This window comes from Pseudomonas sp. F(2018) (assembly GCF_005508865.1).
Lineage (GTDB): Bacteria > Pseudomonadota > Gammaproteobacteria > Pseudomonadales > Pseudomonadaceae > Aquipseudomonas.
Window position 1 is genome coordinate 384,298 of the sequence record NZ_SCOM01000002.1, and the last position, 110,270, is coordinate 494,567.

Sequence of the window (110,270 nt, forward strand, 5' to 3'; positions counted from 1 at the left end):
GAGCAGTGGCTGCGGCAATGGCAGGGCTCCCAACTGGCAAAGGTATTCTGAGCATGCGCACACGCCTGATCCTTCTCCTCTGCGGCCTGCTGCCGGCCCTGGCCGGCGCCGAGCAGGGGCGCCTGCTGGCCACCGGCGGTGCCACCAGCATCGACGGCGCGGCCGGCGGCGGCATCGTGCCCTGGGCGGTGCTGGCCGGCTATGGCGAGGAGGGCGAGTGGGGCGCGACCAGTTTCCTGACCCGGGTGGAGACCGGCGACTACCGCCTGGACGTCGGCGGCCTGGCCGTGTCCTACGGCAACCGCGTCGAGCTGTCCTACGCCCGCCAGCGTTTCGACCTGGGCACCCTGGCCCGCGATCTGAGCCTGCCGGACAACAGCCTCAGCCAGGACATCCTCGGCCTCAAGGTGCGCCTGTTCGGCGACCTGATCTACGACCGTCTACCGCAGGTGTCCCTGGGCATCGAGCACAAACGCCAGAAGGACTTCCTGGTGCCCAGCCTGGTCGGCGCCGAGCGTGACGAGGACGCCGAGGCCTATCTCGCCACCAGCCGCCTACTGCTCGGTGCGGCGTTCGGCTACAACCTGCTGCTCAACGGCAACCTGCGCTACAGCCGGGCCAACGAGCAGGGCCTGCTGGGCTTCGGCGGCGACCGCCGCGACGAGCATTCGCTGCTCAAGGAAGGCTCCATCGCCGTGTTGCTCAATCCGCGCTGGGCGGTTGGGGTGGAGTACCGCGAGAAGCCGGACAACCTGAGCTTCGCTGGCGAGAACGACTGGTCCGACCTGTTCGTCGGCTACTTCCCCAACAAGCACCTGGCCGTGGTGCTGGCCTACGCCCGGCTCGGCGAGATCGCCGGCCTCGATCATCAGGACGGGGTCTACCTGTCCCTGCAGGGGAGCTTCTGATCATGCGCGGATTGTCGATCATCCTGGCTCTGCTGCTCGGTGCCTGCGCCGCCAGCCCACCGCCGCCCAAGGACGAAAGCCTGTACCGCGGCCTCGGCGAGCACCAGGGCATCACCCGCATCGTCGAGGGCATGCTGCTCAACGCGGCGCGCAACCCGCGCATCGCCCACCACTTCGCCGATATCGATATCGAGCGCCTGCGCGACAAGCTGATCGAGCAGATCTGCGTCGAGGCCGGCGGGCCCTGCGTGTACACCGGCGACAGCATGGAGGAGAGCCACAAGGGCCTGAACATCGACCGCAGCGACTTCAATGCGCTGGTCGAGGACCTGATCGACGCGATGGACGCCGAGGGCGTCGCGGTGCCGGTGCAGAACCGCCTGCTGGCGCGCCTGGCGCCGATGCGCGGGCAGATCATCGAGCGCTGATCCTTCCTCCAGTCTCCATGTGTTGCGCGAGATAGAGGGATCGCCTGGGCCAAGTCGGCGAATCTGAGCTATCACTGAAGGCGGAGCACCATCACGGAGCCGGCGGCTAGCCGGGGAGGCAGGGACATGAGGTTCTCGATCGGGGCGAAGCTGTGGGTCAGCTTCTGCGCGATTCTGCTGGTCATCGTCGTCATCGGCGGCATTTCCTACCGCAACACCCTCAACATGCTGGAGACCTCGCGCTGGGTCGCCCACACCCATCAGGTGGTGGCCCAGTTGAGCGCCGTGCTGGCCACGGTGCAGAGCGCCGAGACCGGCCAGCGTGGCTTCATCATCACCGGCGCCGAGCGCTATCTGGACCCTTACAACGCGGCGTTGCTGAAGCTCGACGGCGATTTGCGCAGCCTGCGCGAACTGACCGCCGACAACCCCGAGCAACAACGTCGCCTGGGGCGGCTCGAGCCGCTGATCGCCACGAAGCTGGCCGAGCTCAAGGAAACCATCGAGCTGCGCCGTGCCCAGGGTTTCGAGCCGGCCCTGCAGCTGGTGCTGACCGACAAGGGCAAGCAGGCGATGGTCGAGATCCGCAGCCTGGTCGGCGAGATGGTCGCCGAGGAGGAGCAACTGCAGGCCGCACGCGATGCGGCGGCCAGTGCCAGCGCGGACACCAGCCAATGGGTCATAGTGCTCGGCATGACGCTGTCCGCGTTGCTGGTGGTTGCCGCCGCGCTGTTCCTCACCCAGAACATCGTCCGGCCGCTGCGCGCGGTCAGCGCCGTGGCCGATCGGGTCAGCGTCGGCAACCTGGGGGTGGAGCTCGCGGCCAGTACCCGCTCCGACGAGATCGGCGCGTTGCAGGCCGCCATCCTGCGCATGCTGCAATCCCTGCGGCAGACCGCCGAATCGGCGCGGCAGATCGCTGCCGGCAACCTGGCCATCGAGGTGCAGCCGCAGTCGCGCGACGATCAGTTCGGCCATGCCTTCGCCGACATGCTCCAGGCCCTGCGCCATGTGGCCGAGTCGGCGCGGCAGATCGCCGCCGGCAACCTGGCCGTGGAGGTGCAGCCGCAGTCCGCCAGCGACCAGTTCGGCCAGGCCTTCGCACGCATGCACCAGTCGCTGCGGCAGATGGCCGAGTCGGCGCGGCAGATCGCCGCCGGCAACCTGACCATCGAGGTGCAGCCGCAGTCCGCCAATGACCTGCTGGGCAACGCCTTCGCCCAGATGCTGGCGGACCTGCGCCGGATCAACGGCGATATCCGCGGCGGCATCGGCGTGCTCACCGATTCGGCCAGCGAGATCGCCGCCGGCGCCTACCAGATCGCCAGCGGCACGGCGGAGACCGCCACCGCCATCAGCGAGACCAGCGCCACCATGGAGGAGATCAAGCAGACCGCGCTGCTCTCCAGTCAGCGTGCGCTGTCGGTGTCCCAGGCGGCGCAGCGTTCGATGCAGGTGTCGCAGGATGGCCGGCGGGCGGTGGACGAGGTGGTCGAAGGCATGCGCCGCATCCACCAGCAAATGGAGCAGGTCGGCGAGAACATCACCCACCTGGCCGAGCAGGTGCAGACCATTGGCGAGATCATCGCCACGGTCAACGACCTGGCCGAGCAGTCCAATCTGCTGGCGGTCAACGCCTCCATCGAGGCGGCCAAGGCCGGCGAGCAGGGCAAGGGCTTCTCGGTGGTGGCCCAGGAGGTGAAGAGCCTGGCCGAGCAGTCCAAGCAGGCCACCGTGCAGGTGCGCGGCATTCTCGGCGAGATCCAGCGCGCCACCAGCAGCACGGTGCTGGCGGCGGAGCAGGGCAGTCGGGCGGTGAGCGAGGGGGTCAAGCAGTCCGGCCAGGCCGGCGAGGCGATCCGTCTGCTGTCGCTGAACATCGACGAAGGCGCCCAGGCGGTTGCCGAGATCGCCGTGTCGGCCCAGCAGCAACTGGCCGGCATGGATCAGCTGGTGCTGGCCATGGAGAGCATCCGCGAGGCCAGCAGCCAGAACATGTCCAGCTCCAAGCAGGCCGAGGCGGCCGCCCAGGGCCTGCATCAGTTGGGACAGAAGATGAAGGGCGTGCTCGCGCGCTTCCAGATCTGAACCCGCCAGCTCCGGAGTTTTTCGCAAAAACTCCGGAGTTTTCCGCAAGAACCCGTCATGCCGCTGTCACTAGAGTCCTGCATCCCGCTCTGGATGCGTGCGTTCGCGTTGCGCTTGTGTCGCCGGAGTCATGGACTAAACCCAAGGTAGAGGCCGCGGCATTGCCGCCGGTCGGCACCCCCATGGGGCCCGGCAGATGGGCCCTGTCGTCGTTTCCGGGAGGGGAATGGCGTGATGGGGCGCCGGCAGCAGGCGTCCCCCTTGTAAAGCCCCGGCCCAACGGCCGGGGAATCGAGTGTCCGTCACGAGCGGGCGCGTTTGCCAACCCAGTCGCGGCCAACCCCGCGGCCATAACAACAAGCGAGAGGGCATCCTCCCATGACAGCTAGCACCCCCATGCTGATCACCTTCGTGGTGTACATCGCCGCGATGGTCTTTATCGGCCTGTTTGCCTACCTGCGTACCAAGAACCTGTCCGACTACATCCTCGGTGGCCGCAGCCTCGGTAGCTTCGTTACCGCGCTGTCCGCCGGCGCCTCCGACATGAGCGGCTGGCTGCTGATGGGCCTGCCGGGCGCCGTGTACCTGTCCGGCCTGTCGGAAAGCTGGATCGCCATCGGCCTGATCGCCGGTGCCTGGCTCAACTGGCTGTTCGTCGCCGGCCGTCTGCGCGTGCAGACCGAGCACAACGGCAACGCCCTGACCCTGCCGGACTACTTCACCAACCGCTTCGAGGACAACAGCAAGCTGCTGCGCATCTTCTCGGCCGTGGTGATCCTGGTGTTCTTCACCATCTACTGCGCCTCGGGCGTGGTGGCCGGTGCCCGCCTGTTCGAGAGCACCTTCGGCATGTCCTACGAAACCGCCCTGTGGGCCGGCGCCGCTGCGACCATCGCCTACACCTTCATCGGCGGCTTCCTGGCCGTGAGCTGGACCGACACCGTGCAGGCCAGCCTGATGATCTTCGCCCTGATCCTCGCTCCGGTGATGGTGATGGTCGCCACCGGCGGCATGGACAGCACCTTCGCTGCCATCCAGCTGGAAGACGCGACCAACTTCGACATGCTCAAGGGCGCCACCTTCGTCGGCGTGATCTCGCTGCTGGCCTGGGGCCTGGGCTACTTCGGCCAGCCGCACATCCTGGCGCGCTTCATGGCCGCCGATTCGGTCAAGTCGATCCCGGCCGCCCGCCGCATTTCCATGACCTGGATGATCCTCTGCCTCGGCGGCGCCGTGGCCGTGGGCTTCTTCGGCATCGCCTACTTCTCCGCGAATCCGCAACTGGCTGGCCCGGTCACCGAGAACCCGGAACGCGTGTTCATCGAGCTGTCGAAGATCCTGTTCAACCCGTGGATCGCCGGCGTGCTGCTGTCCGCCATCCTGGCCGCGGTGATGTCCACCCTGAGCTGCCAGCTGCTGGTCTGCTCCAGCGCCCTGACCGAGGACTTCTACAAGGCCTTCCTGCGCAAGAACGCCGGCCAGGTCGAGCTGGTCTGGGTCGGCCGCGCCATGGTCCTGCTGATCGCCCTGATCTCCATCTGGCTGGCGTCCAACCCGGAAAACCGCGTACTGGGCCTGGTGGCCTACGCCTGGGCCGGCTTCGGTGCCGCCTTCGGCCCGGTGGTGATCCTTTCGCTGGTCTGGAAAGGCATGACCCGCAACGGCGCCCTGGCCGGCATGATCGTCGGCGCGGTGACCGTGGTGGTCTGGAAGAACTGGATTGGCATGGGTCTGTACGAAATCGTCCCGGGCTTCATCCTCGGCACCGTCGCCATTCTGGTCTTCAGCCGCATCGGCAGCGCCCCGTCCGCGACCATGCTCAAGCGCTTCGACGAAGCCGAGCAGGAATACCAGGACGCCCACCTGTAATACCCCACGCGTGGGCGGCCGGTCGTCCGTCCGCGCGTTTCGCTCCGCCGCAGCCATCCCTCATCGGCTGTCGACGGGGCACACCACGCACGACCTTTAGTGCTTTGCGGCCCACGTCTCCCGGCGATGGGCCGTTTTTTTTGCCCGCGAGAAACACCCCGCCTGGCTTAGAATGCGCGACCCAGCCCAGCTCGCCCATCTGCCATGAATTCCTCCGCCATCGCCCTCCTGCAACAGCACCTCGACCAGGCCTTCGCCTGCCTGCCCGACGAGGCGCGCCGGCTGTTCCATGGTCGTGGCCGGCAATGGCCGGGGCTGGAGCACGTCACCGCCGACTGGCTGCAGGGTGTGCTGCTGGTGGCGCTGTTTCGCCAACCCGACGCGCAGCCGCTGACCGAGCTGAAGGACATGCTGCTGCGGTTCGCCGCTTCACCGGCCTGGGCGCGCAGCGGCGCGCGTCACCTGCTGCTGCAGCACCGTTACCAGGCCGACAGCGCCACCGAGTACCTGGTGGGCGAGGCCATCGAGGGTGGCGAGATCGAAGAGGGCGGCCTGCGCTATCTCCTCGACTTCGGCCGCAAGCAGAACAGCGGCCTGTTCCTCGACATGCGCCTGGGCCGCCAGTGGGTGCTCGAGCAGGCGGGCGGGCAGCGGGTGCTCAACCTGTTCGCCTATACCTGCGGCTTCTCGGTGGCGGCCATCGCCGGCGGCGCCGAGCGGGTGGTCAACCTGGACATGTCGCGCCCGGCGCTGAGCCGAGGCCGCGACAACCATCGGCTGAACGGCCATGACCTGGGGCGGGTCAGCTTCCTCGGCCACGACCTGTTCAATTCCTGGGGCAAGCTGCGCAAGGACGGCCCCTTCGAGCTGATCATCGTCGATCCGCCGAGCTTCCAGAAAGGCAGCTTCGTGCTGACCCGCGACTACGCTAAGATCCTGCGCCGCCTGCCGGACCTGCTGGCACCGGGTGGCCGGGTGCTGGCCTGCGTCAACGACCCGGCCATCGCGCCCACCTTCCTCATCGACGAGATGGTCCGCGAGGCGCCGCAGCTGCGCTTCATCGAGCGCCTGGCCAACCCGCCGGAGTTCGCCGACAGCGACCCGGATGCCGGGCTCAAGGTGCTGCTGTTCACAGCAGACTGATTCAGGAGGCCACGGGCGATAACCAGGCCGGGCGCTGGCGGTCGCGCTGGTAGGTGGAGGAGGCCAGCACCTGCACCACGAAGTCTTCCAGGCGCTGTGGCGACAGGCCGCCGAGTACTTCGCTCTGCAACAGGATCTGCACCGGCGACGGCACCTGGCGGGTCAGCCTGGCGATCTCTTCCACCGCGTTGAAGCCGCCGCGGCCACCCTGGGTGCAGATCACCGAGATGCGCTGGCGCGACAGGTCGTGGTCGCCGAGGAAGGTGCGCAGCGGCGCGGCCAGGCCCTTCATCCACACCGGGGTGAGCAGCACGATGTGCTCGAAACGCTCCAGCGCAGGGCCCTCGTAGCGGTAGTCGGGGCGGTTGCGCAGCCAGGCGTCGAGCATGCAGCGCCAGTCGCCGCTGGCCCCGGCACGCGGCCGGGTGTCGTGGATCAGCCCGAGCGGCCAGCCGGTGAGCCGGACCAGCTCGTCGGCAACCAGGCGGGTGTTGCCGGTACGCGAGTAGCACACCAGAAGAATGTCGTTCATGGCGACCTCCATCGCACGGCTGATGAACGGGCCGGAGTGTTCCGGCGTCGAGTGCAGCCTAGGCAATGGGCGCCGCCGGGTGCTTGATCCGCATCAATGAAGCGGCGGGCGCGCGGCGCAATGAAAAACGCCCCGCGGAGCGGGGCGTTCGGGACACGCGGTACGGCTTATTCCTTGACCTTCATGTCCAGCGACAGGTCGCGGGCGGCCTTGGTGGCGAGAATGCCCATCAGCTGGCCGATCTCGTCCTGGCGGCTGGCGCTGGCACCGTTGGCACCGCCACCCATCATCACGCCCGGTACTGGCGCCTGGGAGGCGGCCTCGGCCCACACCTTGTTGATTTCCACCAGTGCATCCAGCTTGGGCTGCAGCGCGCCGTCCGCCTCGATCACGGCCTTGCGCGCATAGGCTTCGGCGTCGGCGGTGATCTTGGTGGCAGCGGCGGTGATGGCGGCCTTGTCACGCAGCAGCTCGGCGGTCTGCTTCTCGATCTCGGCACGGCCCTTCTCGCGTTCGGCGTTGATGCGCGCCAGCTGCTTCTCTGTCTCGGCCTGGGTGGTGCGCTCGATCTGGTCGCGCAGGGTCTCCTGGCGGCGGGCTTCCACTTCCTTCTCACCGCGGGCGGTGACCAGCAGCTTCTCTTCCTCTTCCTTCAGGCGGTTCTGCCGGGCCACGGCCAGCTCGGCCAGGGCCTGCTGGACCTTGACCATGCGCTGCTTGTACTGCGGGTTGGGGTCGACGTTGGTAATGCGCGCCTCGACCACTTCCACGCCGTACTTGCGGAACTGCTGCTGCTTGCGCACCGGGATGCCCTTGCTGTCCATGACCTTCTCGGTGATGAACTGGCTGGCACTGTTGTCGCCGAAGGTGCCCTGTTCGCTGCCGGCCTGGAGGATGGCGGTCTGGCTCGGCAGGTGGCCGCGCGGGCCGCGCACCTCCTTACGCTTGATCAGGTACAGGCCGTCGTTGAGCTGGTTCTCGAACTCGGCGGCGAACTCGCTGCGCGCGCCGGCGTAGAAGTCGTCGGCACTCATCAGCGAGGCGGTGGCCTGCAGGGTTTCCTTGATGGCCGGGACCAGGGCGGTCTTGATGAAGTTTTCCGGGTTGCGATATTCCTGGGCGATCTTCAGGAACTGGTCGCCGCTGGGCAGGCGGAAGCGCGCCGAGGACTCGACCTTGGCGTCGACGTTGCCGAGGAACACGATGGGGAAGGCCTCGATGGTGGCGCCGAGGGAGTCGTTGTCGCTGCTGTCGTCGATCTCCAGGGCCTCGGTGAGCACCGACTGCACGCTCAGGGCCTTCTTCCACGGGGTGGCGCGGCCGAACCATTTGGTGGCGTAGCCGACGTCGTCGACGATCTTCTCTTCGCCGAAGATGGTCCGCACATGGGTGGCGAAGCCGGCTTCGTTGTAGAAGAACACGCCGTTGAAGCTGACGAAGCCGATGGCGGCAACCAGCACGGGCACGCCGACGTATTTGATGAGGGAGAGTTTGGAGCTCGGGCCGCTGGAGATATCCATGATCTGTCCTTGACTGCGGGAACGGTGCGCGAATGCTGCGCAGCGCCCGCCGGGGCGTCAAGTGGCACTGTGCCGGTATGTGGGCTGGCTCTCGCCGGTCGCTCAGTCGAGGGCGAACGGCGCCTGGTGCAGGCCGCTGGCGTCCACCTGCAGGGCCCAGCCCTGCTTGTCCCAGTCGCCGAGGACGATGCGTCTGGCCGGCTGGCCGTTCACTTCGAACTCGTGCACGGCGGGGCGGTGGGTGTGGCCGTGGATCAGGGTACGTACGCCGTGCTCGGCCATGACTCGTGGTACTTCGTCCGGGGTCACGTCGATGATCTCGCGGGCCTTCATGCTGGTCTGCGCGCGGCTCTCGCTGCGCAGCTTGCGCGCCAGCTTGTGGCGGGTGGACAGCGGCAGGTTGCGCAGGATGAACAGGCTGAGCGGGTTGCGCAGCAGGCGGCGCAGCTTCATATAGCCCACATCTAACGTGCACAGGCTGTCGCCGTGCATCAGCAGCACCGGCTCGCCGTTGAAGCGCACGATGCTCGGGTCCTTCAGCAGGGTGCAGCCAGCCTCGCGGCAGAAGGCGCGGCCGATCAGGAAATCGCGGTTGCCATGCATCAGGAAGATGCGCGTGCCGGCATCGCTGAGTTCGCGCAGGGTGCGGGCGATGCTGTGCTGGAAGGGCGACATGCCGTCGTCGCCGACCCAGACCTCGAAGAAGTCGCCGAGGATGTACAGCGCCTCGGCCTGGCGGGCGCGGGTCTGCAGGAAATGCAGAAACGCCCGGGTGATGTCCGGGCGTTCCTCTTCCAGGTGCAGATCGGAGATCAGCAGGATCATCGAATCACTCGACGATTTCGGCCTTCTCGATGATCACGTCTTCCACCGGGACGTCCTGGTGGCCGGACTTCATGGTGGTGTCCACGCCCTTGATGGCGTTGACCACTTCCATGCCCTCGGTCACCTGGGCGAATACCGCGTAGCCCCAGCCCTGCATGGTCGGCGCGGTGTGGTCGAGGAAGCCGTTGTCGGCGACGTTGATGAAGAACTGCGCGGAGGCGGAGTGCGGGTCCATGGTGCGGGCCATGGCCACGGTGCCGACCTTGTTGGACAGGCCGTTGTTGGCCTCGTTCTTGATCGGCGCGCGGGTGGACTTCTGCTTCATGCCCGGCTCGAAACCGCCGCCCTGGATCATGAAGTTGCCTATCACGCGGTGGAACACGGTGCCGTCGTAGTGACCGCTCTTTACGTATTCCTTGAAGTTGGCCGCGGTTTCCGGGGCCTTGTCTTCGAACAGTTCCAGGGTGATGACGCCGTGGTTGGTGTGCAGCTTGATCATGGCGATGTGCTCTCGAATTCGGGCAAGACGGGCAGGGCGGCGGCGCGTTCGCGCTAAAAGGCCACGCCTGGTCGCTTTGCGGCTGTCAGGGGGTTGACGGGTTGGGTATCATACGGGCTTTGTCTTGACCGGCCTACCCTGGGGCGAAACCGCCACGGGCCGCGAGCCGCGCACCTCGAAGCTAAGGACATCATGAGCAAGCCCACCGTCGAAAAAGCCGCCAACTTCCTGCGCCCCATCGTTCAGGCCGATCTGGATAGCGGCAAGCACGCCAAGATCATCACCCGTTTCCCGCCGGAGCCCAACGGCTACCTGCACATCGGCCACGCCAAGAGCATCTGCCTGAACTTCGGCCTGGCCCAGGAATTCGGTGGCGAGTGCAACCTGCGTTTCGACGACACCAACCCGGCCAAGGAAGACCAGGAGTACATCGACGCGATCAAGAGCGACGTCGAGTGGCTGGGCTTCCAGTGGGCCGGCAAGGAGCGCTACGCCTCCGACTACTTCGACCAGCTGCACGCCTGGGCCGTCGAGCTGATCAAGGCCGGCAAGGCCTTCGTCTGTGATCTGAACGCCGAGGAAATGCGCGAATACCGCGGCACGCTGACCAGCCCCGGCAAGGACAGCCCGTTCCGCGAGCGCTCCGTAGAAGAAAACCTGGACCTGTTCGCCCGCATGAAGGCCGGCGAGTTCCCGGACGGCGCCCGTTCGCTGCGCGCGAAGATCGACATGACCTCGCGCAACATGAACCTGCGCGACCCGATCCTCTACCGCATCCGCCACGCCCATCACCACCAGACCGGCGACAAGTGGTGCATCTACCCGAGCTACGACTTCACCCATGGTCAGTCCGACGCCATCGAGGGCATCACCCACTCCATCTGCACCCTGGAGTTCGAGGACCATCGCCCGCTGTACGAGTGGTTCCTCGAGCAATTGCCGGTGCCGGCGCAACCGCGCCAGTACGAGTTCGCCCGCCTCAACCTGAACTACACCATCACCAGCAAGCGCAAGCTCAAGCAACTGGTCGATGAGAACCATGTGCATGGCTGGGACGACCCGCGCATGTCGACCCTGTCCGGCTATCGCCGCCGTGGCTACACCCCGGCCTCGATCCGCACCTTCTGCGACATGATCGGCGTCAACCGCGCCGGTGGCGTGGTCGATATCGGCATGCTGGAATTCGCCATCCGCGAGGACCTGGACGCCAATGCCGCGCGCGCCATGTGCGTGCTCAAGCCGCTCAAGGTGGTCATCACCAACTACCCCGAGGGCAAGGTCGAGAACCTCGAACTGCCGCGCCACCCGAAGCAGGACATGGGCGTGCGCGTGCTGCCATTCAGTCGCGAGATCTACATCGACGCCAGCGACTTCGAAGAAACCCCACCGGACGGCTTCAAGCGCCTGATCCCCGGTGGCGAAGTACGCCTGCGCGGCAGCTATGTGATCCGCGCCGACGAAGCGATCAAGGACGCCGCCGGCAATATCGTCGAGCTGCGCTGCTCCTACGACGAGAACACCCTGGGCAAGAACCCCGAAGGCCGCAAGGTCAAGGGCGTCATCCACTGGGTGCCGGCCGCCGAGAGCGTGGAGTGCGAAGTGCGCCTGTACGACCGCCTGTTCCGCTCCGCCAACCCGGAGAAGGACGAGGAGGGCGGCAGCTTCCTCGACAACATCAACCCGGAGTCCTTGGTCGTTCTGCAGGGCTGCCGCGCCGAGCCGTCGCTGGCCAATGCCGCCGTCGAGGAACGCTTCCAGTTCGAGCGCGAAGGCTACTTCGTTGCCGACCTGAAAGACTCCAAGCCGGGCGCGCCGGTGTTCAACCGTACCGTCACCCTGCGCGACACCTGGGGAGCCTGATCCATGGCGTTGTCCATCTACAACACCCTGAGCAAGGTCAAAGAGCCGTTCCAGCCGCTGGAAGGCAACCAGGTGCGCATGTACGTGTGCGGCATGACCGTGTACGACTTCTGCCACATCGGCCACGCCCGCGTGATGGTCGCCTTCGACGTGGTCACCCGCTGGCTGCGTAAGCGCGGCTATGACGTGACCTACGTGCGCAACATCACCGACATCGACGACAAGATCATCAAGCGCGCCCAGGAGAACGGCGAGCCGTTTGAGGCCCTGGTCGAGCGCATGATTGCCGCCATGCACGAGGACGAGGCGCGCCTGTCCGTGCTGCGCCCGGACCTCGAGCCGCGCGCCACCGGCCATATCGCCGGCATGCACCAGATGATCCAGACCCTGATCGACAAGGGCTACGCCTACGCCCCGGGCAATGGCGACGTGTACTACCGCGTCGGCAAGTTCGTCGGCTACGGCAAGCTGTCGCGCAAGAGGATCGAAGATCTGAAGATCGGCGCGCGCATCGAGGTCGACGAGATCAAGGAAGACCCGCTGGACTTCGTCCTGTGGAAGGGCGCCAAGCCGGGCGAGCCGAGTTGGGAGTCGCCCTGGGGCGCCGGTCGTCCGGGCTGGCACATCGAGTGCTCGGTGATGTCCACCTGCTGCCTGGGCGAGACCTTCGACATCCACGGCGGCGGCCCGGACCTGGTGTTCCCGCACCACGAGAACGAGATTGCGCAGAGCGAGGCGGCCACCGGCAAGCTCTATGCGGCCAGCTGGATGCACGCCGGCGCGGTGCGCGTGGACGGCGAGAAGATGTCCAAGTCCCTGGGCAACTTCTTCACCATCCGCGAGGTGCTGGAGAAGTACCACCCGGAGGTGGTGCGCTACCTGCTGGTGTCCAGCCACTACCGCAGCCCGATCAACTACTCCGAAGACAGCCTCAAGGAAGCCAAGGGCGCCCTGGAGCGCTTCTACAACGGCCTCAAGGGCCTGCCGGAAGTAGCTCCGGCCGGTGGCGAAGCCTTCGTCGAGCGCTTCGGCGCGGCGATGGACGACGACTTCAACTCGCCGGAAGCCTGCGCCGTACTGTTCGAGATGATCCGCGAGGTCAATCGCCTGCGTGAGTCGGAGGTACAGGCCGCCGCTGGCCTGGCCGCCCAGCTCAAGCAGCTGGCCGGCGTGCTCGGCGTGCTGCAGCTGGAGCCGGATGCGTTCCTCCAGGCCGGCGCCGCCGGCAAGGTCGATGCCGCCGCGGTGGATGCACTGATCGCCGCGCGCCTGCAGGCCCGTGCTGACAAGAACTGGGCCGAGTCCGACCGCATCCGCGACCAGATCACCGCCATGGGCGTGGTGCTGGAAGACGGCAAGGGTGGTACTACCTGGCGTCTGGCCGAGTAAGTCGTTCCGCTCCATGAAAAAGGCCGCCCTCGGGCGGCCTTTTTCATGTCCTGCATCTTTAGCGTTTGCCGCTGTACCAGATCACCCGTCTGACGCCACGGGTGACGGCCACATAGGCCAGGCGCAGGCTCTCGTCGCGCATGGCCTGGTCGTAGCTGTTACGGAACAGGTCGCAGTGGGCATACAGCGCGTTGCGCAGCGGATGCGACTCGGGGCTGCCGCCATCGTCGAGGATGATCGCCACCTCGCCCTGCAGGCCCTTGGCGCGATGGATGCTGTAGGCGCGCACCGGCAGGCTCGGGTCCAGCCGGGCCTGTACCTGCTTCAGCGCGTCGTTGCGCCGGCCCAGCAGCAGCACCGGGTTGCGTTCGCGGCTGCCGCGCTGGGCGACGTGCGCGCACTGCGCGGCGATCTCCTGCAGCAGCTCGGGCAGCTGGCGCTTGAGATCGAAGCCCTCGATGCGGCGTACGCCGTGATCGCCCGGTTGCGGGGCCTTGACCGCCTGGCTGCGCTTGGCCTGCTTGCAGGCGACACCCTGCAGCAGCGCCTCGGCATCGCGCAGGATCGGCTCGATGCTGCGGAAGTTGCTGGTCAGCATCAGCACCTGGCTCTTGGCTTTTCCGCGGCTGGGGAAGTGGCGGTCGAAGTCGAGGAACAGCTCAGGCGAGCTGCCGCGCCAGCCGTAGATCGACTGCCAGTCGTCGCCGATGGCCATCAGACTGACCGCCTTGCCGCGCCCGGCCAGGGCGCGATGCACGGCCTGCAGCCAGTGGACTATCTGCGGCGAGATATCCTGGAACTCGTCGATCAGCAGATGGCGCAGCGGCTCGATGGCTTCCGCCGGCAGCTCCTCGGCGCTGGTCAGGCGCTCGCCGAGCTGGCGGAAGGCAGCATCGAAGGTGATGACGCCCTGCGCCTGCAGCAGGGCCTGGAAGCGCGCCCAGAAGCGGGCGAGTGCCTGCAGAAACAGACGCTCGCGCGGCGCACAGTCCAGCACGGCGGCGTCGATGCGATCCGGGCGCAGGCCGAGGCTCTCGGCGAAGCAGCCCTGCTGGTAGAAAGCCTCGAATAGCGGCGTGGCGCGCGGTTCGCCGGCCAGGCGCACGCCCTCCTGCGGCGGCTTGCCGACGGTCTCGGGCATGGCCACGCCGAGCAGTTCATGCACCTGCTGGCGGAAGGCCGCATCGCTGGCGTAGAGCTCGTCATGGGCCTGGCGCAGCAGGCGCTGTTGCGCGGGCGGCAGGCGGCCGCCGGCCGGTGCGTCCGGCTCCTCGCCGGCACCACCGCCAAGCTGCTCGAACCAGTTCGGCGCGCCCAGCAGCAGCTTGGCCTGCTGCGCCATGGCCGAGTGGAAGGTGCGCACGCACTGGCGCGCCTGCGCCTCGTCGAAGGGGAACTGCCAGAAGGCCAGCAGGCGCAGCAACTGGCCACGCAGCTCGGCGCAGGAGGCGTTGGTGAAGGAGATCACCGTGAGGCTGGCGGCGGGAATCTCCAGGTGGCAGAGCATGAACACCACGCGCAGCAGCAGGGTGGTGGACTTGCCTGAGCCGGCACCGGCGAAGATGCGCGCCAGTGGGGCGCGGCAGAGGATCATCGCCCATTGCTCGTCGGAAGGTTCACCGATCAGACCGGCTGCTACTGCCTCGGCGACGCGGGCACGCATGGCGGCGATCTGGCTGTCGTCGACCTTCAGGCGCGCGCTGGAATAGATGCCGGTTGGGGCGGGGGCAGGGCCGTCGCTGGTCTTCTTCTTGCGCCCGCCGGCTTTGGCCTTGCCGCTGCTGGCGGGGCGTTTTGCGCGCGGCTGCGGCTGGCGTAGTCGGGCCGCGGCCTCGCGTTCTGCGCGCAGGTATTCGGTGGTGCGGGGAAAGTAGCGCGCCAGGGTGCTGGAGAGCAGCGCCTTGTAGCGTTTGACGGCAGACAGCATGGCAACTCGGAAAGCAGGTGCGGCCGGCCATCATACGGACTTTGCCCTGGCAATGGGCCAGCGGATCACGGCTCCAGTGTGCTGAGGATCTGCAGGGCGATACGCACCCGCTCGGCATTCGGGTAGTTGCGGTTGGCCAGGATCACCAGCCCGGTGTCGCGGGCCGGCAACAGCACCACGTAGGCGCCGAAGCCATTGGTCGAGCCGGTCTTGTTCAGCAGCAGGTCGCCCTCGGCCGCTTGCGGGATAGCGAAGCGCTCAACCGTATGTGGCTGCAGCGCCATCTGCGACGAGTTGCCGGCCTGCAGGCGTTGCAGGCTGATGGGGTAGGTGTAGCGCTCCCAGCCCAGGCCCTGGGTCATATCGCCGACCCGGTAGTAACCCTGATGCGTGTTGGCGATGGCCTGGCGCAGCGGTGCCGGCAGCTGCGAGGGATCGAGGTTGGCCTCGACGAAGCGCAGCATATCGGCCGCGCTGGACTTCACCCCGTAGGCCTCGGCATCCAGCGGACCTGGTTGCACGCGGATCGCCTGGTCGTCGCGGTAGCCCCAGGCATAGCGCGCCATCTGCGCCGGCGGCACCTGCACATGGCTCTCCATCATGCCCAGCTGCGGGAACAGTTGGCGTTCCAGCAACTGCTCGAACGGCTCGCCCAGGCTGGCGGCGGCCAAGTGGCCGAACAGACCGATGCTGGGGTTGGAATACAGGCGCTGGCTGCCGGCGGGGTAGGCGGACTGCCAGGCGCGGTAGTAGTCGAGCATCTGCCGTTCGCTCTGTACCGCATCCGGGAACTGCAGCGGCAGGCCGCCGGGCGTGTAGGTGACCAGATCGAGCAGGCTGATCCGCTCGAAGGCGCTGCCGCGTAGCGCCGGCAGATGCTGGCTGGCCTTATCGCTCAGGTGCAGCTTGCCCTCGGCCTGGGCATAGGCGCCGAGGGTGGCGCTGAACAGCTTGCTCACCGAGCCCAGCTCGAACAGGGTGTGCTCGTCCACCGCCTGGCTGCTCTCGCGGGAGGCGACGCCGTAGTTGAAGAAGTGGCGCTCGCCCTTGCGGATGATGGCTACGGCCAGGCCGGGAATCCGGTACTGCTCGATGGCCGGCTGCACGGCGGTATCGACGGTTGCGCGCAGCTCATTCGGCTGCGCCAGGGCCGCCTGGCCGACCAGCAGCAGGGCCAGCGCGGTGGTTCTGAATCGCATGGGTAAATCCTTCAGTTCATCGGCGGCAGCCGGCGCGGCACCGAGGTTTTCTTGACGATGGCGGTGTTGGTCTCGGCGTAGGCGTTGATGCGGTCGAGCAGCTCGTCGAGCTGCTCCATGGAGCGCACGTGCAGGCGGGCGACGAAGCAGTCCTCGCCGGTGATCTTGTCGCACTCGGTGAATTCGGGAATCGACTGGATCTGCCGCTCCACCTCGTGCAGCTTGCCGGGCAGCGGGCGCACGCGGACGATGGCCTGCAGCTGGTAGCCGAAGTGGCGCGGGTCCACCTCCACCGTGTAGCCCCTGATCACCCCACGCTCCTCCAGGCGGCGCAGGCGCTCGGCCACGCTGGGCGAGGACAGGCCGCTGATCTGCGCCAGGGCCTTGAGCGAGCGGCGCGAGTCTTCCATCAGGGCGTTGAGCAGAAGCTGGTCGATTTCGTCGGTCATGGCGTGCTCATAAGGTTATTTCAGAAAAACGCCTTCGCAATAAAGGCAGTGCTGCAGTTTCGCCTTAGATTAACCCTGTATCGCTCGGGCGGGGTAGCCGAATAATAGTCGCACCCCAACCGGAGACTCCGACCATGGACAAGACCCTCAAGCGCGGCTCGCTGGAAATGATCGCGGCGATGCTGATTTCCGGCACCATCGGCTGGTTCGTGCTGATTTCCGGCCAGTCCGTGATCGACGTGGTGTTCTGGCGCTGCGTGATCGGCGGCGCGATGTTGCTGCTGGTGTGCGCTGCGCTCGGCCTGCTGCGCCGCGAACTGCTGAGTCGCCGCGTGCTGCTTCTGGCGCTGGTCAGCGGGGTGGCCATTGTCGGCAACTGGCTGCTGCTGTTCGCCTCCTACTCCAAGGCGTCGATCGCCATCAGCACGGCGGTGTACAACGTGCAGCCATTCATGCTGGTGGGCCTGGCGGCGCTGCTGCTCGGCGAGCGCATCACCCTGGCCAAGCTGGCCTGGCTGGGGGTGGCCTTCCTCGGCATGCTGGCCATCGTCAGCGCCCATGGCGACACCGGTACCTCGGGCGAGAACTACCTGCTGGGCATCGCCCTGGCCCTGGGCGCGGCGCTGCTCTATGCCGTGGCGGCGCTGATCGTCAAACGCCTCTCCGGCACGCCGCCGCACCTGATCGCGCTGGTCCAGCTGCTCACCGGCATCCTCATGCTGGCGCCGCTGGCCAGTTACCAACTGCCCGAGCAGCCCCAGGCCTGGGCCAGCCTGGCGGCCCTGGGCATTCTGCATACCGGGGTGATGTACATGCTGCTGTACAGCGCGATTCAGAAACTGCCGACGGCGCTGACCGGGGCGCTGTCGTTCGTCTACCCGATCGCGGCGATCTTCGTCGACTGGCTGGCCTTCGGGCATCGCCTCAGCCCGCTGCAGTGGCTGGGCGTGGCGGCCATCCTGCTGGCGGCGGCCGGCATGCAGCAGGGCTGGAGTCTGCGTCGGCGGCGCCTGGCCGCGGCCTGAGGATCAGTCGTCGCGGGTCAGCACTTCCAGCAGCTCGATCTCGAACACCAGGTTGGAATTCGGCGGGATCGAGCCGACCTGGCGCTCGCCATAGCCCAGGTGCGCCGGCACCCACAGCTTGCGCTTACCGCCGACCTGCATGCCCATCAGACCCTGGTCCCAGCCCTGGATCACCCGGCGGGTGCCGATCACGCACTGGAGCGGCTTGCCGCGGGAGTAGGAGGAATCGAACTCGGTGCCGTCCTCCAGCCAACCGCGGTACTGGGTGGTGATCAGCGCACCCTTGACGGCAGCCTTGCCGCTGCCGAGTTGCAGGTCTTCGATCTTCAGTTCGCTCATGACGCTCTCGCAGTGCTGCTTCGGGGCAGGCCCGGATTTCTGGAACGCGCTCCTCTGCTTGGGGAGCGCGCGGGTCATTCTATCGGCTAGCCAGACAGACGATGAGTCTCTCCGCTAAACCTGTTCGCATCTGCAGAGACGATGACGTCTTGCTCCAGATCAAACGGCGCGGAACCGACCAGGCCAATACTGCTTGCTTGCGGCTGGCGCTGTAGCGGAGGGGAGTGCGCGCCGGCCGGTTAGCAGAAGATCATGTCGCCCGACAAGACTACGTAAGTCGACCGGGCGCGCTACTATCCGCGCTTGCCGGGCGGCGCGCGCTATCGCTAGCGTTGCCCTTTGTCGTAAATGGCCGCAGCAGTCGCCTCATGGAAGTGAAGTTGTTATGACGCGTGCGCAACCCTCTCGCCAACCGGATGCCGGCAGCGACCCGCTGGAGCGTCGCCTGCAGGCGCAGCGCCTGGTGCAGATCGCCAATGTGCTGTGCGTGGTGCTGCTGCTTATCGGCGCGCAGACCATAGTCGCTGGCAGCTGGCTGAATACCGGCCTGGTAACCGCGGCGCTGCTGTTGGTGGTGGTCGGGCGTTGGCTCAACCGGCGTGGCCGCGTGGAGCTGTCGGTGGCGCTGGTGCTCTGTTCTCTGACGGTGCTGGTGGGTACCTCGCTGTGGTTCAGCCAGGGCCTGTACAGTGCGGCGGTGCTGGGTTTCCCGGCGATCCTGATCGTGGCCGGCATGGTGGCCTCGCTGCGCCTGTTCATCGGCCTGCTGCTGGGCATCCTGGCCATGGTGGCCTTCCTCACCTATGCGGCGCTGAGCGGTCTGCAGCATTTCGAGCCGTTGCCACTGGGCATCGGGCGCATGGTCAACGTCAGCTGCATCCTGCTCACCTGCGCGGCGGCGGTGTGGCTGCTGGCCAACGACCTGCGCAAGGCCCTGCTGCGCCTGCAGCAGGAGATCCTGCGGGTGAAGGATTCCGAGGCCAGCTTCACCCACCTGGCCCAGCACGACGCCCTGACCAACCTGCCCAACCGCCTGTTGATCCGCGATCGCATGGAGCAGGCCATCGGCCGCGCGCGGCGTGACGATGAGCAGGTGGCGCTGCTGTTCCTCGACCTGGACAATTTCAAGACCATCAACGATTCCCTCGGCCATGCCGCCGGCGACGAGCTGCTGCAGGAGGTGGCGCGCCGCCTGAAGGACACGGTGCGCGACATCGACACCGTGAGCCGCCAGGGCGGCGACGAGTTCCTCATGGTGCTGGCCGACGTGGCGGACCTGGCGGCGGTGTCCTCGGTGGCCGCGCTGGTGCAGCAGAAACTGGCCCAGCCGTTCGCCCTCAAGGGCATGCAGATCGTCACCTCCATTTCCATCGGCATCTCGCTGTTCCCCGGCGACGGCGACGACTTCGACACCCTGCTCAAGCACGCCGACATGGCCATGTACCAGGCCAAGTCGGCGGGGCGTAACGGCTTCTGCTTCTTCGACGAGCAGATGAACGCCGATACCCACGAGCGTCTGGCTCTGGAGCTGGACCTGCGCCAGGCGCTGAGCCGCGGCGAGTTCGTGCTGCACTACCAGCCGATCGTCGACCTGCATGGCGGCCGGCTGCTGGCGGCGGAGGCGCTGCTGCGCTGGCAGCATCCACAGCGCGGCACCCTCGGCCCGGACCGTTTCATCCGGGTGGCCGAGGAGTCCGGGCTGATCGTCGAGATCGGCGAGTGGGTACTCAATGAGGCCTGCCGCCAGGCCATGCTCTGGCAGGCGGCCGGGCTGCCGCGCTTCGCCGTGGCGGTGAACCTGTCGGCGGTGCAGTTCCGCCGCGGCAATCTCGAGGCCATGGTGCACGCGGCGCTGAACCGCTTCGGTCTGGCGCCGGCCTGCCTGGAGTTGGAGCTGACCGAATCGATCCTGCTGCAGGACTCGGCGCAGCTGCGCCGCCTCAAGGAGCTGGGGGTGAAACTGTCGATCGACGACTTCGGCACCGGCTACTCCAGCCTGTCGTACCTGCAGCGCTTCCAGGTCGACAAGCTGAAGATCGACCAGTCCTTCGTCCGCGGCCTCACCGGCAACGCCCAGGACCAGGCCATCGTCACCGCCATCGTGCAGATGGCCCGCAGCCTCGGTCTGCACACCACCGCAGAGGGCATCGAGGACGAGGCGACCCGCGCGCTGCTGGCCGAGCTGGGCTGCGACCAGGGCCAGGGTTTCCTGTTCGCCCGGCCGCTGGCGGCGACGGAACTCGGTGCCTTCGCGCGTCGCCAGCAGGTGCCGGTCTAGCTCAGACCTTCACGCCCTGTTCGCGCAGGCGCTTGTACAGGGTGTTGCGGCTCAGGCCCAGGCTGCGCGCCAGGTACGAGATGTTGCCGCCGCAGGCCTGGTACTGGCTGGCCAGGTCGGTGGCTTCGGGCAGGATTTCGCGGGCGGGCGGGGCGTCGGCCTCGGTCTCCAGATCGGCGAAGAAGTCGTCCGGCAGGTGCTCGACGCGGATCGGCTGATCCTCGGCCATGGCCAGGGCGATCTGCATCACGCTGCTCAGCTGGCGCAGGTTGCCGGGCCAGGGGTGGCGCTGGAACAGCTCCTGCACTTCACGGCTGAGACCGGCCCACTGGCTGGGCTCGCGGTGGTGCTCCCACACCCGCTGGAACAGCGCCGTCTTGTCGGTGCGTTCGCGCAGTGGTGGCAGCTCCAGGTTGAGGCCGCTGATGCGGTAGTAGAGGTCGGCGCGGAACAGGCCGGCGTCCACGTCCTGGCGCAGCGGGCGGTTGGTTGCCGAGACCAGGCGGATGTCCACCGGGTAGGGCTCGCCGCCGCCCAGCGGCTGCACGCTGCGTTCCTGCAGCACGCGCAGCAGGCGGGCCTGCACGGCCAGCGGCATGTCGCCGACTTCGTCGAGGAACAGGGTGCCTTTGTGCGCCTTGCGGATCAGGCCGATGCTGCCTTTCTGGCTGGCGCCGGTGAAGGCGCCTTTCTCGTAGCCGAACAGCTCGGACTCCACCAGTTCGGCGGGAATCGCCGCGCAGTTCACCGCGATCAGCGGTTGGCCGGCGCGTGAACTGGCGTTGTGCAGGGCCTTGACGAACACCTCCTTGCCGGCGCCGGTCTCGCCCTGGATCAGGATCGGGATGTCCTTCTCCACCAGGCGTTCGGCCTGGCGCACGGCCTTGTCCACCCGCGGGTCGCCGAGGTTGATGTTGGCCAGGGTGAAGCCCGCTTGAGGCTGGGCCTGGGGCGTTTGCAGGCGAAAGTCGCGGGGCTGGATGCGCGGCTTGCGCGGGCGCTTGAGCAGGCCGTGGAAGCGGTAGCGGCCGGCGGCGCGCAGGGCGAAGGGCAGGTTCTCCGGCTGGCTGAGCAACTGGTGCAGCGGGGTGTCGAACAGGCTCTCGATATTCACCCGCGACAGGCCGACGCCGAGCAGGCTGTCGGCGCGGCGGTTGGCCGAGACGATCTGCCCGGCCTCGTCGAACACCAGCAGGCCGGCCCACTGGCTGTCCAGGTTGTCCAGGCTGGTGTTGAAGCTGAGCTGGAAATAGTCGTCCTTGAACAGGTTGAGGATCAGCCGGTTCTCCACCGACTGGCTCATCATCTTGACCATGCCCAGGGTGTGGGCGGGCGGCAGGTAGCTGTCGCTGGAGACGTCGAGCACGCCGATCATCTGCCGGGTGGCATCGAAGATCGGTGAGGCCGAGCCGGTCATGAAACGGTTGGCCTTGAGGTAATGCTCGTCGCGCTGGATATGCACCGCCTGGCCACAGGCCAGGGCCGTGCCGATGGCGTTGGTGCCGCTGTAGCGTTCCTGCCACAGGGCGCCGGGGACGAAGCCGGCGGCCTGGGCCGGCTCGACGAAGCGGCGATCGCCCCAGGACTGCAGCAGCTGGCCCTGGTTGTCGGCCAGCATGATCAGGCAGTTGGAGTTGGCCAGGATGTTCTCGTAGTAGGGCAGTACCTCCTGGTGGGTGGTCTGCACCAGAAAATGCTGGCTCTCCAGCAGGGCCGAGACCTCGCCGGGCGCAGCCTGGCCGAAGGCCGGCTGGCTCTGGTGGGTGAGGCCGAAGTCGCGGCAGCGGCTCCAGGAGTCGTGAACGATGGCGTCGTGGCTCGGCGCCGGGGCGGTAGCAGTCATGAGGTTCGCCTGATTCTTGTATTTATCGTCACAGCTTCCGTGCTGGCGTCGCCGTTACTGCAATAGGCGGGCCTGCGCAGGAGGTCACTCGCCGCCTCCCGGCTCCGACCTTCTCCCGCGCGGGGGTGAGGCATGAAGCGTTCGCCCAGTGTTGTTCATTGCTGTTCAAAGTCAAAGGGCGAAGTGTTCAGTTGTTCAAGTTTCGCTGTTCAAAAATGTTCAGCGCTGGCCGCGACGGTTTCCGCGTTTTTGCGGATATTCCTTTGCAATCAGTGGCATGGCGGATTTTCGTTTGCGCACATCGGCTCTGGCACGAATGTCGCCTTATGCCAGTGCCGCCGCCGAACAGCAGCTTCGCGGCGACAGGCGAAATAACCATAAGGACACGCCATGTCGTTAACGCTGGAACATGTCTGCCGCGTGGTCGATCAGCAGGTGTACATCGATGATGCCTGCCTGAGCTTCGAGCCGGGCTCCTTCAATGTGCTGGTGGGCCGCACGCTCGCCGGCAAGACCTCGCTGATGCGCCTGATGGCCGGGCTGGACAAGCCCAGCAGTGGGCGCATCCTGATGCACGGCGCCGATGTCACCGGCGTGCCGGTGCGCCAGCGCAACGTGTCGATGGTCTACCAGCAGTTCATCAATTACCCGAACCTGACGGTGTACGAGAACATCGCCTCGCCGCTGCGCCAGGCTGGCGTGGCCAAGGCCGAGATCGAGCGCAAGGTGCAGGAAACCGCGCAGATGCTGCGCATCGACAAGTTTCTCAAGCGCTACCCGCTGGAGCTGTCCGGCGGCCAGCAGCAGCGCACGGCCATGGCTCGCGCGCTGGTCAAGGATGCCGACCTGGTGCTGTTCGACGAGCCGCTGGTGAACCTCGACTACAAGCTGCGCGAAGAGCTGCGCCAGGAGATGCGCGAGCTGTTTCGCGCCCGCCGCAGCATTGCCATCTACGCCACCACCGAGCCCAACGAAGCGCTGGCCCTGGGCGGCACCACCACCATCCTCCACGAAGGCCGGGTGATCCAGAGCGGCAAGACCACCGAGGTCTACCACCGGCCGCAGCAGGTGCTGGCCGCCGAGCTGTTTTCCGAGCCGCCGATCAACCTGATGCACGGGCGCATCAGCGATGGCGAAGTGAGTTTCGAGGACTTCGTGCACTTCCCGCTGACCGCCGAGCTGCGCGGCCTGGGCGAGGGCGACTACCGCTTCGGCGTGCGCCCCGGGCATATCGGCCTGGTGCCGTCCAATGACGATGACCTGGAGCTGGCGGTGACGGTCGAGCTGGCCGAGATCAGCGGCTCGGAGACCTTCCTCCACGTGCGCAGCGAGCACTTCGCCCTGGTCCTGCACCTGCAGGGCGTGCACGAGTACGACGTGGATGCGCCGATCCGCATCTATATCCCGACCCACAAGCTGTTCGTTTTCGATACCCAGGACCAACTGGTCCTGGCGCCGATTCGCAGGTCCTGAGGAGCGCACCATGGCCGAGATACGCCTGCAGAACCTGGCTCACAGTTACAGCGCCCAACCGAGCGGGCCGGACGACTACGCCATCCGCGAGATGACCCATGTCTGGGAGCAGGGCGGCGCCTATGCGCTGCTCGGCCCATCCGGCTGCGGCAAGTCGACCCTGCTCAACATCATTTCCGGGCTGCTCAGCCCGTCGGAGGGGCAGGTGCTGTTCGACATGCGCGAGGTCAATGACCTGCCGCCGCAGGAACGCAACATCGCCCAGGTGTTCCAGTTCCCGGTGGTGTACGACACCATGACGGTATTCGACAACCTGGCCTTCCCGCTGCGCAACCAGAGCCTGGCCGAATCCCGCGTGACCAGCAAGGTGCATGAGATCGCCGACGTGCTGGACCTGCACCCGCTGCTGCACAAGAAGGCGCGCAACCTCACCGCCGACGAGAAGCAGAAGGTCTCCATGGGTCGCGGCCTGGTGCGCGACGACGTGTCGGCGATCCTCTTCGACGAGCCGCTGACGGTGATCGACCCGCACCTGAAGTGGAAGCTGCGGCGCAAGCTCAAGCAGATCCACGAGCAGTTCAACATAACCATGGTCTACGTCACCCACGATCAGCTGGAGGCCTCGACCTTCGCCGACAAGATCGCGGTGATGTATGGCGGCCAGATCGTCCAGTTCGGCACCCCGCGCGAGCTGTTCGAACGCCCGAAACATACCTTCGTGGGCTTCTTCATCGGTAGCCCGGGGATGAACCTGATCGAGGTCACGCCCTATGCCGGCGGCGTGTGCTTCGGCCAGACCCGCGTGCCGCTGGCGCCGGCCCTCAGCCAGCAGCTGGCCGGGCTGGGCGGACAGAAGCTCAAGCTGGGCATTCGCCCGGAGTTCGTGCATGTCAGCGACGAACCCTTCGTCGACGCCCTGCGCGGCGAGGTGCGCCATGTCGAGGACCTGGGCACCTACAAGATCCTCACCCTCGAACTGGACGGCGTGACGCTCAAGGCGCGCCTGCAGGAGGACCTGCCGGTGCCGCAGAAGGTGGCCTACATCGGCTTCCCGTCCCAGTGGCTGATGGTCTACGCCGACGACGTGCTGGTGGAGGTGCGGGCATGAACAAGGTGATCAACAACAAGGCCTGGTGGCTGGTGCTGCCGGTGTTCCTGCTGGTGGCGTTCAGCGCCATCCTGCCGATGATGACGGTGGTCAACTACTCGGTGCAGGACATCTTCGACGCCAGCACCCGCACCTTTGTCGGCGTCGAGTGGTATCAGCAGGTGCTGCAGGACGAGCGCCTGCACGACTCGCTGCTGCGCCAGTTCATCTTCTCCGCCTGCGTGCTGCTGATCGAGATCCCGCTGGGCATCGCCATCGCCCTGTGCATGCCGACCAAGGGCCGCTGGGCCTCGGCCTGCTTGATCATCATGGCCATTCCGCTGCTGATCCCGTGGAACGTGATCGGCACCATCTGGCAGATCTTCGGCCGCGCCGACATCGGCTTGCTGGGCTGGACCCTGAGCAAGCTGGGCATCAGCTACAACTACGCGGCCAACACCATGGACGCCTGGGTCACGGTGCTGGTGATGGACGTGTGGCACTGGACCTCGCTGGTGGCGCTGCTGTGCTACTCGGGCCTGCGCGCCATCCCCGACGTGTACTACCAGGCCGCGCGTATCGACCGCGCCTCGGCCTGGGCAGTGTTCCGCCATATCCAGCTGCCGAAGATGAAGAGCGTGCTGCTGATCGCCGTGATGCTGCGCTTCATGGACAGCTTCATGATCTACACCGAGCCGTTCGTGCTCACCGGCGGCGGGCCGGGCAACGCCACCACCTTCCTCAGCCAAACGCTGACCAAGATGGCGGTGGGGCAGTTCGACCTGGGGCCGGCGGCGGCGTTCTCGCTGGTGTACTTCTTGATCATCCTGCTGGTGTCCTGGGCGTTCTACACGGCCATGACCCACAACGACCAGAAGAGCTGAGGAGCCTGCCATGACCATTCGCAAAGCCCTGGCGCTGCTGCTCTACATCCTGTTCCTGCTGGTGCCGATCTACTGGCTGCTGAACATGTCGTTCAAGAGCAACACCGAGATTCTCGGTGGCCTGACCCTGTGGCCGCAGGACTTCACCCTGGCCAACTACAAGGTGATCTTCACCGACCCGAGCTGGTACACCGGCTACCTTAACTCGCTGTACTACGTGTGCCTTAACACGCTCATCTCGCTGCTGGTGGCGCTGCCGGCGGCCTATGCTTTCTCGCGCTACCGCTTCCTCGGCGACAAGCACCTGTTCTTCTGGCTGCTGACCAACCGCATGGCGCCGCCGGCGGTGTTCCTCCTGCCGTTCTTCCAGCTGTATTCGTCCATCGGCCTGTTCGACACGCACATCGCCGTGGCCCTGGCCCACTGCCTGTTCAACGTGCCGCTGGCGGTGTGGATCCTCGAGGGCTTCATGTCCGGGGTGCCGAAGGAGATCGACGAAACCGCCTACATCGATGGCTACAGCTTCCCCAAGTTCTTCGTGAAGATCTTCATCCCGCTGATCGGCCCCGGCATCGGTGTCACGGCGTTCTTCTGCTTCATGTTCTCCTGGGTCGAGCTGCTGCTGGCGCGCACCCTGACCTCGGTGAACGCCAAGCCGATCGTGGCGGTGATGACGCGCACCGTGTCGGCCTCCGGCATCGACTGGGGCGTGCTGGCGGCGGCGGGGGTGCTGACTATCCTGCCGGGCATGCTGGTGATCTGGTTCGTGCGCAACCACGTGGCCAAGGGCTTCGCCCTGGGCCGGGTCTGAGGAGAAACGACTATGGAATGGATGGCCTGGACTCCGGTTACGGCGGCCTTCTTCGGCGGCATCGCGCTGCTGCTGGTGGGCATGACCGTATGGGAAATCCGCTCGCCCTGCGTCGAGCGCAGGGGCTTTCTGCCGATCGTCACCACCCGTGGCGACCGGCTGTTCATCGGTTTGCTCGGCAGCGCCTACCTGCACCTGCTGGTGGTGGGCGTGACCGACTGGAGCACCTGGATAGCCTCGGCGCTGTCCGTTGTGTGGTTACTCGTGGTGATGCGTTGGGGCTGACCGGCTGCCCGTTGTTCCGGTCGCTTTTCTATTCAAGCAAGGAGGAGTCTATGTTCGACAACAATTACAAGACCCGACATAGCATGGCGCTGGCGGCCCTGCTGACGTTGTCCGGATTGAGCGGCGCGGCCTGGGCGGATGCCTATGAAGAGGCGGCGAAGAAATGGATCGACAGCGAGTTCTCGCCGTCCACCCTAACCAAGGAGCAGCAGCTCGCCGAGCTGAAGTGGTTCATCAAGGCGGCCGAGCCGTTCCGCGGCATGGAGATCAATGTCGCCTCCGAGACCATCGCCACCCATGAATACGAGTCGAAGGTCCTGGCCAAGGCCTTCAGCGAGATCACCGGGATCAAGCTCACCCACGACCTGATGCAGGAAGGCGACGTGGTGGAGAAGCTGCAGACCCAGATGCAGTCCGGCAAGAACATCTACGACGGCTGGGTCAACGACTCTGACCTGATCGGTACCCACTTCCGCTACGGCAAGGCGGTGGCGATCAGCGACATGATCGCCAACGAGGGCAAGGACGTCACTTCGCCGACCCTCGATCTCAATGACTTCATCGGCATCTCCTTCACCACCGGGCCGGACAAGAAGCTCTACCAGCTGCCCGACCAGCAGTTCGCCAACCTCTACTGGTTCCGCGCCGACTGGTTCGAGAAGCCGGAGCTGAAGGCCAAGTTCAAGGAAATCTACGGCTACGAGCTGGGTGTGCCGGTCAACTGGTCGGCCTACGAGGACATCGCCCAGTTCTTCACCGAGCACGTCAAGGAAATCGACGGCAAGCGCGTCTACGGCCACATGGACTACGGCAAGAAAGACCCGTCGCTGGGCTGGCGCTTCACCGACGCCTGGTTCTCCATGGCCGGCGGCGGTGACAAGGGCCTGCCCAACGGCGTGCCGGTGGACGAGTGGGGCATTCGCGTCGAGGGCTGCCGCCCGGTGGGTTCCAGCGTCGCCCGCGGCGGCGATACCAACGGCCCGGCGGCGGTCTACGCCACCACCAAGTACGTCGACTGGATGCGCCAGTACGCGCCGCCGGAAGCCCAGGGCATGACCTTCTCCGAGGCCGGTCCGGTGCCTGCCCAAGGCAACATCGCCCAGCAGATCTTCTGGTACACCGCCTTCACCGCGGACATGACCAAGCCCGGCCTGGCCGTGGTCAACGAGGATGGCACGCCGAAATGGCGCATGGCGCCGTCGCCCAAGGGGCCGTACTGGGAGGAGGGCATGAAGCTCGGCTACCAGGACGCCGGTTCCTGGACCTTCCTCAAGTCCACCCCGGAGAAGCAGCGCCTGGCGGCCTGGCTGTACGCCCAGTTCGTCACCGCCAAGACCGTTTCGCTGAAGAAGACCCTGGTCGGCCTGACGCCGATTCGTGAGTCGGACATCAACTCCCAGGCGATGACCGACGCGGCGCCCAAGCTGGGCGGTCTGGTGGAGTTCTACCGCAGCCCGGCCCGGGTGCAGTGGACCCCGACCGGCACCAACGTGCCGGACTACCCGCGCCTGGCCCAGCTGTGGTGGCAGTTCATCGCCGAGGCGGCGAGTGGCGACAAGACTCCGCAGGAGGCCCTGGATGGCCTGGCCGCGGCTCAGGACAGCATGATGGCGCGCATCGAGCGCTCCGGCGTGCAGGGTGATTGCGGTCCGAAACTCAACGAGGAGAAGGACCCGCAATACTGGCTGGATCAGCCGGGCGCGCCCAAGCCGAAGCTGGAGAACGAGAAGCCGAAAGGCGAGACCGTGAGCTACGACGAGCTGGTGAAATCCTGGCAGAAGTCCCAGTAACAGCTGCGGTGGAAACGAAAACGGCGCCCTCGGGCGCCGTCTTTCATTGCCGGAGCGACTTATGCGTGCAGGTGATCGGCTGCGTAGAGGGTGTTCTCCAGCAGACAGGCGCGGGTCATCGGGCCGACGCCGCCCGGCACCGGGGTGATCCAGCCGGCGCGCTCGGCGGCCACGTCGTATTCCACGTCGCCGACCAGTTTGCCGTCGTCCTGACGATTGATGCCGACGTCGATGACGATGGCGCCTGGCTTGATCCACTCACCCTTGACCAGGCCGGTCTTGCCGGCGGCCGCGACCACGATATCGGCCTGGGTCACATGGCCGGCCAGGTCTTTGGTGAAGCGGTGGGTGACGGTGACGGTGCAGCCGGCCAGCAGCAGTTCGAGGGCCATCGGGCGGCCGACGATATTGGAGGCGCCGACGACCACGGCATGCTGGCCATGCAGATCGACACCGGTGCTTGCCAGCAGGGTCATGATCCCTTTCGGGGTACACGAACGCAGCAGCGGCATGCGCTGGGACAGGCGGCCGACGTTGAACGGGTGGAAGCCGTCGACGTCCTTGTCCGGGTTGATGCGTTCGAGCAGCTGCGAGGCGTCCAGGTGGGCGGGCAGGGGCAGCTGCACCAGGATGCCGTCGATGGCGCTGTCGCGGTTGAGCTGGTCGATCAGACCCAGCAGCTCGCCCTGGGTGGTGGTGGCAGGCAGGTCATGGGCCACGGAGACGAAGCCGACTTCCTCGCAGTCCTTGCGCTTGTGCGACACGTAGACTTGGGAGGCAGGGTCGCTGCCGACCAGGATCACGGCCAGGCCGGGCGCGCGCAGGCCCTGCTGGCGGCGCTCGGCGACGCGTTTGGCGATGTCCTTGCGGAGGTTGGCGGCGATGGTTTTGCCGTCGATCAGTTTTGCGGTCATGACGCTTGCTTAACCATAGGGGAGGGTGGAAAAAAGGTCGCGCATTCTCGCATGGGCGGCCGGTGGGGCAAAGGCGCATGCGTCGTGCTTTCCTGTAACTCCTTTATCCAGCAGGAATTTTTTCATTTTCGTGTTGACGCCCCCGGATCGCCTCTATAAGATTCGCCCCGCTTGTCGAGCACAGCCAGCCGCTGGGTAAGATGGCAACGACCGGAAGCGGTTGGAGCTGTAGCTTAGAAGTCTGTTCCGCAGATGATTAAGCGCCCGTAGCTCAGCTGGATAGAGCATCCGCCTTCTAAGCGGATGGTCGCAGGTTCGAGTCCTGCCGGGTGCGCCATTGGCGAATCAGGCACAAGCAACGCAATATGGTGGGCGTAGCTCAGTTGGTAGAGCACAGGATTGTGGCTCCTGGTGTCGTGGGTTCGATTCCCATCGTCCACCCCATATTCGAGAAAGCGCCAGGCCAAAAGCCTGGCGTTTTCGTTTCAAGTGTTACCACGCGGACGTGGTGAAATTGGTAGACACACCAGATTTAGGTTCTGGCGCCGCAAGGTGTGAGAGTTCGAGTCTCTCCGTCCGCACCATCTTTTCTTTGTAATCCCTCCTTATATATCCCGCCGTTTCTTGCTCGTTTTGTGCAGGTGACTTCTGCTATTCGAGCCACTAGAATGCTTGCCTTTCGATTCTGGGGCCGGAACGCCGGCTTATGTCTGTGCAACGAGGAATATCCATGCAAGTTTCTGTTGAAAGCACCTCCGCTCTTGAGCGCCGCATGACCATCGGCGTGCCTGCCGAGCGCATCGAGACCGAAGTGACCAAGCGTCTGCAACAGACTGCCCGTCGTGCCAAGGTGGCTGGTTTCCGTCCCGGCAAAGTGCCGATGAACGTCATCCGTCAGCGCTACGAAGACACCGCCCGTCAGGAAGCCCTGGGCGACCTGATCCAGGCCACCTTCTATGAAGCCATCGTCGAGCAGAAGCTGAATCCGGCTGGTGCTCCGTCCGTCGAGCCGAAGACCTTCGAGAAGGGCAAGGACCTCGAGTACGTCGCTACTTTCGAAGTGTTCCCGGAAATCAAGCTGGCCGGCTTCGATGGCATCACCGTCGAGCGCCTGCAGGCCGAAGTGAACGACGCCGACGTCGACAACATGCTGGAAATCCTGCGCAAGCAGAACACCCGCTTCGAAGCCGTTGAGCGTGCCGCCGAGAATGGCGACCAGCTGAACATCGACTTCGTTGGCAAGATCGACGGCGAAGCCTTTGCCGGCGGCAGCGCCAAGGGCACCCCGCTGGTGCTGGGCTCCGGCCGCATGATCCCGGGCTTCGAAGATGCCCTGGTCGGCGTCAAGGCTGGCGAAGAGCGCGTGATCAATCCGACCTTCCCGGCTGACTACCAGAACCTGGATCTGGCCGGTAAGACCGCCGAATTCACCGTGACCGTCAACAGCGTTTCCGCTCCGCAACTGCCGGAACTGAACGACGACTTCTTCGCCCTGTTCGGTGTCAAGGAAGGCGGTCTGGACGGCTTCCGTGCCGAAGTCCGCAAGAACATGGACCGCGAGCTGCGCCAGGCCATCAAGTCCAAGGTGAAGAACCAAGTAATGGAAGGCCTGCTGGCCGCCAACCCGGTCGAAGTGCCGAAGGCTCTGATCGGCAACGAAGTGAACCGTCTGCGCGTGCAGGCCGTTCAGCAGTTCGGTGGCAACATCAAGCCTGACCAGCTGCCGGCCGAGTTGTTCGAAGAGCAAGCCAAGCGCCGCGTAGTGCTGGGCCTGATCGTCGCCGAAGTGGTCAAGCAGGGCGAGCTGAAGGCCGACGAAGCCCGCGTTCGCGAGCTGATCGAGGAAATGGCCTCCGCTTATCAGGAGCCGCAGCAGGTCGTGGCCTGGTACTACAAGAACGACCAGCAACTGAACGAAGTGCGTTCGGTTGTACTGGAAGAACAAGTTGTAGATACTGTCCTGCAGAAGGCCAGCGTGACCGATAAAGCGGTCTCCTACGAAGAAGCGGTCAAGCCAGCGGAAGCCCCGCAAGCAGCCTGATCCCTCGCCTCGTTCGAGCACAACCATAAGCCAGCCTTCGCGCTGGCTTATGCGTCTTTAGAGACATGACTATTAGGGAGAGATCGCTAGACATGTCGCACAACTCTTTCATGAACACCATGCCTGACATCCAAGCCGCCGGCGGCCTCGTGCCGATGGTGATCGAGCAGTCCGCCCGTGGCGAACGCGCCTACGACATCTACTCGCGCCTGCTGAAGGAGCGAGTGATCTTCATGGTCGGCCAGGTCGAGGACTACATGGCCAACCTGGTAGTGGCCCAGCTGCTGTTCCTCGAAGCCGAGAACCCGGACAAGGACATCCACCTGTACATCAACTCGCCGGGCGGTTCGGTGACCGCCGGCATGTCGATCTACGACACCATGCAGTTCATCAAGCCCGACGTGTCCACCATCTGCATCGGCCAGGCCTGCAGCATGGGCGCGCTGCTGCTGGCTGGCGGTGCCGCCGGCAAGCGTTACTGCCTGCCGCACTCGCGCATGATGATTCACCAGCCGCTGGGTGGCTTCCAGGGTCAGGCCTCGGATATCGAGATTCACGCCCGCGAAATCCTCACCATCCGCGAGCGCCTGAACAAGATCCTGGCCGACCACTGCAAGCAGCCGATCGACGTGATCGCCAAGGACACCGACCGCGACAACTTCATGAGCGGCGACGAAGCGGTCAAATATGGCCTCATCGATCAGGTTCTGAACAAGCGTCAGCTGGCTGTCTGATTCGGTGTTTCAGCGCAACGGCCGGGTTATCCGGCCGTCCTGCAGGGTTGAAAATGCCTGCAATTGCCTTCATCTTGTGTTTCATGCCTACCGTATTGGATCGATCGAATGACTGACACCCGCAACGGCGAGGACAACGGCAAGCTGCTCTACTGCTCCTTCTGCGGCAAAAGCCAGCACGAAGTGCGCAAGCTGATCGCCGGTCCCTCCGTCTTTATCTGCGACGAGTGCGTCGACCTGTGCAATGACATCATCCGCGAGGAGGTGCAGGAAGCCCAGGCCGAGAGCAGCGCGCACAAGTTGCCCGCGCCCAAGGAAATCAGCGGCATCCTCGATCAGTACGTGATCGGTCAGGAACGTGCCAAGAAGGTGCTTTCCGTCGCGGTGTACAACCATTACAAGCGTCTGAACCAGCGCGACAAGAAAGACGATGTCGAGCTGGGCAAGAGCAACATCCTGCTGATCGGCCCGACTGGCTCCGGCAAGACCCTGCTGGCCGAGACGTTGGCTCGTCTGCTCAACGTGCCGTTCACCATCGCCGATGCCACCACCCTGACCGAAGCCGGTTATGTGGGTGAGGACGTCGAGAACATCATCCAGAAGCTGCTGCAGAAGTGCGATTACGACGTAGAGAAGGCCCAGATGGGCATCGTCTACATCGACGAAATCGACAAGATCTCGCGCAAGTCTGACAACCCGTCCATCACCCGCGACGTATCGGGCGAGGGCGTGCAGCAGGCGCTGCTCAAGCTGATCGAAGGTACCGTCGCCTCGGTTCCGCCCCAGGGTGGTCGCAAGCACCCGCAGCAGGAATTCCTGCAGGTCGATACGCGCAACATCCTGTTCATCTGCGGTGGTGCATTCGCCGGTCTCGAGAAGGTCATTCAGGCTCGCTCCACCAAGGGTGGCATCGGCTTCAACGCCGAAGTGCGCAGCCCGGACCTGGGCAAGAAAGTCGGCGAGGCGCTGCGTGAGGTCGAGCCGGATGATCTGGTGAAATTCGGCCTTATTCCGGAATTCGTCGGTCGTCTGCCAGTCATCGCCACTCTCGACGAGCTGGATGAGGCTGCGCTGATGCAGATCCTCACCGAGCCGAAGAACGCGCTGACCAAGCAATACGCCAAGCTGTTCGAGATGGAAGGCGTGGACCTGGAGTTCCGTGCCGATGCGCTGAAGGCGGTGGCCCATCGTGCGCTGGAGCGCAAGACCGGTGCTCGTGGCCTGCGCTCGATCCTCGAGGGCGTGCTGCTCGACACCATGTATGAGATCCCCTCGCAGAGCGATGTCAGCAAGGTGGTGATCGACGAGAGCGTGATCGAAGGCAGTTCCAAGCCGCTGCTGATCTACGAGAACAGCGAGCCGCCGGCCAAGGCCGCGCCGGACGCCTGACGTCTGTAAACCGTTGAAACAAGGGGCCCTGCGGGGCCCTTTGCTTTTCCGCCTTTCTCGCTTGTTTTTTCCCAGGGGCGGCCCCATCTTAGGGTCAAGGGTACTCCCGTCCGATTACGGCCGAATGGCCGCCGTAGAGCTGAAATCATGAAGACAACCATCGAATTGCCTCTCTTGCCGCTGCGTGATGTCGTGGTCTACCCACACATGGTCATCCCGCTGTTCGTCGGTCGCGAGAAGTCCATCGAGGCCCTGGAGGCCGCCATGGCCGGCGACAAGCAGATCCTCCTGCTGGCGCAGCGCAACCCGGCAGACGATGATCCGGGCGAAGATGCGCTGTACCGCATGGGCACCGTGGCTACCGTGCTACAACTGCTCAAGTTGCCGGATGGCACGGTCAAGGTGCTGGTCGAGGGCGAGCAGCGCGGCTCCGTGCAGAAGTTCATCGAGGTGGATGGCCACTGCCGTGCCGAGGTGCAGTTGCTCGACGAGAGCGAAGCGGCCGAGCGCGAGTCGGAAGTTTTCACCCGCAGCCTGCTCAGCCAGTTCGAACAGTACGTGCAGCTGGGCAAGAAAGTGCCAGCGGAGGTGCTGTCGTCGCTGAACAGCATCGATGATCCGGCGCGTCTGGTCGACACCATGGCCGCACACATGGTGCTGAAGATCGAGCAGAAGCAGGAAATCCTCGAGATCACCAGCCTGGCGGAGCGCGTCGAGCACGTGCTGGCGCTGCTGGATGCCGAGATCGACCTGCTGCAGGTCGAGAAGCGCATCCGCGGCCGGGTCAAGAAACAGATGGAGCGCAGCCAGCGCGAGTACTACCTGAATGAGCAGATGAAGGCCATTCAGAAGGAGCTGGGCGACATCGACGAAGGCCACAACGAGATCGACGAGCTGAAGAAGCGCATCGATAACGCCGGTCTTACCAAAGAGGCGCTAACCAAGGCCAATGCCGAGCTGAACAAGCTCAAGCAGATGTCGCCGATGTCCGCGGAAGCCACCGTGGTGCGCTCCTACATTGATTGGCTGACCAACGTGCCGTGGAAGGCCGAGAGCAAGGTGCGCCTCGATCTGGCCAAGGCCGAGGACATCCTCGAGGCCGATCACTTCGGTCTGGAAGAAGTGAAAGAGCGCATCCTTGAGTATCTCGCCGTGCAAAAGCGGGTGAAGAAACTCAAGGGGCCGGTGCTCTGCCTGGTCGGTCCGCCCGGCGTGGGCAAGACCTCGCTGGCCGAGTCCATCGCGCGTGCCACCAATCGCAAGTTCGTGCGCATGGCCCTGGGCGGCGTGCGTGACGAGGCCGAGATTCGCGGTCACCGTCGTACTTACATCGGCTCCATGCCTGGTCGGCTGATCCAGAAGCTGACCAAGGTCGGCGTGCGCAACCCGCTGTTCCTGCTCGACGAGATCGACAAGATGGGCAGCGACATGCGTGGCGATCCGGCCTCGGCGCTGCTCGAGGTACTGGATCCGGAGCAGAACCACAACTTCAATGACCACTATCTGGAGGTCGATTACGACCTCTCCGACGTGATGTTCATCTGCACCGCCAACTCCATGAACATCCCCGGTCCGCTGCTGGACCGCATGGAGGTGATTCGTCTGCCGGGTTACACCGAGGACGAGAAGGTCAATATCGCCATCAAGTACCTGACACCCAAGCAGGTATTGGCCAATGGTTTGAAGAAGGGCGAGCTGGAGTTCGAGGATGCCGCAATCCGCGACATCATTCGCTACTACACCCGCGAGGCGGGCGTGCGCAGCCTGGAACGGCAGATCTCCAAGGTCTGCCGCAAGGCGGTCAAGGAGCACGCCAAGGAGAAGCGCATCAAGGTATTGGTGACGCCGGACTCGCTGGAGCACTTCCTGGGCGTGCGCCGCTACCGTCATGGCCTGGCCGAGCAGCAGGACCAGATCGGCCAGGTCACGGGCCTGGCCTGGACCCAGGTAGGGGGCGAGTTGCTGACCATCGAAACCGCCGTGGTGCCGGGCAAGGGCCAGCTGATCAAGACCGGCTCGCTGGGCGACGTGATGGCCGAGTCCATGACCGCCGCGCTGACCGTGGTGCGCAGCCGGGCCAAGAGCCTGGGCATTCCCCTGGACTTCCACGAGAAGCGCGACGTGCACATCCACATGCCGGAAGGCGCCACGCCGAAGGATGGTCCCAGTGCCGGTATCGGTCTGTGCACGGCCCTGGTTTCGGCCTTGACGCAGATCCCCGTGCGCGCCGACGTGGCCATGACCGGCGAGATCACCCTGCGTGGTCAGGTGCTGGCCATTGGTGGTCTCAAGGAGAAATTACTGGCCGCCCACCGGGGTGGAATCAAGACCGTGATCATTCCGGAAGAGAATGTTCGTGATCTCAAGGAAATTCCGGAAAATATTAAGCAAGACCTGACCATTAAGCCGGTTAAATGGATTGACGAGGTCCTGCAAATTGCGCTGCAATACGCCCCGGAGCCCTTGCCCGATGCGGCTCCCGAGATGGTTGCAAAGGATGATACGCGCGAGACTGATTCCAAGGAGCGAATCAGCACGCATTAGGCCGAAGGCTTCCTTGACACTATTTTCGAGCCCTTGTTATAAAGCGGCTCCTATTGTGTCGGCAGGCCCTTCAGCACCCGCTTTGCTTACACCAAACAACTAAGAAACAACTCAACAGAAATAAGGGGACTTAAGAGTGAACAAGTCGGAACTGATTGATGCCATCGCCGCATCCGCTGATATCCCGAAAGCTGTTGCTGGCCGCGCGCTGGACGCAGTGATCGAATCCGTCACTGGCGCTCTGAAGGCTGGTGATTCCGTGGTGCTGGTTGGCTTCGGTACTTTCGCTGTCAAAGAACGCGCTGCCCGTACCGGCCGCAACCCGCAGACTGGCAAGCCGATCAAGATCGCCGCTGCCAAGATCCCTGGCTTCAAAGCTGGTAAGGCTCTGAAAGACGCCGTCAACTAAGCGTCTCTCTGGGCTTTGCCCCGCCGCACCGGGTTAGCCCGGTTCGGTGCGGAGCGGAATCCCATCCGCTCCATCAGTTATGAGAAGGCGCATCCTCGGATGCGCCTTTCTTTTATCCGGATTCAACACCCGCGCTGCATTCGCTGTTAGTTCAGTGCAGCCGTTTCGGGGGAAGCATGCTGCAGAACATCAGGGACAATTCCCAGGGCTGGATCGCCAAGACCATCGTCGGTCTGATCGTCATGTTGATGGCGTTCACCGGCTTCGAGGCCATCCTCCAGTCCACCAGCAACAGCCGCAATGCCGCCGAGGTCAATGGCGAAGAGATCAGCCTGGACAGCCTCAACGCAGCGGTGGAAATGCAGCGTCGCCAGCTGATCCAGCAATTCGGCAAGGATTTCGACGCCTCGCTGCTGGACGACAACCTGCTGCGCAAGGCCGCCCTCGACAATCTGGTCGACCGTACCCTGCTGCTGCAGGGTGCCAAAGAGGCCGGCATGGGCTTCTCCGACACCTCGCTGGATCAGCTGATCCTGCAGACCCCGGCCTTCCAGGTTGAGGGCAAATTCGATTCGGCACGCTTCGACCAGATCCTGCAACAGCAGGGCATGAGTCGCATGCAGTTCCGCGAGCGCCTGCGCCAGGACGTACTGGTCAGCCAGCTGCAGGCCACCCTGGCCGCCAGCAACTTCGTTACCGACGCCGAGCTGCAGGCCTTCGTGCGTCTGGACAAGCAGACCCGCGACTTCGCCACTCAGACCATCGCTGCCGATGCCAAGGCCGTCGAGCTGAAGGATGAGGAGATCAAGGCTTACTACGACGAGCACGCCGACCAGTTCATGAGCACCGAGCAGGTCGTGGTCGAGTACGTCGAGCTGAAGAAGGAGCGTTTCTTCGCCGAGGCCAAGGCCAGCGACGAAGAGCTGCAGGAACTCTACAAGAAAGAAATCGCCAACCTGGCCGAGCAACGCCGTGGCGCGCACATCCTGCTGGAAGTGAACGACAAGCTGAGCGACGAGCAGGCCAAGGCCAAGCTCGACGAAGTGGCTGCACGCCTGAAGCAGGGCGAGGACTTCGCCAAGCTGGCCAAGGAAGTCTCCCAGGACCCGGGCTCCGCCAGCAACGGCGGCGATCTGGGCTTCGCCGGTCCGGGCGTGTACGACCCCGAGTTCGAGAAGGCGCTGTACGCGCTGAAGAAGGACGAAGTGTCCGCGCCGGTGCGCAGCGCATTCGGCTGGCACCTGGTCAAGCTGCTGGACGTGCAGGCACCCGAGGTGCCGAGCTTCGCCAGCCTGAAGGACAAGCTGGAGCGCGACATCAAGGCGCAGCAGGTCGAGCAGCGCTTCGTCGAAGTGGCCAAGGAGCTGGAAGAGGCGAGCTACGAAGCCTCCGACCTGTCCCAGCCGGCAGAGGAGCTGAAGCTGCAGGTTCAGACTAGTGGCGCCTTCGGTCGCGAGGGTGGCGAGGGTATCGCCGCCAACCGTCAGGTGGTGCAGGCTGCCTTCAGCCCGGAAGTGCTGGAAGACGGCCGCAGCAGTAGTGCCATCGAGCTGGATCCGGACACCGTGGTCGTGGTACGCGTGAAGGAGCACAAGAAGCCGGCGCAGCTGCCGCTGGAGGAAGTCACCGCCGGTATTCGTGACACCCTGGCGCGCAAGAAGGCCGGTGAAGCGGCCAAGGCCAGCGGCGAGGCGCTGATGGCCGGTCTGCGCAAGGGCGAGGATGCGAGCAAGGACTGGAAAGTGGTGCAGGCGGCTACCCGCAGCCAGGAAGGCGTCGAGCCGGTTGTGCTGCAGACGCTGTTCCGCATGGCCAAGCCGGGTGAAGACGGCAAGCCGACCTATGCCGGCGTCAGCCTGAGCACTGGCGACTACGTGGTGCTGCGTCTCGACGGCGTTGGCCAGGCCAAGGCCGAGTTGAGCGAAGAAGAGAAGGTCAGCTACCGTCGCTTCCTGGCCTCGCGTACCGGCCAGCAGGACTTCGCCGCCTATCGTCAGCAGCTGCAGGCAGAGGCCGATATCGAGCGCTTCTGAGTCGCACGATGATCTCCCGCCCTCGTGGCGGGAGATGCCCAAGAAAAAGGCCGCTGAAAAGCGGCCTTTTTCGTTTCCGGCTACTGCCTCAGTCTTCGATGGCACCCATGGCGGTGGTGTTGAAGCCGCCGTCGACGTAGAGGATCTCGCCGCTGATGCCCGAGGCCAGGTCGGAGCAGAGGAAGGCGCCGGCGTTGCCGACTTCCTCGATGGTCACGTTGCGGCGCAGCGGGGTCTGCTTCTCGTTGGCGGCGAGCATCTTGCGGAAGCTCTTGATGCCGCTGGCGGCCAGGGTGCGGATCGGGCCGGCGGAGATGGCGTTGACGCGGGTGCCTTCCGGGCCGAGGCTGCCGGCCAGGTAGCGTACACCGGCCTCCAGGCTGGCCTTGGCCATGCCCATCACGTTGTAGTTGGGCATGGTGCGCTCGGCGCCCAGGTAGGAGAGGGTGAGGATGCTGCCGTTGCGACCCTGCATCAGCGGGCGACCGGCCTTGGCCAGGGCCACCAGGCTGTAGGCGCTGATGTCGTGGGCGATCTTAAAGCCTTCGCGGGTGGTCACTTCGGTGAAGTCGCCGTCCAGCTGGTCGCCCGGGGCGAAGCCGACGGAGTGGACGATGCAGTCCAGGCCGTCCCACTTCTTGCTCAGCTCCTCGAAGACCTTGGCGATCTCCTCGTCACTGGCCACGTCGCAGGGGAAGCACAGCTCGGGGTTGGAGCCCCAGCCGGCGGCGAACTCTTCGACGCGGCCCTTGAGCTTGTCGTTCTGGTAGGTGAAGGCGAGCTCGGCGCCCTCGCGGTGCATGGCGGCGGCGATGCCCGAGGCGATCGACAGTTTGCTGGCCACGCCAACGATCAGTACGCGCTTACCGGCGAGAAAACCCATGTGCGTCATTCCTCTTTCAGTTAGTCGGCGGTTGCAGGAGCCATGAACGCGGCCTCCAGCAACTGCTGGGTATAAGGGTGCTGTGGCGCGGCGAATACCTGCTCGGCCGGCCCCTGTTCAACCACCTTGCCCTGTTTAACCACCATCAGTTGGTGGCTCAGGGCCCTGACCACCGCCAGGTCATGGCTGATGAACAGGTACGTCAGGTTGTACTTGGCCTGCAACGAGCGCAGGAGTTCCACCACCTGGCGCTGTACCGTGCGGTCGAGCGCCGAGGTGGGCTCGTCCAGCAGTATCAGCGCCGGTTTCAACACCAGTGCCCGGGCAATGGCAATCCGCTGCCTTTGCCCGCCGGAAAACTCATGGGGGTAGCGGAACCGGGTCTCCGGGTCCAGCCCTACCTCCTTGAGCGCGTCGATGACGGCCTGCTCCTGCTCCTCTTCGCTGCCCATGCCGTGGATGCGCAGGCCCTCGCCGACGATCTGGCTCACGCACATGCGTGGGCTGAGACTGCCGAAGGGGTCCTGGAAGACCACCTGCATCTGCCGCCGCAGCGGCCTCACGGCCTGTTGCGACAACCCGTCCAGCGCCTGGCCCTGGAAACGGATGGCGCCCTGGCTGCTCAGCAGCCGCAGGATCGCCATGCCGAGGGTGGACTTGCCGGAGCCGCTCTCGCCCACGATGCCCAGGGTCTGGCCCTGCAGCAGGCTGAAGTCGATACCGTCCACCGCCTTCACATGGTCCACCGTGCGCCGCAGCAACCCTTTCTTGATCGGGAACCACACGCGCAGGTCGTCCACTTCCAGCAGCGGGGCGCCGGCGGGGTTGGCCGCCGGTGCGCCGCTGGGCTCGGCGCCGAGCAGTTCCCGGGTGTAGGGATGCTGCGGAGCGCGGAACAATTCTTCACACGACGCCTGTTCGACGATGCAACCGCGCTGCATGACACATACGCGGTGGGCGATTCGTCGCACCAGGTTGAGATCATGGGTGATCAGCAGCAGGGCCATGCCCAGGCGGGCCTGCAATTCCTTGAGCAGATCGAGGATCTTCAGCTGCACGGTGACGTCCAGCGCGGTGGTCGGCTCGTCGGCGATCAGCAGCTCCGGCTCGTTGGCCAGGGCCATGGCGATCATCACCCGCTGGCGCTGGCCGCCGGACAGCTCGTGCGGATAGGCCTTGAGGCGCTTGGCGGGCTCGGGGATGCCGACCAGCTCGAGCAGCTCGATGATCCGCGCCTCAGCGGCCTGGCCGGTCAGGCCCTTGTGCCAGGCCAGCACCTCGCCGATCTGCTTGCCGATGCTGTGCAGCGGGTTGAGCGAGGTCATCGGCTCCTGGAACACCATGGCGATGCGGTTGCCGCGGATGCCACGCAGCTTGTCCGGGGCCAGCCTGAGCAGGTCCTGGCCGCCATACTGAATGCTGCCGGCCGGGTGGCGGGCCAGGGGGTAGGGCAGCAGGCGCAGGATGGAGTGGGCGGTGACCGACTTGCCCGAGCCGCTCTCGCCGACTAGGGCCAGGGTCTCGCCCTTGCGGATATCGAAGCTGACGCCGTCGATCACGCGTACGGCCTTGCTGCCGGTGACGAACTCGACGGCCAGGTCACGCACTTCGATGAGGTTGTTCGAATCGGTCATCTCATTTCCTCGGGTCGAAGGCATCGCGGGCGGCTTCGCCGATGAACACCAGCAGGCTGAGCATCACGGCCAGCACGGCGAAGGCGCTGATGCCCAGCCAGGGTGCCTGCAGGTTGGCCTTGCCCTGGGCCACCAGTTCACCCAGCGAGGGCTCGCCGGCGGGCAGGCCGAAGCCGAGGAAGTCCAGCGAGGTCAGGGTGCCGATGGCGCCGGTGAGGATGAAGGGCATATAGGTCATGGTCGAGACCATGGCATTGGGCAGGATGTGGTGGAACATGATGCCGCCGTTGCCCATGCCCAGCGCGCGGGCCGCGCGCACGTACTCCAGGTTGCGCCCACGGAGGAACTCGGCGCGTACAACATCGACCAGGCTCATCCAGGAGAACAGCAGCATGATGCCCAGCAGCCACCAGAAGTTGGGCTGCACGAAGCTGGCCAGAATGATCAGCAGGTACAGCACCGGCAGGCCGGACCAGACCTCTAGGAAGCGCTGGCCGGCCAGATCGACCCAGCCGCCGTAGTAGCCCTGCAGGGCGCCTGCGAAGACACCGATCACCGAGCTGGCCAGGGTCAGCGCCAGGGCGAACAGTACCGATACGCGGAAGCCGTAGATCACTCGCGCCAGCACGTCGCGGCCCTGGTCGTCGGTGCCCAGCCAGTTCTGCGCCGAGGGCGGTGCGGGCGCTGGAACCTGCAGTTCGTAGTTGATGCTGGAGTAGCTGAAGGGGATCGGCGGCCAGAGCATCCAGCCATCCTTCGCTGCGATCAGCTCCTGGATGTAGGGGCTCTTGTAGTTGGCCTGCAGTGGAAATTCGCCGCCGAAGGTGGTTTCCGCGTAGCGCTTGACCACTGGGAAGTACCACTCGCCGTCATAGCGCACGGCCAGCGGCTTGTCGTTGGCGATCAGCTCGGCACCCAGGCTGAGCACGAACAGGATGAGGAACAGCCACAGCGACCACCAGCCACGCTTGTGGGACTTGAACAGGGCGAGGCGGCGTTGATTGAGGGGGGAGAGCGCCATTCTCAGTTCTCCCGGCTTTCGAAGTCGATGCGTGGGTCGATCAGGGTGTACATCAGGTCGCTCACCAGCTTGGCCACCAGGCCGAACAGGGAAAAGATGAACAGGGTGCCGAACACCACCGGATAGTCACGGTTGACGATGGATTCGAAGCCCAGCAGGCCGAGGCCGTCGAGGGAGAAGATCACCTCGATCAGCATCGAGCCGGCGAAGAAGATACCCAGCACCGCCGCCGGGAAGCCGGCCACCACGATCAGCATGGCGTTGCGGAACACATGGCCGTAGAGCACGCGGCTGTCGGTCAGGCCCTTGGCGCGAGCGGTGACCACGTACTGCTTGCCGATCTCGTCGAGGAAGCTGTTCTTGGTCAGCAGGGTGAGGGTGGCGAAGTTGCCGATCACCAGGGCCGTCACCGGCAGGGCCAGGTGCCAGAAGTAGTCGAGGATCTTGCCGCCCAGGCTGAGTTCGTCGAAGTTACCCGAGGTCAGCCCGCGCAAGGGGAACCAGTCCCAGTAGCTGCCGCCAGCGAACAGCACGATCAGCAGGATGGCGAAGAGGAAGGCGGGGATGGCGTAGCCGATGATGATCGCCGAGCTGGTCCAGACATCGAAGGCGCTGCCGTGGCGGGTGGCCTTGGCGATGCCTAAGGGGATCGAGATCAGGTAGGTGATCAGCGTGCCCCACAGCCCCAGGGAAATGGAGACCGGCATTTTCTCCAGGATCAGCTCGATCACCGTGGCATCGCGGAAGAAGCTCTCACCGAAGTCCAATTGGGCGTAGTTGCTGATCATCAGCCAGAAGCGCTCGGGGGCGGACTTGTCGAAGCCGTACATCTTCTCGATCTCGGCCACCAGCTCCGGGTCCAGGCCCTGGCCGCCGCGGTAGTTGGAGCCGGCCACGGCGACTTCGCCGCCACCGCCGGAAACCCGAGCGGTGGCGCCACCGGAGGCGGCATCGAAGCCTTCCAGCTTGGCGATCATCTGCTCCACCGGGCCGCCGGGAGCGGCCTGGACGATGATGAAGTTGATCAGCAGGATGCCGAGCAGGGTGGGGATGATCAGCAGCAGGCGACGAAATATATAGGCCAGCATTACTCGGCTTCCTGCTCGGTTTCGGCGGCGGGCGCTGGTTGTAGTGCGTTAAGTGGCTGTTCTTCCCACCAAGTCATCAGTCCGTAGTCGGAGTGAGGTGTTGTTTTGGGGCGTCCGAAACGCTTCCAGTAGGCGACGCGCCAAGCATCCACATAATAGTTGGGCACCACGTAGTGGCCCCACAGCAGGGCGCGGTCCAGCGCGCGGGCATGGGTAACCAGCGATTGGCGCGAGTTGGCGCGGATCAGACTTTCGACCAGCTTGTCGATGGCCGGGTCGTGCAGGCCGATGTAGTTCTGGCTGCCAGCCTTGTCGACGCTGCTGGAGTGCCACATATCCAGTTGCTCGTTACCCGGCGAATTGGACTGCGGCCAGACCGCAGATGTCATGTCGTAGTCCCACTCGCGCAGGCGATTGATGTATTGCGATACGTCGACTCGGCGGATCTGCAGATCGATGCCCAGTTCGGCCAGGTTGCGTTTGAACGGCAGCACCACCCGTTCCAGATTGGGCTGGAAGTTGAGGAATTCGAAGGCCAGCTGCTTTCCGTCCGGGCCGATCATCTTGTCGTTCTCGATGCGGTAACCGGCCTCGGTGAGCAGCTGGAAGGCACGGCGGCTCTGCTCGCGGATGATGCCGCTGCCATCGCTGACCGGTGGCTTGAACTCCTGGGTGAAGACCTCCGGCGGCAGCTTGTCGCGCAGCGGCTCCAGCAGCTTTAGCTCGGCTTCCGAGGGCAGGCCGCTGGCGGCCATCTCGGAGTTCTCGAAGTAGCTGTGGGTGCGCTTGTAATCGCCGTAGAAGATCTGCTTCTTGGCCCATTCGAAGTCGAACAGCTGGGCGATCGCCTCGCGTACACGGCGGTCCTGGAATATCGGTCGGCGCAGGTTGAATACATAGCCCTGCATGCCGGCGGGAACCTGTTTCTGAATGGATACTTGCACATACTTGCCGGCTTTCAGGGCTGGAGAGTCGTAGCCGGTATTCCAGTCTTTGGCCGAGAACTCTTCGTTGACATCGAACTGGCCGGCCTTGAAGGCCTCCAGGGCGACCTGGGTGTCGCGGTAGTAGTCAACGCGGATGCGGTCGAAGTTGTACAGGCCGCGGCTTACCGGCAGGTCATTGGCCCACCAGTCCTTGACTCGCTCGAATTCAACACTACTGCCTGGCGAGACCTTGCTGATCTTGTAGGGGCCGCTGCCCAGTGGCGGCTCTAGACTACCCTTGCCGAAGTTGCGTGTGGCCCACCAGTGTTTCGGTAGTACCTCTATCTGACCGAGAACCAGCGGCAGTTCGCGGTTGTCCTTGTGCTTGAAGTCGAAGCGCACCTTCAGCTTGTCCTCGGCCACCACTTGCGCCACGTCGGCGTAGTAATGGCGGTATAGGGGGTCGCCTTTTTCCAGGAGGATGTTGAAGGTGAAGATCACGTCCTCGGCCGTTATGGGGGTGCCGTCGTGGAAGCGCGCCTTGGGGTTGAGGATGAAGCGTACGTAGCTGTTGTCCGGCGCCTTCTCGATCTTCTCTGCAATCAAGCCGTACTCGGTGAGAGGCTCATCCTGTGAGTGATAGGTCAGGCTGTCGTAGATCATGCCGACGCTGGCCGATGTGCCCTTGGGGATGAAGGGGTTGAGACTGTCGAAAGTCCCGACGCCACGTAGACGAAGCAGGCCGCCCTTGGGTGCATCTGGATTGACGTATTCGAAGTGCTTGAAGTCCGCCGGGTACTTGGGCGGTTCGTCGTAGAGGGTGATGGCGTGCCGCGGTTCGGCCTGGGCCGCGCCGGCCAGCATCAGCAGGGCGGCGCCGAGGGTGTGCAGGGTAGGGCTCATCGAACGGTCTCCGTGGGCTTCAGCCACCAGGCCCGCAGCCCCAGGGTGTAGGGCGGGGTGGTGACGAAGGCGAACCGGTTACGGTACGCCAGGCGATGGTGATTGATGTACCAGTTGGGAATGCTGTAGTGCTGCCAGAGCAGAACCCGGTCCAGGGCCTTGGTAGCGGCCACCTGCTCCTCGCGAGTCTGGGCGGCGAGCAGCTTGTCGAGCAGGGTGTCGACCACCGGGTGGCGCACGCCTGCGTAGTTCTTGCCGCCTTTCACGCCGGCCTGGCTGGAGTGGAAGTACAGCCATTGTTCCAGGCCGGGGCTTAGGCTCTGCGGCAGGGTCATGAGGATCATGTCGTAGTCGAACTGGTCGAGGCGTTGCTTGTACTGGGCGCGGTCCACGGTGCGCAGGTCGGCCTGGATGCCGATGCTGGCCAGGTTCTCGGTGTAGGGCTGGAGGATGCGTTCCAGGTTGGGGTTGACCAGCAGAATCTCGAAGCGCAGGCGCTCGCCCTTGGCGTTGACCAGATGCTGGCCGGAAGGTTTCCAGCCGGCTTCGGCGAGCAGGCCCAGCGCCTTGCGCAGGGTCTCACGCGGAATGCCGCGGCCGTCGGTGGCGGGCAGGGTGAAAGGCTGGGTGAACAGCTTGGCCGGCAGCTGCTTGCGATAGGGTGACAGCAGCAGCCACTCCCCACCCTCGGGCTTGCCGCTGGCGGCGAATTCGCTGTTGGGGTAGTAGCTCGGGCTGCGCTTGTAGGCGCTGTTGAACAGGGCGCGGTTGGTCCACTCGAAGTCGAACATCAGGCCCAGGGCCTCGCGCACCTTGCGCGCGGCGAAGGTGTCGCGGCGGCTGTTCATGAACAGCGCCTGGGTCTGGGTCGGGATCTGGTGCGGGATCTCGGCGCGGATCACGTCGCCACGGGCGATGGCGGGGAAGCGGTAGGCGTTGGCCCAGTTCTTCGCCTGGTGCTCGATGTAGAAGTCGAACTCGCCAGCCTTGAACGCCTCGAAGGCCACATTACTGTCGCGGTAGAACTCCACCTCGACCCGGTCGAAGTTGTACTTGCCGCGGTTGACCGCGAGCTTCTCGCCCCACCAGTCTTTGACCCGCTCGAACACCAGGCGCCGCCCCGGTTCCACCTGGGTGATGCGGTAGGGGCCGCTGCCCAGCGGCACATCGAAGCTGGTAGCCCTGAAGTCGCGTTTCTTCCAGTAGTGCTGGGCCAGTACCGGCAATTCGCCGAGGCGCAGGATCAGCAGCGGATTGCCGGCGCGCTTGAACACGAAGCGGATGCGGTGGCGGTTGAGGATGTCCACCCGCTTCACTTCCTGCAGCGTGGTGCGGTACTGCGGGTGGCCGTCCTTGACCAGGGTGCGGTAGGTGAAGGCGACGTCGAACGCGGTGATCGGCTGGCCGTCATGGAAGCGCGCTTCCTCGCGCAGGTTGAACACCACCCAGCTGCGGTCCTCGCTGTACTCGACGCTCTTGGCGATCAGCCCGTAGCTGGAGGCCGGCTCGTCGCCCGACGGGTCGTAGGGACCGGTGCCGACCATCAGCGGTTCATTGAACTCGCTGACTCCGTATTGCAGGAAATTGGGCGCCGCCGAAGGGCTACTTCCCTTGAAACTATAAGGGTTGAGGGTGTCGAACGTGCCATAGGCCATGACCCGCAGCGTGCCGCCCTTGGGCGCGTCGGGGTTGACCCAGTCGAAGTGGGTGAAGCTGGCCGGGTACTTGAGCATGCCGAACTGGGCGTAACCATGGCTTTCGCTGATGGTCGCGAAAGCGGGAAAGCTCATGGTCAGGCCGAGGATCAGTGAGATCAGGGAGCGCATCGGGTGCGGGGTCCGGTCCATGGGGCTTCTTGCGGCATAGGGGGCAGGGCTGGTTTTTCGCCGCTGTTGGCGATCGATGATCGCCCATTTGTGCAGGGCATGCCGGCTGGTTGTTTGCCGGTACAGTAACAGCTTGTATCCGCTGGAAAAAGAGTGCCTTTTCCAGGGCATGTGCCATCAATTTGATTACACTGAAACAAATTGCGAAGAGGTTGCTGTCTTGGTGGAACGCAGTGTCGGCTTACAGGCATGGATAGACCGTTTGAATCAGGCCGAATTGCCTGCTCTCGCCGCCGTGGTGCAGGACCTGCATCGCCTGTCGCAGGCCGACAAGGCCTCGGTACAGCAACTGGCCGACGTGCTGCTGCGCGACGCCTCGCTCACTTCCAAGGTGCTGCGGGTCGGTAACAGCGTCTATTACAACCCTTCCCAGGAAAGCATCCGCACCATTTCGCGAGCCATCGTGCTGATCGGCTTCGACAATGTACGCCTGATCGGCATGTCGGTCAGCCTGATCGACAGCCTGCTCACCCGGGTGCCGCGCGAACAGCTGCAGATGCTTCTGGCACGCTCGTTCCATGCTGCCGTGCAGGCGCGCAACATCGCCGGCTACGTGCTGACCAAGAACCAGGAAGAAGTATTTATCGCCGCGCTGCTGCACACGGTCGGCGAGCTGGCCTTCTGGGCCTGCGGCGGCGAGCAGGCCGACGAGCTGGCCGATGCCTTGGAACAGCCCGGCGTGGAGGTGGACGATGCCACCCGCCAGGTGCTCGGCCTCACCTTCCGCCAGCTCACCCAAGGTTTGGTGAAAAGCTGGAACCTGGGCGAGCTGGCCGCCTTCGCTCACGGCAGCGGCAACCAGCACGACCCGGCGGTGCGCGCCATCAGCCTCGGCGTGAAGATCAGCGAGGCGGCGCTGGAAGGCTGGGACTCGCCGGAGATGGAGAAGCTGGTGGAGCAACTGGCGGAGTTCACCGGGGTCAGTGCCGAGGACGCGCTCAAGCAGGTGCTGGAGAGCGCCCAGGAAGCGGTCGAGGTGGCGGCTACCTTCGGTGCCAGCCAGCTGTGCAAGCTGATTCCCAACACCGATCCGGAACAGATCAAGCTGCAGCAGCAGGAGCGCAAGGCGCGCCTGTTGCAGCCGAACCTGCTGGTGCTGCAGCAGGCGCTGCAGGACCTGGGCATGATGGTCAACCAGAAGGGCGACGTCGGCCTGATCCTCGACACCCTGCTCAAGGGCCTGCACCAGGGCGCGGGTCTGGAGCGGGTGATGCTGACCGTGCTGGCTGATGGGCAGACCGCCTTCCGTGCCAAGCGTGCGGTGGGCGAGGGCACCGAGCAGTGGCTGACGGACTTCCAGCTGCCGGCCAAACAGGCCGAACAGCCGCATATCTTCAGTTACGCGCTGCGCAACCGTGAGGCTCTGTGGATGGGGGTGCCGGCCAGCTACAACCTGGCCGAGCTGGTGACCCTGCCGATGCGTCAGATGCTCGGCCAGGGCATGTTCTTCATCGCCCCGCTGCTGGCCGGCACCCGCGAGATCGGCGTGCTGTATGCCGACAGCCGAGTGTCCGGACGGGCGCTCAAGCACGAGCAGTTCGTCGCCTTCCAGCGCTTCACCCAGCTCACCGGGCGCTGCCTGGAGGCGTTGAGCAAGCGCTGACGAAAAGGCCGCCCTGAGGCGGCCTTTTTCATGGGGCGGGACTTCTGTCAGTCGAGATACAGGGTCAGGGTCTGCCCCGGCTTCAGCGCGCGGCTGTCGCTGCGCGGGTTCCAGCTCTGCAGATGCTTGACGTTGACCTTGAAACGCTGGGCGATCAGGTACATCGAGTCGCCGTTCTTGACCCGGTAGTAGGTGACGTTCTGCCGCGCATTGCTCTTCGTCGCGGCCACCGAGTTGCCGGTGCCGCCGCTGCCGCCGCGGATATCCAGCACCTGGCCCAGGCTCAGCTTGCTGCGGGCATTCAGGCCGTTCCAGCGCTGCAGGTCCTTGAGCGAAACGCCGTGGGCATTGGCGATCTGCCAGAGGTTGTCGCCGCTCTTCACCTTGTAGCGCTGCGGCTGGCTGGCCGGCGCCTTGGCCACCTGCTGCAGGCCCTCGACCGGCTCGCGGCCGCCCTGGGCGGGGATGTTGAGGACCTGGCCGACGCGCAGGCTGTTGCTGCGCAGCTGGTTGACGTCCTTCAGGGTGTTCACCGTCAGGTGGTAGCGGTTGGCGATGCTGTGCAGGTTGTCGCCCGAGCGCACCCGGTATTCCTGCCAGCGCACCACTTCCTGCGGCTTCATCAGTGCCAGGTTGGCATTGAACAGCTCGGCCTTGGCAATCGGCACCAGCAGATGCTGCGGGCCGTCCATGGTGATGCCCTTCTTGAAGGCGGGGTTGAGGCTCTCCAGCTCGTCCTCTTCCATATCGACCATGGCCGCCACCCGGGCCAGGTCCAGGCCCGGCTTGCTCGCCACCTGCTCGAAGTAGGGCTCGTTGGCGATCGGGTTGAGGCGCACGCCGTAGGCTTCCGGCGACAGCACGATCTGCGACAGGGCCAGCAGCTTGGGCACGTAGTTCTGGGTTTCCTGCGGCAGCGGCAGGTTCCAGTAGTCGGTGGGCAGGCCGAGCTTCTGGTTGCGCTCGATGGCGCGGCTCACCGTGCCTTCGCCGGCGTTGTAGGCGGCCAGGGCTAGCAGCCAGTCGCCGTTGAACATGTCGTGCAGGCGGGTCAGGTAGCTCAGCGCGGCATTGGTCGAGGCGGTGATGTCGCGGCGGCCGTCGTACCAGTTGGTCTGGCGCAGGTTGAAGTGACGGCCGGTGGAGGGAATGAACTGCCAGATGCCGACGGCATGGCTACGCGAGTAGGCGAGGGGGTTATAGGCGCTCTCGATTACCGGCAACAGGGCCAGCTCCATCGGCATGTTGCGCTCTTCCAGGCGCTCGACCACATAGTGGATATACAGGCTGCCGCGCTCGCTGGCGTTTTCCAGGAAGGACGGGTTGCTGACGAACCACAGGCGCTGGTTCTCGATGCGCGGGTTGATGCCGATCTCGTCCTGCAGCTTGAAGCCGTCGCGCATGCGCTCCCAGATATCCGTGGGCGCTTGCGGTTCGGCGGACTCGTTGAGCCACTCCGGCTCCTGCTGCAGGGCCACGGCGCGGTCGGTGTCGCTGCCATCGTCGTCGCTCGGCGCCATGTTCTGACAGCCTGCCAGACCCAGGCACAGAAGCACCGCCAGAGCCTTCGCTCGCCGGGTCAGCGCTGCTGAATCAAGGGTTCCGAAAGGTAATAAGAACATCGGTCGGTAGCATCTGCCGGCGCAAAAAAGTGGGGGGATTCTAGGAATGCCCCCTGGGGTGGTCAAGTTTTCACCACCCCTCCGGTCAGTTGTCAGGCCACCTTGAACTGGTCTTTCCAGCTGCGCAGGCAAGCGAACACCTCGTCCGCCGTGCGCTGCTGGGCGCCGTTCCGCTCGTCGATTTTTTCTTTAATGGATGTTTCCCCGCAGCGTAGGAACGGATTGGTGGCCTTCTCCAGGGCGATGCTGGAGGGCAGGCTGATACGTCCGCTGGCACGCCAGGCGCTGACCTCGGCGAAGCGCGCGGCCACTGCCGGATTGTGCGGCTCCACCGCACGGGCGAAGTGCAGGTTGCTCAGGGTGTATTCATGGGTGCAGTACACCTCGGTGGCATCCGGCAGGGCGGCCAGGCGCTGCAGGGAGTGGTTCATCTGCTGCGGCGTGCCCTCGAACAGGCGGCCACAGCCGGCGGCGAACAGAGTGTCGCCGCAGAACAGCCAGCCTTCCTCGGCCTGGTAGTAGGCGATATGGCCGAGCGTATGGCCGGGCACGGCATATATAAGGAAGCTGCGGCCGAGCACCTCGACCCGCTCGCCATCATCCAGCGCCAGATCGCGGGCCGGGATGTTCTCCTGCGCCGGGCCGCTGACCCGGGCGCCGGTGGCATCCTTCAGTTTGAGCACACCGCCGATGTGGTCCGGGTGGTGATGGGTGACGAGGATGTCGCTGAGCCGCCAGTCCGGATGCGCGGCCAGCCAGTTCAGCACCGGCTGCGCGTCGCCCGGGTCGACCACGGCGCAGCGGTGGGTGGCCGGATCCTGCAACAGCCAGATGTAGTTGTCGCTGAAGGCGGGCAGGGCGTCGATCTGAAACATGTGCGGGGTCGCCATTTGGAGAGCAATGGCGCATCTTAATCGTCATCACCGAGCTTGTGTCATGGAGGTCCCGATGAGCGAACCACCCTTCGCCCAGGCCGATGCCGACTGGCTGCAACTGACCGCCGCCGCCCGCGAGTGGCTGGCATCGCCGCTGGGCGAGCTGCTACTGAGCGAAGAGCGCCAGGCGCTGGACGAGGAACTGGCGCGCTACTTCGGTGGCTACCTGGTGCATTACGGCCCGGCCGCGGCCGAGCCGCCCAAGGCGCCGCAGATTCGCTGCAATGTGCGCATGGGCGCGCCGCTGGCCGGCGTGCACATCGCCTGCGAGGAGCAGGCCTGGCCACTGGGCGAGCACGCCGCCGACGTGGTGGTGCTGCAGCACGGCCTGGACTTCAGCCTGTCTCCCCATGGCCTGTTGCGCGAGGCGGCGCGCAGCGTGCGCCCGGGCGGCTATCTGCTGGTCACCGGAGTCAATCCCTGGAGCACCTGGGGCCTGCGCCATTACTTCGCTCGCGATGGTTTTCGCCAGGCCCGCTGCATCTCCCCCAGCCGCCTGGCGGACTGGCTCAGCCTGCTGGGATTCGCGCTGGAGAAACGTCGCTTCGGGTGCTATCGTCCGCCGCTTTCTGCGCCGGCCTGGCAGGCGCGTCTGGCCGGGCTGGAACGCTGGGGCGGTCGTCTGCAGGCTCCTGGCGCCGGCTTCTATCTGCTGGTGGCGCGCAAGCTGGTAGTCGGCCTGCGCCCGTTGCGGCCGATCCAGCGGGCCAGCATGGGCAAGCTGCTGCCGATGCCGGTGGCCAAGGTCAGCCGGCGCGACTCGGATAACTAGAGCATTCAATGAGCGAAGAAGTAGTCGAGATCTATACCGATGGCGCCTGCAAGGGCAATCCCGGCCCGGGCGGCTGGGGTGCGCTGATGATCTACAAGGGCGCGGAGAAGGAGCTGTGGGGCGGCGAGCCCAACACCACCAACAACCGCATGGAGCTGATGGCGGCGATCTGCGCGCTGCTCGCCCTGACCCGACCCTGTTCGGTGCGTCTGGTGACCGACTCGCAGTATGTGATGAAGGGCATCCAGGAATGGATGCCCAACTGGAAGAAGCGCGGCTGGAAGACCTCGACCAAGGAGCCGGTGAAGAACGCCGACCTGTGGCAGGCGCTGGACGAGCAGGTCAATCGGCACAAGGTCGAGTGGCAGTGGGTGCGCGGGCATACCGGCCAACCCGGCAACGAGAAGGCCGATCAGCTGGCCAACCGCGGTGTAGATGAAGTGAGGGCAATGAAGCATGCGTAGTGTGGTACTGGACACCGAAACCACCGGCATGCCGGTCACCGATGGTCACCGGATCATCGAGATCGGCTGCGTCGAGCTGGAAGGACGGCGCCTGACCGGCCGCCACTTCCACGTCTACCTCAACCCCGATCGCGAGATCGACGAGGGTGCGATTGCGGTCCACGGCATCACCAACGAGTTCGTTGCCGACAAGCCGCGCTTCAAGGACGTGGCCGACGAGTTCTTCGAGTTCATCACCGGTGCCCAGCTGATCATCCACAACGCGGCGTTCGACGTTGGCTTCATCAACAACGAATTCGCCCTGCTGGGGCAAACCGAGCGCAGCGACGTCAGCGATTACTGCTCGATTCTCGACACCCTGCTGATGGCCCGCGAGCGCCACCCTGGCCAGCGCAACAACCTCGACGCCCTGTGCAAGCGCTACGGCGTCGACAACTCCGGCCGCGACCTGCACGGCGCATTGCTCGACGCCGAGATCCTCGCCGACGTCTACCTGACCATGACCGGTGGCCAGACCCACCTGTCGCTGGCCGGTGAAGGCGGTGACGGCTCCGGCCGCGTGCTGCCCAGCCCGATCCGTCGCCTGGATCCGGGCCGCAACCTGACCCGCGTGCTGCGCGCCAACGCCGAGGAGCTGGCGGCCCATGCGGCGCGCCTGGCGATCATTGAAAAGTCCGCCGGCGGTCCGTCGCTGTGGGCCAAGATGGACGCGCCAGCGGAAGAACCAGTGAGCTGAGCGGAACCGGTCGTATGGCCAATGCGACCTTTTCTTACAGCCTTCCGCACTGGGGGTTCCGCCCGTTGGGGCGAACTTCTAACCTGAGGGGATAGGTGCCCGAGAGCACCACCCTCAGGAACCTCCAATGTATAAAGACCTGAACTTCCCCATCCTCATCGTTCACCGCGACATCAAGGCCAATACCGTCGCCGGCGAACGCGTCCGCGCCATTGCCGAAGAGCTGAGCAAGGACGGCTTCACCATCCTCCCCACCGCCAGCTCCGCCGAAGGGCGCATCGTCGCCTCCACCCATCACGGCCTGGCCTGCATCCTGGTCGCCGCTGAGGGGGCGGGTGAGAACCAGCGTCTGCTGCAGGACATGGTCGAGCTGATCCGCGTCGCCCGCGTGCGCGCGCCGCAGCTGCCGATCTTCGCCCTCGGCGAACAGGTGACCATCGAGAACGCGCCGGCCGAGGCGATGGCCGATCTCAACCATCTGCGCGGCATTCTCTACCTGTACGAAGACACCGTGTCCTTCCTCGCCCGCCAGGTGGCGCGCGCGGCGCACAACTACCTCGACGGCCTGTTGCCGCCGTTCTTCAAGGCGCTGGTGCAGCACACCGCGCAGTCCAACTATTCCTGGCACACGCCCGGTCACGGCGGCGGCGTGGCCTATCGCAAGAGTCCGGTGGGGCAGGCCTTCCACCAGTTCTTCGGCGAAAACACCCTGCGTTCCGACCTGTCCGTGTCGGTACCGGAGCTGGGATCGCTGCTCGACCACACCGGCCCGCTGGCCGAGGCCGAGGCCCGTGCGGCGCGCAACTTCGGCGCAGACCACACCTTCTTCGTGATCAACGGCACCTCGACGGCGAACAAGATCGTCTGGCACTCCATGGTCGGCCGCGATGACCTGGTGCTGGTGGATCGCAACTGCCACAAGTCGATCCTCCACTCGATCATCATGACCGGCGCCATCCCGCTGTACCTGTGCCCGGAGCGAAACGAGCTGGGCATCATCGGACCGATTCCGCTGAGTGAATTCAGCAAGGAATCGATCCAGGCCAAGATCGACGCCAGCCCGCTGGCTCGCGGTCGCGCGCCCAAGGTCAAGCTGGCGGTGGTGACCAACTCCACCTACGACGGCCTCTGCTACAACGCTGAGATGGTCAAGCAGGCCCTGGGCGACTCGGTGGAGGTGCTGCACTTCGACGAGGCCTGGTATGCCTACGCCGCCTTCCACGAGTTCTACGCCGGCCGCTACGGCATGGGCACCCAGTGCGATGAACATTCGCCGCTGGTGTTCTCCACCCATTCCACCCACAAGCTGCTGGCGGCCTTCAGCCAGGCCTCGATGATCCACGTGCAGGATGGTGGGGCGCGCCAGCTGGACCGTGATCGCTTCAACGAAGCCTTCATGATGCACATCTCCACTTCGCCGCAGTACGGCATCATCGCCTCGCTGGACGTGGCCTCGGCGATGATGGAAGGCCCGGCCGGACGCTCGCTGATCCAGGAAACCTTCGACGAGGCGCTGAGCTTCCGTCGCGCCCTGGCCAACCTGCGCCAGAACCTGAAGCAGGACGACTGGTGGTTCAGCATCTGGCAGCCGGACCAGGCCGGCGGCGAGGGCGTGCACACCGCCGACTGGCTGCTGCAGCCCAACGCCGACTGGCACGGCTTCGGCGAAGTGGCCGAGGACTACGTGCTGCTCGACCCGATCAAGGTCACCCTGGTGATGCCGGGGCTGTCCGCCGACGGCAAGCTGACCGAGGCCGGCATTCCTGCGGCGGTGGTCAGCAAGTTCCTCTGGGAGCGCGGCCTGGTGGTCGAGAAGACCGGCCTGTATTCCTTCCTGGTGCTGTTCTCCATGGGCATCACTAAGGGCAAGTGGAGCACCCTGCTCACCGAGTTGCTGGAGTTCAAGCGCCTGTACGACGCCAACGTGCCGCTGCTCGATGCGCTGCCCTCGATCGCCCGCGAGGGCGGCGCGCGCTACGCCGGCATGGGCCTGCGCGACCTGTGCGACCAGCTGCACGGCTGCTACCGCGAGAACGCCACGGCCAAGGCGCTCAAGCGCATGTACACGGTGCTGCCGCAGGTGACCATCAAACCGGCCGATGCCTACAACCAGCTGGTGCGTGGCGAGGTCGAGGCGGTGCCGATCGAGCAACTGGAGGGACGCATCGCCGCGGTGATGCTGGTGCCCTATCCGCCGGGAATTCCGCTGATCATGCCGGGCGAGCGCTTCACCGCCGAGACACGCTCGATCATCGACTATCTGCAGTTCGCCCGCACCTTCGACAGCCAGTTCCCCGGGTTCGACGCCGACGTGCACGGCCTGCAGCGGGAGGAAGTGGCGGGGCAGGCCTGCTATACAGTGGATTGCATCAAGGAGTAACGCACGGCCTGTAACCTCTCCGAGTGACGGGCAGGCCGGCCACGCCATCGGGGGAGTCATGGCTGAGGACAAAGGCGCGCGGGGCGAGATGGGTTTCTGGACCTGTACCGCCCTGGTGGTCGGCAACATGGTCGGTTCGGGGGTGTTCCTGCTGCCCTCCAGCCTGGCGCCCTATGGCGGGCTGAGCCTGATCGGCTGGCTGGTGTCGAGCACCGGCGCGGTGCTGTTGGCGCTGACTTTCTCGCGCCTGGCGCGCTTCAATCCCGCCGCCGGCGGTCCCTACGCTTACACCCGCGACGCCTTCGGCGGCTTCGCCGGTTATCTGTGTGCCTGGACCTACTGGAAGGCGGCCTGGATCGGCAATGCGGCGATCGCCGTGACCCTGGTCGGCTACCTGCAGGTATTCCTGCCGGTGTTGCGGGCGCCGATACCGATGGTGGGCACCGCCATCGGCGCGATCTGGCTGTGCACCCTGATCAACCTGCGCGGCATCACCGCCTTCGGCTACGTGCAGAACGTGCTGACCCTGCTCAAGCTGGTGCCGTTGCTGCTGGTCGGCGTGCTCGGCTGGTTCTACTTCAACCCCGAGTACCTGACCATCCCCGAGCCGGCGCAGCTGCCTGGCGGCGGTTACGCCCAGGCCATCGCCACCACGGCGGCGCTGACCCTGTGGTCGTTCATCGGCCTGGAGTCGGCCACGGTGCCGGCCGAGCACGTGCGCGATCCGCGCCGCACCATTCCGCGGGCCACTCTGGTCGGCACCCTGGTGGCGGCGGCGGTGTACATCCTCTCCATCACCGCCGTGCAGGGCGTCCTGCCGCCGGAGGTCCTGGCTAAGTCCACCGCGCCCTTCGCCGACGCGGCGCGGGTGATGCTCGGCGACTGGGGTTACTACTTCATCGCTGGCGGCGCGGTAATCGCCTGCCTCGGCGCGCTCAACGGCTGGGTGCTGCTGCAGGGGCAGATCCCCATGGCCACCGCCCGTGACGGCCTGTTGCCGGAGTCCCTGGCCAAGACCAATCGCTATGGCGTGCCGGCCAACGGTCTGCTGGTCTCGGGCGTGCTGGTGACCCTGCTGGTGATCGTGGACGGTCAGGGCGAGCTGGTCGACGTGTTCAACGTGATCATCCTGCTCGGTACCATGGCCGGCGTGGTGCCCTATGTATTCTGCGCCGCGGCGCTGCTGCACCTGCTGGCGATGCGTCCCGGCGACTTCGGCCGCCATGAGAGCGGCCGTCTGCTGTGGATCGGCTGCTGCGCCTTCATCTACTCGATGTGGGCACTGTATGGCACAGGCGAGCAGGCGATCTTCTGGGGCTTCCTGGTGCTGATGGTCGGCATTCCGCTCTACACCTGGCGCCAGTGGCGCAACCGGGTAGAGGCGGACTTCGGTAAGTGAGGCCGGGCCTCACAACCAGTAGCTGACCGCCCACCAACCCAGGCCGCCCATGACCACCGTGTAGGGCAGGGCCATCCACACCATGCGCCCGTAGGACAGCCGGATCAGCGGCGCAATGGACGAAGTGAGGAGGAACAGGAAGGCCGCCTGGCCGTTGGGCGTGGCCACGCTGGGCAGGTTGGTGCCGGTGTTGACGGCCACCGCCAGCGCCTCGAAGTGCTCGCGACTCATGTTGCCGGCGAGGAAGGCCTGCTTGACCTCGGTGATGTAGATGGTGGCGACGAACACATTGTCGCTGATCGCCGAGAGCAGCCCGTTGGCGATGAACAGCATGCCCGGCTGCTGCTCCGCCGGCAGGGCGAGCACCGCCTGGATCAGCGGGGTGAACAGCTGCTGTTGCTGGATCACCGCGACCACGGCGAAGAAGGTCACCAGCAGCGCAGTGAACGGCAGGGCGTCCTGGAAGGCGCGGCCGATGCGGTGCTCGTCGGTGATCCCGGAGAAGGCGGTGATCAGGACTATGACGCTCAGGCCGATCAGGCCGACCTCGGCCACATGCAGGGCCAGTCCGATGATCAGCAGCACTGCTGCTAGGCCCTGCACCAGCAGCGCGGCACGCTGTTCCGGGGTGCGCTGGGCATCGCTGGCGCTGGCGTGCTCGGCCAGCACTTGGCGCACGGCGGCCGGCAACTGGGCGCCATAGCCGAACCAGCCCAGACGTTCCAGCAGCACGCAGGTAGCCAGGCCGGCGGCCAGCACCGGAATGGAAACGGGAGCCACGCGTAGGAAGAAATCGGCGAAATTCCATCCCATTTCATGGCCGATCAGCAGATTCTGCGGCTCGCCCACCAGGGTGCACACGCCACCCAGGGCGGTGCCCACCGCACCGTGCATCAGCAGGCTGCGCAGGAACGCACGGAACTGCTCCAGGTCGGCGCGGTGCAGTTCGACCGGCTCCTCGTCCAGGGCGTCCTCGTCCTGCGGGCCGCGGCCAGAGGCGACCCGGTGGTAGACCGCATAGAAGCCCAGCGTGGCCGCGATGATCACTGCGGTCACGGTCAAGGCATCGAGGAAGGCCGAGAGGAAGGCTGAGAGCAGGCAAAACAGCAGCGCCAGCAAGGCCTTGGAGCGCACGCCGAGCAGCAGGCGGGAGAACAGGAACAGCAGCAGGTCCTTCATGAAGTAGATGCCGGCGACCATGAACATCAGCAGCAGGATCACCGGGAAGTTGTGCGCCAGCTCCTCGTAGAGGGCCTTCGGCGTGGCCAGGCCGAGCAGGATGGCCTGCAGCACCAGCAGCCCGCCGGGCAGCAGCGGGTAGCACTTGAGCGCCATGCCCAGGGTGAAGATGAACTCGCCCACCAACAGCCAGCCGGCCGCCACCGGGCCGGCAGCCCAGAGCACCAGCGGATTGACGAGCAGGAAGAAGAGGATGGTCAGCTTGTACCAGGGTGGCGAGCTGCCGAGAAAGTTGTGCGCGAGGGCGCCGGCCAAGGATCGCTTCATCGGTGTCTCTCCCCTGAAGGAAAAAGGGCGAAGATTCCGGGCCAGTTCCAAAAAGATCAAGCGTTTAACGGATATAGTCAGAAATCTTCTTAGCTTTGCTAGCGTGTCCTGCGTCACAGTGGCCAGCATCGACTTTTGTTTCGTGCTTGTTATAGTGGGCCGATTGATTCCAAAACAACATATCTATGTGCGCCGCCGTGCGCCTTGCCCTTGAGGATGATCTGCGTGCCCGAATACAAAGCTTTCCGTGTCGAGCTCATCGACAAGATCGCCCATGTGCAGATCAACCGCCCGGAGAAGGTCAACGCGATGAACGTCGACTTCTGGGAGGAGATCATCGAGATCTTCCGCTGGGTCGATGAAACCGACGAGGCCCGCGTGGTGGTGCTCTCCGGTGCCGGCAAGCACTTCTCCTCGGGCATCGACCTGATGCTGCTGGCCCAGGCCGGCAGTGCGCTGGGCAAGGACGTCGGCCGCAACGCCGAGGCCCTGCGTCGCAAGATCCTGCAGCTGCAGGGCTCGTTCAACGCCGTCGACAACTGTCGCAAGCCGGTGTTGGCAGCCATCCAGGGCTACTGCCTGGGCGGCGCCATCGACCTGATCTCGGCCTGCGATATGCGCTATTCCACCGCCGATGCGCAGTTCTCCATCAAGGAGATCGACATGGGCATGGCCGCCGACGTCGGCACCCTGCAGCGCCTGCCGCGCATCATCGGTGACGGCATGATGCGCGAGCTGGCCTTCACCGGTCGCACCATCGACGGCAACGAGGCCCTGCGCATCAGCCTGGTCAACCGCACCTACGCCAGCCAGGAAGAGCTGCTGGCCGGCGTGTTCGAGATCGCCCGCGAGATCGCCGCCAAGTCGCCGATCGCCATCCGCGGTACCAAACACATGATTCGCTACATGCGCGACCACCGGGTCGACGATGGGTTGGAGTACGTGGCCAACTGGAATGGCGCCATGCTGCAATCCGCCGACCTGCGCGTGGCCATGGCCGCGCACATGAGCAAGCAGAAACCGGAATTCGCCGACTGAGAGGTTCATCAGACCCATGGTCACTGGAGCGACATCCCTGAGCTTGGTGCGTGACGAGTTGTTCACCACCATGGAAGAGACCGAACAGAGTCTCGAACAGTTCATTGCCGAACGGAACAACGGCAGCCTGCTGCAGCAGGCCGTGGAAAACCTGCAGCAGGTGCGTGGCACCCTCAATCTGATTGAACTGGCCGGCGCCGAGCTGCTGGCCCAGGAAGTATTGCAGCAGGCCACCGACATTCCCGCCGGTGCCGGCGAGGAGCGTGACGGTCAGCTGGCGGCACTGAGCAATGCCCTTTACGTGCTGCGCCGCTATCTGGAAAACGTCGACGCCAGCCGCCAGGAAATGCCCGAGCTGCTGCTGCCGGCGATCAACGATCTGCGTCAGGCCGGTGCCCAGCCGCCGTTGCCGGAGAGCTTCTTCTTCAGCGTGCGCCTCGACCAGGCGCGCCCGGCCGGCGTGCCGCTGGCTGCTGCCAGCGCCGAAGATGCGCGCCGCCTGCGCCACATGTTCCAGGTCGGCCTGCTCGGCTTTATCCGCGAGGACAACCCGCAGGCCGGCCTCAAACTGATGCTGCGTGCCCTGGGGCGCCTTGACAGCCTGTTCGTCGACAAGCCGGCCGGTCGCCTGTACTGGGCCGGTGCCGCCGCCGTGGAATCGCAGCTGGATGGCCAGCTGCTGCCGCGCAAGTCGCGCAAGCAGCTGTTCTCGCGCCTGGATCGCGAGATCAAGCAGGCCCTGGTCGCCAACGGCAGCTACGAGGCGCCGCGCAGCCTGCTCAAGGAACTGCTCTATCTGGTGGCCCTGGCCGACAGCCGCGGCCCCCAGGCCAGCGCCGTACGCGACGTGTTCGGCCTGACCCCGCTGCCGTTCACCGATCACCTGCTGGACGAGGAATACCAGCGCCTGTCCGGCCCCGGCCAGGGTGTGATGCGCTCCTTGTCCACTGCCATCCGCGAAGAGCTGGCCAGCGTCAAGGACCTGCTCGACCTGATCGAGCGCGGCACCGCCCAGCCCGACAGCTTCGGCAATCTGCACGCGTTGCTCGGCAAGCTGGCCAAGACCCTCAGCATGGTCGGCCTCAGCTCCGCGGCCAACGCGCTGCAGGTGCAGCTGCCGATAGTCGGTGGCTGGAGCGAGAACAGTCCCGCTGCCAATACCGATCTGCACAAGCTGGCCGAAGCGGTGCTCTATGTGGAGAGCATGGTCGCCAGCCTGGAGCGTGGCGAGCAGCGCAACCAGCGTCCGGCGCCGGTGCAGCCGGGAGACGAGGGAGAAGCCTTCGCCGCTCACCAGCTGGTCGAGGCCCGTATCGTGGTGGTCGACGAGGCCCAGGGCGGCCTGGCCCTGGCCAAGCGGGCGATCACCTCCTACCTGGAAGCCAATGGCGACAAGCTGCACCTGGCCAACGTGCCGTTCAGCCTGCAGGCGGTGCGTGGCGGTCTCTGGTTCCTCGGCCAGGAGCGTGCGGCCAAGCTGATCGGCCTGTGTGCCGACTACATCCAGACGCAGATGCTCGATGCCCGGCAGATGCCTTCCGAGCAGATGCTGGAAACCCTGGCCGATGCCCTCAGCAGCCTGGAGTACTACCTCGAAGGCGGCGCCGTGCTGCGCCCCGAGACCACGCCGAGCGTGCTCGACCTGGCCGAGGAAAGCGTGCGTGCCCTTGGCCTGTCGGTAACCCCCTGATGGCTTCTGGCTGGCAGACCACGCCGCCGCTGGATAATGCCCAGGCCGGTGGCTGGGCGCTGGTACGCAGCTCCCAGGGCTTCCTCGCCGACGGCAACGGCGTGCTGTTCCCGCGTGAATGGCTGAAGCGCCAGGATCTGCCCCTGCTGGCCGAACACGGCCTCGGTCATTTCGACGGCGAGCCGGTCTGGCTGCTGACGCTGGATCGGCCGGCGGAGATGCCCGGCTGCTTCTGGCAGGGCCTGCGCCAGTTCATGCTGCAGGCCGATTATCCAACCTTCCGCATGCTCTCGTTCGCCGAGCAGGTCGGCCACTGGGATCTCAATCACCGCTTCTGCGGCCGCTGTGGCAGCCGTAATCGTCTGGTGCCGAACGAGCGCTGCATGCGTTGCCCCGAGTGCGGCCTGGATAGCTACGCGCGCATCTCGCCGAGCATGATCGTGCTGGTCAGCCGTGGCGACGAGGTGCTGCTGGCCCGTTCGCCGCGCTTCGTGCCGGGTGTCTACAGCACCCTGGCCGGCTTCGTCGAGCCGGGCGAGTCGGCGGAGGAGTGCGTGGCCCGCGAGGTGCGCGAGGAGGTCGGCATCGAGGTCGGCAACCTGCAATACCTGGGCAGTCAGGCCTGGCCCTTCCCGCATTCGCTGATGCTCGGCTTCCATGCCGAATACGTCAGTGGCGAGATCGTGCCGCAGGCCGACGAGATCGAGGACGCCCGCTGGTTCCCCATCGACCAGCTGCCGCCGTTGCCGATGCATCGCTCCATCGCCCGCTACCTGATCGATCTCTATGTGGCTCGCCGTCTCGGCCAGCCGGAGCCACAGCTGCCGCGCTGAGTGTCAGCCGCCCACGGAGTCGGTGAAGGTCAGGCGATTGCCGAACGGATCGCGCAGGCTCATGTCGCGGCTGCCCCAGGGCTGGGCCTCGATGCTGGGCCGCGCATAGCCGTATTCCTTCTGCTCCAGCTCCTGGTGGAACGCGTCCAGCGCATCGGTCTCGATGCGCATCGCCGCGCCCGGGCAGGCGTCCCCGTGGTGCTCGGACAGGTGCAGCACGCAGCCGCCGCGGGATATCTGCAGATACAGCGGCATGCCGGGCGCGAAGCGGTGCTCCCAGTCGATCCGGAAGCCCAGATACGCCACATAGAATTCCCGCGCCTTGGCCTCGTCGAAGATGCGCAGGATCGGGGTGGTTTTGCTCAATTGCACAGTGCGCTCCTCAGAACCAGTGCTGCCAGGCCAGGCGCGCGGTCAGCGCCAGTACCACCAGGATGAATACCGGGCGGATGAACTTGGAGCCGCCGCGGATCGCCGTGCGTGCCCCGAAGAAGGCGCCGGCCATCAGTGCCAGGCCCATGCTGATGCCGAGCAGCCAGGCGACCTGGCCGGCGATGATGAACACGGTGAGGGCCATGGCGTTGCTGACGAAGTTCATGCTGCGCGCCACGCCGCTGGCTCGTACCAGGTCCATGGGGTAGAGCAGCAGGGTGCTGACGGTCCAGAAGGCGCCGGTGCCGGGGCCGGCCACGCCATCGTAGAAGCCCAGACCCAGCCCTTGCGGCCATTGGCGACCCTGGGCCACGGGCGCGTCCTGCTGGCCGTGGGTCTCCGGCGTCTTGCCGAACAACAGGTACAGGCCGCAGCCGAACACCACGGCCGGGAGCATCTGGTTGAGCCAGGCGGCCGGCAGCCAGTGGGCGATGATCGCGCCGATCGCCGCGCCGATCGCCGTGGCGATCAGCGCGTTGCGCCATTGCCGCGGCGCGAACAGCTTGCGTCGGTAGAAGGTGTAGCTGGCGGTGGCCGAGCCGAAGGTGGCGCACAGCTTGTTGGTACCCAGCACCAGGTGCGGCGGCAGGCCGGCGGTAAGCAGGGCGGGAATGGTCAGCAGACCGCCGCCGCCGGCGATGGCGTCGATGAAACCGGCGGTGAAGGCGACGATGGCGAGGATCAGCAGTGTGGTCTGATCGACTCCAAGCTCGAAGGGAAAGGGCATAAAAAACTCGAAGTGGGTTCAATTGTGCGGCGCCGTTGCTGGTTCGCCCCGCAGCTGCTGAGCATAATGCCGAGAAAAATTCGTATAAGGAATCACACGCATGCAGTACGACGGCCTGGCCTGGTTCACCGGCCTGCTGGCCCTGCTGGCGCTGTTCATCGCCGCCCGCATCCTGTTCGCTCCCAACTGGTTCCTCGCCTGGCTGCGCGGCACCGCCGGCCTGGCCTTCCTGGCCCTGGCGCTGCTGATTGGCGTGGTCGCCTATGACCTGCGCAGCTATGACGCCCAGGTACAGGACAAGCCGCTGGTGACCCTGAGTTTCGCCGCCGACGGCCCGCAGCGCTACCGGGTCAACCTGCTGGAGGGTGGCGAGGAGCGTGAGGTCACCCTGGAGGGCGATCTGTGGCAGCTGGACGCTCGCCTGCTGGACTGGAAGGGCCTGGCCGCACTGATCGGCCTGGAGCCCGGCTACCGCCTGGAGAAACTCTCCGGCCGCTTCCTCGCCATCGAGCAGCAGCAGAGTGCCCGTCATGCCCAGGTGCAGCTGGCGCAAAGTCCCTATGGCATCGACCTGTGGCGCTGGCTGCGCTTGGGACAGCGCGACCTGTTCCTGTTCGATCCGCAGGCTGCGCGTGTCACCTACCTGCCGATCGCCGACGGCGCCGCCTTTACCGTCAGCCTCAGTCCCACCGGGCTGCTGGCCAGGCCGATGAACCAGGCCGCTGAGCAGGCGCTGAAGGACTGGCAGTAGGTCTTTCGCAGGCAAACAAAAAGGGACCCTAGGGTCCCTTTTTCATGTCCGGTGCAAGCCTCAGGAGAGGAAGCCGCCGTCCACGTTCAGCGCCACGCCGGTGGTGTAGCTGGAGGCATCGCTGGCCAGGTACAGCACGGTGCCGGCCATCTCGCTCGGAGCGGCTACGCGCTTGAGCGGGATGCGCTGCAGGGCGACGTTGAGGATCGAGTCGTTCTTGGTCAGCGCCGAGGCGAACTTGGTGTCGGTCAGACCCGGCAGCAGGGCGTTGCAGCGGATGCCGAACTGCGCGCACTCCTTGGCGAAGACCTTGGTCATGCTGATCACGGCTGCCTTGGTCACCGAGTAGATGCCCTGGAACTCGCCCGGCGAGACGCCGTTGATTGAGGCGACGTTGATGATCGAGCCGCCGCCGTTGGCCTTCATCAGCTTGCCGCCTTCGATGGACATGAAGTAGTAGCCGCGGATGTTGACGTCGACGGTCTTCTGGAAGGCGCCCAGGTCGGTGTCCAGCACGTTGCAGAACTGCGGGTTGGTGGCGGCGTTGTTGACCAGGATGTCGAGGCGGCCGAACTGCTCGCGGATAAAGGCAAAGACGTTGCTGATCTGTTCCATCTCGCCGATGTGGCAGGCGATGGCGGTGGCCTTGCCGCCGTCGGCGACGATGGCGTCGGCGACCTTCTGGCAATCGTCGATCTTGCGGCTCGAGACGATCACATGGGCACCTTGCTGGGCCAGCAGTTTGGCGATGGCCTCACCGATGCCGCGGCTGGCGCCGGAGACGAAAGCGATCTTGCCGTCGAGGTCGAACAGGTTGGTCTTGGACATTGCTAGTACCTTGTCTGAGCCGGGTTACAGGGTGGATTTGTTGATGACCTGCAGGGCAGCCTGCTCCAGCAGCTTGTTCATCATGATGAACTGGGCGAAGCGCTTGTCCTTGGTCTGGCCATGGAAGAAGCGGTAGTAAATCTGCTGGACGATGCCGGCCAGGCGGAACAGGCCGTAGCAGTAGTAGAAGTCGAAGTTGTCGATCTGGATGCCGGCACGCTGGGCGTAGTAGTCGACGAACTCCTGGCGGCTCAGCATGCCCGGCGCGTTGCTCGGCTGGCGGCGCATCAGCTGCATGGGCTGCGGGTCGGCGGCTTCGATCCAGTAGGCGAGGGTGTTGCCCAGGTCCATCAGCGGGTCGCCGATGGTGGTCAGCTCCCAGTCCAGCACGCCGATGATCTGCATCGGGTTGGCCGGGTCGAGGATCACGTTGTCGAAGCGGTAGTCGTTGTGCACGATGCCCGGCTTGTGGTGGTCGGCCGGCATCTTCTCGCGCAGCCAGGCCTTGACCGGTTCCCAGGTCGGCGCGTCGGGGGTCAGGGCCTTCTCGTAGCGGTCGCTCCAGCCTTCGATCTGGCGCTTCACGTAGCCTTCCGGTTTGCCCAGATCGGCCAGGCCGCAGGCCTGATAGTCGACGTTATGCAGGTCGACCAGCTTGTCGATGAAGCTCTTGCACAGGGCGTTGGTCTGCTCGGCGCTGAAGTTCAGCTCGGCCGGCATGTCGCTGCGCAGGATGATGCCCTTGACCCGCTGCATCACGTAGAACTCGGCGCCGATCACCGACTCGTCGGTGCAATGCACGTAGGCCTTGGGGCAGTACGGGAAGCCGGCGTTGAGCTGGTTGAGGATGCGGTACTCGCGGCCCATGTCGTGGGCCGACTTGGCCTTATGGCCGAACGGCGGGCGACGGAGGACGAATTCCTGCTCGGGGTATTCCAGCAGGTAGGTCAGGTTGGAGGCGCCGCCGGGGAACTGGCTGATGCGCGGCGTACCGGTGAGACCGGGGATGTGCGCCTTCAGGTACGGGTCGATCTGCGCGGCATCGAGCTCTTCGCCTTCGCGGATGCCGGTGGACTGGTCTGTCAGCGTCATGCTTATCCCTTCTGATGATGATGGGTGCCACTAATCATTGGCTAATCTAATGTTGCCTGCGGGCCCTAACAAGCAAAGCACAGCGTTATAGATGTGGCTGTTGGTTGTCGATCAAGGGGCCTGATTTGCTCGCGATGCGCGACGGCAGGCGAAAAAAAACCGGAGCCCTAGGACTCCGGTTTCTGCGTCGCAGGCTTTGCCCGAGGGCTTATACCGGGAACAGCTCGGCCAGTTTCATGGCCAGCATCATGTCGCCTTCGGCGCGCAGCTTGCCGCCCATGAAGGCCTGCATGCCGTCGGTTTCGCCGCTGGCGATGCCGGCCAGGGTGGCGCTGTCCATGATCAGGGTGACGTTGGCGTTGGCATTGTCGCCCTGTTGCACGTCGCAGGTGCCGTCCTTGACGATCAGCGCGTAGTTCTCACCGTCTTCGATGTTGAACTGGAACACCAGGTCCAGGCCGGCGGCGGCGCTGGCGTTGAACTTGGACTTCATGGTGTTGATGGTGTCGGCAACGGAGCTCATGGTTTCATCCTTTGTTATCAAGGGTTACTGACGGCCTTATACGGGCCGCTGTGGGCCGGACTCAGCGATAGGTGATGAGTTCCGGGGCCTTCAACAGCTCCAAATGCACACGGCTGTTGAAGGAAGCCAGGGTCGCCTCACTGCCACGGAACTGCAGGCGCGAGAGCGAAGTATTGACGATCTGCCAGTTGAGTTCGAAGGCTCTATCCGCCGGCACACCGCTCAGCAGGTGGAGCAGGGCGGTGATGGTGCCGCCGGAGGTGAACACGGCAATGTGCTGGCCGCGTTCGGCTTGTGCCAGCAGGCGCTGCAGGCCGCCGTTCACCGTATCGACGAAGCCCTGCCAGGTGTCGTGGTCGGGCTGGTCATATTCGCCGCTGACCCAGCGACGGATGATGCGGGCGAACAGGTGCTGGAAGGCGGCGCGGTTGTCCTTGGGGTTACGCAGGATGGCCAGGGCGTCCGGCTCGTCCGGCAGCATGGCCGGCAGAAGGTTGCGGATCACCGCCTCGGCATCGAACTCGTTGAAGGCCGGGTCGATCTCCAGCTCCGGGGCGTTCAGCCCGGCGGCCACGCAGCGTTGCATGGCGGCGGTGGCGGTGTGCTGCTGACGGCGCAGGCTACCGCTCAGGCAGCGGTCGAGGCTGATGCCAAGCTCGGCAAGATGGTCGCCGAGTACTTCGGCCTGGCGCACGCCGAGCGGTGACAGTACGTCGTAATCGTCTGCACCGAATGAGGCTTGGCCATGTCGAATCAGGTAGATGCTGCCCACGTCCCAGTCGATCCCGGCGGGTTGAAGTTTCGCGAGGGTAGGGCCGGAGTCGGGCCGCTGTCAACGAAAAAACATACGCTTGTTTGAATTCGCCGAGGGCGACCGACGCACGGCTCGTCGCGATTGGCCGGCAGCCGCTCGCGCCGGTATGCTGGGGGCCGGCGGGTGCCTGGCTTGGGCTCTGGGGCAGGATAGACGAGGGGAAACCTGTGGAGTTTCTGTTGGATTATGCGGACTTTCTGCTCCGCACCCTGACCGTGGTGGTCGCGATCATCGTGGTGTTGCTGACCATCGCCGCGCTGCGTGGCAAAGGACGCGGCAAGGGCGGCGGCCAGCTGCAGGTGCACAAACTCAACGATTTCTACAAGGCGCTGCGCGAGCGTCTGGAACACGAGCTGCTGGACAAGGCGCAGCTCAAGGCCCAGCGCAAGGCCGAAGCCAAGCAGGCCAAGCAGCAGAAGAAGGAAGGCGGTCACAAGCCGCGGGTGTTCGTGCTCGATTTCGATGGCGACATCAAGGCCTCGGCCACCGACAACCTGCGCCACGAGGTCACCGCGCTGCTGAGCCTGGCCACCGCCCAGGACGAAGTGGTGCTGCGCCTGGAAAGCGGCGGCGGCATGGTGCATGGCTACGGCCTGGCCTCCTCGCAGCTGGCGCGCATCCGCCAGGCCGGCGTGCCGCTGACCGTGTGCGTGGACAAGGTCGCCGCCAGCGGCGGCTACATGATGGCCTGCATTGGCGACAAGGTGCTCTGCGCCCCCTTCGCCATTCTCGGCTCCATCGGCGTGGTGGCCCAGCTGCCCAACGTCCATCGCCTGCTCAAGAAGCACGATATCGACGTCGAGGTCCTCACTGCCGGCGAGTTCAAGCGCACCCTCACGGTGTTCGGCGAGAACACCGAGAAGGGCCGGGAGAAGTTCCAGGAGGACCTGGAGACCACCCACGAGCTGTTCAAGAACTTCGTGGCCCGCTACCGGCCGCAGCTATTGATCGACGAGATCGCCACCGGCGAGGTCTGGCTGGGCATCTCGGCGTTGAGCAAGCATTTGGTCGATGAGCTCAAGACCAGCGACGAATACCTGGCCGAACGCGCCCGCGAGGCCGAGCTGTTCCATCTGCATTTCGCCGAGAAGAAGAGCCTGCCGGAGCGTTTCGGTCTGGCCGCCAGCGTCACCTTGGACCGCCTGCTGCTGAGCTGGTGGAGCCGTCTCAATCAACAACGATTCTGGTAGGAGTAAGCCATGACTGCCTTCAAGGCTCTGCTGGTCAGTGAGGAAAACGGCGCCTTCGTGCCCAGGGTGGTGGAGCGCAATGTCGCCGAGCTGCCGGCCGGCGAGGTACTGATTCGCGTGCAGTACTCTTCGCTCAACTACAAGGACGCCCTGTCCGCCAGCGGCAACCGCGGCGTGACCAAGGCCTTTCCGCATACCCCGGGCATCGACGCCGCCGGCGTGGTGGCGGAGTCGTCGGTGGGTGAGTTCGCTGCGGGCGACGAGGTGATCGTCACCGGCTATGACCTGGGCATGAACACTGCCGGCGGTTTCGGCCAGTACATCCGCGTGCCGGCCGCCTGGGTGATCAAGCGCCCCAAGGGCCTGTCGCTGCGTGAGGCCATGCTGCTCGGCACCGCCGGCCTGACCGCTGCGCTGTGCGTGGACAAGCTGGAGCAGGCCGGCCTGACGCCGACCGCCGGCCCGGTGCTGGTGACCGGTGCCACCGGCGGCGTCGGCAGCATCGCCGTCGCCCTGCTGGCGCGCCTCGGCTACAACGTCGCGGCATCCACCGGCAAGGCTGGGCAGGGCGAGTTCCTGCACCAGCTAGGCGCCCAGCAGATAGTGCCGCGCGAGGAGCTGCAGGAAGGCACGGACAAGGTCATGCTCAAGGAGCGTTGGGCCGGTGCGGTGGATACCGTCGGTGGCGACATCCTGTTCAACGTGGTCAAGTCGCTGCGCTACGGCGCCAGCGCGGCGTGCTGCGGCCTGACCGCCGGCATGGACTTCAAGGGCAGTGTGGCGCCCTTCATCCTGCGTGGGGTCAACCTGCTGGGGGTGGATTCGGTGGAGTTGCCACTGGTGGTCAAGGCCTCCATGTGGGACAAGCTGTCCCTGCAGTGGAAGCTAAGCAACCTGGAGAGCCTGGCCGAGGAAGTGAGCCTGGAGCAGCTGCCCAAGGCCATCGAACAGATCCTCGCCGGCCAGATGGTCGGGCGGGTGCTGGTCAATCTTGGCTGAGACGCCGAGCAGGAGAAAAGGCCCGGCAATGCCGGGCCTTTTCGCTTTACGCCTGGCTGACGTACATGGTGATCTCGGCGCGGAACACCGGCTCGCCTTCCACGTAGGCCACCACCGGCACCTTGATGTCGCCGGTCTGGCTCCAGTCGATGGCGCTGCCATCGGCCACGGTGCGTACGTCGCCCTTGGCCTTGGCCAGGTATTCCACCGTCATGCCGCGCGGAATCCAGCGGTAACCGCTAGGGATGGAGGCATCGGTCATGGTGCCGGCGGCCAGCTCGGCAGCGTTGCACAGGGCGATGGCGTGCACGGTGCCGATGTGGTTGAGGACTTCGCGGCGCTTGGGGAAGGTCACTTCGGCGTAGCCCGGGCGCAGCTCGACGAACTGCGGGGCGATGCTGGCGAAGTAGGGCGCGACCTGGCCGATCATGGCGCTGAACTGTGCCGGGCCGGCCTGCTTGTACATCTGCATCATCTGACTCATGGGGTGCTCCTGAAATGGATGGCATTGAAGAGAAGCGCGCGCCGAGGCAGTATACGAATATCAGAATTTAATTCTAGAAATTTATTCTATTTCAACAAGGAAGCCTCATGGCTCGCCGTTCCCGCAAAGACGAAATCCTCCAGGCCGCCCTGGCCTGCTTCACCGAAACCGGCGTGGATGCCACCACCATCGAGATGATCCGCGACCGTTCCGGCGCCAGCATCGGCAGCCTCTACCACCACTTCGGCAACAAGGAGCGCATCATCGGCGCGCTCTACCTGGCCGGTACCGCCGAATACGCCGCGTTGCTGGAGGAGGGCTTCGCCAAGGCCGACAGCGCCGAGGCCTGCGTCAGGCTGCTGGTCACCAGCTACATCGACTGGGTGGTGGCCAACCCGGACTGGGCGCGCTTCGTCCTGCACAGCCGCGGGCGGGTCGAGGCCAGCGAGATGGGCGAGCAGCTGCGCGAGGCCAACCGCGTGCACTACCAGCGCATCCTCGATGCCCTCGCCGGTTATCGCCAGGAGGGCCTGTTCAAGGCCATGCCGGCAGACTGCTTCGGCTCGGTGATCATCGGCCCGACCCATGACTTCGCCCGTAACTGGCTGGCGGGGCGCACCCATACCCAGCTGGCGGACTGCCGCGAGTTACTGGCCAGCATCGCCTGGGAATCGGTGAAGGCCTGAAACGAAAAAGCCCCGCAGTGCGGGGCTTTTTTCATGGAGCCGGATCAGGCGCGGCGGCGGAACAGCGGCAGCGGCTGGTCGGTGGAGGCCTGGTAGACCTCGCCGAACTCCTCGAAGGCCTTCAGAGCATCGACCGGGTCCTTGTCCGCACGCAGGGCGAAGGCATCGAAGCCCACGCGCTGGTAGGAGAACAGCTGATCGCGCAGCACGTCGCCGATGGCGCGCAGCTCGCCCTTGTAGCCGTAGCGGTTGCGCAGCAGGTAGGCACTGGAGCAGTGGCGGCCGTCGGTGAAGGCGGGGAAGTTGAGGGCGATCACCTGGAAGTTGTCCAACTGGTCGACGATCTCTTCGATCTCCTCGCCGGCTTCCAGCCATACGCCCAGGCCGCCGTCGCGAGCCTTCAGCGCATGAGCGTGCTCGCGCCACAGGGCCAGCGGCACGATCAGGTCGTCGCTGTTGCTGATGCTGTCCAGCGTGGCGTCGGCAGGCAGCAGGTGCCAGGTCTCGTCCTGCACCTGGCCGTTCTTAATGATTCGCTGCATAGACGCGCTCCTTGAACGGGTCGATTCCGACACGGCGGAAGGTGTCGAGGAAGGTTTCTTCTTCGGTGCGCTGCTCGACATAGACCTTGATCAGCTTGTCGATCACGTCGGCCATCTGCTCCTGAGCGAAGGACGGGCCGAGGATCTGCGCCAGGCTGGCCTCGCGGCCGGCGCTGCCGCCGAGCGAGACCTGGTAGAACTCCTGGCCCTTCTTGTCCACGCCGAGGATGCCGATGTGGCCGACGTGGTGGTGGCCGCAGGCATTCATGCAGCCGGAGATGTTCAGGTCGATGTCGCCGATGTCGAACAGGTAGTCGAGGTCGTCGAAGCGGCGCTGGATGGCCTCGGCCACCGGGATCGACTTGGCGTTGGCCAGCGAGCAGAAGTCGCCGCCAGGGCAGCAGATGATGTCGGTCAGCAGGCCCACGTTCGGCGTGGCGAAGCCCAGCTCGCGCAGCTCGCCCCACAGGGTGAAAAGCTGCTGCTGCTCGACGTCGGCGAGGATGATGTTCTGGTTATGGCTGTTGCGCACCTCGCCGAAGCTGTAGCGATCGGCCAGATCGGCGATGGCGTCCAGCTGCTTGTCGGTGACATCGCCCGGCGCCACGCCGGTGGGCTTGAGCGACAGGGTCACGGCAACGTAGCCGGGCTTCTTGTGGGCAAAGGTGTTGCGCTGGCGCCAGCGGGCGAAGCCCGGGTGCTGGGCGTCGAGGGCGGCCAGTTCGGCGTCCTGATCGGCCAGCTCGCGGTAGGCCGGGTCGATGAAGTGGGCGGCGACACGGGCGACTTCGGCCTCGGTCAGGGTGGTCGGGCCATCCTTGAGGTGAGCGAACTCGGCATTCACCTTCTCGGCGAAGACCTCCGGGGTCAGAGCCTTGACCAGGATCTTGATGCGCGCCTTGTACTTGTTGTCGCGACGGCCATAGCGGTTGTACACGCGCAGGATCGCGTCGAGGTAGCCGAGCAGGTGCTGCCACGGCAGGAACTCGTTGATAAAGCTGCCCACTATGGGAGTCCGCCCCAGGCCGCCGCCGACGGAGACGCGGAAGCCCAGCTCGCCGGCGTCGTTCTGCACCGCTTCCAGGCCGATGTCATGCACCTCGATGGCGGCGCGATCGCTCACGGCGCCGTTGACGGCGATCTTGAACTTGCGCGGCAGGTGGGTGAACTCGGGGTGGAAGGTTGACCACTGACGGATGATCTCGCACCAGGGGCGCGGGTCGATCAGCTCGTCCTTGGCCACGCCGGCGAACTGGTCGGTGGTGGTGTTGCGGATGCAGTTGCCACTGGTCTGGATCGCGTGCATCTGCACGGTGGCCAGTTCGGCCAGGATGTCCGGCACGTCCTCCAGCTCCGGCCAGTTGAATTGCACGTTCTGCCGGGTGCTGATGTGGGCGTAGCCCTTGTCGTAGTCGCGAGCGATCTTGGCCATCATGCGCACCTGCCGGGACGACATCAGGCCGTAGGGCACGGCGACGCGCAGCATCGGTGCATAACGCTGGATGTAGAGGCCATTCTGCAGGCGCAGAGGGCGGAACTCCTCGCCGGAGAGTTCGCCGGCCAGGTAGCGGCGGGTCTGGTCGCGGAACTGCTTGACGCGGTCCTCGACGATCCGCTGATCGTACTCGTCGTATACGTACATAGGGGTCCTGTGGGTCAGGCTACTGCTTCATCAGGCAGAAATTGGCTTTTTCGCGCGCACGGTAAACGCGCTCTTTATCAGGGCTGGGCAAAGATAACAGCTCATGAATATTCGAAAAAATGAAGTTTCCATATAAGTACATAGCTAAAGTAGATAAGTGAGCCGACTTGAGAGCGCGGCACTGCTGGTCTTAACTCTTGGAAACCCATAACCACAACAACGGGGGCACCATGACCGAGCAAACCACCGCGGACGAAAAGGACAGTGTTGTCGATGCCTGGGCCATTTTCGCCCTGATCATGCTGGCGGTGAGCACCGCAGTATTCTGGGTCAGCCATCAGTAAGCAGCCATACCGAAGAAGAGGGCCAGTCGCGGTCATCCGCGCTGGCCCTTTTTTATGGCTGGGCACAATCGATGGTGGCAGTTGGCCAGAGGGATGCTCTGTATAATGCGCCGCGATAATGCTGAATCTGGATTCATGATTTGTTCCCGCGTGCCTTTCTGCTCCTCTGCCTGAGCCTCGTGTGCCTCTCGGCTCAGGCCACCTCCGTGGTGTTCCTCAATCCGGGCTATTCCCACGAGCGCTTCTGGGTCAATTACAGCCTCTATATGCAGGACGCGGCCGGCGACCTCGGCATGCAGCTGGAGGTGCTGTATGGCGAGCGTGATGCCGCGACCATTCTGCAGAACGCTCGCGCGGTACTGGAGCGACCGCAGAAGCCGGACTACCTGCTGTTTGCCAACGAGCAGTACCTTGGGCCGGAGATCCTGCGCCTGCTGGCCGACAGCGGCATCCGCCTGTTCGCCCTGCACAGCACACTGACCATGGAACAGCAGCAGCTGGTCGGCGGACCCCGCGGCAAGTACCGCAAATGGATCGGCAGCCTGGTTACCAACGACGAGGAGGCCGGCTACCTAATGGCCAAGGCCCTGATGGAGCAGGCCCCGGGCGGCGGCGAGCTGGTGGCCTTTTCCGGGGTGAAGAACACCCCATCGGCCACCCTGCGCGAGGCAGGGCTGCACCGGGCTCTGGCGGAGCATCCACAGGTGCGCCTGCGTCAGCTGCTCTACGGCGAGTGGCGCCAGCAGCGTGCCTACGAACAGGCCAAGGCGCTGCTGCCGCGCTATCCGCACGTGGAGATGATCTGGTCGGCCAACGACGAGATGGCCTTCGGTGCGATGCAGGCTGCGCAGGAGCAGGGCCGGCAGCTTCTCTATACGGCACTGAACAATTCGCAGAGCGCCTTGCAGGCGCGCATGGACGGCAAGTTCGCTGCACTGGTCACCGGGCATTTCATCCTCGGCGGCTGCGCCCTGGTGATGCTGCACGACTATGACGCCGGCCTCGATTTCGCCGAGCGCGGTGGCAAGGACCAGACCGCACGGCTGCTGCGCCTGGTCGATGCACGACAGGCGAAGAAGCTGCAGGCGCGCCTTGCTCGCAGCGACATAGGCCTGGATTTCCGTCGTTTCAGTGCCACCCGCAATCCGGACATGCGGGCCTATTCGTTTTCCATCGACGAGTTGCTGCGCTAAACCCCGGCCAGGTGCAGCACCAGCCTGACCAGGGCGAACAGCACCAGCACGAAGATCGAGGTGAACAGCACGCCGAGCAGGATGAAGTGGCTCGGCTTGCCGCGGCTGAAATCGCGCGCGCGGTTCTTGCCGCTCTGTACGCCGAAGGCGGCGGCCAGCACGCTTTGCAGCATCTCGCGGAAGGTCAGCGGCTTGTCTTTGTCCTGCTCGTCCATGGGTTTCTCCACTCGGTTTACCTTATAGGTTAGTAGTCCGCGCGGGTTCGACCGTCAGATTCAGCGCGCCGCTGCGCAGCAGTTCGGTGCCAGCTCGATGAAGGCGCTAAGCGCTGGCGAGGTCTCGCGCCGGTCCGTTCGTTACCCACAGCTCCGCCACCACCGTTACTGCGTCACCCCAAGACAACCGTGTCCGGCGTGCGGATTAGCTGATTGCAGCGGTAGGCTGCCATGAGTTTCGCTGATTTTGCGATTAGCCTGGATTGCTGGATGCTGGGCGAAACGAAGCCAAAGGGATGTTCGGCATGTGGGTCTATGTGAAGCTGGTAGCGGTAGCAATGATCTGGGGCGGTACCTTCGTCGCCGGACGTTATCTGGCCGGCGCCATGGAGCCGTTGCTGGCAGCCAGCATGCGCTTCGTCATCGCCAGCCTGACGTTGGCGCTGGTGCTGCCTTTCAGCGGAGCTCCCTGGCCGAGGCCTTCACTGCGGCAATGGTGTCAGCTGGCGCTGCTCGGCGGCTGCGGCATCTTTATGTACAACCTGTGCTTCTTCTTCGGCCTGCAGCACACCAGCGCCTCGCGGGCTGCGCTGATCGTCGCGCTGAATCCGGCGCTGATCGCCCTGGCGGGTTTCTGTTTTTACGGCGAGCGCCTGACACCGCTGCGGTTATTGGGTATCGGCCTGTGCCTGCTCGGCGCCGGCCTGGTGATACTCGGGCGCGAAGGCTCGCTGCTCGCTGGCACCTGGTGGGGCGACCTGCTGATTCTCGGCTGCGTGCTGAGCTGGGTGATCTACAGCGTATTCTCCCGCGGGCTGTCTCAGGCGCTGGGGCCGCTGCACACGGTGAGTTACTCGATTTGGCTGGGCACCCTGATGCTGTGCGCCACCGCCTGGGCCCTGGTGCCCGGGACCTGGGCGCTGCCGAGCAGCGGCCAGTGGCTGAGCCTGTTCTACCTCGGCGCCATCGGCTCGGCGCTGGCCTACCTCTGGTACTACGACGGCATCCGCCAGCTCGGTGCGACCCGCTCCGGGGTGTTCATCGCGCTCAATCCGCTGACCGCCGTGCTGTTCGGCGCGTTGCTGCTGGACGAGCGCCTGACCCCGCAGATCGCCATCGGTGGGGCGCTGGCGATTGCCGGTATCTACCTGTGCAATCGCCTGCCGCGACCGCGTTAGAGATCCGCGTCCAGGGCCTGCACGCGCTTGCGCTCCAGCTCGTCGAAACGGCTGGCCTGCAGTTCGGCGACGGCGCTCTGCAGCTCGCTGTCACTGAGCCCGGCGGCGCGCAGGCGGTTGCGTTCGCTGGCGTAGTCGGCCAGGCGCTGCTTCCAGGCGGCCTGCTGGCGATCCAGTTCGGCCAGAGCATTGGCGGCCTCGCTGCCCAGTGCCTGCTCGCGTACCTGACGGATTTCCTCGGCGCTGGCGCCGCGCTCCAGCATGGCCTGGGTGGTTGCATACAGCTCGCCCTGACGGGTGCTGGCGGCCCGGGTCTCGCGAACTTCCTCGGGCAGCTTTAGCTCCAGCTCGGCCACGGCCTGCTGGCGCTGCTCCTCGCTCAGGCCGCTCTGCTGGCCCAGCGCCAGGCGCTGCACCATGTACTCGTTCTCGGCGTTCTCGTTGGCGAAGAACAGCGCGTATTCCTCGGCGCTGAAATACTGCTGGCGCGTCGCGTTGAGCGCGTCGAGGCGCTGGCGCAAGGCTCCGGCGTCCATCGAGCTATCGGCTTCGGGTAGGTTCTGCAGGGCGATGCGGTAGTCCACGTAACGGCTCAGCAGGTCGCGCGCCTGGTCCAGGGCATTGCCCTTGAGCTGCGCGGCCAGGTCCTGGTGGATGCGGGTCAGCACCTTGTCCAGGCCTTCCTCTTCGCGGCCGGCCAGGTAGAAGTCGAACAGGTGCAGCAGGTCGGGTTGCAGCACCAGGTTGCCCTGGGCATCGGCGCGCAGGGTCACACCGTGGCTGGTGCCCTGCAGCGAGGGCGGCAGCGGGCCCGGGTCGACCAGGGCGGCGGCAGGCGTCTGGCGCAGCTGTCGATTGAGCGCGATGGCCTGCTGGCTGCGCTCGTCGCTGGGCGGCGTGACGGCGAGCGGGGCGGATTCGTTGGGGGCTGCGGATAGTGCGGTGGGGGTGGGTTGCGGGCGATACAGCAGCAAGGTGCCGCCGACTATCACCGCGCCCGTGGCCAGGGCGGCCAGGATGATTCTGCTGGACATAGAACGCTCCTCGCGACGGGCATGGTGCAGTGCACCATGCCCGTCCACGGATTACAGGCCGAGGTTCTTCAGGCGGTTGGCCTGGGTCTGGTACACGGTTTTCGGATTGGTCTCGAACAGCGACACCAGTCCAAAGACCTGGTTGGTGATGTCCAGGTGGTTCATGAAGTAGTTGTCCTTCAGCACCTTGCCGAAGTGGCTGGAGCAGCGGCCGGTGACACCGTCGTTGGCTTCGCTCAAGCCGAAGGCGAAGTAGGTGACGCCGAACAGCGGATCGGAGATGTCCAGCACGTTGGTCAGCGGCGCCGTGCCACTCATGGAGTAGAGACGGATGCTGTTGCCGTTGAGGCTGACGGTTTCCGGGCCTTCGCCGCAGGAGGTGGTCGGCACGCCGGTGGGGAAGCGCTGGTTGTTGGCCGTGGCGCCCGGCTTGTTGAATTCGGCGAGCATGGCGCGCACGTCCGAGGGGCTCTTCTTGTTGTTCGACAGCAGGTTGACCAGGTTGCCGACGGCGTTGGCGAACACGTCGAAGGCCACGCCCTGCAGGCTGCCGGGCGGCGCAACGCCGGTGACCAGATCGGCCAGCGGCGAACCCTTGTGTGGCGAGTTGAGAGTGGTCACCGAGGCCACCAGGTCGGGGCGGGTGTTCATCACATAGCGAGTGGTGAGACCACCCTGGCTGTGACCGATGAGGTTGAACTTCTTCACCGTGCCGCCCGAGCTGGCGCGGATCTGCTCGAGCTGGGCGATCAGCGATTCGCCGCGCTTGGCCGAGCTGTCGAAGGCATTGATCTTCGGTACGTGAACCTTGGCGCCCTGGCTCTGCAGGGCGCTGGGGATCTGGTACCAGTAATCGATGCCGGCGATGGTGTCGAAGGCGAAAATGCCGGGGACGAGGACGATGGGGTGCTTGGTCTGCGACTGGGTGTTGGCCAGGGCAGGGAGGGTCGCGCACAGGCCGAGGGCGGCCAGCGCTGGGATGAGCAGCTTCTTCATGGTGAGTACCTGTGTGTTCGTTTTTTGTTTTTGTAGCTCCGCACACAGCAGCGGAGGTGGCGGCCATGAAAACACCCGAACACTAGGTCGGCTTGTAAGAACTGATGAAATCAACCCGGTGGTACATAAATAATTGCGATGGGGTTGGCAGATGGACTTTCAACGTTCGTGCGTCTGTGGTTACCCTGCCGCCCACAAGAACAACAAGAACAGGGCGAAACACGTCCATGCACCCGAGCGAAGCCCCGGTCCTGCTGTATTTGTGGGACAAGCGCACTTTCTCCCTCAATCTCTTTCCCGAGCCGCTGCAGCTGTCGCAGGCCGCGGCCATGCTCCTGGTGGCCCTCGACGACGAGCTGCTGATCCGTTGCCGCAGCGATGCCTTGCGTTGCCGCAGCGCCCTGTTGCCGGCAGGGCTGGAGCTGAGCGTGGACAGCGGCAGCTCGCGAGTAGCGATCTGCTATCTGGATGTGTTCGGTGAGGATCACGCCCTGCTGGCGCCGCGCATGACCACGCGACGTGGGCCGCTGCACATCGACCTGGAAGACGAGGCGGCCTGCATCACCAGCTTCGACGAATTGCACCGGCGCAGCGCCGAGCCCCCCGAGGTCTACGACTGGCTGGAAAGGCTGATCAACCCACGCCAGGAATCTCCGCCCGGCTTTGCCAGCGATCCGCGCATCGTCCGCACCATCGAGCTGATCAAGACCGACGTGGCGTGCAACCAGTCCATCGAATTTCTCGCCGAGCAGGTGGGCCTGTCGGTGCCGCGCCTGACCCAGCTGTTCCGCCAGAAGATCGGTGTGCCCATCCGCCGTTATCGCCAGTGGCACCGGCTGTTCGTCACCAGCGTGGGCGTGGCGCGGGGACTCAACCTGACCGATGCGGCGATGGCCGCCGGCTTCACCGACTCGGCCCATTTCAGCCACACCTTTCGCACCATCATCGGCATGAGCCCGTCCGCCGTGCTGGCCCATCCGCGCGGCATTCGCCTGTTCGCCGGCTAGGCTGGCGTCGGCGAATCGGGCAAGCTGCAGCATCATTTCGACCGATTGCCCCATGCACGCCAGCGACTTCCCCGACGACGCCGCGCAGACCGAGCGTACCCGCGAGACCATCCTGCGCTACCACCTGAGCTGGAAGCATCGCGACCTGGACGCGGTGATGGCGCTGTATCACCCGGACATCGAGTACAACGACTTCTTCCAGCAGCGCACCATGCACCTGGCCGACCTGCGCGAGTACGTCGAGAACAACCTGCCGCGGCGCCCCGGCGAGCTGCTGGAGCATGTCGACCGCATCCGCATCGACGGCCACACGGCGTTCATCCAGTATCGCTTCGCCCTGCAGGGCGGCGAGCGCCTGGCGTCGTTCCGTACCGGCGAGGCGATCACCGTGCGTGACGGGCTGATCTGGCGGATCAACGAGTACGCCACGCTGGTGCACGAGGCGCGCTCGGGCGGCGAGGGCGGCAGTTCGCGCCCGGCCACCAGTCGCCTGGGCCTGTCCGCACGCCAACTGAGCCTGCTGGCGCAGGACCTGCAGGACTACTTCCACAAGCACCGGCCGTTCCTCGATCCGGAGCTGGACCTGCAGCAGGTGGCCGCTGCCACCGGCTACAGCCGCAACCAGATTTCCCATCTGCTCAACCAGGTGCTGGGCCAGAGCTTCTACCGCTACGTCAACCAGGCGCGCCTGCAGCATCTGCTCGACGGCCTGGCGGCGGGCAGCGATCCGGGGCGGGTGGACGAGCTGGCCTTCGCCGCCGGCTTCAACTCGCTGTCGGCCTTCTACAAGTGCTTCCGTGAGCGCATGGGCATGACGCCCAAGGCCTACCTCAAGCAAATTTCCTCGCGGGCCCGCACGCAAGACAAGCCCTGAGTCACCTCACTAGTCTCTGCCGATCAATCGACGACGGAGACCCCGATGACCTCGTGGCGCAGTATCAGCCTTTGGATGGACCAGCTCGACGAGCCGCTGACGCCGCGGCCGAGCCTGCAGGCCGACCTGCGCGCCGACGTGGTGATAGTCGGTGCCGGGTACACCGGGCTGTGGACCTCCTACTACCTCAAGCGCCAGGCGCCACAGCTGCGTATTGTCGTGCTCGAGGCCGAGACGGCCGGTTTCGGCGCCTCCGGACGCAATGGCGGCTGGCTGATGGGCAATATCCTCGGCGAGGACCGTCTGCTCGCCGGCCTGCCGGCCGAGGAGCGGCGCGAGGCCTTCGAGCTGCTGCACGGCATTCCCGATGAAGTGGCGAGCGTCACCGAACGTGAAGGTATCGCCTGCGATCTGCGCAAGGGCGGCGTACTGTATTGCGCGGCGCGCTATCCCGAACAGCTGAGCGGTTTGCAGGAGCATCTGCAGCACCTGCGCGGCCTCGTCCTGGGCGAGGACGACTATCGCTGGCTGGAGCCGGTCGAGCTGGCCGAGCAGCTGCGCGTGGCCAACCCCTATGGCGCGCTGTACAGCCCGCACTGCGCCACCATCCAGCCGGCCAAGCTGGTGCGCGGGCTGGCGCGTTGCGTCGAGGCCATGGGTGTCGAGCTCTACGAGCAGAGCCGGGTGACCGGCTGGCAGCGCGGCTTAGTGCGTACCGCCAGCGGCAGCGTCAGCGCCGACTGGGTGGTGCCGGCCGTGGAAGGCTACGCCGCCAGCCTGCCGCCGCTGGGCCACCATCAGTTGCCGGTGCAGAGCCTGATCGTCGCCACCGAGCCATTGCCGGCGGCCACCTGGGCCGAGATCGGCCTGGAGCGCGGCCAGGCCTTCAGCGAGGCCAGTCGCCAGGTCACCTACGGCCAGCGCAGTGCCGACGACCGCCTGGTATTCGGCGCCCGTGGCGGCTATCGCTTCGGCGGCCAGCTGCGCAGCGATTTCAACCTGACCGAGGACGAGCGCGAGCTGCGCCGCTACCTGTTCGGCGAGCTGTTCCCGCAGCTGCGCGACGTGCGCCTGACCCATGCCTGGGGCGGCAACCTGGGCATGGCCCGGCGCTTCCACCCGCACATGCTGCGCGATACGCGCAACGGCATCGCCCTGTCCGGCGGCTACGGCGGCGAGGGCGTCGGCGCCAGCAATCTGGGCGGCCGCACCCTGGCCGCGCTGATCCTCGGCCAGGACAACGAATTGACCCGCCAACCCTGGGTGTACGGCGACTCCGGCCTGGAGCGCCTGCCCGGCTGGGAGCCCGAGCCGCTGCGCTGGCTCGGCTACAACGCCATCATCCGCAGCTTCGTGCATGAGGACCGGGTGCTGGCCGACCCCCACAGCGCCCCCTGGCGCCGCCGTCTGGCCCAGGGTGTGGCGGGCTTTATGGAAGGTTTCATGAAATGACTGCGGAGAACCCGATGAGCATCGATCACTTCAAGAACACTGCCGAGCTGGCCCTGGACGAGGTCAATCCGGTGGCCGTGCCGCTGGGCGAGCCCCACGCGGTGACCCGCACCCACAGCATCGAGCGCGCCGACGGCGTCGAGGCCGGCGTATGGGAGTGCAGCCCGGGCCGCTGGCGTCGGCAGATCGTGCAGCAGGAGTTCTGCCACTTCATCGCCGGGCGCTGCACCTTCACCCCGGACGGCGGCGAGCCGATCGAGATCCGCGCCGGAGACGCGCTGATGATGCCGGCCAACACCACCGGCGTGTGGGACATACAAGAAACCGTGCGCAAGACCTTCGTGCTGATCTTCTGATCGGCGTACCCGAGCCACTGCCTAACAAGAACAATCAACGAGGTAACCCATGCTGAAGAAGATCCTCTCGCTGATGCTGATCGCATCGGCCAGCCAGGCCGCCGATGGCGTGCGCATCTACAACTGGACCGACTACATCGCCCCGGACACCCTGAAGAACTTCGAGAAGGCCAGCGGCCAGGCCGCCCACTACGACGTCTACGACAGCAACGAGACCCTCGACGCCAAGCTGATGGCCGGGCGCTCCGGCTACGACGTGGTGTTCCCCTCCAACCACTTCATGGCCCGGCAGATCCAGGGCGGCGCACTCAAGCCGCTGGATCGCAGCAAGCTGCCCGGCTGGAGCAACCTCAACCCGGTGCTGATGAAGGCTCTGGAGACCAACGACCCGGGCAACCAGCATGGCTTCCCTTACCTGTGGGGTACCACCGGCATCGGCTACAACGTCGACAAGGTCAGGGCCGTGCTCGGCGAGGGTGTGGCGGTGGATTCCTGGGACCTGATCTTCAAGCCCGAGCAACTCGCCAAGCTGGCCCAGTGCGGCGTGGCCATCCTCGACAACGGCCCGGAGATGCTGCCGATCGCCCTGCATCAGCTGGGCCTACCGCACCACAGCCAGAACCTCGACGACTACAAGAAGGCCGAGGCGCTGCTGATGCAGATGCGCGGCAACGTGCGCTACTTCCATTCCTCCAAGTACGTCGGCGACCTGGCCAACGGCGACATCTGCGTGGCCATCGGCTTCTCCGGCGACATCATGCAGGCCGCCAGCCGCGCCGCCGAGGCGGGCAACGGGGTGAAGATCGAGTACGTGATTCCCAAGGAGGGCGCGCCGATGTGGTTCGACATGGTCACCATGCCGGCCGATGCGCCCAATGAGGCCGCCGGTTACGCCTTCATGAACTACCTGCTGCAACCCGAGGTGATGGCCGCCATCAGCAACCACGTGCACTACGCCAACGGCAACGCCAAGGCCGACGGCCTGGTCAACCCGGCGCTGAAGGCCGACAACAAGGTCTACCCGCCGCAGGAAGTGATGAGCAAGCTGTACGCCCTGGAGGCCATGCCGCTGAAGATCGACCGGGTGCGCACGCGCATCTGGAGCAAGGTCAAGAGCGGTACCTGAAGCGAGAGGCCCCGGGCGAGCGCCCGGGGCCTGCGTTCAGCGGCGGTCGATACGGTACAGGGTGGTGCTGCCGCTGACCTCGTTGCCCACCACCAGCAGCGGCACGCCCGGGATCGGGCTGTGCGCCGCGTCTATCACCAGCACGCCTTCCGGCCCCAGGTCGCCGGCCTCGGCAGCCGGCGGCTGCACCGCGGCGTTGCGGTTGCTGACCAGTTCGACGAAGCGCGGCGCCTGCGGCCGGCTCAGGTCGTAGACCATCACGCCGCTCAGGCGCTCCAGGCCGACGAAGGCATAGGGCTTGCCCCACAGCCTGGCCACGGTCACGCCTTCCGGTTCCGGGCCCTTGTCGTCGCTGCGGCCGTCCGGGGTGTTTTCCTTGTGGTTGCTGTTGAACAGCGCCGGCATGCGCTCGGCGCTGATCTTCTCGAAGTCGGCGCCGCTGTCGTAGGCCTGGCGGCCGTCGCTGCTCCACACCGAGAAGGAACGCGCGCCGAAGGCGTAGATGGCCTCATAGGTGCCGGTCTGCGGGTTGAGTCCGCTGGCCTTGCTCACGGTCAGGCGACCGAGGTTGGCGTTCTGCTTGAGACTGGCGGCATCGGGGAACTTGAGCGGGTCCAGCAGATAGCCGGAGCTGCCGACCCGCACTTCCTCGGCGTAGCCGGAATAGGCGCGGGCGTCGCCCTCGTTGGCGGTGACCAGATAGGTCCGGCCATGCTGGCGGAAGCTGGCGATGGAGTCCGGTTGGTACAGGCCGCGTACCGGCCAGTTGCGGATGTTCACCTGGCCGTCCTTGTCACTGGCATCCAGCTCGTTGCCGAGCAGGCCGTGGTCCTTGTAGCCCAGGCCGTGCACGGCCTGCACGCGGGCGGCCGGCACGTCGATCTCGGCGATGGCGTTGTTCTCCTGCAGGGTCACCCAGGCACGGCGGCCGTCGTGGCTCAGGGTGATGTACTCCGGCTCGAAGTCCTGGGCCACGCTGGCGTTGGGGCCGAACACGCGGATCGATGGATCCAGGTCCTCGCGCTTCAGGTTGCGAAAATGCGCGGTGCGTACCTGGCGCTGGCTCAGGCGCTCCAGGCGCGGCGGCAGGTCGATGATGCTCACCGAGCCCTCGGGATCGGTCAGGTAGTCGTCACTCGGTTCGCCCTCGTTGGCTACCAGCAGGCGCCGGCCGTCCGCGCTGAAGGTAAGCATGTCCGGCAGTGCGCCGACCGTCACCGCGGCCTTGACCTGACCATCGGCGTCGAGCAGCACGACCTTGCCCGGGTTGATCTTCACCGTGGCCTCCACGGCGGCGGCGACCAGGCCCCGGTGCACGGCGACGCTGTTGACCGAGCTGCCGTAGGCGGACAGGTCGATGCTGAACAGCAGCGTCGGCTGGCTCGGTGTGCGGATGTCCAGTACGTCGATCTTGCGGCTGGCAGCGTTGACCACGAACAGGCGCTGGCTGCGCGAGTCATGGGCGACTATCTCGGCGGCGCCCTGCTCGAACAGGCCGCTGCGGTAGGTGCCGAGGGCGCTGAAGGCGAGGTTGGCGGGTTGGGCGGCGGCCAGCAGCGGGGTGCTGAACAGGCCGGTCAGGGCGAGGGCGGTGGCGAGGCGGGTCAGGCGCATGGAGCTGTCCTTGGCTGAGGTAAAGCCGCCAGCCTGACAGGCGCATATGGCGATGCGGTGACCGCCGGATGACGTCGCCGTTACAGCCCGTCGAGCGTCGCGTACAGCTCGGCGAAGTCCGGCCGCTGCGCGCTATCGGCCTGCTGGCAGACTGTGGCCAGTGCCTGCAGGTCCGCCGGCGGCGCGTCGCAGCGTTGCAGCAGTTCCTCCAGCAGGATGCCGAAGGCGCGGCTCTCCAGACGTTGCAGGGCCGCTCCCTGTGCGCTGCCCGGGGTGAAGAAGGAGGCGGCGCCGAAGTCGCTGAGGCGGCACTCATGGCCATCGACCAGCAGGTTGTGCCCGTACAGGTCGCCGTGCAGGATGCCGCGCCCGTGCAGGTGCGCCAGAGCGCCGGCCACGCCGCGCGCCAGGGCCTGCACCTGCTCGGCGGTGAAGCGCTGTTCGGGCCCGTAGCAGTCGCGGGTGCAGCTGGCCAAAGAGGGTGGCCCGGCCAGCACGCGGAAGCGCGGCTCCAGCAGCTCCAGCAGCAGGCCATCGGGTTGCCCGGCTTGCGGCTGCAGCGGACCTATCACCGGCAGCAGCTGCGGATGGTGGCCGGCGGACAGGCAGGCGGCCATCTCGCTGTGGGGCAGGCCGTCGCTGGTCATCTGGCCCTTGAACAGCTTCACCGCTACCTCGCGGCCGCTCCAATGGGCGCGGTGGATCAGGCCGCTGGCACCCTGGCCGAGCAGTTCGCCCACTACCAGTTGCTCGCGGGCGATGGGCGCCTGCGGGTGGCTGGCGAGGGCCTCCGCCTCGGCGCGGTCGCTGCCCGGATTGCCGGCGAAGGCCAGCCAGGTCAGACGCGGCAGCTGCAGCAGCCAGTCGGGCACGGTCTCCAGGCGGTTGGCGGCGATACGCAGCAGCTCCAGCTGGTGCAGCTGGGCCATGCTCTGCGGCAGTGCGCTGAGGTGATTGCCGGCGAGCATCAGCTTCTGCAGGCGCGGGCGCTCGCCCAGTTCGCTCGGCAGGTTCTCGATGCGGTTGTCGGTGAGGATCAGCCAGCGCAGCTGCTCTGGCAGCGCGGCGGCCGGCAGGTGCTGGATGCGGTTTGCCTTGAAGCCGACCATCTCCAGCTGCGGGCAGTCGCCAAGCGCTTCCGGCAGGGTTTCGAAGGGGTTGCCCGAGCAGAACAGTACCTTGAGCTTGTGCAGCCGCTTCAGGTCGTGGGGCAGGTCGGTCAGGCGATTGCCGCTGAGATTGAGCACCTCCAGGCTGTCGGCCAGGTCGAAGATCTCGCGGGGGAATTCATCGAGGTCGGCGGCCAGGTCCAGGCGGCTGATGCCGGCCAGTTCGCCGCGGCGTAGTTGTTCGAGGCTATGCATGGGATCGGGGTAGTGATGAGGGGCGCAAGGATAGCGGCACTTCGCGCCTATTGCGCCGGCCTTGGTTCACGGCAGGCCCAGTTGGGTGAGAAAGGCATCGACCTCTGCGGTGTAGGTGTTGTCGCTGCCAAGCAGCTGATTGATCTGGCGGTGGGAAAGGTCTTTACGCAGTACGCCGACTTTAACCCCGAGGCCTGCGGCTTTGGCGGCAAAGGCCTCGGCTTGGGGGCATGCTTCTTCGCGACGACTGGAGCAAACCGCTAGCAGGGGCCGAGCGCCAGGCTGCAGTACCTGTAGCGGCGAGGCGGCGCGCCACAGTTCGGGATCGCTGCCAAAGGCCTTGTCATACAGCGCGTAATGGCGCTGCAGCATGATTGGGCTGATGTCGAATGCCGCGCTGTCCAAGGCAACGGTGCCCAGCCACAGAGGTTTTGCATTAGGGGCACGGCGGCTGTCGCTGGCCAGCAGGCTGACAAGGTGTGCACCGGCGGAATGCCCCATCAGTACCATACGCGTTGGGTCGCCGCCCCAGCTTCGAGCCTGCTGTTGCACGGTGGTGAACGCCAGAGCGACATCGTCTGCCTGCAACAGCGGGCCTGTCTCGGGAATCAGCTGGTAGTTGCTGGACACGAATACATAGCCTTTGCGAAGCCAGTGCGCTGCCTTGTTGTCGACCACCGAGCTCATGGACTTGTCACCGGTATGCCAGCCGCCACCATGCACCATGAAAATGATCGGGGCATTTTCGGCTGCTGGTGGCAGATACAGGTCAAAGCGTTGCAGTGGGTGGTTGCCATAGTGCTGCTCCCGCAGCACTCGACTGCCGCTGGGAAGCTGCGCGCTAGTTTGTCGTTGTGCTTGCTCTGCGCGGCGCTCCTGCAGGCGCTCGCGCAGGGTGCCGGCTTGTACTGACGCAAGTACGCCGAGCAAGAGCATCACGACAATCGAGATCATCCGAAGCATGGCAATGGTGTCTGTGAAGGGATGGGGCATGCTAACGCAGCCACGGCGGCTGAGAGTAGTCGAGTCAGTGCTGCAGGTTTTTGAGCGGGATCTGATCATTGGCGCGGGCGCGTAGCTGGCCGCAGCCGCCGTCGATGTCCTGCCCTGCACTGTTGCGTACCTTGGTCAGCACGCCGCGGCTGTGCAGGTAGCGCACCATCTGCACGATGCGCTCGCCGTCCGGGCGCTGGTATTCGTCCATCTCCAGGCTGTTGTAGGGGATCAGGTTGAGCACCGCGTACTTGCCCTTGAACAGGCGCAGGATGGCGTCCATCTCCTCCTGGCTGTCGTTGATGCCCTTGAGCAGGGTCCACTGGTACTGGATCGGGTAGCCAACCTGGCGGGCGTAGGTTTCGCCGAGGGTCATCAATTCCTCGGGAGTGATCCTCGGTGCCTTGGGCAGCAGGCGCTCGCGCAGGGCGGCGTCGGTAGTGTGCAGCGACAGGGCTAGTGCCGGCCTGACCCGCTGCTGCGGCAGGCGCTCGAACACCCGTGGGTCGCCGACGGTGGAGAACACCAGGTTCTTGTGGCCGATGCCGCCCTCGGTGCCGAGCAGGTCGATGGCTTCCAGCACGTTGTCGAGGTTGTGCGCCGGCTCGCCCATGCCCATGAACACCGCTTTCTTCACCGGCCGATAGCGTCGCGCCAGGGCCACCTGGGCGGCGATCTCGGCGCTGCTGACCTGGCGCAGCAGGCCACTCTTGCCGGTCATGCAGAACAGGCAGCCGACGGCGCAACCGACCTGGGTGGACACGCACAGGCCTCCGCGTGGCAGCAGCACGCTCTCCACCATCTGCCCGTCGCCCAGTTCCACCAGCAGGCGCACCGAGCCGTCGGCGGCCGGGTGCTCGGAGCGGACCCGGGCCAGGCCCTCCAGTTCCTCGCTCAGCTGCGGCAGGCCGTTGCGCACGGACAGCGGCAGGAAGTGCTCGGTGTGTTGGCGCTTGGTGCCGGTGTCCAGCGGCTTGCCCTGCAGCCAGGCGCGTATCACCCGGCCGCTATGGGCGGGCAGGGCGCCGAGGTCGGCGAGGCGCTGGTGGATGTCGGAGATTCGCATGGGGCGCGCATGCTATCACTGGCCGTCGACACGGCGTAGGGCTGCCGGTCAGGCCTGGAAGTGCAGGGCCAGCCAGATAGCGTCCTGCGAGCACTCGGCGACCCGGTGCCGGCAGTGGGCGGGGATCAGCAGGGAGTCGCCGGCCGCCAGTGGCAGGCGGCCGTCATCGAACTCCAGGGTGGCGCTGCCGGCGAGCAGCGCTACCCATTCAGGGTTTGGCTGGTCGTACCAGAAGTCCGCAGGGCTGGCCTGGCCGCGCGAGACGATCTGCTCCAGGCGCAGTTGCCCGGTCTGCAGCAGGGGAATGAACTGCTCTTCCCCTGGCTTGCCGTCGGGGGCCTGCAGCAGACCGGTCACTCTGGGTGGCATGGGCTTTCCTCGTGCGTCGCGCTGGCCGTTACTGCGGCGTGACGCTGATGGCGAAGGCCGAGGTCATGCGCAGCACCACCTGGCGGCCGAGGTACTCTGTCTTCATGTCGACGTCCGGGCGGACCTTGATGGTGCGCTCGCTGCCGTCGGGCAACTGCAGGGTGGCGGTGCGCAGGGTGGTGTCCATGCCCTTGACCAGCGCGGTGATCTCGATGGTGTCGGCCACCAGCATGCCTGGCTTGCCGCCCAGCGGCGCGGTCGCTGCGATCCCGGCGGCGCCGTCCGTTGCTACCTCGCCCGGCTGGCGCAGGTAGACGATGCGCTCCAGGCCGACCACGGCGCGGACCCGGTCACCGACCTTGAGCTGGTCGAAGTTGTGCATCTCCGGCGGTGCCTGGAAGGTGCGGCTGTTGCCGTCGTCATCCCGCAGGGTGAAGCTGCGCTTGGCCGGGTCGATGGCGGTGACGCTGGCCTGCATCTCGTCGGTTTCGGTGACCGCGCCGCCGGGCACGCCCTCGGTATAGGACTCGGTGCGGTCGTATTCGGTGTTCAGCTCGTCGTTGCCGTTGCTCTGGCAGCCGCCGATCAGCGCCGCAGTCAGCGACAGGGCGAGAAAGTGCTTGGTGCTCATGGGGTAGCTCCTTGCCTCATGGGGTTTGCGGTTGGGTATTGCGGATCTCGTAGACGGCGTCGTCGGCGCGCACCGGGCGCATGTGGATCAGGTAGCTGGGGCCGGGAGTGCCCAGGGTCATCTCGCTCAGATTGAAGCGCACATCGAGCTTGAGGTACTTGACCTCGCCCGGGGCGACCGAGAAGTTCTGCTTGATGTCGCGCGGCTCCCACTTGGCCTGGCGGGTGAGGCCGGTGATGCGCAGGCTGTGGCGGCCCGGCGCCAGTTCGACGCGACGGTAGGAATTGAATTGCAGGGTACCGACGCTCTGCTCGTCGATCAGCACGTCCGGGTAGGAGAAACGCAGCGGTTGCCGGCCTGGATTGTCCGCCTCGGGGCGATACAGGTAGACCACGGCCTGCTCCGGGCTGCTTGGCGGCACCGCCTCGAAGTAGCCAGGGCCGGCGCAGCCGGCGAGCGTGAACAGCGCGAGCATGAGGGCCGGTAGACGCATGAGCACTCCTGATGGGACGATTTGGCTCAACCCAGCGTAGCAGCGCTTCGCTTGATTGCGGGTGGCGACGTTCCATCGCCGGAACCTGCTTGCGGCGCGGGCCCATGGTATCGTCGCGCTCCGCTTCACCCCTCAGGACCACGACGCATGAAATTCATCCACCAGCGCGAGCAGCTCAACGAAGACGACATCGTCGTGATTCTCTGCTCGCAGCCCTGCAATATCCGTCTGATGAACGACGCCAACTTCCGCAGCTACCGCAATGGCGGCCGTCATACCTATCACGGCGGCGCCTTTGACAAGTTCCCGGCGCGGATCACGGTGCCCAGCAGCGGCTTCTGGAACATCACCCTGGATACCGTCACCCGCCGCGCCATCAGCGTGACGCGCAAGCCGCAGATGGAATACTCGATCAAGTTCGTGCGCCGCTCCGGCGCCTGATTCACTCGGACGTGTAGCGGCAGCGCCTGGCCCAGGCGCTACTGATCGTCGCCGCTGCGTCTGGCCGCGCACATGGCCTGGTCGGCGATATGGATCGGGCGGTCGATGCCTGAGCAGGCTCGGGGGAACAGAACGATGCCCAGACGGTGCCGATGTGCTGCGGGCTGTCGCCCACCGGCGGCGGTGGGTTCAGCGCCGCCAGCAGCTGGCGGCGATCCAGCCAACGAGTCGTGAAAGGCGAATGCGCGGCGAGGCAATCAGGGGAAACGTTGCGGCGGCTATCGGGGTCACAGACTGTGAACCCGGAAATAAGGAGCCCAGCATGTTGAAGTTTCTAGGCGGGACCGTAGGCATCATCTTCATCATCGGCCTGATCGTGGTGATCGGCCTGTTCCAGCTGTTGTTGTAAGCCCCATGCAAAAGACCCGCTGCCTGGCAGCGGGTCTTTTTTTGTTGCAATCTCAGAGGCGGCGCTTGTTGTTCTGGTGCTGCTCGCAGGTCATGAAGCCCTTGCCCTCGACCCGGCCTTCGCTGGTGAAGGTCACGTAGTAGGGCTGCTCCTTGCCGTCGACATTGAGGATGTAGTTGTTGCAGGTGCCGGCGGTGACGGTGTTCTGCACCTCGGTGGAGGGTGGCCCGCCGATGGTCAGTACCTCGTCCTTGGTCATGCCGTCGCGGACGTCCTGCACCAGGGGTTCGTGGCGGTAGGTCGCGTAGTCCGCCGGGTTCTCCATGGTCGAGCAGCCGGTTGCCGCGGCGGCCAGGCCCAGTATCGCCAAAGTGTGCTTGTACATGTTGTCACTCCGTCGTGCGAGCCGGACTGGCTCCTGCTACTTGGAGCGAAGCCGTCGGCGCGGAGTTCGAGTTTTCTCGCCGTGCACCTGTCGCGGCGGGGCAGGAATCGTTAGCCAGCCGGCAATTCCTTGCTTGCCGACTCGCTTTTTTGGCGGCCGGCGAGCAATCTGTGGCTCTTTTCAGCCGTCGTCATTACAGGAGTACGACCATGAACAGGATTTCCCCGCTGGCCCTCGCCCTGACGTTCGCGCTGGGCACGCCGACTGTCTTCGCCGATGAAGCGGCAAGCGAGACGAGCACCATCAAGGATTCCGCCAAGGCGGCCGTGTCAACGGCGATCACCGCCGGCAAGAACCTGCTGGGCGGTGTGTCCGACGGCGTCACCGAAGGCCGGGTGGATGCCCAGGGCGCCGATGGCTCTATCGTCGTGTCCAACCTGGAGCAGCTCGATGGCCAGGTCAGCGTGCAGTTGCTCAAGATCGAGACCGTCGAAGACGGCAACCTGAGCGCATTGCTGGGCTTCAAGAACACCACCGACAAGCCGCTGCGCCTGATCAACCTGCGCCAGACCGGCGCCTTGCTGGCCATCGACCAGGAAGGCTATTCCAGCGCGCCGCTGCCGGGGCTGCTCAACCCGGACGATGTGACCATCCCGGCGTCGACCGGTGTGCGGCAGAAGTTCGTCTTCGAGGGGCCGAGCGCGGAAGTGAAGTCGATTCGCCTGTGGGGCCGCGATTTCGAGGTCAAGAAGTAGCTCCATCCGCACGCATGAAAAAGCCCGCATCAGCGGGCTTTTTGATTTCTGAATTGAAGTCTTAGAACCTGTTTAGGAGCTTTTGAGCTAGAGCCAGGCAAGGCGAAATGGGGCGAGGACGCGGAGTTTACGAGTTGTAAATGAGCAGTCCGAGCCCTATTTCAACGCAGCATGGCCGACGATCAAGAGCTCCTAGACAGGTTCTCAGCGCTTGGCCACGGTCATGGCAATAAGCCGCGACACCACCAGCGCCAGGTACATGACCCCGGCGAACTCTTCGATCATCACCAACGAGCGGGCCACCGGGGTGAGCGGGATGATGTCGCCCAGGCCGACACCGGAGAGGGTGGTGAAGCTGAGGAACAGCAGCTCCATCCAGGTGCGCGCCGCCTCGGGCTCTATGGCCGCGGCGAAGCTGCCCGGCGCCAGCAGCTGGCAGAAGGCGAACAGGTGGGCGAAGGCCCAGGCCAGCAGGGTGAAGGTGGCGCCGACCGCGTACAGCTCATCGGTGCTGGCGTGCAGGTCGGCGCTCATGTAGGCGATCAGGCTGGCCGCCGCGTAGAAGTAGAACGCCGCCTCCAGGATGGCGATCAGCGCCTCCAGCAGCGTGCTGGGGGCGAACATGTCGAGCAGATTCAGGCCCACCACCAGCAGTGCCAGCAGCCCGGCCACCCAGGTCTGCACCGGGCTGCGCTTGACCACATGCAGCGCCATGCCTAATACCAGTAAGCCGAAGGCGCCGAACAGCGCCCGGCCGATCTGGGTGTCTTCCATCCAGGGATACAGCAGCACGCCGAGCAGTTGCACGAACAGCAGACCGGCGGAGGGATGGAGACGGATGTATTTGATGGGCGACATGATCCAGCGCTGATCTCGAAAGTGGAAGGGCAGTGTAGGCGGCGCGGCGGCGGGCTTCAGCCGAGCAGTCGATGTACCTGTTCGATGGCCTGGCGCTCGCGCGCAGCCCAGTCGCCGTCGATATCGACCCAGGCGCGCTGGTGCCGCTGCAGCCAGTCGCGGCCGCTTTGGTGGAAGCATAGGCGGTCGGCCAGGTCCGGCTGGCAGCGCTGGTCATCGCTTTCCCATTCCACACCCTGCGGTGACAGCAACAGGTGCAGGTCGTAGTGGCGGGCCAGCAGCTCCGGCTCCAGCCAGGCCGGGCAGTCGCCGAACAGCGTCTGGCTCCACAGGATATTGCTGAGCAGATGGGTATCCAGGATCAGCAGTTCCGGCGCCTGGGCGCGCGCCGCGTCTTCCCGGGTCAGCTGGCCGCGGGCGATGGCGGGGATGTCCGCCAGGCAGGTATCGCGCTGCTCCTGCTCGATGAAATGGCGCACGTACTCGCCGACCACCAGGCCGCCGAAGCGCTGCTGCAGACGCTCGGCGAGAAAGGTCTTGCCGCTCGATTCGGGGCCGGTCAGCACCACCACTTTCATGGGGCGGTCTTCCAGGCGGTGCGCCATTCGCGCAGGCCGAGCACGGCCAGGGCGGTGAACACGCCGTACAGGGCGGCGGTCAGCCAGTAGTCCTGGAAGGCGAAGAAGCCGACATAGAGCACATCGACCACTATCCATAGCACCCAGCACTGCCAGCGCTTTAGCGCCATCCACAGCTGGGCGAGCAGGCTGAAGGCGGTGAGCAGGGCGTCCATCTGGGGATACACGGCCTCAGTGAAGCGATCCATGGCCAGGCCCAGCAGCAGGCCGCCGATCAGCGCCATGCCCAGGCCGATAGCCACCTCCGTGGTTCCGGTACCGCTGACGGGCCGTCGGCCGCTGTCATCCACGCCCTGGCGCCACTGCCACCAGCCGTACAGCTGCATGGCAGCGAATATGCCGTGCAGTAGTACCAGGGAATACAGTCGGGCATCGAAGAAGAACCAGGCGTAGAGCAGCACCATGACCAGGCCGATGGGCCAACACAACATGTTCTGCCGCACGGTGAGCCAGACGGAGGTGATGCCGAGGGCGGAGGCGATGATTTCCAGTGGAGTCATAAAAACCAGAAGGGGCGCCTGAGCGCCCCTTGTTCGATCAGCTGTCGTACCCCAGATTCGGCGCCAGCCAGCGTTCGGTCACGGCCAGTTCCTGGCCCTTGCGCTTGGTGTAGCACTCGACCTGATCCTGATCGACCTTGCCGACGGCAAAGTACTGCGCCTCGGGGTGGGCAAAGTACCAGCCGCTGACGGCGGCCGCCGGGAACATGGCGTAGTGCTCGGTGAGGAACACGCCGCTCTTGCCGGCCTTGTTGTAGTCGGCTTCGGGGTCGAGCAGCTTGAACAGGGTGGCCTTCTCGGTGTGGTCCGGGCAGGCCGGGTAGCCGGGAGCGGGGCGGATGCCGACGTACTGCTCGCGGATCAGCGCCTCGTTGTCCAGTTGCTCGTCGGCGTCGTAGCCCCAGTACTGCTTGCGCACGCGCTGGTGCAGCCATTCGGCGCAGGCCTCGGCGAGGCGGTCGGCGAGGGCCTTGACCATGATGCTGTTGTAGTCGTCGCCAGCTTCCTGGTAGGCCTTGGCCACTTCCTCGGCGCCGATGCCGGCGGTGGTGATAAAGCCGCCCACGTAGTCGGTCTTGCCGCTTTCCTTGGGCGCGACGAAGTCGGCCAGCGACAGGTTCGGCTTGCTGTCCGGCTTGATGGTCTGCTGGCGCAGGTGGTGCAGGGTGGCCAGGGTCTTGCCGTCGTCGCCGTAGACTTCGATGTCGTCGTGGCGCACCTGGTTGGCCGGCCAGAAGCCGAACACGGCGCGGGCCTTGATCAGCTTCTCGTCGATCAGCTTGTTGAGCAGCGCCTGGGCGTCGGTGAATAGCGCGGTCGCCGCCTCGCCGACCACTTCGTCGGTGAGGATGCGCGGGTACTTGCCGGCCAGGTCCCAGGAGATGAAGAACGGCGTCCAGTCGATGTATTCGGCCAGTTCGCGCAGGTCGATGTCGTCGAGCACCTGCACGCCGGTGAAGCTTGGCTTCGGCGGCTGGTAGCCGGCCCAGTCGAACTGCAGCTTGTTGGCCAGGGCCTCGGCGTAAGGCAGGCGCTCGGTGCGCGAGGCGCGGGCGGAAGTGCGTTCGCGCACCACCACGTACTCGTCGCGGGTCTTCTGCACGAAGTCGGCCTTGAGCTCCTTGGACAGCAGCTGGGTGGCCACGCCCACGGCACGCGAGGCGTCGGTGACGTAGACCACCGCATCGTTCTGGTACTTGGGCTCGATCTTCACCGCCGTGTGCGCCTTGGAGGTGGTGGCGCCACCGATCATCAGCGGCAGGGTGAAGCCCTGACGCTGCATCTCGCGGGCGACGTGGACCATCTCGTCCAGCGACGGGGTGATCAGGCCGGACAGGCCGATGATGTCGCACTTCTCGGCGATGGCGGTCTGCAGGATCTTCTCTGCCGGCACCATCACGCCCAGATCGACTATGTCGTAGCCGTTGCAGCCGAGCACCACGCCGACGATGTTCTTGCCGATGTCGTGCACGTCGCCCTTCACGGTGGCCATGAGGATCTTGCCCTTGGCCTCCGGCTTGTCGCCTTTTTCAGCTTCGATGAAGGGGATCAGGTGGGCCACGGCCTGCTTCATCACGCGGGCGGACTTGACCACCTGGGGCAGGAACATCTTGCCGGCGCCGAACAGGTCGCCGACCACGTTCATGCCGCTCATCAGCGGGCCTTCGATCACCTCGATGGGGCGCGCGCACTGCTGGCGGCACTCCTCGGTGTCTTCGACGATGAAGGCGGTGATGCCCTTGACCAGTGCGTGTTCCAGACGCTTGGCCACCGGGTAGCTGCGCCATTCCTCGTCCTCGGCTTCCTTCACCGCGCCGCCGCCGCGGTAGTTGTCGGCGATGGCCAGCAGCGCTTCGGTGCTGCCCTCGTGGCGGTTGAGCACCACGTCCTCGACCTTGTCGCGCAGCTCCTTGGGAATCTCGTCGTAGATCTCCAGCTGGCCGGCGTTGACGATGCCCATGGTCAGGCCGTTCTGGATCGCGTAGTAGAGGAAGACCGAGTGGATCGCCTCGCGCACCGGGTTGTTGCCGCGGAACGAGAAGGACACGTTGGACACACCGCCGGAAGACAGGGCGTAGGGCAGCTCGTCACGGATGTAGGCGCAGGCCTCGATGAAGTCCACCGCGTAGTTGTTGTGTTCCTCGATGCCGGTGGCCACGGCGAAGATGTTCGGGTCGAAGATGATGTCTTCCGGTGGGAAGCCCACTTCGTTGACCAGGATGTCGTAGGAGCGCTTGCAGATTTCCTTCTTGCGAGCGGCGGTATCGGCCTGGCCGACCTCGTCGAAGGCCATCACCACCACGGCGGCGCCGTAGCGCTTGCACAGCTTGGCGTGGTGCTTGAACTGCTCGACGCCTTCCTTCATGGAGATAGAGTTGACGATGCCCTTGCCCTGGATGCATTTGAGGCCGGCCTCGATCACTTCCCACTTGGAGGAGTCGATCATGATCGGCACGCGGGAGATGTCCGGCTCCGATGCGATGAGATTGAGGAACTTCACCATGGCCGCTTGGGAGTCGAGCATCCCTTCGTCCATGTTGATGTCGATCACCTGGGCGCCGGCTTCCACCTGCTGCTTGGCCACTTCCAGGGCCTCGGCGTAGTTCTCCTCGCGGATCAGGCGGGCGAACTTGGCCGAACCGGTGATGTTGGTGCGCTCGCCGACGTTTACGAACAGCGAGTTGCGGTCGATGGTGAACGGCTCCAGGCCGGATAGGCGGCAGGCCTTGGCGATCTCCGGAATGACGCGCGGCTTGTATTTGGCGACCGCCTCGGCAATGGCCTTGATGTGCGGCGGGGTGGTGCCGCAGCAGCCGCCGATGATGTTGAGCAGGCCGCTGGCGGCGAACTCCTCGACCACCGCGGCCATCTCCGCCGGGGTTTCGTCGTACTCGCCGAAGGCATTAGGCAGACCGGCGTTGGGGTGGGCCGAGACGTGGGTATCGGCCTTGGCCGACAGCTCGGCCAGGTACGGGCGCAGTTCCTTGGCACCGAGGGCGCAGTTCAGGCCGATGGAGATCGGCTGGGCATGCCGCATCGAGTTCCAGAACGCCTCGGTGGTCTGGCCGGACAGGGTGCGGCCGGAGGCGTCGGTGATGGTGCCGGAGATCATGATCGGCAGCTCGACGTTGTCCTCGTCGAACACCTGCTGCACGGCGAAGATCGCCGCCTTGGCATTGAGGGTGTCGAAGATGGTCTCGATCAGGATCAGGTCGGCGCCGCCCTCGATCAGGCCGCGGGTGGCCTCGGTGTAGTTCTCCACCAGCTCGTCGAAGGTGACGTTGCGGAAGCCGGGGTCGTTGACGTCCGGGGAGATCGAGCAGGTGCGGCTGGTCGGGCCGAGGACGCCGGCGACGAAGCGCGGACGGTCCGGGGTTTCCAGGGTCTTGGCATCCGCCACCTGGCGGGCGACGCGGGCGCCGGCCACGTTCAGCTCGTAGGCCAGGGCCTCCATGCCGTAGTCGGCCTGGGATACGCGGGTGGCGTTGAAGGTGTTGGTTTCCAGGATATCGGCGCCGGCGTCCAGGTAGGCGCGCTCGATCTCGGCGATCACCTCCGGCTTGCTCAGCAGCAGCAGGTCGTTGTTGCCCTTCACGTCGCTCGGCCAGTCGGCGAAGCGCGTGCCGCGGTAATCCGCTTCCTCCAGCTTGTAGCTCTGGATCATGGTGCCCATGCCGCCGTCGAGGATCAGGATGCGTTCTTTCAGAGCTTGCTGAAGGGCCTGGAGGCGGGCGCTGCGGTCGGACATGGAGACTACCTGGGCTGAACGTGTAGAAAGGCCGAGGATGATAGCAAAGCTGCATGGCTCTCAGACGCCCGCACGATCTGCATGAAAATGGCTCATATTGGGCCGTTTCGTTGCCATGGCCTTACAATGCCCGTTCGCTGCATAAGGACCTTGCCATGCCCCGTCGTTTTCTCGCCCCGTTGGCGCTGCTGTGCGCGCCGCTGTTCGCTGCCGAGCCGGTTTCCTACAGTCGAGACGTCCAGCCGATCCTGACCAACAAATGCGTGGCCTGCCACGCCTGCTACGACTCGCCGTGCCAGCTCAACCTGGGCAGTGGCGAGGGCGTGCTGCGGGGGGGCAACAAGCTGCCGGTGTACGACGGCGGGCGGACCAAGGCGCAGGCCAGCACGCGGCTGTATTTCGATGCCCAGGGCGAAGCCGCCTGGCGCGACAAGGGCTTCCATTCGGTGCTCGACCCGCAGGCCGGCCAGGCCGCGCTGCTGGCGCGCATGCTGGAGCTGGGGCGCAGCAATCCGCTGCAGCCCAATGCCAAGCTGCCGGCCGACCTGGATATTTCCATCGAGCGGGACAACCAGTGCCCGCTGCCCGGCGAGTTCGATGCCTATGCGAAGAAGTTCGCCCATGCCGGCATGCCTTTCGCCGTCGCTGGGCTCAGCGATGCCGAGTACAGCACCCTGCGGCAATGGCTGAAGGAAGGCGCGCCGGTGGAGGAGCAGGCGCTGCAGCCGTCCGCCGCCGAGCAGAAGCAATTGGCCGAGTGGGAGGCCTTCCTCAATGCGCCCGGCGCGCGGGAGAGCCTGGTCAACCGCTGGCTGTTTGAGCACCTGTTCCTCGCCCATCTGTACTTCGAGGGTGGCGAGCCGGGGCATTTCTTCCAGCTGGTGCGCTCGCGCACGCCGAGCGGCCAGCCGATCGACCCGATCGCCACCCGCCGGCCCAACGAGGACCCGGGCGCCCAGGTGTACTACCGCCTGTGGCCGATCCAGGGCGTGATCGTGCACAAGACCCATATCACCTATCCGCTCAGCGCCAAGAAGCTCGCGCGCACCCGCGAGCTGTTCTACGCCGGCGACTGGACGGTGGACGCCGTGCCCGGCTATGGCGCCCAGCGCCGCGCCAACCCGTTCGAGACCTTCGCCGCGATTCCGCCCCAGGCGCGCTACCAGTTCATGCTGGATAACGCCGAGTACTTCGTGCGCACCTTCATCCGTGGCCCGGTGTGCCGTGGGCAGATCGCCACCGACGTGATCCGCGACAACTTCTGGGCGCTGTTCCAGGACCCGCAGCACGACCTTTACATCACCGATGCCGAGTACCGCGCCCAGGCCACGCCGCTGCTGGCCATGCCCGGACAGTTCGACGAGATCGGCGACCTGCTCGGCCTGTGGAAGGCCTATCGCGACAAGCGCAACGAGTACGAAGACCTGCGTCGCGGCGCCTATGCCGACGCGCCGGTGCCGGGCTGGTCGACCCTCTGGGCCGGCAACGACAACGCTTTACTCTCGATCTACCGCCACTATGACAGCGCCATGGTGCGCAAGGGCCTGATCGGCGAGGTTCCGCAGACCCTGTGGCTGATGGACTACCCGCTGTTCGAGCGCACCTACTATCAACTGGTGGTCAACTTCGATGTGTTCGGCAATGTCGCCCACCAGGCGCAGACCCGCCTGTACTTCGACCTGATCCGCAACGGCGCCGAGCTGAACTTCCTCCGCCTGTTGCCGCCGGAGTCGCGCCAGGTCTACTTGGACGACTGGTACCAGGACGGCGGCAAGCTGAAGATGTGGCTGGACTACACCGCTGCCGATCTGGACACCGCCACCGGCATCAATCTGCCGGAACAGGGCGCCAAGGGCGCCTTCGCCCAGGCGCTGCTGGCGCGCTACGCCGACCTCAATGCGCGGCCCGACCCGCTCAACCGCTGCGAGGCTGCCGACTGTCATCGCCCGGGCCTGCCGGCCGAGCTGGAGGATGCCGAGCAGGCCCTGAGTCGCCTGCCTGGGCGACCGGCTGGCGGGCTCAAGGTGATCGACCAGCTGCCCGAAGCGACTCTGCTAAGGGTCGAGCTGGCCGACGGCAAGCGCGAGGTGTACAGCCTGCTGCGCAACCGAGCGCACAGCAACGTGGCCTTCATGACCGGCGAATCCCTGCGCTACCAGCCGGGGCTGGATACCCTGACGGTGTATCCGGGCGTGCTGACCAGCTACCCGAACTTCATGTTCAGCCTGCCGGCGAGCGAGGTGCCGCAGTTCGTCGGTGCCCTGGAACAGGCGCGCGACCCGGCGGCATTCGACAAGCTGGTGCAGCGCTGGGGTATTCGCCGCAGCCACCCCGAGTTCTGGCGCTACTTCCACGACCTCTCGGCCTATATCCGGGAGACCGAGCCGGTGGAGGCGGGCGTGCTGGACATGAACCGCTACCAGAACCTCTGAGCCGGATGAAAAAAGCCCGCCGATTGGCGGGCTTTCTGTTTCAGGAGCGCATGCTCAGAAGTGGCCCTTCAGCAGCAGGCTGATGGCGCTCTGGTCGGTGCCGCCGAGGATCTCGTCGCCGACATAGCCGTCATCGTCGATGCCGTACTTGTCGCTCCAATAGTCGTACTCGACGCCCACATAGAAGCGCTTGCCCCAGCCCATGGCCTTGGCCATGTCGTACTTGATCTGCGGGTTGAAGTGCAGGTTGGCGTGGTAGCTGTCGTCGTTGTCCACCACCCAGTCCATGAAGCCGTCGATCACCAGGTCGGAGTCGCCCACGGCCACGGTGTAGCTCCAGGCCGGGGTGATCTGCCACACGCCACTGCCGTCGCGCTGGCCGTCGGTCTCGCGGTAGTAGGTGTTGAGCTGGAAGAAGTCGAAGCCGGGTACGTTCAGGTCGACGGCCGGACCTAGCAGGTAGGAGTCGACATCGTCCTCGCCGAACTCGTAGGTGGCCGCCAGCAGCACGTCCTTGATCGGGCCGAACGACAGGTCGGCGCCGCTGAGCTTGCCGAACGACAGGCGCGGGCTGATCTCGCCGTAGAACGTGTGGCCGTCGCCGGCGCCGTTGGTGGCCTCGGTGTTGTACTTGATACCGTCGACGAAGATGAACAGGTCACCGAAGCTCCAGCCGCTGGCGTGCTCGAAGGTCAGGGTCTGCTGCCTGGGCGGGTCGACCTTGAAGTCGATGCCGTTGAGGTAGGTCAGGCTGTTGTCCTGCCATTGCAGCAGGTCGGCGGCCAGTGCCTGGCCGCTGAGAAGGGTGGCGGCCAGGCTCAGGCCGGTGGCGAAACGGGACATCTGCAACTCCGAATCTTGACTGGGTAGGCGAAAAAAGCGCGCTACTTTACCAGCCTGGCCTCGAGGCTGTTGCTGGCCAGACGGGCGGCCTGCTGGCGGGTCATGCCCAGGTCGCGCTCCAGGGCGGCGAAGTTCTCGCCGACGTAGCCGCCGAAGTAGGCCGGGTCATCGGAGTTCACCGTCACCTTCACGCCGCGCTCGAGCATGGCCAGGATGTTGTGCTGGGCCATGTTGTCGAACACGCAGAGCTTGATATTGGACAGCGGGCAGACGGTCAGCGGGATCTGTTCGTCGATGATGCGCTGCATCAGGCGCTCGTCCTCGATGGCGCGCACGCCGTGGTCGATACGCTCGATCTTGAGCAGGTCCAGCGCCTCCCAGATGTACTCGGGCGGGCCTTCCTCGCCGGCGTGGGCGACGGTGAGCAGGCCTTCGCTGCGGGCCTTGGCGAACACCCGCTCGAACAGGCGCGGCGGGAAGCCCATCTCCGAGCTGTCCAGGCCGACGGCGACGAAGGCGTCGCGGAACGGCATGGCCTGTTCCAGGGTCTTGAACGCCTCCTCCTCGGACAGATGGCGCAGGAAGCTGAGGATCAGGCCGTGGGTGACTCCCAGCTGCTTCTCGCCATCGACCAGCGCCTGCTTGATGCCGCTCAGCACCACTTCGAAGGAAATGCCGCGGTCGGTGTGGGTCTGCGGGTCGAAGAACGGCTCGGTGTGGATCACGCCCTGTTCCTTGCACTTGAGCAGGTAGGCCCAGGTCAGGTCGTAGAAGTCCTGCTCGGTGCGCAGGACGTTGGCGCCCTGGTAGTAGAGGTCGAGGAACTCCTGCAGGTTGTTGAAGGCGTAGGCGCCGCGCAGGCTGTCCACGTCGGCCCACGGCAGGGCGATCCCGTTGCGCTCGGCCAGGGCGAACAGCAGCTCGGGCTCCAGCGAACCTTCCAGGTGCAGGTGCAGTTCGGCCTTGGGCAGGGCGGTGATCCAGTCGGTCATGGTGGGGCTAACTCAGGGAAATCGAGTGTGCATTCTAGCGGAGTCGGTGCTGGGAATTATTCCTACTAAATTACTAGGACTTTCTCCCTGCCAGTCGATTGGCGTACACTGGCCCCATGTTTTGCGAGGAGTTGCCATGAGCGCCATCATCATTACCGACGCGGCCCACGATTATCTGTCCGATCTGCTGAAGAAGCAGAACACCACCGGCATCGGCATTCGTGTGTTCATCACCCAGCCCGGCACGCCCTACGCGGAAACCTGCATCGCCTACTGCAAGCCGGGTGAGCAGAAGGCCGAAGACACCGCCCTGGCGCTGAAGGAATTCACCGCCTGGATCGACGCCGTCAGCGAGCCGTTCCTGGAAGACGCCGTGGTCGACTATGCCACCGACCGCATGGGCGGCCAGCTGACCATCAAGGCGCCGAACGCCAAGGTGCCGATGGTCAACGAGGACAGCCCGGTCACCGAGCGCATCAACTACTACCTGCAGACCGAGATCAATCCGGGCCTTGCCAGCCATGGCGGCCAGGTGAGCCTGGTCGACGTGGTCGAGGAAGGCATCGCCGTGCTGCGCTTCGGCGGCGGCTGCCAGGGTTGCGGTCAGGCCGACTTCACCCTCAAGGAAGGCATCGAGAAGACCCTGCTGGAGCGCATTCCCGAGCTCAAGGGCGTGCGTGACGTGACCGACCACAGCAACCGCGAGAACGCCTACTACTGAGTGTTCCTCGCTGCTGAGAAAAGGCGCCTGCGGGCGCCTTTTTTGTTGCCCGGGAAATCGCTCCCGCTGCTGTGCCACGCGGCGTCGGGCAAGGCTGGTGCTCCCTCATACTGCAAGGAGCAACACCATGGGCAAGAGCATCATCGTGCACACCAGCGACCACGGCTGGCTGGATCAGGCCGTGCGTCTGCATCTGATCTACGGCGGTGTGCAGATCGAGGATGACGCCGATGTCGGCGTCGGTCCCCACGATCTGGAGCAGCTGGTGGCGCTGATCCACCAGCATCACGGCCATGCCGCCACCCGCCTGCGCACCGTGCTGGGTGTCGGCGTCGGCCTGTGCCTGTCGGCGATGGGCTTGTGGATGATCCACGAGGCGGTGGCGGACCCGGGGGATACCAAGGAGCTCTGGGTGCTGCTGGCCGGCGGGGTGTTCATGGCCTTCTTCGGCGGCCTCGGGGTGTTCTACGCCCTCGGTCAGCGCTGGCGTATCAGTTCCAGCAGCGGCGACCGCAACATGACCCTGGGTTCCGACTGAGCGATCCATCAGCGCCGCGATTCGTCGCCCGCGGCGCTGTCCTCGATCAGGTCCTGCAGCAGGATGAGCAGACCGGCGCACATCAGGAACAGGCCCCAGTTGAACGAGGCGGTCTGCACATGGCGCAGCAGGCTCATCCACTCCTCGTGCTGTGGCGGTATCCACACCACCGGCAGCATAAAGCCGAGCAGCGCCACCAGGGCGAAGGACATCAGGCGGATAAAGGGTTGCGGCGGAGCCTGCTGGTTGACGCCGTAGACCACCGTGGCCACCACCAGGATGCTGGCCGCGGCGGACAGCACCAGGTCCGCCCGACTATGCAGCGCATCGAACAGCACGGCCTCGAACTCGCGCCCCGGCGATGCGCCGTGCTGCAGCGCCAGCAGCGCACCGAACAGCTGCACCAGCGCGCCGCCCAGCCAGGGCGCGCGCAACAGCGGGTAGCGGCGCAGCAAGGCCGGCGCCAGCATGGTGTGGTGCCAGAACAGCAGCCAGCACAGGGTCGTCAGGCCGTACAGCAGGCCAGCCAGCACGGCGAACATTCAGCTGGCAGGCGCCTCGCCGCCGCTCGATGCCGGCGCCGGAGTCGGTATCACCGCAGGTTCGGGCTGGGTGCGGATCGGGCTGATCAGGTTGGTGTATTCCTCCAGCAGGCGGTTGACCGCCTCCGGCGGTTCGCAGGCCTTGAACACCATGCTGATGGCGATCTCGTCCGGGTCGCGCTGCTGGCCCTTGCGCTTGTCCTGGCCGAAGGTGACGAAGAAGCGCTCGCTCTGCAGCTCGCCGTTCTGCAGGTTGTCGCGGGCCTTCTCCAGCTCGGTGCCCTGCATCTTCACCGACAGATCGACCTTCATGCCCGCCAGCGCCAGACCGCGCGGGGCCACCAGGGTGATCAGCGGGATATTGAGGATATGACCCTCGTCCAGGGCCACCTCGACCATCTTGGCCTTCATCGGCGTGCCCAGGTCGTTGGGGTCGTAGTCGAAGAACTGGTCGAACAGCTTGATGTACTGCTGGGCGATCACCTGGTGGGTGGCGGCTGCCGCCTGGTGCAGGCCACGGGTGATGTGGCTCAGGTCGCTGGCGGTCATGGGTTCCTTCTTGGAAAACAGCGCCATCGTGGGGCTCCTTGCTTATGCGGGGTGAGGTGACCCCGCCTCGCGGCGGGGTCGGTTGCGCGGCTTACTTGCCGTCTTTCTTGGCGTCGGCGTCCGCCTGGGCCTTGGCCGGGTCGGGCACCAGGCCGTCGGTGGGCAGGGCGTCCTTGCTGGCGGCCTGGGTGTTGGGCAGCATCACCGGCTTGGTCGCCGCGTCGGTGAGGAAGTCGATCACCCGCATCAGGGCTTCCGGCGGGTCCTGGCGCGCGATCTTGGTGTGGATTGCATAGCGCGCGCGGGTGTCGGTCTTGCGGGTCTGGGTCGACTTGTGGCTCACCGAGCCCTTCACCGTGACGCTGAACGGGCCCCAGCCCAGCTTGGCCTCGAAGCTGCCCTGACCGGCGGTCTCGCTGGTGTCCTCGGCCATCTGGTTGATGGTCAGCTCGAAGTCGATGGTGCCTTCTTCGACGGTGATGTTCGGGTGACTGATGGCCGCCAGCAGCGGGATGCGCATCTTCTTGGTCACCGTGCCCTGGTACACCCCGTTCTCATCGACCAACGTCTCGTCATAGTCGAACTGTACGGATACCGCCTTGCCGTCCTGAATACACACGGTCATCAGGAAGTCGGCGTACGCCTTACTGGCTTGGACCTGGGCGGTGATCATCGCCTGCAGCGGACCGGAGATCATCCGGTCGAGGGGCAGGGCATTGATAACTGAGCCGATCAGGCCGGTATCTATCTGGGACATGTGTCAATCTCCTTATAATTTGCGCGAAATGCGCAATTCCAGGCTATGACTGCGTTGGCCTCGAATTCAGTGGGAACTACTTACCGGTGTGTCTCGTGTTCCTGGCGCCGGATGTTGCCGATCTGGCGCAGGCTGAGGCCGTACTTGTCGGCCAGGGCGCTGCGCGAGAGGCCATCGCAGCTTTCCTGGAAGATCTGCTGGTTGCGGATCTGACGGCTGAAGTGATCGGCCTTGGGCACTTCGATGGACAGGCCGGCGTAACGCTGGATCAGGGCGGAAAGGGCTTCCGGGGGAAGGATCAGGGTGAGAGTCGAGCGGGCGGGGTACTTGGGGATGTATTTGGGTCGGCCACCGAAACAGCAGGTCAGCCGGTAGGCGTTCTCCAGGCCGACGCATTCGATCAGTTCTTGCAGCGAGTGTGGCAGTTGCCTGACATCGACCTGCTTGAGGTCATTTTCGTCCATGGTCGTGCTCCTTGTTGGTCTTGTGGACTTACAAGGATGCTAGGGATGCTCTGGCCTGGGGTTTAATGGGGAAATTTGTCCCCTGATTGGTCAGGAAATTGTTCAAGCTGATGTTTCGCCGGAGCGGGTGATGGACTGCGGTTCCCTCAACCAAGGAGAACCACCATGTCCGGCTATGCCATCGACTTCAGTTTCATCGCCCGCCTCGAAGGCGGCCCGGCCACCCGCGGCTACGTGCCGGACGCCGCCAACAGCCGCAGTGGAGTGACCATCGCCACCGGTTTCGATCTCGGCCAGCGCCATCTGGCGGATCTGCAGAGACTGGGCCTGGAGGCCGGGCTGGTGCAGCGCCTGAGCCCCTACCTGGGGCTGATCGGCCAGCAGGCGGCGGCGTGCCTTGCGCGCCAGCCACTGACGGTCAGCGCGGCCGAGGCCGAGGCCATCGACGAGGCCTTCAAGCTGCCCTTCGTCGACCGCCTGTCAGCCGCCTTCACCAAGGCTGGCGGTGGCGATTTCGCCGCGCTGCCAGGCGCCGCGCAGACGGTGATTGCCTCGGTGGCCTTCCAGTACGGTGACCTGGCCTCGCGCACGCCGAACTTCTGGCGACAGGTGGTGGCCCACGACTGGTCCACCGCCTGCGCCAATCTGGCCAACTTCGGCGATCGCTATCCGACCCGGCGCAAACAGGAGGCGCAACTGCTCGGCAGCCTGTTGTGAGTTGAGCTCCGGGGCGCGGCCGCGGCTGCGCCCCGGGCTTTCAGCGGCAGGGGTAGGTGAGCAGCAGGCTGGCGCCGAACAGCTGCTCGGGCTGCGGCTCGTCCGGCACGCTGCGCCAGTCCACGCGCAGGCAGATCGCGGTGAGGTTCTGCGCGCCTTCCACGCCCGTGACTTGCGGCGCGAAGTCGCGCCGGTACAGGGCCAGGGTCGATTGCTCGGGCGTGACGCTGTCGGCCTGGCCCAGGGTCTCGCGCACTCTGTCGGGGATGCTGGTCATGGGCAGGGTGAAGCGCGCCTGCGCGCCATCGGGCCGGAAGTAGCCGGCATCGCGGCTGCGTTTCCACAGCTGCTGCCAATGGCTGTTGCCGGCGGTGTCGGCCAGGGTGGCGGAGAGTTCGCGCAGGCGCCGCTCGGGCAGCTGCCCGGTCTGCAGGGCCTGGGCGCTGGTGACGGACAGGGCGAGGGCACAGCACAGGGTGCGAATAAGCATGGTGACTCCTTGTCTCAGGGCAGCAGGGTGGAGTGGCGCAGGTTGCCGGGGTAGGCCTTGTCACGCAGTTGCAGCGCCAGGATGTTGTCGATGGCGCCGATATCCAGCCGGTCCAGCTGCTCGCGCATCGCCTGGCTCAGGTGGCGCAGGTACGCCACTCGCCCGGCCAGATGGCAGTAGGCCTGGCCGAGCTCGTGGGCCAGCACCAGCGCCGGGGCGGTGTCGGTCTGCTCGGTGCTGCCGTATGCGCTGCCCAGGTTCCAAAGCAGGTGCCCGGCGCCATTGGGCTCGCTGCTGCGCGGCGGGCGCCAGGCCTCCCGGCTACGATCGCCTGGGCCGGCGGTGACTTCGATGTGCAGCAGCTGGGGTACGGTCATCAGTTCGTTGAGCACGAAGGCGGCGAAGCGGGATTGACGCAGGTACTGGCCGGCATTGCGAAAGGCATCCTCCGCGATGCTCTGCTCCAGCTTCCTGCCGGTGACGATGATGGTCATCGGTGACTCCTGGTAGTGGGCGCCCGGGATTGGGGCAGGAGCCATGGTTTCAGTCGTACCGGTGGGGCTTCAGAGGGAAAGGCTTCAGGCCAAGCGTGCGCGCCTTCGCAAATGGCGACATGGATTGCGAGTGATGGCACATTGATATGGCTTTTGTCGGTGAAAGGTGCTTCCTTATTGGCCCTTTTGCTGCCGCTTCGTCGTGACTCGCAGTGGCAACAGTGCTAACAAGAAGGCTGGTAGTACCGATCCGGCCCATGCGTTACGAGGATTGCCGATGGCGACCATTTCCCTGCTGGTCTGCGATGACTCCGCCATGGCGCGCAAGCAGTTGCTGCGCGCCCTGCCCGCGGAGTGGCCAGTGCAGATCAGCCAGGCCACCAACGGTGCGGAGGCCCTGGAGCGGATTCGCCAGGGCGGTATCGACCTGCTTCTGCTCGACCTGACCATGCCGGTGCTGGACGGCTACGGCGTACTCGCCGGCCTGCGTGACGAGGGCCTGCAGTGCAAGGTCATCGTGGTTTCCGGTGACGTGCAGGACGAGGCCGTGCGCCGTGTAACCGAGCTGGGCGCGCTGGCCTTCCTGAAGAAGCCGGCCGAGCCCGAGCTGGTGCGCGAGACCCTGCAGCGCCTCGGCCTGTTCGACGAGGCCGTCACCGCGCCGCCGCGCGATCCGAGCGAGCTGGGCGAGCCGTCGGTGAACTTCCGCGATGCCTTCCGCGAGGTGATCAACGTCGCCATGGGCCGCGCCGCCGCGCTGCTGGCGCGGGTGCTGGGCGTGTTCGTGCAGCTGCCGCTGCCCAACGTCAACATCCTCGAGGTCGGCGAGCTGCACATGGCACTGGCCGATGCGCAGAGCGACGAACGCCTCACCGCCGTGTGCCAGGGCTATATCGGCGGCGGCATTTCCGGCGAGGCGCTGCTGATCTTCCATGACTCGGAAGTGGCGGACATGGCCAAGCTGCTGCACCGCAGCGCCATCGAAAGCTCCGCCATGGAGATGCTGCTGGACATGTCCAGCGTGCTGATCGGCGCCTGCCTCAGCGGCATCGCCGAGCAGATCAACATCAAGTTCTCCCAGGGCCATCCGCAGATCCTCGGCCAGCATGCGCCGATCGACGAGCTGATCCGCCTCAATCAGCAGCGCTGGCGCAAGACCCTGGCGGTGGAATTCAGCTACAGCATCGAGGGGCACGATATCCACTTCGACCTGATGCTGCTGTTCACCGAGGACTCGGTGCCGCTGCTGACCAAAAAACTCGCCTACATGATGGGTTGAACATGGCCGAGAACATCGATCTCAACGAGTTCCACTGGCTGCTGACGATAGTGCAGAGCATCGACGTGGGCGTGGTGGTGCTGGACCGCGAGTTCCGCGTCGAGGTGTGGAACAGCTTCATGGAGAACCGCTCCGGGCGCACCCCTGAAGAGGTGCTGCGGAGGTCCTTCTTCGAGCTGTTCCCCGAGGTGGAGCAGGAGTGGTTCCGCCACAAGGTGGACAGCGTCGCCACCCTCGGCACCCCGGCCTTCACCATCTGGGAGCAGCGGCCCTATCTGGTGCGGTTCAAGAACTACCAGCCCATCACCGGGCAGGAAGACTTCATGTACCAGAACACCACCATCCTGCCGCTGCAGGCCACCAACAGCCGCATCGAGCACATCTGCCTGATCATCTACGACGTCACCGACGTGGCGGTGAACAAGCACCAGCTGCAGTCGGCCAACAGCCAGCTCAAGCACCTGTCGCGCACTGACCGGCTCACCGGGCTGAACAACCGGGGCTACTGGGAAGAGGAGCTGCGCCGCGAATACTCGCGCCATCGCCGCTACGGCAGCATGGCGGCGCTGGTGATCTTCGATATCGACCATTTCAAGAAGATCAACGACACCTATGGCCACCCGGCCGGCGACAAGGTGATCCAGTTCGTCGCCGAGGTGGTGCGCGAGGCCATCCGCGATACGGATGTCGCCGGGCGCTATGGCGGCGAGGAGTTCGTGGTGCTGCTGCCGGATGTCGATAAGGTCAGCGCCCGGCTGTTCGCCGAGCGCCTGCGCCAGCTGGTGGAGGCGCTGGTGGTCGAGGCCGATGGCCAGGAAATCCGCTTCACCATCAGCCTCGGCGTGGCGGACCTGGGGCAACCCAGCCAGGACCACCAGCAACTGATCGAATGGGCCGACCGCGCCCTCTACCAGTCCAAGCACGGCGGGCGCAATCAAGTCTCGGTGCACGGCGGCTAGGGCCAGCTCCTCTGTTGGGTGTGGCTCTATGTAGGGTGTACTCGCCGCAGGCAGTACACCACCGGGGCTTACCGTTGTGCGGTGCCCTAAGAGCTCGCCACTTCCTCCGTGCGCCGCGCTCCGCCGGCCAGAGCCAGCAGCGCCACCGCCAGCAGACCGAGCATCGCCAGGTTCACCGGACTCCAGCCCAGGCCGCTGATCAGCGCGCCCGAGGCGAACGACGCGGCCGCTGCCACGCTGCCGTTGCCCAGCTCCATCAGCCCCTGGGCCTGGCCGCGCTCGTCGGCGGAGTGACCCTGACCGAGCAGGGTGGTGCCGGCCACCAGCATCAGGTTCCAGCCCATGCCGAGCAGCAGGGACGAGACCAGGAAGTAGCTCTGCAGCTCGCCGCTCAGGGCAATGGCGGCGCTGGCGGTCAGCAGCGCGATACCCAGCAGCGCCACGCGCTTGCACCCCAAACGATCCACCAGCGGGCCGGCGACGAAGGCCGGCAGGAACATGCCGACCATGTGCCAGCGGATCACCTCGGCACCGGACTCCAGCGGCAGACCACAGAAGCTCATGGCCAGTGGCGTGGCGTTCATCACCAGGACCATCAGGCCGTTGCCGATGGCGGTGATGAGCATGGCGCTGCGCACCACCGGCCGCGCCAGCAGCCCACGCATGGCGGCCAGTCCTCGGCTGGCGGGTGGCGGCAGCGCGCCCTGGCGCAGGCCGGCAAGTAGGACGATGGCCAGGGTGGCGAGCAGCGCGACCAACAGGTAGGCGCCGACGAAGGGCCGCTCCAGGGCATCGCGGGCCCACAGCGTCAGCGTCGGTGCCAGCAGCGCCGCGCACAGGCCGCCGCCGATCACCCAGGCGGTGGCGCGGCCCTTGTGCGCGTCGTCCACCGCCTCCAGGGCGGCGAAGCGGTAGTACATGGCCGAGGCCTGGTACACGCCGATGGGCAGGGCGCCCAGGCAGAACAGCCAGAAGTCCGCCAGCCATACACCCAGCGCGCTGAGCAGGCCGCCGAGCACACCGGCGCCGGCGCCGAGCAACAGCCCCGCGTGACGCCCGCGGCGCTGCATAAAGGCCGACAGCGGCTGGGTCGCCAGCAGATAGCCGAGCACCAGCAGTGCCAGGGGCAGGGTGGCCAGGCCGTTGAGCGGCGCCAGCTGCAGGCCGACCAGCGAGGTCAGGGTGATGCCGATCATCGCGCAGCTCCAGAACAGGGCCTGGGCGATGAACAGACGCAGCAGGGTGGGGTTGCGCAGGAGCAGCATCGAGATCACCAGTATTTGGGGTAGCGCGCTGTACGCGTGGCGTTGTTGTAGATCAGCGCCACCAGCATCAGCAGCAGGGCGCCGGTGAGGGTGGGGAACAGCAGGAAACCCCAGCCCGGCTGGGCGAGGAAGATGATCACCGGGTTGGAACCGGCCGGCGGATGCACGGTGCGGGTCAGCATCATCAGCGCGATGGCCGTGCCGACCGCCAGGGCCAGTGCCCACCACTGCGGGCCGAAGGCCTGCAGCAGAAGCAGGCCGACCAGCGAGCTGAGCAGATGGCCGCCGACCAGGTTGCGTGGTTGCGAGAACGGCAGGTCGGGGTAGCCGAACACCAGCACGCAGGAGGCACCGAAGGAACCGAGCAGCAGGCTCAGCGACAACCAGTTGCCGGTGCTGGCGACGCAGGCGATGGCCAGCGCGCCACCGAGCCAGGCCAGGGCGATCTGCTGCCAGCTGGAGCGTGGCGGCAGGTTGGCGGCATCGCCGCGCAGCTTGTGCACGAGATCGAGCATGTTCATCACTCCGAGGCGGCGCAGCCGGCGGGTTTGAAGGTGCGTTCGCTGGTGGCGGGCGAGCGCGCCAGCTTGGCGGCGGGGCGGATCGGCCGGCGCACCAGCTCGCCACCGCAGTTCGGGCAGATGC

The 110,270-nt window shown here is 65.4% G+C and carries 103 protein-coding genes, 3 tRNA genes and 1 pseudogene (2 of these 107 only partly in view); 53 read left to right on the plus strand and 54 right to left on the minus strand.

The window, feature by feature from the left end; genetic code table 11:
- From FFS62_RS09840 to FFS62_RS09865, 6 genes are all read left to right on the plus strand, one after another.
- Nucleotides 1-51, plus strand: the end of a protein-coding gene (locus FFS62_RS09840) for a bifunctional diguanylate cyclase/phosphodiesterase (RefSeq protein ID WP_137972641.1). 2,298 nt of this gene lie to the left of the window's left edge; only the last 51 of its 2,349 coding nucleotides appear in the window; its start codon lies beyond the left edge, outside the window; it ends in the stop codon at nt 49-51.
- Between the two features lie 2 nt (nt 52-53).
- Entirely contained in the window at nt 54-908 is an 855-nt protein-coding gene (locus FFS62_RS09845; RefSeq protein WP_137972642.1) for a DUF3034 family protein, read from the plus strand.
- A 2-nt stretch (nt 909-910) separates the two neighbouring features.
- Nucleotides 911-1,336: a group 1 truncated hemoglobin gene (locus tag FFS62_RS09850; protein ID WP_137972643.1), complete on the plus strand. Its 426-nt coding sequence runs from the start codon at nt 911-913 to the stop codon at nt 1,334-1,336.
- Between the two features lie 126 nt (nt 1,337-1,462).
- The gene (locus tag FFS62_RS09855) at nt 1,463-3,424 is read left to right on the plus strand and encodes a CHASE3 domain-containing protein (protein ID WP_137972644.1); all 1,962 of its coding nucleotides are present in this window, start codon (nt 1,463-1,465) and stop codon (nt 3,422-3,424) included.
- Between the two features lie 378 nt (nt 3,425-3,802).
- On the plus strand, nt 3,803-5,293 hold the full coding sequence (putP, locus tag FFS62_RS09860; RefSeq protein ID WP_137972645.1) for a sodium/proline symporter PutP: 1,491 nt from the start codon (nt 3,803-3,805) through the stop codon (nt 5,291-5,293).
- 204 nt (nt 5,294-5,497) lie between these two features.
- Complete coding sequence (locus FFS62_RS09865) at nt 5,498-6,436, plus strand: class I SAM-dependent methyltransferase (RefSeq protein ID WP_137972646.1); 939 nt, start codon at nt 5,498-5,500, stop codon at nt 6,434-6,436.
- 1 nt (nt 6,437) lies between these two features.
- On the opposite strand, the gene FFS62_RS09870 is transcribed toward FFS62_RS09865, so the two are convergent.
- From FFS62_RS09870 to FFS62_RS09885, 4 genes are all read right to left on the minus strand, one after another.
- Complete coding sequence (locus FFS62_RS09870; RefSeq protein WP_171016303.1) at nt 6,438-6,968, minus strand: flavodoxin family protein; 531 nt, start codon at nt 6,966-6,968, stop codon at nt 6,438-6,440.
- Between the two features lie 167 nt (nt 6,969-7,135).
- Nucleotides 7,136-8,488 (minus strand): SPFH domain-containing protein, encoded by a 1,353-nt coding sequence (locus FFS62_RS09875; RefSeq protein ID WP_137972648.1) that lies wholly within the window; start codon nt 8,486-8,488, stop codon nt 7,136-7,138.
- A gap of 102 nt (nt 8,489-8,590) precedes the next feature.
- Nucleotides 8,591-9,313 (minus strand): UDP-2,3-diacylglucosamine diphosphatase, encoded by a 723-nt coding sequence (gene lpxH, locus FFS62_RS09880; RefSeq protein ID WP_137972649.1) that lies wholly within the window; start codon nt 9,311-9,313, stop codon nt 8,591-8,593.
- A gap of 4 nt (nt 9,314-9,317) precedes the next feature.
- Nucleotides 9,318-9,812, minus strand: a complete 495-nt coding sequence (locus tag FFS62_RS09885) for a peptidylprolyl isomerase (protein ID WP_137972650.1) — start codon at nt 9,810-9,812, stop codon at nt 9,318-9,320.
- Between the two features lie 192 nt (nt 9,813-10,004).
- On the opposite strand from FFS62_RS09885, the gene FFS62_RS09890 reads away from it, so the two are divergent.
- Both FFS62_RS09890 and cysS read left to right on the plus strand, forming a co-directional pair.
- On the plus strand, nt 10,005-11,672 hold the full coding sequence (locus FFS62_RS09890) for a glutamine--tRNA ligase/YqeY domain fusion protein (protein ID WP_137972651.1): 1,668 nt from the start codon (nt 10,005-10,007) through the stop codon (nt 11,670-11,672).
- A 3-nt stretch (nt 11,673-11,675) separates the two neighbouring features.
- Nucleotides 11,676-13,061 (plus strand): cysteine--tRNA ligase, encoded by a 1,386-nt coding sequence (cysS, locus tag FFS62_RS09895; protein ID WP_137972652.1) that lies wholly within the window; start codon nt 11,676-11,678, stop codon nt 13,059-13,061.
- A 58-nt stretch (nt 13,062-13,119) separates the two neighbouring features.
- On the opposite strand, the gene FFS62_RS09900 is transcribed toward cysS, so the two are convergent.
- The 3 genes from FFS62_RS09900 to FFS62_RS09910 all read right to left on the minus strand — a co-directional run bounded on the left by FFS62_RS09900 (nt 13,120) and on the right by FFS62_RS09910 (nt 16,636).
- On the minus strand, nt 13,120-14,988 hold the full coding sequence (locus FFS62_RS09900) for a DEAD/DEAH box helicase (RefSeq protein ID WP_137972653.1): 1,869 nt from the start codon (nt 14,986-14,988) through the stop codon (nt 13,120-13,122).
- Between the two features lie 65 nt (nt 14,989-15,053).
- Nucleotides 15,054-16,187 (minus strand): class C beta-lactamase, encoded by a 1,134-nt coding sequence (gene ampC, locus FFS62_RS09905; RefSeq protein WP_137972654.1) that lies wholly within the window; start codon nt 16,185-16,187, stop codon nt 15,054-15,056.
- 11 nt (nt 16,188-16,198) lie between these two features.
- Complete coding sequence (locus FFS62_RS09910) at nt 16,199-16,636, minus strand: Lrp/AsnC family transcriptional regulator (protein ID WP_137972655.1); 438 nt, start codon at nt 16,634-16,636, stop codon at nt 16,199-16,201.
- Between the two features lie 134 nt (nt 16,637-16,770).
- Between FFS62_RS09910 and FFS62_RS09915 the strand changes: the two genes are divergently transcribed.
- Complete coding sequence (locus tag FFS62_RS09915; protein WP_137972656.1) at nt 16,771-17,661, plus strand: DMT family transporter; 891 nt, start codon at nt 16,771-16,773, stop codon at nt 17,659-17,661.
- A 3-nt stretch (nt 17,662-17,664) separates the two neighbouring features.
- Here FFS62_RS09915 and FFS62_RS09920 read toward each other — a convergent pair whose 3' ends face one another.
- Entirely contained in the window at nt 17,665-18,000 is a 336-nt protein-coding gene (locus FFS62_RS09920) for an FKBP-type peptidyl-prolyl cis-trans isomerase (protein WP_137972657.1), read from the minus strand.
- Nucleotides 18,001-18,385: 385 nt separating this feature from the next.
- Between FFS62_RS09920 and FFS62_RS09925 the strand changes: the two genes are divergently transcribed.
- Nucleotides 18,386-20,278, plus strand: coding sequence for a bifunctional diguanylate cyclase/phosphodiesterase (locus tag FFS62_RS09925; protein WP_137972658.1), 1,893 nt, complete (start codon nt 18,386-18,388; stop codon nt 20,276-20,278).
- Between the two features lies 1 nt (nt 20,279).
- On the opposite strand, the gene FFS62_RS09930 is transcribed toward FFS62_RS09925, so the two are convergent.
- Entirely contained in the window at nt 20,280-22,121 is a 1,842-nt protein-coding gene (locus FFS62_RS09930; RefSeq protein WP_137972659.1) for a sigma-54-dependent Fis family transcriptional regulator, read from the minus strand.
- Between the two features lie 390 nt (nt 22,122-22,511).
- Between FFS62_RS09930 and FFS62_RS09935 the strand changes: the two genes are divergently transcribed.
- From FFS62_RS09935 to FFS62_RS09960, 6 genes are read left to right on the plus strand one after another with little or no spacing between them, the layout of a single operon-like run.
- Nucleotides 22,512-23,594: an ABC transporter ATP-binding protein gene (locus tag FFS62_RS09935; RefSeq protein WP_137972660.1), complete on the plus strand. Its 1,083-nt coding sequence runs from the start codon at nt 22,512-22,514 to the stop codon at nt 23,592-23,594.
- 10 nt (nt 23,595-23,604) lie between these two features.
- On the plus strand, nt 23,605-24,702 hold the full coding sequence (locus FFS62_RS09940; protein WP_137972661.1) for an ABC transporter ATP-binding protein: 1,098 nt from the start codon (nt 23,605-23,607) through the stop codon (nt 24,700-24,702).
- A complete protein-coding gene (locus FFS62_RS09945) occupies nt 24,699-25,565 on the plus strand; it encodes a carbohydrate ABC transporter permease (RefSeq protein WP_137972662.1) in 867 nt (288 codons plus the stop codon). The genes FFS62_RS09940 and FFS62_RS09945 overlap by 4 nt, the downstream gene beginning before the upstream one ends.
- Nucleotides 25,566-25,575: 10 nt before the next feature.
- Nucleotides 25,576-26,376, plus strand: a complete 801-nt coding sequence (locus tag FFS62_RS09950) for a carbohydrate ABC transporter permease (RefSeq protein ID WP_137972663.1) — start codon at nt 25,576-25,578, stop codon at nt 26,374-26,376.
- A gap of 12 nt (nt 26,377-26,388) precedes the next feature.
- Complete coding sequence (locus tag FFS62_RS09955) at nt 26,389-26,661, plus strand: DUF2160 domain-containing protein (protein WP_061904084.1); 273 nt, start codon at nt 26,389-26,391, stop codon at nt 26,659-26,661.
- Nucleotides 26,662-26,711: 50 nt separating this feature from the next.
- On the plus strand, nt 26,712-28,451 hold the full coding sequence (locus FFS62_RS09960; protein ID WP_137972664.1) for an ABC transporter substrate-binding protein: 1,740 nt from the start codon (nt 26,712-26,714) through the stop codon (nt 28,449-28,451).
- A 59-nt stretch (nt 28,452-28,510) separates the two neighbouring features.
- On the opposite strand, the gene folD is transcribed toward FFS62_RS09960, so the two are convergent.
- Nucleotides 28,511-29,365, minus strand: coding sequence for a bifunctional methylenetetrahydrofolate dehydrogenase/methenyltetrahydrofolate cyclohydrolase FolD (folD, locus tag FFS62_RS09965; RefSeq protein ID WP_137972665.1), 855 nt, complete (start codon nt 29,363-29,365; stop codon nt 28,511-28,513).
- Nucleotides 29,366-29,625: 260 nt separating this feature from the next.
- Here folD and FFS62_RS09970 point away from each other — a divergent pair.
- The 9 genes from FFS62_RS09970 to FFS62_RS10010 all read left to right on the plus strand — a co-directional run bounded on the left by FFS62_RS09970 (nt 29,626) and on the right by FFS62_RS10010 (nt 38,515).
- Nucleotides 29,626-29,702, plus strand: a tRNA-Arg gene (locus FFS62_RS09970).
- 31 nt (nt 29,703-29,733) lie between these two features.
- Nucleotides 29,734-29,809, plus strand: a tRNA-His gene (locus FFS62_RS09975).
- 55 nt (nt 29,810-29,864) lie between these two features.
- Nucleotides 29,865-29,949: transfer RNA gene (locus FFS62_RS09980), tRNA-Leu, on the plus strand.
- Between the two features lie 146 nt (nt 29,950-30,095).
- Nucleotides 30,096-31,406 (plus strand): trigger factor, encoded by a 1,311-nt coding sequence (gene tig, locus FFS62_RS09985; RefSeq protein WP_137972666.1) that lies wholly within the window; start codon nt 30,096-30,098, stop codon nt 31,404-31,406.
- Nucleotides 31,407-31,498: 92 nt separating this feature from the next.
- Complete coding sequence (gene clpP, locus FFS62_RS09990) at nt 31,499-32,140, plus strand: ATP-dependent Clp endopeptidase proteolytic subunit ClpP (RefSeq protein WP_137972667.1); 642 nt, start codon at nt 31,499-31,501, stop codon at nt 32,138-32,140.
- 108 nt (nt 32,141-32,248) lie between these two features.
- Nucleotides 32,249-33,529, plus strand: coding sequence for an ATP-dependent Clp protease ATP-binding subunit ClpX (clpX, locus tag FFS62_RS09995; protein WP_043306865.1), 1,281 nt, complete (start codon nt 32,249-32,251; stop codon nt 33,527-33,529).
- 147 nt (nt 33,530-33,676) lie between these two features.
- Nucleotides 33,677-36,073 (plus strand): endopeptidase La, encoded by a 2,397-nt coding sequence (lon, locus tag FFS62_RS10000; RefSeq protein ID WP_137972668.1) that lies wholly within the window; start codon nt 33,677-33,679, stop codon nt 36,071-36,073.
- Between the two features lie 136 nt (nt 36,074-36,209).
- On the plus strand, nt 36,210-36,482 hold the full coding sequence (gene hupB, locus FFS62_RS10005; RefSeq protein WP_003087931.1) for a nucleoid-associated protein HU-beta: 273 nt from the start codon (nt 36,210-36,212) through the stop codon (nt 36,480-36,482).
- Between the two features lie 176 nt (nt 36,483-36,658).
- Nucleotides 36,659-38,515, plus strand: coding sequence for a SurA N-terminal domain-containing protein (locus FFS62_RS10010; RefSeq protein WP_137972669.1), 1,857 nt, complete (start codon nt 36,659-36,661; stop codon nt 38,513-38,515).
- A gap of 88 nt (nt 38,516-38,603) precedes the next feature.
- Here the strand turns inward: FFS62_RS10010 and fabI are convergent, their stop codons facing one another.
- Genes fabI through FFS62_RS10040 form a run of 6 tightly spaced genes read right to left on the minus strand, consistent with a single transcriptional unit; the run spans nt 38,604 to nt 46,796 of the window.
- Nucleotides 38,604-39,398, minus strand: a complete 795-nt coding sequence (fabI, locus tag FFS62_RS10015; protein ID WP_137972670.1) for an enoyl-ACP reductase FabI — start codon at nt 39,396-39,398, stop codon at nt 38,604-38,606.
- 20 nt (nt 39,399-39,418) lie between these two features.
- Nucleotides 39,419-41,032, minus strand: coding sequence for an ABC transporter ATP-binding protein (locus FFS62_RS10020; RefSeq protein ID WP_137972671.1), 1,614 nt, complete (start codon nt 41,030-41,032; stop codon nt 39,419-39,421).
- 1 nt (nt 41,033) lies between these two features.
- Nucleotides 41,034-42,053 carry an ABC transporter permease gene (locus FFS62_RS10025; RefSeq protein WP_137972672.1) on the minus strand — a complete coding sequence of 340 codons (1,020 nt, stop codon included), beginning with the start codon at nt 42,051-42,053 and terminating at the stop codon, nt 41,034-41,036.
- A 2-nt stretch (nt 42,054-42,055) separates the two neighbouring features.
- Nucleotides 42,056-43,141 (minus strand): microcin C ABC transporter permease YejB, encoded by a 1,086-nt coding sequence (locus FFS62_RS10030; RefSeq protein WP_137972673.1) that lies wholly within the window; start codon nt 43,139-43,141, stop codon nt 42,056-42,058.
- Complete coding sequence (locus tag FFS62_RS10035) at nt 43,141-44,970, minus strand: extracellular solute-binding protein (RefSeq protein WP_137972674.1); 1,830 nt, start codon at nt 44,968-44,970, stop codon at nt 43,141-43,143. Before FFS62_RS10035 ends, FFS62_RS10030 begins: the two co-directional genes overlap by 1 nt.
- The gene (locus FFS62_RS10040; RefSeq protein ID WP_137973399.1) at nt 44,967-46,796 is read right to left on the minus strand and encodes an extracellular solute-binding protein; all 1,830 of its coding nucleotides are present in this window, start codon (nt 46,794-46,796) and stop codon (nt 44,967-44,969) included. Before FFS62_RS10040 ends, FFS62_RS10035 begins: the two co-directional genes overlap by 4 nt.
- A gap of 169 nt (nt 46,797-46,965) precedes the next feature.
- Between FFS62_RS10040 and FFS62_RS10045 the strand changes: the two genes are divergently transcribed.
- Nucleotides 46,966-48,459 carry an HDOD domain-containing protein gene (locus FFS62_RS10045; protein ID WP_371920116.1) on the plus strand — a complete coding sequence of 498 codons (1,494 nt, stop codon included), beginning with the start codon at nt 46,966-46,968 and terminating at the stop codon, nt 48,457-48,459.
- A 47-nt stretch (nt 48,460-48,506) separates the two neighbouring features.
- Here FFS62_RS10045 and FFS62_RS10050 read toward each other — a convergent pair whose 3' ends face one another.
- Complete coding sequence (locus FFS62_RS10050) at nt 48,507-50,081, minus strand: LysM peptidoglycan-binding domain-containing protein (protein ID WP_137972676.1); 1,575 nt, start codon at nt 50,079-50,081, stop codon at nt 48,507-48,509.
- A gap of 92 nt (nt 50,082-50,173) precedes the next feature.
- Entirely contained in the window at nt 50,174-50,956 is a 783-nt protein-coding gene (gloB, locus tag FFS62_RS10055; protein WP_137972677.1) for a hydroxyacylglutathione hydrolase, read from the minus strand.
- A gap of 73 nt (nt 50,957-51,029) precedes the next feature.
- Here gloB and FFS62_RS10060 point away from each other — a divergent pair, with 73 nt between their 5' ends.
- From FFS62_RS10060 to FFS62_RS10080, 5 genes are all read left to right on the plus strand, one after another.
- Entirely contained in the window at nt 51,030-51,788 is a 759-nt protein-coding gene (locus FFS62_RS10060; protein ID WP_137972678.1) for a class I SAM-dependent methyltransferase, read from the plus strand.
- An 8-nt stretch (nt 51,789-51,796) separates the two neighbouring features.
- Nucleotides 51,797-52,252 (plus strand): ribonuclease HI, encoded by a 456-nt coding sequence (rnhA, locus tag FFS62_RS10065; protein WP_137972679.1) that lies wholly within the window; start codon nt 51,797-51,799, stop codon nt 52,250-52,252.
- Complete coding sequence (dnaQ, locus tag FFS62_RS10070) at nt 52,245-52,988, plus strand: DNA polymerase III subunit epsilon (RefSeq protein WP_137972680.1); 744 nt, start codon at nt 52,245-52,247, stop codon at nt 52,986-52,988. The genes rnhA and dnaQ overlap by 8 nt, the downstream gene beginning before the upstream one ends.
- Nucleotides 52,989-53,115: 127 nt before the next feature.
- Nucleotides 53,116-55,368 (plus strand): Orn/Lys/Arg decarboxylase N-terminal domain-containing protein, encoded by a 2,253-nt coding sequence (locus FFS62_RS10075; protein ID WP_137972681.1) that lies wholly within the window; start codon nt 53,116-53,118, stop codon nt 55,366-55,368.
- A gap of 58 nt (nt 55,369-55,426) precedes the next feature.
- Nucleotides 55,427-56,767, plus strand: a complete 1,341-nt coding sequence (locus tag FFS62_RS10080) for an amino acid permease (RefSeq protein WP_137972682.1) — start codon at nt 55,427-55,429, stop codon at nt 56,765-56,767.
- A gap of 9 nt (nt 56,768-56,776) precedes the next feature.
- Here FFS62_RS10080 and nhaB read toward each other — a convergent pair whose 3' ends face one another.
- On the minus strand, nt 56,777-58,273 hold the full coding sequence (gene nhaB / locus FFS62_RS10085) for a sodium/proton antiporter NhaB (protein WP_137972683.1): 1,497 nt from the start codon (nt 58,271-58,273) through the stop codon (nt 56,777-56,779).
- A gap of 225 nt (nt 58,274-58,498) precedes the next feature.
- Here nhaB and FFS62_RS10090 point away from each other — a divergent pair, with 225 nt between their 5' ends.
- Genes FFS62_RS10090 through nudC form a run of 3 tightly spaced genes read left to right on the plus strand, consistent with a single transcriptional unit; the run spans nt 58,499 to nt 61,834 of the window.
- Nucleotides 58,499-59,311, plus strand: coding sequence for a crotonase/enoyl-CoA hydratase family protein (locus FFS62_RS10090; RefSeq protein WP_137972684.1), 813 nt, complete (start codon nt 58,499-58,501; stop codon nt 59,309-59,311).
- Nucleotides 59,312-59,327: 16 nt separating this feature from the next.
- The gene (locus FFS62_RS10095) at nt 59,328-61,001 is read left to right on the plus strand and encodes a ferrous iron transporter B (protein ID WP_137972685.1); all 1,674 of its coding nucleotides are present in this window, start codon (nt 59,328-59,330) and stop codon (nt 60,999-61,001) included.
- Nucleotides 61,001-61,834, plus strand: coding sequence for an NAD(+) diphosphatase (gene nudC, locus FFS62_RS10100; protein WP_137972686.1), 834 nt, complete (start codon nt 61,001-61,003; stop codon nt 61,832-61,834). Before FFS62_RS10095 ends, nudC begins: the two co-directional genes overlap by 1 nt.
- A gap of 3 nt (nt 61,835-61,837) precedes the next feature.
- On the opposite strand, the gene FFS62_RS10105 is transcribed toward nudC, so the two are convergent.
- Nucleotides 61,838-62,206 (minus strand): glyoxalase superfamily protein, encoded by a 369-nt coding sequence (locus tag FFS62_RS10105; RefSeq protein ID WP_137972687.1) that lies wholly within the window; start codon nt 62,204-62,206, stop codon nt 61,838-61,840.
- Between the two features lie 10 nt (nt 62,207-62,216).
- Nucleotides 62,217-62,993, minus strand: coding sequence for a TSUP family transporter (locus FFS62_RS10110; protein ID WP_137972688.1), 777 nt, complete (start codon nt 62,991-62,993; stop codon nt 62,217-62,219).
- 100 nt (nt 62,994-63,093) lie between these two features.
- Between FFS62_RS10110 and FFS62_RS10115 the strand changes: the two genes are divergently transcribed.
- Nucleotides 63,094-63,744 carry a hypothetical protein gene (locus FFS62_RS10115; RefSeq protein ID WP_137972689.1) on the plus strand — a complete coding sequence of 217 codons (651 nt, stop codon included), beginning with the start codon at nt 63,094-63,096 and terminating at the stop codon, nt 63,742-63,744.
- Between the two features lie 60 nt (nt 63,745-63,804).
- On the opposite strand, the gene FFS62_RS10120 is transcribed toward FFS62_RS10115, so the two are convergent.
- The 4 genes from FFS62_RS10120 to FFS62_RS10135 form a co-directional block, all read right to left on the minus strand.
- Nucleotides 63,805-64,572: an SDR family oxidoreductase gene (locus FFS62_RS10120; protein WP_137972690.1), complete on the minus strand. Its 768-nt coding sequence runs from the start codon at nt 64,570-64,572 to the stop codon at nt 63,805-63,807.
- A gap of 24 nt (nt 64,573-64,596) precedes the next feature.
- Nucleotides 64,597-65,664, minus strand: a complete 1,068-nt coding sequence (locus tag FFS62_RS10125) for a phosphotransferase family protein (protein WP_137972691.1) — start codon at nt 65,662-65,664, stop codon at nt 64,597-64,599.
- 208 nt (nt 65,665-65,872) lie between these two features.
- The gene (locus FFS62_RS10130; protein WP_137972692.1) at nt 65,873-66,187 is read right to left on the minus strand and encodes an SCP2 sterol-binding domain-containing protein; all 315 of its coding nucleotides are present in this window, start codon (nt 66,185-66,187) and stop codon (nt 65,873-65,875) included.
- Nucleotides 66,188-66,248: 61 nt separating this feature from the next.
- Nucleotides 66,249-66,959 (minus strand): histidine phosphatase family protein, encoded by a 711-nt coding sequence (locus tag FFS62_RS10135; RefSeq protein ID WP_137972693.1) that lies wholly within the window; start codon nt 66,957-66,959, stop codon nt 66,249-66,251.
- 209 nt (nt 66,960-67,168) lie between these two features.
- Between FFS62_RS10135 and sohB the strand changes: the two genes are divergently transcribed.
- Complete coding sequence (gene sohB, locus FFS62_RS10140; protein ID WP_137972694.1) at nt 67,169-68,191, plus strand: protease SohB; 1,023 nt, start codon at nt 67,169-67,171, stop codon at nt 68,189-68,191.
- 9 nt (nt 68,192-68,200) lie between these two features.
- Nucleotides 68,201-69,190: a YhdH/YhfP family quinone oxidoreductase gene (locus FFS62_RS10145; protein WP_137972695.1), complete on the plus strand. Its 990-nt coding sequence runs from the start codon at nt 68,201-68,203 to the stop codon at nt 69,188-69,190.
- Between the two features lie 46 nt (nt 69,191-69,236).
- Here FFS62_RS10145 and FFS62_RS10150 read toward each other — a convergent pair whose 3' ends face one another.
- Entirely contained in the window at nt 69,237-69,674 is a 438-nt protein-coding gene (locus FFS62_RS10150) for a hotdog fold domain-containing protein (protein ID WP_137972696.1), read from the minus strand.
- Between the two features lie 107 nt (nt 69,675-69,781).
- Here FFS62_RS10150 and FFS62_RS10155 point away from each other — a divergent pair, with 107 nt between their 5' ends.
- Nucleotides 69,782-70,360 (plus strand): TetR/AcrR family transcriptional regulator, encoded by a 579-nt coding sequence (locus tag FFS62_RS10155; RefSeq protein ID WP_137972697.1) that lies wholly within the window; start codon nt 69,782-69,784, stop codon nt 70,358-70,360.
- A gap of 44 nt (nt 70,361-70,404) precedes the next feature.
- Here FFS62_RS10155 and FFS62_RS10160 read toward each other — a convergent pair whose 3' ends face one another.
- Nucleotides 70,405-70,902, minus strand: a complete 498-nt coding sequence (locus FFS62_RS10160; RefSeq protein ID WP_137972698.1) for a DUF934 domain-containing protein — start codon at nt 70,900-70,902, stop codon at nt 70,405-70,407.
- A complete protein-coding gene (locus tag FFS62_RS10165) occupies nt 70,886-72,544 on the minus strand; it encodes a nitrite/sulfite reductase (protein WP_137972699.1) in 1,659 nt (552 codons plus the stop codon). The genes FFS62_RS10160 and FFS62_RS10165 overlap by 17 nt, the downstream gene beginning before the upstream one ends.
- A gap of 484 nt (nt 72,545-73,028) precedes the next feature.
- Here FFS62_RS10165 and FFS62_RS10170 point away from each other — a divergent pair, with 484 nt between their 5' ends.
- Nucleotides 73,029-74,081: an ABC transporter substrate-binding protein gene (locus tag FFS62_RS10170; RefSeq protein WP_256662189.1), complete on the plus strand. Its 1,053-nt coding sequence runs from the start codon at nt 73,029-73,031 to the stop codon at nt 74,079-74,081.
- Here FFS62_RS10170 and FFS62_RS10175 read toward each other — a convergent pair.
- A complete protein-coding gene (locus FFS62_RS10175) occupies nt 74,078-74,296 on the minus strand; it encodes a DUF2970 domain-containing protein (RefSeq protein ID WP_137972700.1) in 219 nt (72 codons plus the stop codon). The two genes, FFS62_RS10170 and FFS62_RS10175, sit on opposite strands and share 4 nt — an antisense overlap.
- Before the next feature lie 305 nt (nt 74,297-74,601).
- Between FFS62_RS10175 and FFS62_RS10180 the strand changes: the two genes are divergently transcribed.
- Nucleotides 74,602-75,474, plus strand: coding sequence for a DMT family transporter (locus FFS62_RS10180; RefSeq protein ID WP_256662190.1), 873 nt, complete (start codon nt 74,602-74,604; stop codon nt 75,472-75,474).
- Here FFS62_RS10180 and FFS62_RS10185 read toward each other — a convergent pair.
- Together FFS62_RS10185 and FFS62_RS10190 are read right to left on the minus strand one after the other, a co-directional pair.
- Nucleotides 75,471-76,508 (minus strand): lipase secretion chaperone, encoded by a 1,038-nt coding sequence (locus tag FFS62_RS10185; RefSeq protein WP_137972702.1) that lies wholly within the window; start codon nt 76,506-76,508, stop codon nt 75,471-75,473. The two genes, FFS62_RS10180 and FFS62_RS10185, sit on opposite strands and share 4 nt — an antisense overlap.
- Before the next feature lie 51 nt (nt 76,509-76,559).
- On the minus strand, nt 76,560-77,504 hold the full coding sequence (locus FFS62_RS10190) for a triacylglycerol lipase (protein WP_137972703.1): 945 nt from the start codon (nt 77,502-77,504) through the stop codon (nt 76,560-76,562).
- A gap of 227 nt (nt 77,505-77,731) precedes the next feature.
- Between FFS62_RS10190 and FFS62_RS10195 the strand changes: the two genes are divergently transcribed.
- The 5 genes from FFS62_RS10195 to FFS62_RS10215 are packed head-to-tail and all read left to right on the plus strand — an operon-like array spanning nt 77,732 to nt 82,319.
- Entirely contained in the window at nt 77,732-78,511 is a 780-nt protein-coding gene (locus FFS62_RS10195; protein ID WP_171016304.1) for an AraC family transcriptional regulator, read from the plus strand.
- Nucleotides 78,512-78,563: 52 nt separating this feature from the next.
- On the plus strand, nt 78,564-79,385 hold the full coding sequence (locus FFS62_RS10200; RefSeq protein ID WP_137972705.1) for an AraC family transcriptional regulator: 822 nt from the start codon (nt 78,564-78,566) through the stop codon (nt 79,383-79,385).
- Between the two features lie 45 nt (nt 79,386-79,430).
- Nucleotides 79,431-80,837: an FAD-binding oxidoreductase gene (locus tag FFS62_RS10205; protein ID WP_137972706.1), complete on the plus strand. Its 1,407-nt coding sequence runs from the start codon at nt 79,431-79,433 to the stop codon at nt 80,835-80,837.
- A gap of 14 nt (nt 80,838-80,851) precedes the next feature.
- Complete coding sequence (locus FFS62_RS10210) at nt 80,852-81,193, plus strand: cupin domain-containing protein (RefSeq protein WP_137972707.1); 342 nt, start codon at nt 80,852-80,854, stop codon at nt 81,191-81,193.
- A 49-nt stretch (nt 81,194-81,242) separates the two neighbouring features.
- The gene (locus tag FFS62_RS10215) at nt 81,243-82,319 is read left to right on the plus strand and encodes a polyamine ABC transporter substrate-binding protein (RefSeq protein ID WP_137972708.1); all 1,077 of its coding nucleotides are present in this window, start codon (nt 81,243-81,245) and stop codon (nt 82,317-82,319) included.
- A 36-nt stretch (nt 82,320-82,355) separates the two neighbouring features.
- Here FFS62_RS10215 and FFS62_RS10220 read toward each other — a convergent pair whose 3' ends face one another.
- The 7 genes from FFS62_RS10220 to FFS62_RS10250 form a co-directional block, all read right to left on the minus strand.
- Nucleotides 82,356-83,933, minus strand: coding sequence for a choice-of-anchor I family protein (locus FFS62_RS10220; RefSeq protein WP_178084353.1), 1,578 nt, complete (start codon nt 83,931-83,933; stop codon nt 82,356-82,358).
- Nucleotides 83,934-84,013: 80 nt separating this feature from the next.
- A complete protein-coding gene (locus FFS62_RS10225; protein ID WP_137972709.1) occupies nt 84,014-85,297 on the minus strand; it encodes a leucine-rich repeat-containing protein kinase family protein in 1,284 nt (427 codons plus the stop codon).
- 66 nt (nt 85,298-85,363) lie between these two features.
- Entirely contained in the window at nt 85,364-86,290 is a 927-nt protein-coding gene (locus FFS62_RS10230) for an alpha/beta hydrolase (protein WP_218569284.1), read from the minus strand.
- A gap of 34 nt (nt 86,291-86,324) precedes the next feature.
- Nucleotides 86,325-87,356 (minus strand): RNA methyltransferase, encoded by a 1,032-nt coding sequence (locus FFS62_RS10235; protein ID WP_137972710.1) that lies wholly within the window; start codon nt 87,354-87,356, stop codon nt 86,325-86,327.
- Between the two features lie 48 nt (nt 87,357-87,404).
- The gene (locus tag FFS62_RS10240; protein ID WP_137972711.1) at nt 87,405-87,725 is read right to left on the minus strand and encodes a cupin domain-containing protein; all 321 of its coding nucleotides are present in this window, start codon (nt 87,723-87,725) and stop codon (nt 87,405-87,407) included.
- Nucleotides 87,726-87,753: 28 nt separating this feature from the next.
- Nucleotides 87,754-88,356, minus strand: a complete 603-nt coding sequence (locus FFS62_RS10245) for a DUF1344 domain-containing protein (RefSeq protein WP_137972712.1) — start codon at nt 88,354-88,356, stop codon at nt 87,754-87,756.
- Between the two features lie 16 nt (nt 88,357-88,372).
- Nucleotides 88,373-88,849: a DUF2846 domain-containing protein gene (locus FFS62_RS10250; protein WP_137972713.1), complete on the minus strand. Its 477-nt coding sequence runs from the start codon at nt 88,847-88,849 to the stop codon at nt 88,373-88,375.
- A gap of 104 nt (nt 88,850-88,953) precedes the next feature.
- On the opposite strand from FFS62_RS10250, the pseudogene FFS62_RS10255 reads away from it, so the two are divergent.
- Nucleotides 88,954-89,290 (plus strand): annotated as a pseudogene (locus FFS62_RS10255) (DUF1883 domain-containing protein).
- Between the two features lie 461 nt (nt 89,291-89,751).
- On the opposite strand, the gene osmE reads toward FFS62_RS10255, so the two are convergent.
- Nucleotides 89,752-90,084: an osmotically-inducible lipoprotein OsmE gene (osmE, locus tag FFS62_RS10265; protein WP_137972716.1), complete on the minus strand. Its 333-nt coding sequence runs from the start codon at nt 90,082-90,084 to the stop codon at nt 89,752-89,754.
- A 209-nt stretch (nt 90,085-90,293) separates the two neighbouring features.
- Between osmE and FFS62_RS10270 the strand changes: the two genes are divergently transcribed.
- The gene (locus FFS62_RS10270; RefSeq protein WP_137972717.1) at nt 90,294-90,839 is read left to right on the plus strand and encodes a hypothetical protein; all 546 of its coding nucleotides are present in this window, start codon (nt 90,294-90,296) and stop codon (nt 90,837-90,839) included.
- A gap of 204 nt (nt 90,840-91,043) precedes the next feature.
- Here FFS62_RS10270 and FFS62_RS10275 read toward each other — a convergent pair whose 3' ends face one another.
- From FFS62_RS10275 to metH, 4 genes are read right to left on the minus strand one after another with little or no spacing between them, the layout of a single operon-like run.
- Nucleotides 91,044-91,697 (minus strand): potassium channel family protein, encoded by a 654-nt coding sequence (locus FFS62_RS10275; protein ID WP_137972718.1) that lies wholly within the window; start codon nt 91,695-91,697, stop codon nt 91,044-91,046.
- Between the two features lie 56 nt (nt 91,698-91,753).
- Nucleotides 91,754-92,275: an AAA family ATPase gene (locus FFS62_RS10280; protein WP_137972719.1), complete on the minus strand. Its 522-nt coding sequence runs from the start codon at nt 92,273-92,275 to the stop codon at nt 91,754-91,756.
- Nucleotides 92,272-92,835, minus strand: a complete 564-nt coding sequence (gene pnuC / locus FFS62_RS10285; protein WP_137972720.1) for a nicotinamide riboside transporter PnuC — start codon at nt 92,833-92,835, stop codon at nt 92,272-92,274. The genes FFS62_RS10280 and pnuC overlap by 4 nt, the downstream gene beginning before the upstream one ends.
- A gap of 37 nt (nt 92,836-92,872) precedes the next feature.
- Nucleotides 92,873-96,583 carry a methionine synthase gene (gene metH, locus FFS62_RS10290; RefSeq protein WP_137972721.1) on the minus strand — a complete coding sequence of 1,237 codons (3,711 nt, stop codon included), beginning with the start codon at nt 96,581-96,583 and terminating at the stop codon, nt 92,873-92,875.
- 155 nt (nt 96,584-96,738) lie between these two features.
- Between metH and FFS62_RS10295 the strand changes: the two genes are divergently transcribed.
- Nucleotides 96,739-99,015: a fatty acid cis/trans isomerase gene (locus tag FFS62_RS10295; RefSeq protein WP_137972722.1), complete on the plus strand. Its 2,277-nt coding sequence runs from the start codon at nt 96,739-96,741 to the stop codon at nt 99,013-99,015.
- Nucleotides 99,016-99,069: 54 nt separating this feature from the next.
- Here the strand turns inward: FFS62_RS10295 and FFS62_RS10300 are convergent, their stop codons facing one another.
- Nucleotides 99,070-99,858 (minus strand): outer membrane protein OmpK, encoded by a 789-nt coding sequence (locus FFS62_RS10300; protein WP_137972723.1) that lies wholly within the window; start codon nt 99,856-99,858, stop codon nt 99,070-99,072.
- A gap of 41 nt (nt 99,859-99,899) precedes the next feature.
- Entirely contained in the window at nt 99,900-100,850 is a 951-nt protein-coding gene (locus tag FFS62_RS10305; protein ID WP_137972724.1) for an adenosine deaminase, read from the minus strand.
- Between the two features lie 136 nt (nt 100,851-100,986).
- On the opposite strand from FFS62_RS10305, the gene nfuA reads away from it, so the two are divergent.
- Both nfuA and FFS62_RS10315 read left to right on the plus strand, forming a co-directional pair.
- Nucleotides 100,987-101,571, plus strand: coding sequence for a Fe-S biogenesis protein NfuA (gene nfuA, locus FFS62_RS10310; protein ID WP_137972725.1), 585 nt, complete (start codon nt 100,987-100,989; stop codon nt 101,569-101,571).
- 127 nt (nt 101,572-101,698) lie between these two features.
- Nucleotides 101,699-102,109, plus strand: coding sequence for a hypothetical protein (locus tag FFS62_RS10315; RefSeq protein ID WP_137972726.1), 411 nt, complete (start codon nt 101,699-101,701; stop codon nt 102,107-102,109).
- Between the two features lie 8 nt (nt 102,110-102,117).
- Here the strand turns inward: FFS62_RS10315 and FFS62_RS10320 are convergent, their stop codons facing one another.
- From FFS62_RS10320 to FFS62_RS10335, 4 genes are all read right to left on the minus strand, one after another.
- Nucleotides 102,118-102,651, minus strand: a complete 534-nt coding sequence (locus tag FFS62_RS10320; RefSeq protein ID WP_137972727.1) for a hypothetical protein — start codon at nt 102,649-102,651, stop codon at nt 102,118-102,120.
- Nucleotides 102,652-103,227, minus strand: a complete 576-nt coding sequence (locus FFS62_RS10325) for a DUF2589 domain-containing protein (RefSeq protein ID WP_137972728.1) — start codon at nt 103,225-103,227, stop codon at nt 102,652-102,654.
- A gap of 64 nt (nt 103,228-103,291) precedes the next feature.
- Nucleotides 103,292-103,957, minus strand: a complete 666-nt coding sequence (locus FFS62_RS10330) for a DUF2589 domain-containing protein (RefSeq protein ID WP_137972729.1) — start codon at nt 103,955-103,957, stop codon at nt 103,292-103,294.
- A gap of 80 nt (nt 103,958-104,037) precedes the next feature.
- On the minus strand, nt 104,038-104,421 hold the full coding sequence (locus tag FFS62_RS10335) for a Mor transcription activator family protein (protein WP_137972730.1): 384 nt from the start codon (nt 104,419-104,421) through the stop codon (nt 104,038-104,040).
- A gap of 165 nt (nt 104,422-104,586) precedes the next feature.
- Here FFS62_RS10335 and FFS62_RS10340 point away from each other — a divergent pair, with 165 nt between their 5' ends.
- Nucleotides 104,587-105,138: a pesticin C-terminus-like muramidase gene (locus FFS62_RS10340; RefSeq protein WP_137972731.1), complete on the plus strand. Its 552-nt coding sequence runs from the start codon at nt 104,587-104,589 to the stop codon at nt 105,136-105,138.
- 40 nt (nt 105,139-105,178) lie between these two features.
- Here FFS62_RS10340 and FFS62_RS10345 read toward each other — a convergent pair whose 3' ends face one another.
- Nucleotides 105,179-105,628 carry a hypothetical protein gene (locus FFS62_RS10345; protein ID WP_256662191.1) on the minus strand — a complete coding sequence of 150 codons (450 nt, stop codon included), beginning with the start codon at nt 105,626-105,628 and terminating at the stop codon, nt 105,179-105,181.
- A 14-nt stretch (nt 105,629-105,642) separates the two neighbouring features.
- Nucleotides 105,643-106,167: a hypothetical protein gene (locus FFS62_RS10350; RefSeq protein WP_137972732.1), complete on the minus strand. Its 525-nt coding sequence runs from the start codon at nt 106,165-106,167 to the stop codon at nt 105,643-105,645.
- 232 nt (nt 106,168-106,399) lie between these two features.
- Between FFS62_RS10350 and FFS62_RS10355 the strand changes: the two genes are divergently transcribed.
- The gene (locus FFS62_RS10355; RefSeq protein WP_137972733.1) at nt 106,400-107,401 is read left to right on the plus strand and encodes a response regulator; all 1,002 of its coding nucleotides are present in this window, start codon (nt 106,400-106,402) and stop codon (nt 107,399-107,401) included.
- A 2-nt stretch (nt 107,402-107,403) separates the two neighbouring features.
- Entirely contained in the window at nt 107,404-108,360 is a 957-nt protein-coding gene (locus FFS62_RS10360) for a diguanylate cyclase (RefSeq protein WP_137972734.1), read from the plus strand.
- A gap of 86 nt (nt 108,361-108,446) precedes the next feature.
- On the opposite strand, the gene FFS62_RS10365 is transcribed toward FFS62_RS10360, so the two are convergent.
- The 3 genes in view from FFS62_RS10365 to FFS62_RS10375 are tightly spaced (at most 8 nt apart) and all read right to left on the minus strand, a layout consistent with a single transcriptional unit that may run on beyond the window.
- Nucleotides 108,447-109,622 carry an MFS transporter gene (locus tag FFS62_RS10365; protein ID WP_256662218.1) on the minus strand — a complete coding sequence of 392 codons (1,176 nt, stop codon included), beginning with the start codon at nt 109,620-109,622 and terminating at the stop codon, nt 108,447-108,449.
- Between the two features lie 8 nt (nt 109,623-109,630).
- A complete protein-coding gene (locus FFS62_RS10370) occupies nt 109,631-110,140 on the minus strand; it encodes an HPP family protein (protein WP_137972736.1) in 510 nt (169 codons plus the stop codon).
- A gap of 5 nt (nt 110,141-110,145) precedes the next feature.
- On the minus strand, nt 110,146-110,270 hold the 3' portion of the coding sequence (locus FFS62_RS10375) for a DUF1272 domain-containing protein (protein WP_137972737.1). Its footprint extends 124 nt past the window's final position; 125 of the gene's 249 nt are visible here — the last part of the coding sequence; its start codon lies off the right edge, out of view; it ends in the stop codon at nt 110,146-110,148.

Excerpts from the sequence above, each read along its gene's own strand:
- FFS62_RS09845 (WP_137972642.1), top strand. The coding sequence starts at position 54 with ATGCGCACACGCCTGATCCTTCTCCTCTGCGGCCTGCTGCCGGCCCTG.
- FFS62_RS09850 (WP_137972643.1), top strand. The coding sequence starts at position 911 with ATGCGCGGATTGTCGATCATCCTGGCTCTGCTGCTCGGTGCCTGCGCC.
- FFS62_RS09855 (WP_137972644.1), top strand. The coding sequence starts at position 1,463 with ATGAGGTTCTCGATCGGGGCGAAGCTGTGGGTCAGCTTCTGCGCGATT.
- putP (WP_137972645.1), top strand. The coding sequence starts at position 3,803 with ATGACAGCTAGCACCCCCATGCTGATCACCTTCGTGGTGTACATCGCC.
- FFS62_RS09865 (WP_137972646.1), top strand. The coding sequence starts at position 5,498 with ATGAATTCCTCCGCCATCGCCCTCCTGCAACAGCACCTCGACCAGGCC.
- FFS62_RS09870 (WP_171016303.1), bottom strand. The coding sequence starts at position 6,968 with ATGAACGACATTCTTCTGGTGTGCTACTCGCGTACCGGCAACACCCGC.
- FFS62_RS09875 (WP_137972648.1), bottom strand. The coding sequence starts at position 8,488 with ATGGATATCTCCAGCGGCCCGAGCTCCAAACTCTCCCTCATCAAATAC.
- lpxH (WP_137972649.1), bottom strand. The coding sequence starts at position 9,313 with ATGATCCTGCTGATCTCCGATCTGCACCTGGAAGAGGAACGCCCGGAC.
- FFS62_RS09885 (WP_137972650.1), bottom strand. The coding sequence starts at position 9,812 with ATGATCAAGCTGCACACCAACCACGGCGTCATCACCCTGGAACTGTTC.
- FFS62_RS09890 (WP_137972651.1), top strand. The coding sequence starts at position 10,005 with ATGAGCAAGCCCACCGTCGAAAAAGCCGCCAACTTCCTGCGCCCCATC.
- cysS (WP_137972652.1), top strand. The coding sequence starts at position 11,676 with ATGGCGTTGTCCATCTACAACACCCTGAGCAAGGTCAAAGAGCCGTTC.
- FFS62_RS09900 (WP_137972653.1), bottom strand. The coding sequence starts at position 14,988 with ATGCTGTCTGCCGTCAAACGCTACAAGGCGCTGCTCTCCAGCACCCTG.
- ampC (WP_137972654.1), bottom strand. The coding sequence starts at position 16,187 with ATGCGATTCAGAACCACCGCGCTGGCCCTGCTGCTGGTCGGCCAGGCG.
- FFS62_RS09910 (WP_137972655.1), bottom strand. The coding sequence starts at position 16,636 with ATGACCGACGAAATCGACCAGCTTCTGCTCAACGCCCTGATGGAAGAC.
- FFS62_RS09915 (WP_137972656.1), top strand. The coding sequence starts at position 16,771 with ATGGACAAGACCCTCAAGCGCGGCTCGCTGGAAATGATCGCGGCGATG.
- FFS62_RS09920 (WP_137972657.1), bottom strand. The coding sequence starts at position 18,000 with ATGAGCGAACTGAAGATCGAAGACCTGCAACTCGGCAGCGGCAAGGCT.
- FFS62_RS09925 (WP_137972658.1), top strand. The coding sequence starts at position 18,386 with ATGACGCGTGCGCAACCCTCTCGCCAACCGGATGCCGGCAGCGACCCG.
- FFS62_RS09930 (WP_137972659.1), bottom strand. The coding sequence starts at position 22,121 with ATGACTGCTACCGCCCCGGCGCCGAGCCACGACGCCATCGTTCACGAC.
- FFS62_RS09935 (WP_137972660.1), top strand. The coding sequence starts at position 22,512 with ATGTCGTTAACGCTGGAACATGTCTGCCGCGTGGTCGATCAGCAGGTG.
- FFS62_RS09940 (WP_137972661.1), top strand. The coding sequence starts at position 23,605 with ATGGCCGAGATACGCCTGCAGAACCTGGCTCACAGTTACAGCGCCCAA.
- FFS62_RS09945 (WP_137972662.1), top strand. The coding sequence starts at position 24,699 with ATGAACAAGGTGATCAACAACAAGGCCTGGTGGCTGGTGCTGCCGGTG.
- FFS62_RS09950 (WP_137972663.1), top strand. The coding sequence starts at position 25,576 with ATGACCATTCGCAAAGCCCTGGCGCTGCTGCTCTACATCCTGTTCCTG.
- FFS62_RS09955 (WP_061904084.1), top strand. The coding sequence starts at position 26,389 with ATGGAATGGATGGCCTGGACTCCGGTTACGGCGGCCTTCTTCGGCGGC.
- FFS62_RS09960 (WP_137972664.1), top strand. The coding sequence starts at position 26,712 with ATGTTCGACAACAATTACAAGACCCGACATAGCATGGCGCTGGCGGCC.
- folD (WP_137972665.1), bottom strand. The coding sequence starts at position 29,365 with ATGACCGCAAAACTGATCGACGGCAAAACCATCGCCGCCAACCTCCGC.
- tig (WP_137972666.1), top strand. The coding sequence starts at position 30,096 with ATGCAAGTTTCTGTTGAAAGCACCTCCGCTCTTGAGCGCCGCATGACC.
- clpP (WP_137972667.1), top strand. The coding sequence starts at position 31,499 with ATGTCGCACAACTCTTTCATGAACACCATGCCTGACATCCAAGCCGCC.
- clpX (WP_043306865.1), top strand. The coding sequence starts at position 32,249 with ATGACTGACACCCGCAACGGCGAGGACAACGGCAAGCTGCTCTACTGC.
- lon (WP_137972668.1), top strand. The coding sequence starts at position 33,677 with ATGAAGACAACCATCGAATTGCCTCTCTTGCCGCTGCGTGATGTCGTG.
- FFS62_RS10010 (WP_137972669.1), top strand. The coding sequence starts at position 36,659 with ATGCTGCAGAACATCAGGGACAATTCCCAGGGCTGGATCGCCAAGACC.
- fabI (WP_137972670.1), bottom strand. The coding sequence starts at position 39,398 with ATGGGTTTTCTCGCCGGTAAGCGCGTACTGATCGTTGGCGTGGCCAGC.
- FFS62_RS10020 (WP_137972671.1), bottom strand. The coding sequence starts at position 41,032 with ATGACCGATTCGAACAACCTCATCGAAGTGCGTGACCTGGCCGTCGAG.
- FFS62_RS10025 (WP_137972672.1), bottom strand. The coding sequence starts at position 42,053 with ATGGCGCTCTCCCCCCTCAATCAACGCCGCCTCGCCCTGTTCAAGTCC.
- FFS62_RS10030 (WP_137972673.1), bottom strand. The coding sequence starts at position 43,141 with ATGCTGGCCTATATATTTCGTCGCCTGCTGCTGATCATCCCCACCCTG.
- FFS62_RS10035 (WP_137972674.1), bottom strand. The coding sequence starts at position 44,970 with ATGAGCCCTACCCTGCACACCCTCGGCGCCGCCCTGCTGATGCTGGCC.
- FFS62_RS10040 (WP_137973399.1), bottom strand. The coding sequence starts at position 46,796 with ATGCGCTCCCTGATCTCACTGATCCTCGGCCTGACCATGAGCTTTCCC.
- FFS62_RS10045 (WP_371920116.1), top strand. The coding sequence starts at position 46,966 with ATGTGCCATCAATTTGATTACACTGAAACAAATTGCGAAGAGGTTGCT.
- FFS62_RS10050 (WP_137972676.1), bottom strand. The coding sequence starts at position 50,081 with ATGTTCTTATTACCTTTCGGAACCCTTGATTCAGCAGCGCTGACCCGG.
- gloB (WP_137972677.1), bottom strand. The coding sequence starts at position 50,956 with ATGTTTCAGATCGACGCCCTGCCCGCCTTCAGCGACAACTACATCTGG.
- FFS62_RS10060 (WP_137972678.1), top strand. The coding sequence starts at position 51,030 with ATGAGCGAACCACCCTTCGCCCAGGCCGATGCCGACTGGCTGCAACTG.
- rnhA (WP_137972679.1), top strand. The coding sequence starts at position 51,797 with ATGAGCGAAGAAGTAGTCGAGATCTATACCGATGGCGCCTGCAAGGGC.
- dnaQ (WP_137972680.1), top strand. The coding sequence starts at position 52,245 with ATGCGTAGTGTGGTACTGGACACCGAAACCACCGGCATGCCGGTCACC.
- FFS62_RS10075 (WP_137972681.1), top strand. The coding sequence starts at position 53,116 with ATGTATAAAGACCTGAACTTCCCCATCCTCATCGTTCACCGCGACATC.
- FFS62_RS10080 (WP_137972682.1), top strand. The coding sequence starts at position 55,427 with ATGGCTGAGGACAAAGGCGCGCGGGGCGAGATGGGTTTCTGGACCTGT.
- nhaB (WP_137972683.1), bottom strand. The coding sequence starts at position 58,273 with ATGAAGCGATCCTTGGCCGGCGCCCTCGCGCACAACTTTCTCGGCAGC.
- FFS62_RS10095 (WP_137972685.1), top strand. The coding sequence starts at position 59,328 with ATGGTCACTGGAGCGACATCCCTGAGCTTGGTGCGTGACGAGTTGTTC.
- nudC (WP_137972686.1), top strand. The coding sequence starts at position 61,001 with ATGGCTTCTGGCTGGCAGACCACGCCGCCGCTGGATAATGCCCAGGCC.
- FFS62_RS10110 (WP_137972688.1), bottom strand. The coding sequence starts at position 62,993 with ATGCCCTTTCCCTTCGAGCTTGGAGTCGATCAGACCACACTGCTGATC.
- FFS62_RS10115 (WP_137972689.1), top strand. The coding sequence starts at position 63,094 with ATGCAGTACGACGGCCTGGCCTGGTTCACCGGCCTGCTGGCCCTGCTG.
- FFS62_RS10120 (WP_137972690.1), bottom strand. The coding sequence starts at position 64,572 with ATGTCCAAGACCAACCTGTTCGACCTCGACGGCAAGATCGCTTTCGTC.
- FFS62_RS10125 (WP_137972691.1), bottom strand. The coding sequence starts at position 65,664 with ATGACGCTGACAGACCAGTCCACCGGCATCCGCGAAGGCGAAGAGCTC.
- FFS62_RS10130 (WP_137972692.1), bottom strand. The coding sequence starts at position 66,187 with ATGAGCTCCGTTGCCGACACCATCAACACCATGAAGTCCAAGTTCAAC.
- FFS62_RS10145 (WP_137972695.1), top strand. The coding sequence starts at position 68,201 with ATGACTGCCTTCAAGGCTCTGCTGGTCAGTGAGGAAAACGGCGCCTTC.
- FFS62_RS10150 (WP_137972696.1), bottom strand. The coding sequence starts at position 69,674 with ATGAGTCAGATGATGCAGATGTACAAGCAGGCCGGCCCGGCACAGTTC.
- FFS62_RS10155 (WP_137972697.1), top strand. The coding sequence starts at position 69,782 with ATGGCTCGCCGTTCCCGCAAAGACGAAATCCTCCAGGCCGCCCTGGCC.
- FFS62_RS10160 (WP_137972698.1), bottom strand. The coding sequence starts at position 70,902 with ATGCAGCGAATCATTAAGAACGGCCAGGTGCAGGACGAGACCTGGCAC.
- FFS62_RS10165 (WP_137972699.1), bottom strand. The coding sequence starts at position 72,544 with ATGTACGTATACGACGAGTACGATCAGCGGATCGTCGAGGACCGCGTC.
- FFS62_RS10175 (WP_137972700.1), bottom strand. The coding sequence starts at position 74,296 with ATGGACGAGCAGGACAAAGACAAGCCGCTGACCTTCCGCGAGATGCTG.
- FFS62_RS10180 (WP_256662190.1), top strand. The coding sequence starts at position 74,602 with ATGTGGGTCTATGTGAAGCTGGTAGCGGTAGCAATGATCTGGGGCGGT.
- FFS62_RS10185 (WP_137972702.1), bottom strand. The coding sequence starts at position 76,508 with ATGTCCAGCAGAATCATCCTGGCCGCCCTGGCCACGGGCGCGGTGATA.
- FFS62_RS10190 (WP_137972703.1), bottom strand. The coding sequence starts at position 77,504 with ATGAAGAAGCTGCTCATCCCAGCGCTGGCCGCCCTCGGCCTGTGCGCG.
- FFS62_RS10195 (WP_171016304.1), top strand. The coding sequence starts at position 77,732 with ATGCACCCGAGCGAAGCCCCGGTCCTGCTGTATTTGTGGGACAAGCGC.
- FFS62_RS10200 (WP_137972705.1), top strand. The coding sequence starts at position 78,564 with ATGCACGCCAGCGACTTCCCCGACGACGCCGCGCAGACCGAGCGTACC.
- FFS62_RS10205 (WP_137972706.1), top strand. The coding sequence starts at position 79,431 with ATGACCTCGTGGCGCAGTATCAGCCTTTGGATGGACCAGCTCGACGAG.
- FFS62_RS10210 (WP_137972707.1), top strand. The coding sequence starts at position 80,852 with ATGAGCATCGATCACTTCAAGAACACTGCCGAGCTGGCCCTGGACGAG.
- FFS62_RS10215 (WP_137972708.1), top strand. The coding sequence starts at position 81,243 with ATGCTGAAGAAGATCCTCTCGCTGATGCTGATCGCATCGGCCAGCCAG.
- FFS62_RS10220 (WP_178084353.1), bottom strand. The coding sequence starts at position 83,933 with ATGCGCCTGACCCGCCTCGCCACCGCCCTCGCCCTGACCGGCCTGTTC.
- FFS62_RS10225 (WP_137972709.1), bottom strand. The coding sequence starts at position 85,297 with ATGCATAGCCTCGAACAACTACGCCGCGGCGAACTGGCCGGCATCAGC.
- FFS62_RS10230 (WP_218569284.1), bottom strand. The coding sequence starts at position 86,290 with ATGCCCCATCCCTTCACAGACACCATTGCCATGCTTCGGATGATCTCG.
- FFS62_RS10235 (WP_137972710.1), bottom strand. The coding sequence starts at position 87,356 with ATGCGAATCTCCGACATCCACCAGCGCCTCGCCGACCTCGGCGCCCTG.
- FFS62_RS10240 (WP_137972711.1), bottom strand. The coding sequence starts at position 87,725 with ATGCCACCCAGAGTGACCGGTCTGCTGCAGGCCCCCGACGGCAAGCCA.
- FFS62_RS10245 (WP_137972712.1), bottom strand. The coding sequence starts at position 88,356 with ATGAGCACCAAGCACTTTCTCGCCCTGTCGCTGACTGCGGCGCTGATC.
- FFS62_RS10250 (WP_137972713.1), bottom strand. The coding sequence starts at position 88,849 with ATGCGTCTACCGGCCCTCATGCTCGCGCTGTTCACGCTCGCCGGCTGC.
- osmE (WP_137972716.1), bottom strand. The coding sequence starts at position 90,084 with ATGTACAAGCACACTTTGGCGATACTGGGCCTGGCCGCCGCGGCAACC.
- FFS62_RS10270 (WP_137972717.1), top strand. The coding sequence starts at position 90,294 with ATGAACAGGATTTCCCCGCTGGCCCTCGCCCTGACGTTCGCGCTGGGC.
- FFS62_RS10275 (WP_137972718.1), bottom strand. The coding sequence starts at position 91,697 with ATGTCGCCCATCAAATACATCCGTCTCCATCCCTCCGCCGGTCTGCTG.
- FFS62_RS10280 (WP_137972719.1), bottom strand. The coding sequence starts at position 92,275 with ATGAAAGTGGTGGTGCTGACCGGCCCCGAATCGAGCGGCAAGACCTTT.
- pnuC (WP_137972720.1), bottom strand. The coding sequence starts at position 92,835 with ATGACTCCACTGGAAATCATCGCCTCCGCCCTCGGCATCACCTCCGTC.
- metH (WP_137972721.1), bottom strand. The coding sequence starts at position 96,583 with ATGTCCGACCGCAGCGCCCGCCTCCAGGCCCTTCAGCAAGCTCTGAAA.
- FFS62_RS10295 (WP_137972722.1), top strand. The coding sequence starts at position 96,739 with ATGCCCCGTCGTTTTCTCGCCCCGTTGGCGCTGCTGTGCGCGCCGCTG.
- FFS62_RS10300 (WP_137972723.1), bottom strand. The coding sequence starts at position 99,858 with ATGTCCCGTTTCGCCACCGGCCTGAGCCTGGCCGCCACCCTTCTCAGC.
- FFS62_RS10305 (WP_137972724.1), bottom strand. The coding sequence starts at position 100,850 with ATGACCGACTGGATCACCGCCCTGCCCAAGGCCGAACTGCACCTGCAC.
- nfuA (WP_137972725.1), top strand. The coding sequence starts at position 100,987 with ATGAGCGCCATCATCATTACCGACGCGGCCCACGATTATCTGTCCGAT.
- FFS62_RS10315 (WP_137972726.1), top strand. The coding sequence starts at position 101,699 with ATGGGCAAGAGCATCATCGTGCACACCAGCGACCACGGCTGGCTGGAT.
- FFS62_RS10320 (WP_137972727.1), bottom strand. The coding sequence starts at position 102,651 with ATGTTCGCCGTGCTGGCTGGCCTGCTGTACGGCCTGACGACCCTGTGC.
- FFS62_RS10325 (WP_137972728.1), bottom strand. The coding sequence starts at position 103,227 with ATGGCGCTGTTTTCCAAGAAGGAACCCATGACCGCCAGCGACCTGAGC.
- FFS62_RS10330 (WP_137972729.1), bottom strand. The coding sequence starts at position 103,957 with ATGTCCCAGATAGATACCGGCCTGATCGGCTCAGTTATCAATGCCCTG.
- FFS62_RS10335 (WP_137972730.1), bottom strand. The coding sequence starts at position 104,421 with ATGGACGAAAATGACCTCAAGCAGGTCGATGTCAGGCAACTGCCACAC.
- FFS62_RS10340 (WP_137972731.1), top strand. The coding sequence starts at position 104,587 with ATGTCCGGCTATGCCATCGACTTCAGTTTCATCGCCCGCCTCGAAGGC.
- FFS62_RS10345 (WP_256662191.1), bottom strand. The coding sequence starts at position 105,628 with ATGCTTATTCGCACCCTGTGCTGTGCCCTCGCCCTGTCCGTCACCAGC.
- FFS62_RS10350 (WP_137972732.1), bottom strand. The coding sequence starts at position 106,167 with ATGGCTCCTGCCCCAATCCCGGGCGCCCACTACCAGGAGTCACCGATG.
- FFS62_RS10355 (WP_137972733.1), top strand. The coding sequence starts at position 106,400 with ATGGCGACCATTTCCCTGCTGGTCTGCGATGACTCCGCCATGGCGCGC.
- FFS62_RS10360 (WP_137972734.1), top strand. The coding sequence starts at position 107,404 with ATGGCCGAGAACATCGATCTCAACGAGTTCCACTGGCTGCTGACGATA.
- FFS62_RS10370 (WP_137972736.1), bottom strand. The coding sequence starts at position 110,140 with ATGCTCGATCTCGTGCACAAGCTGCGCGGCGATGCCGCCAACCTGCCG.